Below are 114,688 nucleotides of genomic sequence, written 5' to 3' on the forward strand. Positions count from 1 at the left end.
CCAGCTGCTCGGCGCGGGTCAGCTCGCACCAGTTGCGGCCGTCCGGCGTGCGACGCTTGTCCTGCGCGTACTCGGTCTCCAGGTCGACGATCGGGCGGGCCTTACCCGCCTTCTCGTCGTACCAGGAGTTGAAGATCTGCAGGAAGATCCACTGCGTCCACTTGTAGTAGTCCGGGTCGATCGTCGAGATCCGGCGACGCTCGTCATGCCCCAGCCCCAGCCGCCGGATCTGGCGCAGGTAGGTCTGCATGTTCTCTTCGGTCGTCTTGCGCGGGTGCTGGCCCGTCTGGACCGCGTACTGCTCCGCGGGCAGACCGAAGGCGTCGAAGCCCATCGTGTGCAGCACGTTCCGGCCGATCATGCGGTGGTACCGCGCGAAGACGTCGGTCGCGATGAAGCCCAGCGGATGCCCGACGTGCAGGCCCGCGCCCGAGGGGTACGGGAACATGTCCTGGACGAACAGCTTGTCCGACGGGACCTCTCCGCTCTCGTCCGCGAGCGGGCCGACCGGGTTCGGGGCGTGGTAGGTGCCGTGGTCGGACCAGTAGTCCTGCCAACGCTGCTCGATCTGGCCCGCCAGCTCCGCGGTATAGCGGTGCTGAGGGGCCGAGTCGGCGCCTTCGCTCGCCTGGTTCATCGCCGAAATCCTCCGTGCTCATCCACGTCAAGCCACTCCAGAAACAACTCGACCCCTCAGCCCGGAGGGCATGAGGGGTCGCCGCGCTGGTCCCGGCCGTTCGGCCAAGATCAGCGCGGCAGGCTAAGGAGCAGCCGAGCCGTGTTCATGTAGTCCAGTTTAACGCGCTGGTCAAAGCCGTTCCGAGGGGACCGCCAGAGCGATGAACTGGGTCACTTGCGTCGCCGAGAAGTTGTTGTCGCTGACCAGCACCAGGCTGCGCTCGCCACTGGGCAGGCGCGGACCCCAGGTCATCCCCTCGACGTTGTCCACAGTGGACAACTTGAAGTCGGCGAGGTCGGCGAGCAGGCGCTTCTTGACCGGTTTGACGTTCTTGGCGTCGGCCAGCGAAGGCGTCTTCGCGATGTTCGTGGCGCCCTTCGTGTCGATCTCGTAGATGCGGATCTTGTTGCCGACACCGGTGACGAACGCGCGCTCCATGACGAGGTAGCGCGTCGGGTCGGCCTGGTCGACGGCCAACAGCGACGAGACACCGGTGGTCGCGAACGCGCCGGGCGGGTTCGGCGCCGCGAAGACCTTGTCCTGCGGATACGCGTACTGCGCGAGCACGGGGCCGAAACGCGACTGCAGGGTGATGCGCGAAAGGGCACCTGACGTGGTGGTGGGCTCGGGACCGTCCTGCAGCAGCGGTCCCTCGACCGAACTGGCCACGAGCGAGCCGAAGCCGGCGAAGGTGAGGCCTTCGAGGACGAGGTTCTGCCGCGGCCCGGCGGTCGCGGTCATCTTCTCGTTGGCGGGAATCGGCAGGTCACGGACATAGGAGCCGTCGCGCTTCGCCTCGCGGATCGACGGATCGATCAGCGCGGCGGCGGAGCGCTCGCCCTCCTGCGACCACAGATAATGGCCGGTCCACGGGTCGACACGGAGTTCTTCGGGGTCGATCGTCCGCATGTTCTGCGGCTGCGTCTGGTCGTTCTTCGCCAGCGGCGGGTACGGCGTGCCGTCGGGGCGCAGGAGCGGCTTGGTGCCGGTGAAGGTGACCGGACCGAGTCCCTTGGCGTCGAGTGAGAACTTCGCCGTGTAGAACCGGGCCGGGTTGATCGCGGACCGGTCGTCGCAGATCAGCGCGTACTCGCCGGTGCGGGGGTCGTAGTCGATGCTGGACAGGCCGCCGACGACGGTGCCCTCGTAGGGCAGCGCGTTCGGGACGGTCTGTTCACCGATCAACCGCAACGGACGGTGCTCGGCTTGCGCGGCGGGGGCCGCCATCAGGGTGAGGGGAACGGCCCCGATCAGGGCGGCGGCTAAAACTCGGCGTGACATGGCCTGTAGCACAGTCGATCAGGGTATCCGGCAGGTTGCCGGGACGTCACGCTTATCCTCGTGGAGTGTTCGTCATAGCGCTGGTCCCGATCGTGCTGGGTGTCCTCGTCGGCTGGGGCGGTTTCCTCGGTCTGCGTGAGAAGCTGCCGCGTGACCGCGGCGCCGGCGTGCGTACCGCCGCCACGATGCGCAGCGAGGACGCCTTCCGCCTCGGCAACAAGGTCGCCGGGCTCCCGACGCTGGCCGGTGGCGTGATCGCCGTGCTCGCGGGTACCGCCGCGCTGGTCATGCCGACGACGTCCGGGCTTCTGCTGGGCTCGGTCGTCGGCGTGGTCGGGATGATCGCGCTGGTCGCCGCAGGGGGAGTGCTCGGCAACCGCGCGGCCGCGACCGTCCCGGCGCCCGAACCCGCCGCGCCGGAAGCGCCCGCGGGCTGCAGTGGCTGCGCCTGCGGGACCTGCGGCGTCTTCAAGAAGGCCGATACGGCCACCGCCTAATTGCGCTGCAGGTCTCCCGGGTGGGTGGCCAGCAGCGCCAGTGGAATGCCCTGTCGACGCAGCACCTGACCCCACAGATCGTGGTGCGGCGAGGCGAGGACGTCGCTGGGCAGTGCCGGGACGATCACCCAGTCGTCGCGTTCGATCTCGCTCGCGAGCTGCCCGGAGTCCCAGCCCGCGTACCCGGCGAAGACCCGCACGCCGCGGACCTTCGGGACCAGGACCTCGGGATCGGTGTCGAGATCGACCAAGGCGACCGGTCCGCGGACGGCGATCACGCCGGGCACGCTGGACGCCGTCTCGCCGGTCCGCAGCGCGGCCAGGCACAGGGCGGTCTTCTTCTCGACCGGGCCGCCGACGAACACCGACTGCGGCTCGGCGACGTGTCCACCCCAGTTGGGCAGCACGTCGTACACCGGAACGTCACTCGGCCGGTTGAGCACGACGCCGAGCGTTCCCTCGTCCCGGTGATCTATGACGAACACGACGGTCCGCCGGAAATTGGGATCGAACATCGTGGGGGCGGCGACCAGGAGCGTTCCCGGTTCGACCTCGGCGTCCGCTGGCACATCCGCCATGATCCCACTTCGAGTGGAGACAAATCGTCCGGCCAGGGAACAACAGCATCACGAGCATCGTTGGACACACCAGGTCGGTGCGCTTTCCGTGTCCCCCGGGCTCACTGAAGAACCGCCTTTGTGGAATACCGTCCGGCTGGAGCCACACTGCGCATAGCCGCCGAGAGGCGACCTTTGAGCGCACCGACCTCCTTCTTTAGGCTTCCGCCGTGACAACAAGGGCGTTCGTCCGCGACCGGGACTTCCGCCGTCTGCTGTTCACGCGGTTCTCCGCGCACTGGGGCAACGGGATGTACCAGGCCGGACTGACCGGTGCCGTGCTCTTCAACCCCGAACGCGCCGCCGACGCGCTCGCCATGGCAGGCGGGTTCGCGGCGCTGTTGCTGCCGTATTCGATCGTCGGGCCGTTCGCGGGTGCCCTGCTCGACCGCTGGGACCGCCGGAAGGTCCTGATCTTCGCGAGTCTCCTGCGGTCGTTCACGATCCTCGTCACCGCCGTCGCCGTGGGCACCGGAGCGGCCGGTTTCGGGCTGTTCTCCCTGGCACTGATGTCCGAAGGGATCTCCCGGTTCATCGGCTCGGGCCTGTCCGCGTCCCTGCCGCACGTGGTCGACGAGGAGTCCGTGGTCGCCGCGAACGCCTTCGCGGCGACGTGGGGTTCGGTGCTCGCGGTGGTCGGCGCCGGCTGCGCGATCGGGCTCCGGGCGCTGACCGGCGCCGACGACGTGGGTTCCGCGTGGGTCACCGCCGTCGCGGCAGTGGGCGGGATCGGCGCCGCGATCATCGCCTCGGGATTCGCGCGCGGACTGCTCGGGCCGTCGACGGTCGACGAGCCGTCGAACCCCGTCCTCGCGGTCGCCCGGGGCCTGTCCGATGGCGCGAAGGCGGCTTGGCGCACTCCCAGCGTCATGGCGGGGTTCATCGCGCTGTTCGCGCATCGCGCGTCGTTCGGGATCTCGCTGCTGGTGACCGTGCTGCTGATACGTGGCCACTTCGCCGGTGGCGGGATGACGGGACTCGGGCAGATGGCGGCGTTCGGCGGGGCCGGGATCCTGGTCGCCGGTCTGCTGACGGCCCGGCTGATCCGCCGGTTCGGCCGGATCCGGGTCGTGGTGGGGGCGCTGGTACTGGCGGCGGCCGCCCAATCCGGGCTGGGGCTGCCGATGCTGGTCCCGACGACGTTGCTCGCGGCGTTCCTGGTGACCGGCGCCGGACAGGTGCTGAAACTCTGTGTCGACTCGTCGGTCCAGCTCGACGTCGCCGACGAGGCGCGGGGGCGGGTCTTCTCGCTCTACGACACGCTTTTCAACATCACCCAGGTGGCCGCGGTCTGGCTGGCCGCCACGGTGATCCCGGACGACGGGCGGTCACCTGGATTGCTGATCACGGCGACCGCGCTCTACCTGGTCGGCGCCGCCGGTCACCTTCTCGCGGTACGAAAACGCCAGATGCGGCGATATGGCTCCTCCGTTGGCATTAGGGTGACGCCTACCGACCCCGGGTGACGTATGCCCGGGATCAAGTACTTCCGGGGGCCCAGGTGACGACGGCAGGCGACGACAGCGCGCGCCTCGAAGCGCGCAATGCCGCCATGAAGGATCAGGTCGACACGCTGCTCGAACAGTTCGAGCGCCAGACGGCCCAGCTCCGGGACGCGCAGGAAGCCGCTTCGCAGATGTCCGCGACGGTGGTCTCGCAGGACGGTCTCGTCCGCGCCACCATCGACGCGACCGGCACGCTCGCCAAACTCGAGATCCAGCCGAACGCCTTTGAACGCACCAACCCGGCGCAGCTGGCCAACACCGTGCTGACCCTGGTGCGCCAGGGATCGTTGCAGGTCAAACAGCAGGTCGCCGATCTGATGGCCCCGATCACCGAAGGGCTGCCGGACCTCTCGGACCTCATCGAAGGCGCGCCGTCGCTGCAGGGGCTGATGCCGGCGATCCCGGACTTCCTCGCCGAGGAAGAGCCGTCCGCACCGGCCAAGTCCGACGACGACTTCGAGGATCCGCTGCTGCGCAAGGACGACACCCCGCCACCGCCACCACCTACTCCTGTCCCGCCGGCGCCGAAGCCGATTCCCAAACGGGTGCGCCAACAGGACGACGATGAGGAAGAGCCGCCTTCAAGCTGGCTGACCAGGGGAGTCTGATGCCGAACGGTGGGGGCGGTGGCGGATTCACCGCGGATCCGGACGCGGTCAAAACGGCCGCGGCCAAACTGGGGCTCGCCGCGGATCAGCTGGACGACGTCGGCAAGGAACTGATGGCCGCGATCAACTCGCTCGGCCAGTGCTGGGGGAACGACGACGCCGGCAAGGAGTTCGCGAAGGACTACGAGCCGGGCGCGAAGGGTTCGTCCGAAGGGTTCGCCAACATCGTCGAAGCGCTGCGCGGCATGCAGCACAACGTCGAACGGTCGATGACGGCGTTCACGAACGCCGAAGAAGAGATCAAGTCGACGCTGGACAAGAAGGCATAGCGCCATGGGTATGGAGATGCCCGACGCGGTCAAGTGGCTCTTGCCGATCGTCGTCGGGGAAAGCTGGCCCGAAGGCGACGAGGACAAGCTCCGCGAACTGCGCGACGCCTGGCACAACGCGTCGAGGGCCGTTCAGCCGATCGCCGACACCGCGACCAAGGGCGCCACCGAGGTCCTCGGCGGCTGGACCGGCGAGGGCGCGGAGAAGTTCGCCGAGGCGTGGAAGAAGTTCATCGAAGGCGACGAGGCGTACTTCAAGTCGCTGGCCGATTCCTCGAAGGCGCTCGGCGACTCGTGCAACGCGACCGCGCTGGACGTCGAGTACACGAAGTACATGATCATCATCTCGCTGGTGATCCTGGCCGCGCAGATCGTCGCGATGCTCGCGGCCGCCGCGGTGACCTTCGGTGGCTCGACGGCCGGGATCGCGCCGGCGCAGATCGCCACCCGCATGACCGTCCAGATGATCTTCCGGCAGCTGATGCAGAAGCTCGCGCAGGAAGGCTTCAAGAAGGTCGCGAAGGAACTCCTGGAGAAGCTTCTCAAGGAGGGCCTGAAGAAGATCGGCAAAGAGGTCCTGCAGAACACGGCGATGAACCTCGCCATGGACGCGGGCATCCAGGGCCTGCAGATGGCCAAGGGCGACCGCGACAGCTGGGATTTCAGCAAGACCAAGGATTCCGCGATCAGCGGCGCCGTCGACGGGGTCGTCGGCGCGGGCAGCAGCAGTATCGGCAAGGGCGCCACCAAGGGACTTTCGGACAGCGTCGGCGGCCAGATCGTCGACAGTGCGGCGCGAGGTGCCGTGCGGGGCGCGGCCGAAGGTGTCGCCAGCACCGTCGGACAGGCCGCCGTCACCGGTGACCTGGACAAGCTTTCGGCCAAGGACCTCCTGATGGGCGCGTCCGGCGGCGCCGTCGGCGGCGGTGTCGACGGGGCGAAGAGCCAGATCGGCGACATCCGCGCCGCGAACACCCCCGGTGGCACGGGCCACGGTCCTTCGACGCCGGATATCGATACGGGGGATGGGGATTCCGGGACGCCGTCGCGTACTCCGGATAGTTCGTCGAGTCGCGATTCGTCTTCTGAAGGCGGTTCTTCGTCGGAGCCGCAGGCACGCTCGGACGGCGGGAGCCAGTCTTCGCAGCGCGCGCCGGGTTCCGAGAGCGGTCCGCAGCGCACGGCGGACAGCTCCCCGGATGCTGACCGGGTCAGCCAGTCTTCGACACAGGCCCCGGAACGTCCGGCGGACGCCCCGGCGAACACCGGGGAGCGCGCGGCTCCGCCCGCGCAAACGCAGCACGCTCCGGCGGCGGCCGACAACAACGCCGGTTCCGGGCAGCAGCAGGCCGCCGCGGCCAATCAGCAGCAGGCACCCGCGGCGGCCCAGGCCCCGGCCGCGAGTCCCGCTCAGGGACCGGCTTCGAGTCCGGCCGCGAGTGCCGCGCAGTCGAGTGGATCGCCTTCGAGCGCTTCGTCCGGCACACCCACTTCGACCGGTTCGCCGGCATCGACCGGTTCACCGGCGTCGAGCGGAGCCCCCGCTTCGGCCGGTGCGCCTTCTTCCAGCGCCGGACCGGCTTCGTCGGGTTCGCCGACCGGCTCCGGTGGTTCGTCTTCGGGTGGTTCGTCCTCCGGCGGTTACGGCATGGCGCCCGGCTCGGGTTCGAGTACGCCCGGCTCGTCGGGCGGTTACGGCATGGCGCCCGGCGGCAACCCTCCAGGCAACGGACCCGCACCCGGCGGTTTCCCGCCCGGTGGCCACGATCCGGCCCGCGCGAACCGGCCGCATGACGGGGTCCAGGCCGCCGGATTCGCCGGTGGCGGCAGTCCGCAGCAGCCGCGGTTCGACCAGCCGCCCGGACAGGCGCCCTTCCAGGGGCAGCCCATGCAGCCGCCGCCCGGCGGTTTCGCCCCTCCGCCTCCGCCGCCGCCTCCCGGTGGTGGCAATGGCCCCATGCCCCCTCGCGGGCAGCAGGGGCCGATGGGTCCGCGTCCCACCGGGCCGCCGCCGCCCCCGCCGCCAGGCGGACATCCGCAGGATCGCCGTCCGGATCGCGGGCCGCAGGAACGGCCGCAGCAGCGTCCTCAGCAACCGCCGCCCCAGGGTCCACAGGGGCTCCACGGCCAGCAGCCGCCTCGGCCGCAGCAGCCGCCTCACGGGTATCAGGGCAGGCCGGGACCGGCTCCCGGTCCGCACGGCGGTGTCCCGCCGCGTCCGCAGATGCCTCCGCCGGGGCAGCATCCCGGCAACCGCGGTCCCGCCGGCTACCCGCCGCCTCCGCCGCGACACCCGCAGCCGGGCAACGGCCCGTTCCCGGGCAACCGTGGTCCCGTGCCGCCGCCCCCGCCCGGTCACCAGCCCGGTCACCAGCCGGGGCAGCGACCCGGGCAGCACCCGGGACAGCACCCCGGGCAACGTCCGATGCCGCCGGGCGGCGAGCCGCCGCGGTTCGGTGGCCAGCAGCCGCAACGTCCGCCGCAGGTCCCGGCACCACGTCCGGGTCACGACGGGAACGCGGGCCCGCAGGACCGCACGCAGCAACAGCAGCGGCCCGAACCCGTCCGGCCGGTGGAGCGCGCCCCCGAACAGGCCCCACCGCAGGAGGGCGCGCCCCACCACGAGGAAGCACCCGCCTACCGCGGCAACCTCGACGACGGTGCCGACCTGCCCAAGGACAAGGACGCCGACACCGACGCCCCGCACGACACCGAGTCGCCCACGGACGGCACGACCGAGGACAAGACCGCCGACCACAGCGGTTCCCCGGTCGACGAGCCGTACCTGACCGACCCGGACTTCCACACGGACGATCCCGCGGCCTACCGCGCGCTCGCCGAAACGCAGATCGACAAGCGTGGTTTCGACGCCGAGACCGGGGAAGCGCGGAGCGAGCAGGTCCGCCGTGAAGGTCTCGCCAAACGCGACGCCCACGAAGGCCCGCGCGTCAAGGCGATGTCGGATCAGGGCGCGTACGCGGTGCACAGCTACACGCGTACCGACATGGCCGAGAGGATCACTCACGCCCAGCGTCACGGTGGGCCTGAGCTGGACGCGCTCCGCCCGCACATCGAGGCGATCACCTCCGGCCTCAACGAGATGCCCGTCTACGAGGGTGTCGTCTCGCGGCGGGTGAACTTCCACGGCAACGAAAGCGCCATCCAGGGCTTCCTGGAGGCGCACGCCAAGGGCCAGGTCATCGTCGACCCGCAGATGCTGAGCACGTCGCGGGTCACCCCGGACCATCCGCACAGCACCTTCCCCGGCGAAGTCGAGATGCGCATCCAGTCGAAGACCGGACGCCACATCGAGGATCTCGCTTCCAAGAAGGAAGAGCGCGAAGTCCTGATGAAGTCGGCGACGCAGCTGCGTGTCACCGACGTCAAGATGGGCCCTGGGCATCCCGATCACCCCGACTACAAGGCACGGCTGGACGACGGCACGGTCAACGACCTGCCGAAGTGGATCGTCGAATGCGAAGAGGTCGTCCCCGGTGACGACGGCCACCTGACACCGGAGCAGGTCCAGGAGAAGGTCGCGGAGCGGCGCGAGTACAACAACGCCGAGCAGGAGCGGCTGGCCAAGGAAGAGGCCGACCGCGATGCGCAGCTGCGCCGCGATCATCCCGAACTGTTCAACAACCAGGGTTTCGCGGGGCTCGAGACCAAGATCGCCGACGGCAAGGGCGGCTGGATCGACGCTTCCGAGGCTCCGGAGCACAACGTCCCCAAGCCGAGGGAGCACGTTCCCGACGGCGGCTGGTCCGAGCTGGCGAAGCCCCTCGACGACGGCGGGACGCCTGCCATCCACGCCGGTTCCACCGACACCCCGCACCAGCAGGTCCGCCTGCTCATGGACGAGCTTCCGGCGGTCGGCGAGGTCAACACCCGCAACTACTACGCGCCCGAATCGTGGAAGGACGGCTTCCAGACCAACTCGGCCGAGGCGCTGGTCGCGTTCGAGAACCGGATGAACGGGGGCGACGCCGTCGCCGGACCGTCGACCGGCGGCTCGCCGCTGCAGCATGTCAGCGATCAGCTCGGCGGGCAGTGGTCCGATCGGAACGGTTTCGCCGACGTCGCCCGTGACCTCGGTGAACGTCCGGTCGGCGCGCGGACGGCGGTGGCGTTCGAGCATCACGCCCCCGGTGATCCGAACGCGCCGGAAGGCTCGCCGCGGTCCAAGGACCGGATCGAGACCCGGATCGTCGCCGCGGTGAACACCCCGCACGGCGTGGTCTTCGCCGATCCGATGACCGGGCGGCTCGCGACGCTGCCGGACAATCCGACGTCGATCAAGGCGCTTCCGCTGGGCGGCGGCGACGCTCCGCACGCTCACCAGCCGGAAGCGCCGGAGCGGACGCATACCGACAAGACCGACGAACCCGGTCAGGAGCAGGCGAAGTCGCCCGCCGAACGGCTACGCGGCGACGACGAGCCGCCGCCGGTGGACCGGCCCGACGAGCAGCAGGCACCCAAGACCGAACTCGACATCTCCGAGCGGCTCAAGGGCACCGAAGAGGCACCTGCGCGACTGGACGAGAGCTACGCGAGCGACCCCGATTTCCGGGGCTCGCCGGAGGACCACAAGAGCCTCCGGGACCGTTATGACAACGCCGAACTCGCCGAGCAGGCCCGGGAAAAGGCCCTCAAGCGGCTCGAAGCCAGCCCGCTCAAGGACCGTGTCTCGCCCGAAGCCGCGGAAGCGATCTACTCGTACTCGCGCGAACACGCCTACGCGATCAACGAAGCGAACCGCCTGGGTGAGTCGCACCCCGGCTTCGAGAACGCCCAGCGGAGCACCCGGGCGATCGTCGGCGCGCTGAACGAGCTGCCGGACTTCCACGGCGAGTCCATCCGCGGCATCGACACCAAGGGCGACATGCGTGCCGCCGGGATCATCGCCGCGCATTACGAGGTCGGCCAGACCGTCCCCGAGCCGACGATGACCAGCGCCACCATCAAGACGTCGCCGGACACGAAGTCGAAGTTCGGCGAAGACGTCGAGATCCACATCGTCTCGAAGACGGGCAAGGACGTTTCGTCGCTCGCCGAGAACCCCGGCGAGAACGAATCGATCAACAAGCCGGCGACGCAGCTTTACGTGCACAGCAAGGAGTTCAAGACTCCGCCGCTGGTCGACCGGCCGAAGTGGGTCATCCACGCCGAAGAGGTCACTCCCGGCGACCCGCGCTACCTCACCGGCGAGACCGGCAAGCAGGCGATGGAGGAGCGGCGGGCCCGGCACGCCGCGGAGGCACCCGAACTGGCGCGCCTCGCGCAGGAACGGTCGATGGCGCGCCTCGGCGGTTTCGACGAGCCGCAGACGCCGCACATCACCACCGAGAACCCGGCCGAGCACGGGGTCGCGGACGCCGACAAGGGTCCGGAGTACGGCGAACAGTCCACTCAGGACCACGACGCCACCGACCAGACCATGGAACTGCCGGTCCCCGAGCGGGACTACTCGTCGATGGCGGTGGCGACGAATCCGCCGAGCGAACCGGCGATCCACGCCGGTTCGGCGAGTCCTGCGCAGCAGGCCGCCTACCTCGCCGACCGGCATCCGCGGCTCGGCGAGGTCAACCCGCATTTCCACGACCCGGACGCGCTGGCCAACGGCTTCCGGTCCAACTGCACCCGCACGCCGGGCGCGTACTGGGACCAGCTGCACGGCATCGATTCGACCGCCGATCCGCTGCTCGTGCACGAGATGGACAGCCGGGGCACGCTGGAGCACGTCGAGGAACGCTTCGGCGGCCAGTTCTCCGACAGGGTCGACTACGACACCGTCATCCGCGAGATGCGGGGCATGCCGACAGATCACCACGCGGTCGTCGCGGTGAAGTACCTCGACGAGAACGGCGTCGAGCGCGGCCACGTCGCCATGGTGGCGAACACCCGGGACGGCGTCGCGTTCATCGACCCGCAGTCGGGTGCGCTGATGAATCTGCCGCATCCGGCGCTGAGCGTGAAGCTGATGCACGTCGGCGTCCCGGAAACCCCGGCGGCGCACCACACCGACGGGCACACCACGCAGACGGAAGCCGCTTCGACCAGGCCTGTCGACCCGCGTATCGCGTTCGCGCGGCCGGATCAGCCGGTGGACCCGCGGATCGCGTTCGCCAGGGAAGACACGCCGGACGTGCAGCCGTCGCGGATCGGTCCGGACGGCCGTCCGATCGTGACGCCGCCGCGCGACGCGGGCTACGGAATGGCGCACGACGAGCCCGCTCATGGCGACCGGGCCGAAGTCGAGCGGTTCCTGAACGATCCCGAGGTCGCGGCCGCGGTGGACGGACTCGACCCGGACAAGAAGCGGGCCGTCCACGAGGACGAGAACGGGGTCAAGCACGACGTCGGGCCGATGCGGGACTTCATCCGCGAGCACCTGCCCGCGCATCCGGAACTCGTCCGGCTGATGGAGCATCCGGACAACGCGTACCTGCGGGCTTCGCTGCTGAACAACCCGATGACCATCGGCAGCCTGTTGCTGCACCCGGAAGCCATCCCGCTCCTCGAAGACGCCCTGCGCGACGTCGAAGAACGCGGCCTCCAGATGATCGACGACGTCCAGCAGGAAGGTCCCGGCGACACGCCGCTGACCCAGGAGCAGCGCGACCTCGCGAACGCGGCGGCGGACATCGCCGCCGACGTGGATCCCGGCGATCAGTACCACGCCGGCTTCGATCGCGCGGACAAGGGCGATGCCGGGAAGATCCAGGAGTTCCTGGACGCCGAACGGGAGGCGTGGCCGCGGAACCAGGGCGACCTCAACGCGATCGCCGACCGGATCGCGGCGGAGAACAACGGCGACGCGTCGGGCCGTCCCGGTCCGAAGGACGACGACCGTGCGAAGGCGAAGATCGCGGGCTACGACGGAGACGCGTCGAAACTGACCGACCTGGTGGGCGTGAAGATCCAGTTCGACACGCTGGCCGACGTCTACAACGCGCTGAACGCGGTGATGAACGACCCGGATCTCCGCATCGTCAGCTTCGACGACCGGTTCGCGAATCCGCAGGACAGCGGGTACCGCGATCTGCAGATGAACGTCCGGCTGCCGAACGGGCACGTCGCCGAACTGCGGCTGCACCTGAAGCACATCGACACCGTGTCGGCCTACGAGCACGCCTTGTACGAGGTCCGCCGCGACTTCCCGACGTACAACCGGACACTGGACGAGAACAACAAGAAGAGGCTGTCCCCGGAACAGGCCCTGCTCGAAGCGGCGCTGATGGACCGGGTCCGGGAGAAGTTCATGGCCGGTCTCCGCAAGGGACTGCCGCCTGAGGAGAGCACGTGATCCAGACGCCGTCCTTCTACACGTACTTCGGAAAGACCTACCGCGTCGAGTCGACCCCCGACGGGGGCCTGACCGGTTTCCTCCTCAACCTGAGCACCGGCGAGTTCGACGAAAAGCCGGAGCACGTGCGTGAGGTCATGTGGGCGATGGCGAGTTCGGACATCAGCAAGGTGTCCGAGGAGAAGTTCGTCCAGGAGACCGAACGCGCCCGTGCGTACGAGCTCAAGGGCGGCGGACCGATCTTCGCGCTCTACGAGACCATCGACGGCCTGTACGCGCAGGCCAAGCGCGAAAATCGCCGCGTGGAACCGCAGGAATCTGCGTTGATCCAGTCGCTGCGCAAGCGCACCTTCAAGATGTGGGAGGACGAGCTGGCCCGCCGCGCCGCCGGGGAGCCGCCGTCGTTCCGGGCGGAACCACGTTTCCCGAACCGGGCGCGATGATTCACGTGGAACAACTCAGCGCCGAACAACAACGCGAGCTGCTGGTCGAGATCGGCAAGCTCATCCGGGCGGGTGTCATCGACCCCGCGCACCTCGCCGTCGCCGATTTCCGACAAGCCGGGGAGCACACCGAACTCGAGGGCCACAACGTCGTGCCCGCATCCGAGCTGAACGAACTCTTCGGCAAGCTGCGCACGGGGATGTACGGCACGGGCCGGGGGACCTGGCTCCAGTCGCGGTTCACGCTCAAACCCGACGGCACCTTCGACTTCGACTTCACCCTCGACGACGAACCGTCGTGGACCAAAGCGCCGTCGACTTCGGCGTACCCGGACGAGCTGGCCGCCTTCCCCCGCGACGACGAGCACATCCCGGACTGGTGGCGGCTGCGCGCGCAGTTGCCGTTGCGGGTCGAATTCCGGCACGCCCGGATCGTCGACGCCTACACCGAGGGCAAGCCGCCGGTGGTGGACAGACCGGAGCTCGACGAGTCCGAAGCACCGCTGATCGCGCAGTACCTCGAACGGGAACCGGCGATCCTTTCCGGAAGTGGCCTCGGCAAGGACATCTTCGAGCCCGAAGCCGACGGCGACGTCCCGGAGAGTTACCACACCGACGGCACCTGGATCTGGCACGCGTCCGTGCCGCACTACCTGCGGAAGTACGGGATCCCGCCGGAACCGGACCTGGTCGAGCACATCCGGGGCCAGCGCTTCCAGCCGCCGTACGTCGAGCACCTCGTGCGGCGGACCGCGGAGGCGGATCTGCTGGGCAAACCGCGGCCGAAACCGGGCCGCTCCGACGTCAAGAAGACCGAAGGCGACATCGCCGCGGAGCTGGAGACGTCGCCGAATCCGGCCCTGACCGACGAAGAGCTCCTGGTCGTCCTGGTCAGCAGGCTCGGCGAGCACGCCGTCTGGCCGGAGGCGTACCGCATCGGGGACCGCGCGGACGGCGCCTGGTGCCTCAACTTCACCGAAAAGGGCTGGGAGGTCGCCGCGTATTCGGGTGGCACCCCTGCCTCACCGAAATACTTCGACAACCTCGAAGACGCGGCTCACCAGCTCCTCGGCGCCGTCCTGCTCCACCCGGCGCGGATGACCGCCGGCCATGAAACCCCGCTCGAGACCGCCAAGGAACTGGCCGACTGGCCGGTGCAGGCGGCACCGGGTGAGCCGCCCCTCACACTGCTCCGCAACAAGCGCGTCAGCCGGATGGTCGCCGGTACGGTCGTACTGCGGTTCGGCGAGGAAACCGGCAATCTGGTGCACCACGGAGGGGTACGGTTCGCCACGACGTCCCTGCCGCTGGAGCGGGAACGTGTCGGTGGGACCTACCGGCTGCGCCGCCCGCTCCACGTGATCACCGGTGTCACCGTCCCTTGGGCGAACATGCCCGGTGGGGCGGTGGCCTACGTGCTCCCGAAGACCATCGCCGAGCACGTGTCCGACGGTAGCCTGGAGAGGATCGAGTAGGTGGAATCGGCGGAAGCGGTAGCCAAGGTCGAAGAGTGGCTGCGCGCGGTCCACGGTCCGGACGTGTCCGCACCTGGCGGCGCCGGCCTGCGCGTGAACCACGAAAAGGTCCTGCGCATCCCCGAGGGCTGGTCGGTCCCCTACAACACGATCGCCTTCCTCGACGAGGGTCATGCCGAGAAGGAGATCTTCCCGCCGCCGTCGGTGATCGTCCGCGAACCGGACGGCGAACTGCGCCAGGCGCATCCGCAGCCGGGCGGGCTCAGCGTCCCGGTCGCGTTCCCCGGCCAGGAGGCGTGGCGCGAGGTCGTGGACCCCGAATACGCCAAGGCCGGGCTCGGTGACCTCGGCGTCCCGCCCGCGGTCGTCGCCGGCTGGGTCAAGGTCAGCCCGGACGGCGTCCAGACCGGTGAGGAACGGGAGAACCCCGAGTACAAGGCCGGTCCCATCCGTCGCGGCTACCCGAAACCGGAGAACAGGCTCGAAACGCTGCTGTCCTTCGCCAGTGTCGGCTGGCTGACCAGGGAACAGCTGCTCATCGGGCTGCTGCGCTGCGAGGTCTACGTCCCGCTCGACCTGGCGTCGGGCAAGACGGAGCGGTTCTACTTCAACGAGGAACGCGCCGAACTGCGGGTGTTCAGCTCGACCAGGAACCTCCCGTCCCGTGAACACGGGTACTGGAAGGTCGACATCGCCACGCTGGCCGGTTACGAGAGCCCGCCGAACCTCGTGATCAACGGCGGACCCGCGACCTTCGAGGACGTCAGCGGCGCCGAACTCGCGGAGACCGCGGCGAAGTTCCCGCGCCGGGACGCGCACGTCGACGTCAACGAACGCTGCCCGGAAGCGGATCCGCAGCTGGAGGCCCTGTCGGCCGAAACCGCCGCGAAGATGGGCCTGCCGGAACCGGTGAAACCGCCGCTGGCCGCGGCCGAACGGGCTCGCCGTCGCGGGTTCGAACTGACCGCCGAGGAATGCCAGAAGACCGTCATCGGCCAGTCGTGGCTGGCACGGCTCAAGCTGCCCGAACCGCCGCGTAGCCGCCCGAACGACCTGCGGGCGAACGGTCTGGCGCCGGGATACGACAACGAAGGACAGATCCAGCCGCGCCTGGACACCTTCGGCAAATACTTCGAGCGAGACCGCTCCAGCTCCCGCTACGGCTGGCAGCGCGTCACGGGCGCGTACGTGGGCTTCGCGCTCGGCGAGGCACTCGGAGCCGCTGTCGACCGGATGCGGCTCGACGAGATCCACAGCACCTACGGCCCCGACGGGGTCACCGACCTTCCGGTCGCGTTCGACCTGCCCGGCCGGATCGGACCGCTCACCCAGCGGCTGCTGTTCTACACCGAGGCCGTGATCCGCAGCCCGCATCGCGAGCAGCCGGAGAACCGCGACGCCGAACGGGCGCTCGGGACGGTCGCGCGCAACTCGCTGATGCGCTGGCTGCACACCCAGGGCGCGCCGCTCGACAACGCCGACGGCTGGCTGGTGAAGGTGCCGGAACTCCGCGTCCGCCGCACCCCCGACGACGCCGAACTGAACGCCTATCACGCGCTCGCCACCATCTCGCCGACGGCGATGCCGCTGAGCGGGCCGGAAGCGCTGGTCGCGGCGCTGCCGGCGGCGATGACCGCGGCCGGCCCCGGCACGGCGATGAGCGGCGGCGTCCGCCAGGCGGTGCGCGACCTCGTTTCGGTCACCCACCCGGGGGAGATCGACGTCGAGGCGGCGACCTACCTGACCTGGCTGTTCGAACCCGCGCTGACCTCGGAGGCGTTCAGCTACCCGGTCTGGAACACCTCCCGCGAGATCTTCAACGACCAGAACCCGCACCAGCGAGGACCGGTCTGGGCGGATCTCAAGGCGATGGTCGCGGAATCGGTGCCGTTCTTCGGCAAGCACGGGCTGCCCGATCTGCGCGTCCCGGAGCTGATCGGCGACGGCAAGGGCACGCTTTCGGTGCTGGGCCGCGCGTTCGCGGCGCTGTCCGGTTTCGAGAACTACCCGGAGCAGGCGCTGCTGCGGGCGGTCAACCACTCCGGCCGCAGCGCGATCACCGGCGCGATCGCCGGTGCGCTGCTCGGCGCCCGCACCGGCATTCCCGGCCTGCCGCAGAAGTGGGTCGAACAGCTGGAACTGCGCTACCTGGTGGAGAACATCGCCACGGACGCGTTCTGGCACTTCGACCGCCACTCGGCGCTGCACGAGGTCGACGGCTGGGCCCAGCGGTATCCGCGCTGGTGAATGAAATGGGGACGATGAACGAAGAGGAAGCCGTCAGCCGCGTCGAGGAGTGGCTGGCAGGTCGCGGGGAGGGGACCGGCGCGCTGCGGGTCCGCCGCGAGTACGTCGTGCGCGCGACCGACGGCTGGAACGTCACGTACAACACCGTCGGCTGGCTCGACGGGACAGACCCGGCCGCCGGCCTGTTCCCGAGTCCGGTCGCCTTCGTCCCGGACGACGGCGGCGAGATCCGGCTCGACCTGGAGCTGATGGCGGTTTCGGCGGCGGGCGGCGACGGGGACGACGACGCGTTCACCCGCTGGGTCGAGGTCGTCGATCCCGAGTTCGACCCCTCGGTGGCCCCCGGTCTGCCCGTCCCGAAGACCGCGATCGTGCGGTGGGAGCAGCACACGCTGTTCGGCGAGCCGACCGGCGCGGTCCGGACGAACCCGGAGCACCGGCCGGGACCTCGGTTCTCCGGGCGGCCGAAGCCGGAAAGTGCCGTCGAGACGCTCTTCGGCTACCTCCGCGTCGAGTGGATCACTCCGGAGGAGTTCGTCCACTGGATGCTCGATCTCGACGTGCTCGCCCCGGCGAAGGACGGCCACCTGCAGGTCCGCGACTTCGGTGACGCGGGCGCGAGGTTCGTCGTCTACACCTCCGAGGCGCAGATCCCGTCCGAGTACACGGTGTGGCAGCGAGTCCAGCCCCGCGTGCTGCTGCGGCGGGCCAAGGACATCCCCGGGGTCGGCCTGCTGGTCAACCCGGGACGGCCGGAGACCTTCAACGTCTACCCGGAAACCCTGCGGCAGGTCGCCGACCTCGAACTCCCGGCCGGAACCGAACGTCCCGAGTCCGTCGGCCGTCCCGCTTACTTCGACGAGGACTACGCGGAGGCGTTCAAAGCCCTTCGCGAGGAGCACGGCCAGGCTCTCGGCGAGGCCACCTCGAACCTGCGGAATCTCACCGACCAGGCCCGGGACAACGGCCTTCCGCTCAGCACCGACGAGCTCATCCGCTACGTCCGGGGCGCGACGCTGGCTTACCAGCGGTCCCGGGCGAAGTACGACGGCCGTCCGCTGCCGGAACTGCCCGAGGATCTGTTCGCCAACGGGCTGGTGACGCACTACTACGACGACGGCCAACCGCGGCCGAGTGCCTGGACGTTCGGGAAGTTCTACAACCCGACGATCCCCGTGGGCAGCTTCGCGTACCCGCGGCTTGTCGGCGCGTACGTGGGCTTCGCGCTCGGAGACGCGCTCGGCTCGGGTGCGGATCCGGCCGAGGGCCTGCCGCTCGGCGGGCTCACCCGGCAGCTGCTGTTCCACACCGAGTCGGTGATCCGCGGACTGGACGCGACGCCCGACAAGGCCGAAATCCCGGCGTCGCTGCCCACGGGCGGACGTCCGGAAGGCTGGGTCGCCAAGGCCACCGAGGGCGCGGGCCCGGCGCCCGCCGAGTTCTCGGCCATGCTGGCGACCGCATTGGCCGCGACGGTGACCGGTGGTGTCCCAGGCCCGGCCGACGATTCCTTCTACGCGATGAAGGTGGTCCGTGAACTGGTCGGTTCCGCGGCCGGGCACGAAGTCGTCCACGGCGCCGAACTGCTGGTGAACCTGTTCCGCGCCCAGCTCGCGGCCCGCGACGGCGAGCCCGCGGTGGCGAACTTCCTCGCAGGTTTCGACGAGTACAGCGGCGAGGTCGGCGAGCTGGTCAAGACCGTGCTCGAGCTCAGGAACGACATCGGCGGCGATGACTTCGAGCAGTTCGACAGCATCGGCGACGGCCGGACGCCGCTTTCGGTGCTGGGCAGGGCGTTGTTCGCCGCCGCCAAACGGGGGCACGCCCCCGAGGCGGCGCTGACGCTGGCCGCGCGCGGCGGCGCGGTGACCGGCGCGCTGACCGGGGCGATGGTGGGAGCCAGGCTCACCGTGCCCGGACTGCCGGAGTCCTGGCTCGCCGCGTATCCCGACCTCGGCGTCGTCGACAACATGGCGGGCGACGCCTATTACTACTTCAACCGTTTCGGCCTGCCCCGCGAACCCGAGGAGCGGCGCCGCTGGGACGCGAAACGGTACCCGCGAGGAGATCAGTAGAGATATGCGCGAGTGGCTTCAGGATCCGGCGACCAGGTCGCGGCTGCGTGGCAGCCTGTTCGCCGGAGCGCTCGGCGACGCGCTCGGCGCGAAGACCGAGTTCGATTCGATCGACCGCATCCGGGAGATCGCCGGGCCCGCCGGGATCACCGGCCTCATCCCCGCGTACGGCGGGCTCGGGCGGATCACCGACGACACCCAGATGACGCTGTTCACCCTGGAAGGCCTGATCAGGGCCCATGCCGGCGCCCGGCGGGAGCAAGGGACCTTTGCTATCGCCGTGCCGGTCGAGCAGTCCCTCCAGCAGGCGTATCAGCGCTGGCTGCACACCCAGGGTGTCTCGTGGGAGCGGGCACGCGGCCCGCACGACACGAGCGCCGAACCGGACGGCTGGCTGATCACGAACCGCGAGCTGTTCAGCCGTCGCGCGCCCGGCCTGACCTGCTTCAGCGAGCTGGAGGCGTACGGCAAGACGGGTGTGCGCGCGGGCATGGCCAAGCCGGTGAACAACTCGAAGGGCTGCGGCGGGGTCATGCGCGCGGCCCCGGTCGCGCTGTGGTCGGACGACCTCGCCGAGGTGTTCCGGCTCGGCGCCGAGAGCGCGGCGCTGACCCATGGTCACCCGAGCGGGTATCTCTCGTCGGGGGCGTTCGCGGTGATCGTGCACGAACTGCTGCGCGGGAAGCCGCTGCTGGACGCCGTCGCGACGGCCCGTGTCGAGCTGGAGAAGTACCCGGGGCACGAGGAGCAGAGCGTCGCGCTGGACCAGGCGCTCGCCTTGGCCGAGGCAGGGGCGCCGACGCCGGAAAAGCTCGAGACGCTCGGACAGGGGAACATCGGCGAGACAGCGCTCTCGATGTCGGTCTACGTCGCACTGAGCACCACGGATCCGAACGCCGCGCTGCTCGCGTCGGTGAACCACAGCGGTGACAGCGACTCGACGGGCTCGGTCTGCGGGAACCTCGTCGGCGCGATGTACGGGGAGGAAGAACTCGAGACGGACTGGCTCGCGGAGCTGGAACTGAGCGAGGTGATCGGACAGCTGGCGGACGACGCGCTCGCGGAGTTCGGCGGAAACGCCCCGGGTGACGACCGGTGGTACGCCCGCTACCCGGCCTACTAGATTTACCTCCGGTTTGGGGAACTTGGGGAGGGGACGACACGTGCGTTACCGGGTTCAAGCGGCGGAGCGGCCGGATGGCCTGTACGCCGTATGGGGGGACACCGTTTTCGCGGCCCAGCGGTCGACCGAAGACGGCACGCTGCTGCTCATCGCGCCGCCGGGGGAAGCGGCGCCCGAGGGGTTCGACCGCGAGTGGGACGGACGTGCCGCCCGGGTGGTGCTGAACGGCGAGGTCGGCGCGACCTTCAGCCTGCAGACCTACGGCCGGTTCGACGACGAGCACTTCCAGATCGCGCCGCAGACCGGCGGCGGCGAGCTGACCTTGCGCTGGGCGGGTGAGGACGCGGCCCGCGCGGCCGAACTGGGGCTGACGGACTTCTCGACCACGGCCGCGCCGTCGCGGCTGACGGCGTTGTGGCAGACCAGGCACGATTTCGTCGAGGCGCCGGACGCCCGGCCGGTGAACGGCACGGGTGACCAGCCCGCGCTGCTGCGCGCCATCGGCCGGACGTTGCTCGGCGTGCTGCCGCCCGGCTGGCACCGGGTCGGCGCCCAGTTCCGGCAGGTCGGCGACTACGCCGAAGTCGAGGTCCGCTCGGTCGGCGACGAGGGCAACGGACCGGTGTCGGTGTCGATCCCGGCTCCGCCGCGGCTCGGCACGCTGTTCACCCGGCTGCGCGCGGCGATGCACAACCCCGAGACCGGCACCTGGTTCCAGGGCACCTTCACGCTGGACTCGGAATCGCATTTCGACTTCGACTTCGACTCCGAACAGGAACCGACCTGGCGGATCCCGCCGAACGAAGGCGGGAAGCCGTCTCCGCGCGCGTACGCGGCCGAGCTGGCGATCTTCCCTCGCGACAAGAAGCACGTCCCGGCCTGGCTCTCGGCCAAGGCGGGTCTGCCGCTGGACATCGGGTTCCGGCACGCGAAGGTCGTCGACGCGCACAACGAGGGCGAACGCCCGGTCGTCAACCGGCCGCCGGTACCGCCGGACCAGATGCGCGGCGTGCTCGACTACCTCTTCCGGTCACCGGTGGCGCTGACCCGGCCGGGTCCGCAGCCCGACATCTTCACCCCGAACGGTCCGCCGGACGTGCCGAACGCCTTCCACACCGACGGCGTCTGGATCTGGCCCGCGGCCGTCCCGCACTACCTGCGGAAATACGGCGTGCCGCCGGAGCCGGAGCTGGTCGAGCACATCCGGGCCGCCGGGTTCCGGCCGCCGCTGGTCGGCGAGCTGGTGCGGGCGACCGCCGAAGCGGAGATCGTCGGCAAGCCGCGGCCGCCGCAGACCGACGCGGATCTGCCGGACGAGAGCGTCCGCACCCGCGTCGAGCGTGACGGCGAGCCTGCCCGCGACATCCGGGCCGGCGAGGTCCTGGACGTGCTGTACCAGCGGCTCGCCGAGCACGGGGTGGCGCCGACGGCCTACCGGATCGGCGCGAACGCGGTACCGGAGCCGGGAGTCTGGACGCTGCGCCGCGCCGAGAACGGCTGGGAGGTGTTGCGTCCGCCGACGGACGAGCCGGTGGCGTTCGCCAAACTCGAAGAAGCGGCGCGGTTCTTCCTCGGCACCCTGCTGTTGTATCCGGCACGGGCGGCGGTCGGCGGAAGCGAGGAGGCCGACAACCCCGCAGACTGGCCGATCCTGCCGCTGCGGGGTGAGCCGCCGCTGAACTTCTTCCGCCGCAAGCGGATCATCGTGCTGCCCGCGGGCGCCACCGTGCAGCGGTTCGGGAACGAGACCGGCAACCTCGTGCACGCCGAATCGGCGCGGTTCGTCGAGACGTCGCTGGCCGGGGACCGCGAACGGGATCGCCGCCTGTACCGCGTCCAGCGTCCGCTGCGCGTGGTCACCGGGATCACCGCCCCGTGGAACGGGACGCCGGGCGGGGCCGTGGCCTACGTGCTGCCCCGGCCGATCGCCCAGCACCTCGAAACCGGCGCCCTCAGCCGCGTTTAGTCCGCTGAATGCGGTTTTCGGGACGCTAGAAGGACTTGGCGACGAGTTCGTAGGACCTCGCCCGCGCACCCGCGTCGTACACCGGTGTCGTCAGCATCAGCTCGTCGGCACCGGTGGACGCGGCGAGGTTCTTCAGTGACCGCACCACCTTCTCCGGTCCGCCGTGCGCTTGCGCGGCGGTGAATTGCGCGATCGTCTCGGCGGTCTCCGGAGCGAACTCGTGCGCGGCCGCCTGCTCCAGGGTCGGGAAGGCAAGATCGCCGCCTTCGCCCTTGAGCAGGTACGACTTGATCACCGTGCACGGCCCGGCGATGTACGCCGCTTCGGCGTCGGTGTCCGCGCAGATGGTCTCGACAGCGAGGATCACGTACGGCTTCTCGCGCCACCGGGACGGCTTGAAGTTCTCCCGATAGGTCTGCAGCACTTCGGCCGTGTGCTGCGGCCGGATGTGATGCGCGGCCGCGATCGGCAGCCCGAGTTCGGCGGCGAGCAGGGCACCGGCCGCGCTGGAACACAGCAGCCACGGCTCCGGCGTCGGCACCGCACCGGGCAGCACCCGGATCCCGGTCTCCCCGGCGAGATGCCGGAGCAGCTCCACGATGTCGGCGCGGTACTCGTCGTCCGTCGACGGCTCCGCGCCCCGCCGCAGCGCGCGGATGATCTTCTCGTCGAAGGTGCCGGGCCCACGTCCGACGCCTAGGTCGATCCGGCCGGGGTGCAGTGCCGACAGCGTGGCGAATTGTTCGGCGATCGCGAGCGGGGCGTGGTTCGGCACCATCACCCCGCCGGAACCGATCCGGATCGCCGAAGTCGTCGCGGCCAGCTGCGCGGCCAGCACCGGCGGGGACGCCGTCGCGATGGCGGGTGAGCCGTGGTGCTCGGCGATCCAGAGGCGGTGGTATCCCAGTTCCTCCAGCTTCCCGGCGACGGCCGTCGTCGACGAGAGCACTTCGGTGGCCGCGCGACCGTCCTCGACGACGGCGAGTTCCAGCGCGGAAAGCAGAATCCCCATATCCCCCAAGGTAGCCAAAACTCAGGACGCGGTGATGAGCACGGCGGGAGACCACCAGTAGTCGGCCAGCGGCTCGATCCGGATACCGGTGAAGCCCGCTTCCTTGAGCTGCGAGGCCCAATCGGTGGCGGGCTGCTCCCAGTTCGTCCGGTCGGCCCCGGGTTTCACCAGGCCCAGCAGAATCGGCAACAGGAAACCCTGCGCCACCAGCGACGCGTTCTTGCCGTACTCCGAGATCCCGCGTTCGTAGCGCGTGACCAGGGAAAGCAGGTATTCGGCGGAGTCTTCGTCGTACTCGGGCACGTCGAACTCGGCGAGCACCAGAGCGCCGGTGCGAGGCCGGAGCGCCCGAAGCACCTCGGTCCGCTCGCCGGTCGGGATCGACTGGAGCGCGAACGTCGACTGCGTCAGCTGCCACTTCCGGTCGTCGTCGCGGGCGAGGAATTCCTGCGCGGTGGCGTCCCAGGTGTGCAGGCCATGGGTGCCGCCGAGTTGCTCGCGCGTTTCCGCGAGCAGCGCGCTCGACGGCTCGACCAGATCGATCCGGCCCGGCTGCCGGTCGGCCTGTTCGAGTGCGGGGACGACGGCGAGCCCGTCACCGCAGCCGAGGTCCAACAGGGAACCGACGCCGTCATATCGCCTGGCCAGCCTCGTGCTGAGCTTGCGATAGAGCTGGACGTTCCCGCCTCCGCGGATGAAGGCGGTGAACGCCGCGGGCTGGTCGTAGACCGGGCCGCCGCCACCTTCACTCAGGTACCGATGCAGTTCGTCGCCGAGCGTGGACCCGGCACGTCCGGCGAGGTCCGCTGCCGTGGCCCGGTCACCGTCGCGATACGCGGTGAGCGCTTCAGCCAGGACATCCGTTTTCTTCATGTTCTCCTGTTTACCGTCAGAACGGCACCCAAAGGGTGACTCTGGTGCCATTGCCCGGAGCCGACTCCACCCTGGCCGTCCCGCCGACCTCGTGCAGCCGGGCGGTGATGGACTCGCTGATCCCGAAACCGGCGGGCCGCGAGTCGAGGCTGAACCCGGCGCCGTGGTCACGGGTGATCACCGCGACCCCGCCTTCCTGCTCCTCGACCCGCACGACGACCTTGTCCGTCCCGGCGTGCTTGAGCGTGTTGCGCAGGGACTCGCGGACGGCGTCGCGGATGGCGATCTGCCGGACCTCCGAGAGGGTGTCGTCGTCGAGTTCGGCGATCACGAGCTGGGCGCGCAGACCGTCCCGCGCCATCTCCGCCGCCAGCGACGCGAGTTTCTCGCCCAACGGCCGCGACCCCGCCTCCGAGCGCTCCGAAGCCTCGCTCTCGATCGTCCGCCGCAGTTCCATCGACTGCGCCCGCGCCAGCCGCTGGACCTCGGCGAGCCGCTCGGCGGGGTCGCCCTTGTCGGCCAGCGCGATCACTTCGAGGGTCTGCAGCACGGAGTCGTGCAGCATCCGATGCTGACGGGCGCGTTCGGCGATCCGGCCGTTGCGGATGCCGTAGGCGAGGGCGAGCCGGGTGCCGAGCCCGATCAGGACGAGCGCGCCTGTCGCGGTGAAGAGCACGCCGAGGATCGACGGGAAGGTGGCCAGCGCGTCGGACGGTGCGCCGTGGCCGGTCCCGAACAACGACGCGAGCATCCGGACCGGGAAGCTGACGACGACCAGCGCCGCGGCGGCGGGCATGCCCAGCGCCAAGGCCAGCAGCGCGACCTCGCCGAGCAGATGTTTACCGGGCACCGCCATCGCCTCGGTGAACACCGAACCCGGCACGAGTGCGCCGACGGCCAGCGGCGCGAGCAGCGTGAACGCGAGGTCGACGGCCAGCAGTCTCGCCGCGTACTGCGGCTGGAACGGCGCCGACCGCAGCATCCACCGGATCCCGTACGCACTCAGCGCGACGGACCCCAGCGTCACCAGCCCGACCGGGCCGATGCCGGTCATCCCGTGCGCGGAGGCGTAGGCCGCGAACGCGCCGGGCACCGCGAAGAGCCGGTAGACCAGCGGCACGAGTGCGACATAGCGGGCGGCCCTGAGCAGGAGATTGTCGCGATAGGCGGTGTCGACGGGGCCGGACATCCGCTGGATGCGCTGGAGCGCCCGCATCGGCGTCGGATCACCGACCTCGTCGGACAGCTCGCTCGTCGCCGTGGCCAGGGCGGGCGCGCCACGACGCAGCAACGTCACCAGAAAACCGGCCGGCCGCTTCGCCATGGAATTTCCCCCTGCCCGGAGCACCGGCAGGAGTATCTCCGTTTACGCCGGATGGATCCAGAGACCAACGGGGTTCATCTCAGCCGATGCCGTTCTCGGCCGCCCACTTCCTCAACTCGGCCACCGCGTCGTCGTGCTCCAGCGGACCGCGGTCGAGCCGCAGTTCCTTCAGGTACTTCCACGCCTTGCCGACGTCCGGCCCCGGCTTGAGGCCGAGGATCCGCATGATCTCTTCGCCGTTGAGGTCCGGCCGGACCCGGTCGAGGTCCTCCTGCGCCTGGATCGCTTCGATCCGGCGCTCGAGGTCGTCGTAGGTCGCCTGCAGCGCCGCCGCCTTCTTCCGGTTGCGCGTGGTGCAGTCGGCGCGGACCAGTTTGTGCAGCCGGGGCAGCAGATCACCGGCGTCGGTGACGTAGCGCCGCACCGCCGAATCCGTCCACTCGCCCTTGCCGTACCCGTGGAACCGCAGGTGCAGGAACACGAGCTGGCTGACGTCCTGGACGATCTCCTTCGAGAATTTCAGGGCACGCAAACGCTTGCGGGCCATCTTCGCGCCGACGACCTCGTGGTGGTGGAAGCTCACGCCGCCGCCGGGCTGGAACTCACGCGTCGCCGGCTTGCCGATGTCGTGCAGGAGCGCGGCGAGCCGCAGGATCAGATCCGGCTCCGACGTCGGTTCGTGCGAGGACTCCAGGTCGATCGCCTGCTCGAGCACGGTCAGCGAGTGCTGGTAGACGTCCTTGTGCTGGTGGTGCTCGTCGATCGCCAGCCGCATACCGGACACCTCGGGCACCACGCGGTCGGCGAGGCCGGTGTCGACCAGCAACTCGATCCCGGGCCGGGGGTCGTCGGCGAGCAGCAGCTTCGACAGCTCGGCCTGGACACGCTCGGCGGTGATCCGGTCGATCTCGTCGGCCATCGACGTCATCGCGTCGATGACCCGCGGCGCCGCTGTGAAGCCGAGCTGCGCGGAGAAACGCGCGGCCCGCAGCATGCGCAGCGGGTCGTCGGCGAAGGACTCCTGCGGGGTCGCGGGCGTGTCGAGCACCCTGTCCTGCAGCGCCTGCAGCCCGTTGTGCGGGTCGACGAAGGTCTGGTTCGCCAGGTCGATCGCCATCGCGTTGACCGTGAAGTCGCGGCGGAGCAGGTCGCCCTCGATGCTGTCGCCGAAGGTGACCTCGGGATTGCGGCCGACGCGGTCGTAACTGTCGGCGCGGAACGTCGTGATCTCCAGGGTCATGCCCTGTTTGGTCACGCCGACCGTGCCGAACGCGATGCCGACGTCCCACACCGCGTCACCCCAGGCGCTGACGATCTTGAGCACCTGGTCCGGCCGCGCGTCGGTGGTGAAGTCGAGGTCGCTCGACAGCCTGTCGAGCATCATGTCGCGGACGCTCCCGCCGACCAGGTACAGGCTGTAACCGGCCTTGGCGAAGAGCTTCGCGAGTTCGTCGGCCAACGGGGAGATCCGCATCAGCTCCGCCACGGCGTTCTGCATCGCAGTGCTCTTCCCCGCAACCGCCTGCCCGGCGACCACCTTGTTCACGACAATCCCACCACGATTTGGATGTACTTACTACGACCCCGCCCAACACGGGCACGGAGAGCCAGCGTACCCGTACCGCCGTTTGCTCTAGCATCGCAGCATGTCTGGATCAGCCGGCCGCTCCGGCGCTTCGAAGCCGGGCCGCCGGCGGAGGCGCAGGCGGGGCAGGCGGCTGACCACGGTCGACGAAACCTCGGCCGGTGGACTCGTCGTCGACGCCGAACGGGCCAACGCCGCGCTGATCGGACGGCTCGACAGGCACGGCAGACTGCTGTGGTCGCTGCCGAAGGGCCATATCGAGGACGGGGAAACTCATGCGCAGACCGCGGTGCGCGAGGTGAAGGAGGAGACCGGCCTCTCCGCACAGGTCCTCGAACCGCTCGGCACCATCGACTACTGGTTCGTGGCCGAGCGACGGCGGGTGCACAAGACGGTGCACCATTTCATCCTGGAATCCACCGGCGGCGAACTTTCGGACGAGGATGTCGAGGTGACCGAGGTCGCCTGGGTACCGCTCGCCGAGCTGGAGACCAAGCTCGCCTACTCCGACGAGCGCAAGCTGGTCCGGAAGGCCAAAGAACTCTTCGCGCAGCAACGCACGAACCGCCGAGGGAGCACCTGAGTGAAGCGGCTCGCCGCCACTGTCCTGTCGATCCTGTTCCTCGCCCTGCCCGCGTTGTTCGGCGCGGTCGCGCAGGCCCAGGACCAGCCCCGGCTGCGTGTGGACCTCGACCAGCTGAACCCCCGCGTGGTCACCACGACCTCGACCTCGCTCACCATCACCGGCCGCGTCACCAATATCGGTGACCGGCGGATCAGCAAACTCGGCGTGCGGCTGCAGCTGGGTACCCGGCTCCAGACCGAGCAGCAGATCAGCGACGTGCTCGGCGGCGGCAAGTTCAAGGACCTCTCGGCCACGGACTTCGTCGACCTCGCACCGGACACCTTGGAGCCGGGGCAGAGCGCCGGGCTGAACCTGGCCGTCCCGCTCGGACAGTCCTCGAAGCTCCAGTTCCCCCGGCCCGGGGTGTATCCGCTGCTGGTCAACGTCAACGGCACGCCGGATTTCGGCGGCCCGGAGCGGCTCGCGGCGGTCAGCCTGCTGATGCCGGTGCTCGGTGTTCCCGGCAAGGCGCCCGCGTCGCGTCCGCCGTCCGCGCCGTCGACCAGCCTGCTGTGGCCGATCGCGAACAGCACCGTGCACGTCGTCTCGTCCCCGCTCGGCGGTCCGCTGACCCTCTCCGACGAGCGGCTGGCCGGTGAGCTGGGCAGCGGCGGACGGCTGGACTCGCTGGTCGCGGCGGCGCGCGCGGCCGAGGCCGACACGAAGGTCTCGTCGTCGTTGTGCCTGGCCATCGATCCCGACCTGGTCGCGACCGTGGACGCGATGACCCGCGGCTACCAGGTGGCCACCGGGGGCGGTCCCGTTCCCGGCAAGGGCGTCGAGACCGCGAAGAACTGGCTCGGCCAGCTGAAGGCACTGGTCGCGGGCCGCTGCGTGGTCACCCTCCCGTTCGCCGACGCCGACCTCACCGCGCTGACGAAGGTCCGCGCCGGGGACGCCACCGACACCGCGCTGCTGGCCAGTGCGATCGGCGGCGCGGCGACGATCAAGAACCTGCTCGGCATCCAGCCGCAGGACGGCGTGCTCTGGCCCGGCGGTGCCCTCGACTCGCAGACCGTCGAGGCGCTCGGCAAGGCGGGCGTCAAAACCGTGCTGACCGACTCGGGCAAGCTCCAGTCCGATTCGCCGGTTTCGAGCGCGGTCTCGATCGAAGGAACGGACCTGCGCGCGCAGCCGATCGACGCGCTGATCGCCTCCGCGCTGGACGGATCGGTGTCCACCCAGAACGGGCTCGGCGCGATCGCGTTCCGGGCCGGGCTCGGCGGGCAGACCGCAGGGCAGGAGCGTTCGCGGCTGCTGATCGCACCGCCGCGGCACTGGGACGAGACCGGCCCCGAGCTCACCACTTTCCTGGAGCGGATGGGCGACTTCTACGCCGCCGGCCTCGCCAAGTCGACGCCGCTGCCCGATCTGCTCGGCGAGAGCCCGTCCGGGACCGCGACGGTCAATTACGACCCCCAGGACCTCACGGCCGCGACCAGCGGGGACGTCACCGCGAAGATGTCCCAGCTCGACAACGAGACGCTGGGCCTGTCGTCGGCGATGACGATGGATGCCACCAAACGGGTGAATCCGGCCGACGTGATCGCCCCGGTCCGGCTCGCCCTCATCCGAGCCGCGTCGCTGTCGTGGAACGGCGCGGACGCCGGGGTCGTCACCGGAAACGCCCGTGGCGATCTCGAGGCGATCCGCAGCCAGGTGACCGTGGAGCGGCCGAAGCAGACGATCGCGCTGGCCTCCGGCGCGTCGCCGCTGCCCGCGTACATCACCAACGGCCTGCCGGTCGGCGTCAACGTCCGCACCGTGCTGAAGAACAACGTGGGCCTGCGCCCGACCGAAGCGGTCCCGGAGCGGACCGTCCCGGCGTACGGCGCCGTCAACCAGCTGATCCCGGTCGAGGCGCTGCGAGCGGGCCGGTTCAGCGTCGACGTGACCCTGACCACGCCCGACGGGACCAAGCTCGGCTCCGACGCGCGGTTCGAGCTGACCTCGACGGAGTACGGCGCGATCACCATCATCATCACGCTGACCGCGGCCGGTGCGCTGCTGCTGCTCTCGTCCCGTCGGATCTACCGCAGGATCAAGGACTCGCGGGCCGATCGGGCGAACGACACCGCCCCACGTGTGACCGAGGACGCACAGGTTTAAGTGTTTCAGGCCGTTGCCGATTACCCTGGGTCGAACGATGCCACCGGGCATCAGGTAGTCGAGCACCGAGGATTGGGCGCACGTTGGAACGAGAGCCGGGTGTACCGCCCGAGCGTGCAGGCCGTCCCCGGCGCGAAGGTACGCCGCACCCACCCCACCCCGCCGAGCCCCTGCCTCGCCGCACCGATGGCCCGGTACGCCGTCCAGAGCGTTCAGGACGCCCTGAACGCGGGGAACGCCGTCAGCCGCCTCCGCAGCTCCCGCCCGAACGCGGTGAGCGCCCGCGGCGGGCGGTGCCCCCGCCTGCCGGCCCTCCGCCGTCCGTGCCACCGCCTCCTCAGCAGCCGGTGGACGGCCGTCGTCCGCGAGTGGTCGGCCGTCCCGACGACGAGACACGGCGGCTGAGGCCACCTCAGAATCCGCCGTCACCGAACCAGGCTCCGCCCAAGAAGCCGCCGCGGAAGGTGCCTCCGCCCGCGACACCGCCGTCGCAGTCGACGCCGCCTCCGCCGACCCGTCGTCAGCCGGTCCCGCCACCGGCGGCGCCGTCGCTGCCGCAGCCGTCCCAGAATCCACCCCAGAATCCACCACAGCGCCGTCCGCCGACGGCGCCGCAGGCGCTCAACCAGACACCGCCACCGCCTCATCGAGGACGCCGTCAGCCGCCACCGGTCCGCCCGTGGCAGGTGGACCGGCGCGACGAACCCGACGCGACGCGGTTCATCCCGCGCACGCCCGGTGTCCCGATGGGGTCGCGCTGGCCGGTCGCCGACCCCGACGTCCTCCGCCCGTACGACCAGCTCGCCACGCAGGTCATGCCGGCGATCAAGGACGCGCCGCTGGTCAAACCCCGGCCGGGGGAGACCGGTGAGCAGGACGTCGCCGCCCCGGCGAAGGCGCCGTCGATCGCGAAGTCCAGCGGCCGGATGGCGATCGCCTCGCTGATCAGCCGGATCACCGGTTTCGCGTGGAAGCTGCTGCTGGTCGCCGCCATCGGCGCCAAGGTCGAGAACGACTCGTTCAACGTCGCCAACACGATGCCGAACATCATCTTCGAACTGCTGATGGGCGGTGTGCTCTCCAGCCTCGTCGTCCCGCTGCTCGTGCGGTCGCAGGACGACAAGGACGGCGGCGAGGCCTATACGCAGCGGCTGGTCACGGTGGCAGGCACGCTGCTCGTCGGCGGCACGGCCGTCGCCGTCATCGCGGCACCGCTGATCACCAAGCTGTACGTCGACCAAAGCGGCCAGGCGAATCCGGAACTGGTCACCGCGTTCGCCTACCTGCTGCTGCCGCAGATCTTCTTCTACGGTGTGTTCGCGCTGCTCTCGGCGATCCTGAACGCGAAGCACATCTTCGGCCCGACAGCCTGGGCGCCGGTGATCAACAACCTGGTCGTCATCTTCACGATCCTCGTGGTCTGGATCATGCCGGGGAACATCTCCACCGACCCGGTGTCGATCACCGACCCGAAGCTGCTGACCCTCGGCCTCGGCGTCACCTCGGGCATCGTGGCGCAGTCGGTGCTGCTGATCCCGCCGCTGCTGCGGTCCGGGTTCAAGTTCAAATGGCGCTGGGGCATCGACAAGCGCATGAAGGAGTTCGGCGGGCTCGCCCTGTGGACCGTCGGCTACGTCGCGGTCAGCCAGGTGGGTTACACGATCACCACCCGCGTGCTGACCAGCGGTTCGGAAGGCGGGGTGACCGCGTACAGCAACGCGTGGCTGCTCTTCCAGCTGCCGTACGGCGTCATCGGTGTTTCGCTATTGACCGCGATCATGCCGAGGATGAGCCGCGCGGCCGCCGACGGCGACCACAAGAAGCTGATCGGCGACCTCTCCTACGCGTCGCGCCTCTCGACGGTGACACTCCTACCGATCTCCGCGGTCATGACCGTCGTCGGCGGTTCGGTCGGCATCGCGCTGTTCACCTTGGGCAAGGGCACCGTCGAGAACGCGTCGCGGATGGGCGAAGCGCTGGCCATCTCCGCGTTCGCGCTGCTGCCGTACGCGCTGGTCATGCTGCAGATGCGGGTCTTCTACTCGATGAAGGACGCGCGGACGCCGGTGCTGATCATGATCGTGATGACCGTGGTGAAGGTGCCGCTGCTGTACCTGTGCCCGGTGCTGCTGTCGCCGGACAACATCGTGCTCGGCGTGATGATGGTCAACGGCCTCACGTTCGTCGTCGGCGCGATCCTCGGCCAGGTTTGGCTGTGGGTGACCCTCGGAAACCTCCGGAGCAAGCGGGTTCTCGGGGTGATCCTCTTCACGGTCGTCGCGAGCGTGCTCGGGGTCGGCGCGGCCTGGCTCGCCGGGCAGATCGTCCCTGACTCGTTCGGGCCTACTTTCCATGCCTGGGTGAAACTTCTCCTGCAGACGGCGGTCGGGATCGTCGTGTCGTTCGGCGTGCTCATGGCCCTGAAGGTCGAGGAATTGAAGCCCGCCACGGCCAGAATCACCCGGTTGATCAAGCGCGGGTAACGATTCACGCACGGATGGCGCGCGTTCACGCGTCGTATTCTGGGTACTCTCGGGGTGGGAGCTACGCGGGAGAGTGCGGTGGATACGAGACGGAGCGAACAGGCAGGGGAGGCGAGCCAGGTGGGCATCCGGGCCCAAAGCGGGTCGCTGGCCCCTGGCCGGGTCGTCGGTGACGGCCGGTATCGCCTGCTCGCACAGTTCGGGGTGGACGAACGAGCCGCCGCGCACCTTTGGCGTGCCCGTGACGGGCAGCTGAAGCGGGATGTCGCGCTGACGCTGCTGGTCGGCGACCCGGCGGACGCGGAAGCCGCGAGGCTCGCGCGCCGGACGCTGGAGCGTGCCGCGCACGCCTCGAAGTTCGGCCACGGCGGAGTCGCCCGCGTCCTCGACGTGCTCAGTCTCGGCAGCGGCGTCACCTCGAGCGAAGGTCTGCTCGGTGTCGTCGTCGCGGAATGGACCAAGGGCAGCGACCTGGTCGACCTGGTGGCGCAGCGTCCGGTGGCACCCGCCGCGGCGGCCAGGATGGTGCAGGCGCTGGCGGAAGCCGTCGACCACGCCCATCAGAACGGTCTCGTCCTCGGCCTCGACCACCCGCAACGGCTGCGGCTCACCCCGGACGGCGCGCTGAAGCTCGCCTTCCCCGGACCACTTCCCGAAGCGACCCTTCGCGACGACGTCAAGGCGCTCGGCGCGGTCCTCTACCTGCTCCTGACCGGCCGCTGGGCCTTGCCCGGCGGCCCCGCCGCGATCCCGGCCGCACCGCACTCGCCGAACGGACGGGTCATCCCGCCGCGCTCGCTGGTCCCGACGGTCCCGGTCGAGCTGTCCTCACTCGCCGTCCGCACCATCGAGGACGGCGGCCACGGCGGCATCCGCACCAGCGCGGCCATCCTGCGCGTGCTGGACCAGGTCGCCGAAGCCGAGGAACGCACCCAGCTGATCAAAGCCGTCGGCGAAGACGAAGCGGTCGCCGAACCGGACGGCACGGTCTGGACGACGAAGAAACCGGTCAAGGACGTCGCGCGGCGCAAGAAGCTCGCGTTCGGCGTGACCGTGCTGGTCGTCGCCACCGTGGTCATCCTCGCCTGGGGCGGGATGATGCTGATCAACCTGTTCCAAGGTGAATCGAAGTCCAGCGGTCCGCAGATCAACGTCGCCGCGTCGCCGTCTTCGCAGGTCACGCCGCCCTCGGGCGAGCAACCCCCGCCCGGTCAGCAACCGCCCGCGCCGCCCGGCGTCGGCGCGGCGGTGAAGCCCTCCGCGGTCGCCGTGTTCAACCCGGGCAGCAGGGGCGACAGCCCCGGCCGGGCCAAGAACACGACCGACGGTGACGCGGGCACCGCGTGGAAGACCGACGAGTACGACAAGCAGTTCCCTGTGCTCAAAGACGGCGTCGGGCTGATCATGACCTTCAAGGATCCGGTCAACCTCAGCCAGATCAAGATCGACGCGGGAAGCCCCGGTTCGAAGGTCGAGATCCGCTCCGCCGACAAGAAGAACCCGAAGCTCGACGAGACGAAGGTCGTCGGCAGCGGGGAACTCGCGGCGGGTGAATCGACCATCGCGTTGCAGCAGCCACAGCAGGGTCAGTACTTCATCATCTGGATCACTCAGCTGGGTGAAGATGACGGAGGCAAGTTCGTCACGGAAATCAAAGAGCTGACGTTCCTGCCTGCGGGGTGACGCGTAGCACGGGGTCAGTAGGCTCTCCCGAGTGACAGCTGCAGCTCCCACGGACGCGGATCTCATAGCGGCCCATGCCGCCGGGGACCCGCACGCGTTCAGTGAACTGGTCCAGCGACATCGAGACCGCATGTGGGCGGTGGCCCTGCGCACCGTGCGGGATCCGGAAGAAGCCGCGGACGCCCTGCAGGACGCCTTCATCTCCGCGTTCCGCGCAGCGGGCAATTTCCGAGCCGAATCGCAGGTCACGACGTGGCTGCACCGCATCGTCGTGAACGCGTGCCTCGACCGCATCCGGCGGGGCAAGGCCAGACCGACCGTCCCGCTGCCCGAGACCGGGCAGTTCAACGAGCCGGCCTCGCCGCGCGACTCGATGTCCGAGCGCGAGACCAGCCTGATGGTGAAGGAAGCCCTCGACCAGCTTCCCGAAGAGCAACGTGCCCCGATCGTGTTGGTCGACGTCGAGGGATACTCCGTCGCTGAGACGGCGAAGATGCTCGGCATCGCGGAGGGCACGGTCAAGAGCAGGTGTGCCCGAGGTCGCGGAAAGCTCGCGAAGGTTCTCGGACATCTGCGGAACCCCGATGCGATTGCGAACGTCCCAACTCACGAAAGCAAACGAGAGCGCGCTACCCCGCAACGGGGTGCCAGGCGTCCTCAGGGCACGCCGGGTGACGGGGAGGGACGATGACAGACGAGAGCAGGGGGATCGGTGGGACCGTCGGTCCGCCGTGGTCTGTCGATGTGCTCGCCGACCTGCACGCAGGTGTGCTGGACGAGCGGGAGGCGGCCGAGCTGTGGCCGTTGGTGAACGCCGACCCCGAAGCACTGGCGATCATCGAAGCACTCGAAGCGACCACGGCCGACCTCGCGGAACTCGCGAACGAACCGGTCGCGCCCATGCCCGCGGAGTTCGCGGCCCGGCTCGACGCGGCGCTGGCCGCCGAGATGCGGGCGACGCCTGCGTTTCAAGGCGCACCTCAAGGGCAGCAGGCGCAGGTCGCCCCGGTGGTGGACCTCGCGGCCGCACGGCGGAAACGGAACAAGCGGATCGGCTGGGGCGCCGGGATAGCGACCGTGGCCGCGGCGGCCATCGCCGCCGTCGCGATCGTCGTGCCCACCACGCAGCAGACGACGCCGGGTGGCGTCGCGCAGCCCCCGCCCGCCCCCACGGGCCCTTCGGTCGGCGGAGACGGCGGCGGAGCGGAGGCCCTCGTCGGCAAGGCGATCGGCGTCCGTGACTTCGGCTCGCTGAAGACCGAAGAACGGCTCGACGCCTGTGTCGCCGCCGCCGGACTGGACCCCGACCTACGCCCGGAAGGCATCCGGCCGGTGAACGTCGCGGGCAAGGACGGCGTCATGGTGATCTACACCACAGGCAAACTCGCCCAGTTCCGCATCGTCGCGTTCGGCGCCGACTGCGGCCCCGGCAACCCGGCTGTCCTCTTCGACAAGATCATCGGACAGAAGTAGCGGTTCAAGCGATAGCAAAGGTCCCTTGCTCTCCCGGCGGAAGTCCGGGGGGGGGGGAGCAAGGGACCTTTGCTATCGCCGTCACAAGGCAGGAGAAGTAGCGCCGGTCACCCCGGGAACACCGGCACCTACGATCGTGTTGAGCCTGGTGAACAGGTCACTACGAGCGGAGGTCACGGGTGGCTGCCGAGGAGATCAGGAACCTGATCGTCATTGGATCTGGTCCTGCGGGGTACACCGCCGCTGTCTACGCGGCACGAGCGCAGCTTGAACCGTTGGTGTTCGAGGGCACTCAGTTCGGCGGTGCGTTGATGACGACGACGGAGGTCGAGAACTTCCCCGGCTTCCGCGAAGGCATCCAGGGCCCCGACCTCATGGAAGAGATGCGCGAGCAGGCCAAGCGTTTCGGCGCGGACCTGCGCCAGGAGGACGTCGAGTCCGTCGAGCTGACCGGTGACGTCAAGTACGTCTTCGCGAACGGCAAGCGCTACGCGGCCCGCGCGGTCGTGCTCTCGATGGGCGCAGCGGCCCGCTATCTGAACGTCCCGGGTGAGCAGGAACTGCTCGGCCGCGGTGTTTCGGCCTGTGCCACCTGCGACGGTTTCTTCTTCCGCGACCACGACATCGTGGTCGCCGGCGGCGGCGACTCCGCGATGGAGGAGGCGACCTTCCTGACGAAGTTCGCCAAGTCCGTCACGATCGTCCACCGCCGCGAGGAGTTCCGCGCCTCCAAGATCATGCTGGAGCGCGCCCGCGAGAACGAGAAGATCAAGTGGGCGCTCAACAAGCAGATCACCGAGGTCGAGGGGGACGGCAAGGTCGAGGGCCTCAAGCTCAAGGACACGGTGACCGGCGAGGAGTCGAAGCTGGACGTGACGGGTTTCTTCGTCGCGATCGGTCACGACCCGCGCAGCGAACTGGTGCGCGGTCAGGTGGACCTCGACGAGGACGGTTACGTGCTCACCAAGGGCCGCACCTCCTACACGAACCTGCCCGGCGTGTTCGCGGCCGGCGACCTGGTCGACCGGACCTACCGGCAGGCGATCACCGCCGCGGGTTCGGGCTGCGCCGCCGCGATCGACGCGGAACGATGGCTGGCGGAACACGCCGGTGTCGAGGCCGCGCAGGAAACCCCCGAGCTGGTCGGCGGCGGCTACGGCGCCTCCGCCAACTGACTCCACAGCACCCCGTTCACCACCCCAGAGGAGACACCATGAGCAACACCGTGAAGGTGACCGACAAATCGTTCGTCGACGACGTGCTGACGAGTGAGAAGCCCGTCCTGGTCGACTTCTGGGCGACGTGGTGCGGTCCGTGCAAGATGGTCGCCCCGGTGCTCGACGAGATCGCGGCGGAGCACGGCGAAAAGCTGACCATCGCGAAGCTCGACATCGACGCCAACCCGAACACTGCGCGTGACTACCAGGTGATGTCGATCCCGACGCTGATCCTGTTCCAGGGCGGCAAGCCGGTGAAGCAGATCGTCGGCGCCAAGCCGAAGGCCGCGCTGCTCTCGGACCTCGCCGACGTCCTCTGATCTCGCGTTTCACCTGCCGAAACCCGGGGCCTGCCCAGGCTCCGGGTTTCGTCGTTCCACGGAGCGGGTATCCCGGGTCGTCACGGCAACATGATCACGGCGCTCGATCGGGTTTCCCGAACGGGGAGCTGACGCACCGACCGGGCCTCCGCGCTCACCGAGAGTTCACAGGGCACAATAGAGCACCGGGGTTCGCCCCGCAGAGTTTTCACGTCGTGCATCGAGCTCGATTCGGTGCCCCAAGGGAAGAGCGAGGAGTGCATGCGGGTACTCCGCCGCGGTGACGCCGGGCCGGACGTCGCCGAGATCAGGTCCACGCTTGCGGCGATGGATCTGCTCCCGCCGGTGACCGAATCCGGGGAGTACGAGGTCTTCGACACGCCTATGGAACACGCTGTGCGGGCGTTCCAGCAGCGTCGTGGGCTGATCACCGACGGCCTGGTGGGCCCGGCGACCTACCAAGCGCTCCGTGGCGCCAGCTTCCACCTGGGAAGCAGGCCGCTGGCCTACATGTTCGCGGCGCCGGTGCACGGCGACGACGTTTTCGCCCTCCAGGAGCGGCTGACCGAGCTCGGTTTCGACGCCGGCCGCCCGGACGGGCACTTCGGCGCGCAGACCGAACGCGCGCTCAAGACCTTCCAACGCGACATGCGCCTGGTCGCCGACGGCATCTGCGGTCCGGCCACCATCCGCGAACTGCACCGTCTTTCCTCGCCGCGGGCCCGCGGCGGCCGCCCCGTCTTCCTGCGTGAACAGGAGCAGGTGCGCCAGGCAGGCCCCCGGCTGCGCGGCAAGCGCATCGTGATCGACCCGGGCCACGGCGGCGAAGACCTCGGTGTCGTCGCCGGCGGTCTGCGCGAAGCGGACCTCGCCTGGGACCTGGCGCGACGGCTCGAAGGCCGGATGAAGGCCACGGGTATGGAGGCGCTGATCTCGCGCGGCCCGAACCAGAGCCCCAGCGAGGGTGAACGGGCGAAGTTCGCCAACGAGGCGGGCGCCGACCTGTTCCTTTCGCTGCACAACGACCAGAACCCCTCGCCCAAGGCGCAGGGGGTGGCGAGCTTCCACTTCGGCACCGGCAACGGCACCACCTCGACCGTCGGTGAGCTGCTGGCGGGCTTCATCCAGCGTGAGCTGGCCGTCCGGACGGGCATGCTCGACTGCCGCACGCATTACAAGACCTGGGAGATCTTCACCCGCACCCGCTGCCCGGCGGTGCGGATCGAGATCGGCTACCTGACCAACCCGGAGGACAGCCGCAAACTCGCCGACCCGGCTTTCCGCGACGTCGTCGCCGAAGGCATCCTGGTCGCCGTGAAGCGCCTCTACCTCCTCGGCGAAGGGGACCAGCCGACCGGCACGTTCACCTTCGCCGACGTCCTGGCCCACGAACTCGCCAAAGCGGAGTAGCCAGTCCTCCACACCCGCACGCGGGCGCACATCCCCCTGCCGACACCCTCGGCACAACCGGTTGTGTGCCCTCTCCCCGGACCACGCCACCCCTAGCCCCACGCGGTGCGCAGCCCCCGCCCTTCCCGGGGGGCGTCCCCAGGTCCAGCCTACCCATCCACAGATTTTCCACCGCTCCTATCAGGGATCTGTGGATAACTCGGCGGGTTACCCACAACTGTCCCCAGGGTGGGGGATGGCCGCTGCGCGTACCCGAAAACTCTGCTAGAGGGGCGCGATAGCAGTGCGATGAAGGGCGCTTTCAACCGCGACCGGATTCGAAATCTCCGGGGGGCGAAGCTCAGGCGCGACCCATGCTCGGCTCGGCGGTGGTGATGGAGACCTGGCCGAGCAGCCGTTCGAGAGCCGCCTCCACGTCTTCCTTCCACGAGATCGCCGACCGGAGTTCCAGCCGCAGCCGCGGCCACCGCGGATGAGGCCGCACGGTCTTGAACCCGACGCTCTGCAGGAACGCGGCAGGCAGCACGCAACTGTGCCCGCCGTCCGGATCGGTCTCCTCGGGCTTGGCGTCGCCGAAGGCCTCGATCGCGCGGACACCGCGTTTCGTCAGATCCTTCGCGACGGCCTGCACCAGCATCCGGCCGAGCCCGCCGCCCTGGAATTCGGGGAGGACCTGGAAGGCGGTCAGCAGGACCGCGTCCGGTCCGGGCGGGGAAGTCGGGAAGGCCAGCGAACGCGGCACGGCGTTCGGCGGCGCGTAGAGCACGAAGCCGACGGGCAAGGTGTCGCTGTAGACGATCCGGCCGCAGGAACCCCACTCCAGCAGCACGCTGGAGACCCAGGCTTCCTTTTCGACCTCTGTCGCGCCGTATTCCTCGGCCTGCGCCTTCAGATGCGGCGCCAGCTCCCAGTACACGCAGCGGCGGCAGCTCTTGGGCAGATGTTCGAGGTTGTCCAGGGTTACGCCCACGACGCGACGCGACACCGACAAACCTCCCTGAACGACGACACCCGACTCAGCCCTGTCCCGAGCACGGCTCGCTGAAGGGGTCCAGACCGAGGATAGGCCGATGTGATGAACACCGGAAGGCCAGGGCCCCACAAGGGAGGGTGGTTACACTCGATGGAACTACCAGTCGGTAGCGACTATGTCCACTTCGAAGCACGGGTGAAGCGCCTGATGACCGAGAACCGCCCTGTCCGGCCACAGGCCGGCCGACACAACCTCGACCCGCATCTCGACCGCTACGCCGCGCGTACGGCCGGAATGACTGCTTCCGAGATCAGGGCTTTGTTCGCGGTCGCCAGTCGCCCCGAGGTGGTTTCACTCGCCGGCGGGATGCCGAACCTCGCCGCTCTTCCGTTGGACACGTTGTCCGCGCAGGTCGGCGAGCTCATCGCCGAAGAAGGCCTGGTCGCGCTCCAGTACGGCTCCGCGCACGGCGTTCCGGCGCTGCGCGAACAGATCTGCGAGGTCATGGCCGTCGAGGGCATCAAGGCCCACCCGGACGACGTCGTCGTGACCGTCGGCTCCCAGATGGGCCTCGACATGGTCACCCGGCTGTTCTGCGACCCGGGCGACGTCGTCATCGCCGAGGGGCCGTCGTACGTCGGCGCGCTCGGCTCGTTCGCCGCCTACCAGGCGGACGTCGTCCACGTCGCGATGGACGATCACGGCCTGGTCCCCGAAGGGCTGCGCGCCGCCCTCGCGGAGACGAAGAAGGCGGGCCGGCGGGTCAAATTCCTTTACACGATTCCGAACTTCCACAACCCCGGTGGCGTCACGCTGGCCGTCGAACGCCGCGCCGAGATCGTGGAGATCTGCCGCGAGCACGACATCCTCATCGTCGAAGACAACCCGTACGGCCTGCTCGGCTTCAGTGGCCAGACCTACCCGTCGCTCCGCTCGATCGACCCCGACAACGTCGTGTACCTGGGCTCGTTCTCGAAGACCTTCGCCTCCGGCCTGCGCGTCGGCTGGGTGCTCGCACCGCACGCCGTCCGGGAGAAACTGGTGCTCGCGGCCGAGTCCGCGACACTTTGTCCGCCCACGCTTAACCAGTTGATCGTGTCGCGATACCTCTCGACTCACGACTGGATGGGTCAGATCAAGACCTTCCGCGAAAACTACCGGGAGCGCCGGGACGCGATCCTGTCCGCGCTCGATCAGCATATGCCGGACGGCTGCAGCTGGACCAAACCCGACGGCGGCTTCTACGTCTGGATGACCGTCCCCGAAGGCGTCGACACGAAGGCGATGCTGCCGAGGGCCGTCACCGCCCGGGTCGCCTACGCCTCGGGAACCGGTTTCTACGCCGACGGTTTCGGCAGCAGACAGCTCCGGCTTTCCTATTGCTACCCGACGCCCGAGCGGATCCGCGAAGGCGTCCGGCGGCTCGCCGCGGTGCTCGAGTCCGAAATGGACCTCGCGCGTACCTTCGGTAACGTGAGCCCACGCTCGATCTCGGGGCCACAGAACCCCTCTCCGGACACGGTCTGATCGACCGGGCGTCCCCATAGACACAAAGGAGTCCTCGGTGGTCGACCGCACCGTTGCCGTGCTCGCAGGCGGACTTTCCCACGAACGCGACGTCTCTCTCCGTTCCGGACGCCGGCTCTCCGCCGCGCTGCGGGAGGAGGGTCTCCTCGTCGAAGAGTGGGACACCGACGCAAGCCTGCTCGAACGTCTTCGCACCCAGCGTCCCGACGCGGCCGTCGTCGCCCTTCACGGTGGTGAGGGGGAGAACGGCTCGGTGCAGACGGTGCTGGAAATGCTGGACGTGCCCTATGTCGGCACCAGTTCGCAGGGCTGCCGTCGCGCGTGGGACAAGCCGACGGCCAAGGCCCTGGTCGCCAATTCGGGCTTCACCACGCCGGACTGGGTCGTGCTGCCGCACAGCATCTTCCGCGAACTCGGCGCGCAGGCCGTACTGGACGCGATGGTCGAAAAACTGGGCCTGCCCCTGATCCTCAAGCCCCACCAGGGCGGTTCGGCACTGGGCACCCAGGTCGTCAAGGAGGCCGCGGATCTGCCCGCAGCGATGGTCGGCTGCTTCGCGTACGGCGACACCGTTCTCGCCGAAAAGTACATAGACGGCGTTGAGGTGGCCGTGACGGTCATCGAAGGCGAAGCGGGACCTGAGACCCTGCCCGCGGTCGAGATCGTGCCGGAGAGCGGCGTGTACGACTACACCGCTCGCTACACCGCCGGGCTGACCGATTTCTTCACCCCCGCGCGGATCTCCGACGAGGCCGCCAAGGCGGTCAGCGAACTGGCCGTCGCCGCGCACCGGCAACTCGGGCTCCGCGACATCTCGCGGACCGACGCGATGGTCGCCGAGGACGGCACGGTCTACTTCCTCGCGGTGAACCTGTCGCCAGGCCTCACCGAGACGTCGACGGTACCGATGGCGATCGAAGCCGGCGGCGCCACACTCGGGTCGGTCTTCGCCGATCTCATCGGACGAGCGGTTTCCCGCAAGAGCTGAACCGGATTTCAAAAGGGGACTTGCCCAACGACGGGCGAGTCCCCTTTTTCATGTTCGAGCAACGACCACGATCTGATGCTCGTCCTCATAAACGACCCGCCCGGGGCTCGCCGACCGGACGGTCTCGCACGGAATCTCGTGCGCCTTCAAAATCGACAGGTAGCCGTCGACCCGGTCGATGAAGACACGCGCCGTCGCTTTGAACCAAGCCGCGGCGCCCGGGTTCACCGCCGCGTCGTAAACGCTCGGATCGCGGTGGGCCGGGTTGATGAAGTTCGCGTCGTACCAGTCGTTGTTCGCCCGGCGAAAAGCTTCTTGCTCGACGGTGAGGCGACCGGCTCGGGCGAGCCCGTTGACGAGACCGAAAACTCCGGTGAAGGTTCCTCGCTCGTTGCGGGTCGGACTCTGGAAGCGAACGAAAGGCAGTCCGCTCATCGTCGGTGTTTCCAAAAGCACTCCAGTTTCACGGGAAACATTTCAACTACTCAACGTCACCAACCGCCAGCGGTCAGCAATCGTCACCGTGACAAAACGACCCGGGGTAATCCCTAATCGGTTTCCGGTGTCTGATTTGCCTGATTTTGATCCATCAGCGCGACAATGCGTTCAAGATCGTCAACCGACCCGAATTCGAGGGTGATCCGCCCCTTCCGGCGGCCGAGGTCGACCTTCACCCGGGTGTCGAACCGGTCCGAAAGCCGGTTCGCCAGTTCCTGGAGACCCGGCGCCTGGATCGGCTTGCGAGGAGCGGGCTTCGGCTTCGCCGGTTTCTCGCTCTTTTTGAGCGTGACGGCTTCCTCGGTCGCGCGGACCGACATGCCCTCCGCGACGATCCGCGCGGCCAGCTCTTCCTGACTTTCGGCGTCCTCGAGTGAGAGCAGCGCCCGCGCGTGCCCGGCCGAAAGCACGCCGGCGGCGACCCGTCGCTGGACCGCGAGGGGGAGTTTGAGCAAGCGGATCGTGTTCGTGATGACCGGGCGGCTACGTCCGATCCGGCCGGCCAGCTCCTCGTGCGTGACCGCGAACTCATCGAGCAGCTGCTGATACGCGGCCGCCTCTTCGAGCGGGTTGAGCTGAACGCGGTGGATGTTCTCGAGCAGCGCGTCGCGCAGCATCGCCTCGTCGGCGGTCTGGCGGACGATCGCCGGGATCGCCTCCAGCTCCGCCAGCTGAGACGCGCGCAGCCGCCGCTCGCCCATGACGAGTTCGTACTCGTCGGGCCCGAGCTCGCGGACCACGATGGGCTGCATGAGCCCGAACGCGCGGATCGAATGCTCGAGTTCGTTGAGCGCCTCTTCGTCGAAGACCTGCCGCGGCTGCTTCGGGTTCGGCTTGATCTGGCTGACCGGCACCTCGCGGTAGACCGCACCGGCCACCGCGCCGCCATGCGAACCGGCCGCGCCGTTGGCCGCGAACCAGCCCTTGTCGTCCGGCCCGGTCGGACCCGACGGAGGAGCGGGGACCGCGGTGGAACCGTTCTCGGCCGGGGCCGCAGAGCCCGGTGGCGGACCGGTGGGGATCAGGGCGGCGAGCCCGCGCCCGAGCCCCCCTCTGCGCTCGCTCATGCCGTACCGCTCCTTTCTTTCATCTCCGCCCCACGCTGGGCGATCTCCTTCGCCGCGTCCACGTAGCTCATCGCACCCCGTGAACCCGGGTCGTACGCGAGGACCGTCTGCCCGTACCCGGGCGCCTCGGACACCTTCACACTCCGCGGGATCACCGTCTTGAGGACAGTGTCCCCGAAGTGATTCCGGACCTCGTTCGTCACCTGATCGGCCAGCTTCGTCCGGCCGTCGTACATGGTGAGCAGAATCGTGGAGACGCTGAGTTCGCGGTTCAGGTGCTTCTGGACGAGCTCGATGTTGCTCAGCAGCTGCCCCAGACCTTCGAGCGCGTAGTACTCGCACTGGATCGGGATCAGCACCTCCTGCGCGGCGACCATCGCGTTGACGGTCAGCAGACCGAGCGACGGCGGGCAGTCGATGAAGACGTAGTCGACGCCGATCTCGTCGAGGATCTCGGACGAGAGCGCCTCCTTGAGCCGCATCTCGCGGGACGCCATGGAGACGAGTTCGATCTCGGCACCGGCGAGGTCGATGGTCGCGGGAACGCAGTAGAGGTTCGAAGACTGCTCGCTCTGCGCCGCCGCTTCGGCGAGCGACACCTCACCGATCAGCACCTCGTAGATCGACGGCGTGCCGGAACGGTGGTCGATGTCGAGTGCCGTGCTGGCGTTGCCCTGCGGGTCGAGGTCGATCACGAGCGTCTTGAGTCCGTGGACGGCCAGGGCGGCGGCGAGGTTCACCGTGCTCGTCGTCTTGCCGACTCCGCCCTTCTGGTTGGCGACCGTCAGCACGCGCCGGCGGGCGGGCCGGGGGAGCGCGCCTTCCTTGGGGTGCAGCACGCTGGCGGCTCGGACGGCTTCCTCGGCGATGGGCGTCCAGCCGAGTTCGCGGCCAGTGCTCGCGGGGTCGGACGGTGGGGGAGTCACCGGTCTTGAACCTCCTCTGTAATGGACGTTGGAGTCGTTCTGCGTTGTTTCACGTGGAACCGGGCTAGCTACGCCTGCCGCGTGGCGGCCTTGGGCTCAGTCGGCTTATTACGACGACCGTGCTGGGGACCTCAAGCACCTTGGTGCCGCACTCGAAGATCTCCGGCTCGCCACCGCCGGCCTTCCGGACGGCGGCTCGGTCGCGTTCGATTTCCTCTCCAGCGCTCGCTCCTTTGAGGGCGACCAGAGCGCCTTGGGAACGCACAAGCGGAAGGCACCAGCTCGCGAGCCGGGCCAATGGGGCGACCGCCCGGGCGGTGACGACATCCGCGCCACCGAGCTCCTCGCGCACCTGCCGCTCCTCCGCGCGCCCGCGGACAACGGTGATGGGGAGTTCCAGCTTCTCGGCAACCTCGGCCAGCCAGTCGACCCGGCGAGCCATCGGTTCGAGCAGAACGATATCGAGGTCCGGTCGACTGATGGCGAGCGGTACACCCGGAAGCCCCGCGCCCGACCCGACGTCGACCACGCGGGCGCCGTCGGGGATCCGTTCGCCGATCACGGCGGAGTTCAGCACGTGCCGCTCCCAGAGCCGGTCGACCTCGCGGGGACCGATGAGCCCGCGCTCGACGCCGTGGCGCTCCAGAAGTTCGACATAGCCGACGGCTTGCTCGACGCGGTCTCCGAACACCTCCGTCGCCGCGCTCCGTACCGATGCGGCGACCCCGTCCAAGCCCACTCTCGCTCCCTCAACCTCGACGCCGTTTCACGTGAAACGCGCTCCACTGATTGTCCATGACCCCGGGGGCAAAACGGGGAGACAGACCGCAACTGTGGACAACTCCACTCGTCCCGGAGACCCAGGTGCGCGTTTCACGTGAAACGCCACGCGTGTAATTCGCTCCGCGGCGGCGACCCGGCGACCGTGCCCTATATATAAGGAAGCGGCCCGCCGGATGACCGGCGGGCCGCTTCCTTCAAAGAACTCGTCAGGCGGGGAAGATGACGACCCGGCGCTTCGGGTCCTCTCCTTCGCTCTCGCTCTTGACCCCGTCGACAGCGGCGACCGCGTCGTGCACGACCTTCCGCTCGAACGGGCTCATCGGCTGCAGCCGGACGCGCTCGCCGGAGGAGAGCACCGTCTCCGCGGTGGAGCGGCCGAGCTCGCGAAGCTCCTCGCGACGGTCCGCACGCCAGCCCGCGACGTCCAGCATCAGCCGGCTCCGCGAACCGGTCTCCTGCTGAACCGCCAGCCGCGTCAGCTCCTGCAGCGCTTCCAGTACGGTGCCGCGCGGGCCGACGAGCTTCTCCAGATCCTCGCCACCGTCGATGCTGACGATCGCGCGGCCCGCCTCGACATCGAGATCGATGTCGCCGTCGTAGTCCAGAAGGTCGAGCAACCGCTCGAGATAGTCGCCGGCGATGTCGCCCTCTTTCACGAGGACGTCGTCGTCGACACCTCCCTTGCGAGTGGTCTCGTCAGCAACGTCCTCGGTCTCGGCCGCGCTGTTCTCCTCGGCGTCGATCGTGTCGATCGTCTCCGCCATTCTTAGTCTCCTCTCCAGCCCGGATCGGCGTCAGCGACGCTTCCGGCCTGATTTCTTAGTCGAGTCCGAGATGAGACCGGGCACGTCCGTGCCGTTCTCCTTCGAGCCGTTCGTCGACGACTCGGCCGCTGTGTCCTTGGTGTCCGTCTTCTCCGCGGCGGGAGCGGTCTGGGCGAAGCCGTGCGGCGAGCCCGCCTTCTTGACCTGACCACCGGAGGACGGCTTGTTCTTCTTCTGCTGGACCGGCTTCTGACCGGGACGCGGCGCTGTCGGCTTCTGGCCGGGCTTCGGGCCGAGGTTCGCGCGCTTCTCCTTCTCGGCCTGCTTGCGGGCCTCTTCTTCCTTGTCGATCTTCGTGTAGACGAGACGCTGCTGCATCAGGGTCCAGCCGTTGTTGGCCAACCAGTAGAAGAGCAGGCCGAGCGGGAACAGCGCACCGAAGATGAGGACACCGAGCGGGAAGATGTACATCGTCAGCTTGTTCATCATCGCGGTCTGCGGCGTCGCCGACTCGGGGTTCTGACGCTGGACCGAGTGCCGCGCGGTGAGGTGCGTGGCGATGCTGGCGACGATCATCAGCGGGATCGCGACGGGGGCGACGTGCCAGTGGAAACCGGCGGGCGTGTTGCCGCCGCTGACCACGCCGACACCGGTGTAGATGGCTTCACCGAGGTTGGTGCCGAACAGCTTCGCGTTGACGTAGGACTCGACACCGGACTGGTCGAAGAAGTAGTTCTCGGTCTTCGGGCCGCCGTACGGGTTGATGGTGAACATCCGCAGGACGTGGTTCAGACCGATGAAGACCGGGATCTGAAGCAGCATCGGCAGGCAGCTGCCCAGGGGGTTGACGCCGTGCTCCTTCTGGAGCTTCTGCATCTCCATCGCCTGGCGCTGCCGGTCGTTGGCGTACTTCTTCTGGACCTTCTTCATCTCCGGCGCGAAGTCCTGCATCTTCTTCATCGACCGGACCTGGTTCACGAACGGCTTGAACATGATGCCGCGGACGGTGAACGTCAGGAAGATGATCGCGAGGATCCAGGACACCGCGTTCGCCTCACCGAACACGAGCCCGAAGACCTTGTGCCAACACCACAAGATGAAGGACACGGGGTAGTAGATGAAGTCGAGCACTGAGCTACTCCTCGATCGGTGTTTCAGGTCGGCGGCGGCGCCACGAGAAAGTCTCGGGAACCGGATCGCGGCCGGGCGGAGTCCACGGGCCGCAGCGCAGCAGTCGCCGGGCCGCGAGATAACCACCGCGGCCGGCGCCGTGCCGGGTCAGTGCCTCGACGGCGTACGCGCTACAGCTCGGGTAGAACCGGCACGCCGGAGGAAGGAAAGGAGAGATCGCCTTGCGGTAGAGCTTGATGGGCAGCAGCAGTACCCATGCCACCGGACCCGGCCGGGCCGCTTCGGTGGTCTCGTTCTCGGTGGCTCGCATGCCGTTACACCGCAGATCCGTTGTCGGGGGGTCGCGCTTGGCGGGACTTCCCGGTGACGACGGATTGCCCGGACAGCCCGAGGCGCCGCAACGACGCGTCGAGGTCCGAACCGAGTTCCGCGCTGGACGCGTCCGCGGCCGGTGGTAGTGCCCGTATCACCAACGAGCTCCCCGGCGGCAGTGTTCCGATCCTGGCGGAAATGAGATGCCGCAACCGACGGGTGACCCGGTGGCGGACCACCGAGTTGCCCACGGCCTTGCTCACCACAAAACCCGCCCGCGCCGCTTCAGCGGCATCGGGCGGGTCCGTGGTCAACGCATGGACGACGAGGCGGCGCCTGCCTGCCTTGGCCCCACGCCGCATCACGGCACGGAAATCCTCACTGCGCCGCAACCGCGCGGCGGCCGGCAGCACGACGTCCCTCGACGGCGGCCGGATCAGGCGGACAGCGCGCCGCGGCCCTTGCGACGGCGAGCCGCCAGGATCGCCCGGCCCGCGCGGGTCCGCATCCGCAGCCGGAACCCGTGGGTCCGAGCGCGTCGGCGGTTGTTCGGCTGGAAGGTGCGCTTACCCTTGCTCACGACTTACTTCTCCTGTTTCTCGGCCGCCAAGAACGGTTCGACCCGTTCCTGGCGTGTCGTGCTGACGCACGGCAGTCTCTGGTGTCTCCTACCAACGTGTGGCCTCGTCACGTCGAGCGACGACAACGTGGGCACGCGAAACGCCCCCGCTGTATACGGGAGACCTTACGAGGGTACGCACCCACCGGCGGGGCCCGGCAGGCACCCCCTCGACCACGGACCGCGACCGGACGTGGAGAGTGATCATCCGCGACGCGAAGGCACCGAATGGCAACACGCCGTACACCGTGAAATGCTTGCGCGCGAGGACGCCTTGTGGCAACCGGCGGGGCTTGTTAGCGTGCCCCTCCCGGGTTTTCGCCGAGGTGGAGCGGTGCAGGCGCCCGGGCGTCCTTGGGATGTGGAGGCGTCCCACCGGCATACGTTGAGCCCGCAGATGACGTCGCCGCGGGCCGCCGTACATTAGTGCACAGCTGTGGACAACTATGTGGATATTTGCTGTGCGCATGAACTGATCGGGCCATGATGACGCTCGACGGAGTTCTTCCGGGCGTTCGCGCCAGTGTCTCGCCGCACGCACCGATGAGGGGAGGGGAGTCAGGCAGGTGTCCGATCACCAGCACAATCTTGGCGTCATCTGGGAACAGGTCGTGCGTGAACTGTCCGATGGCACCCTCTCCCCGCAGCAGCGCGCCTGGATGCGGGTGACCCGGCCGATCGGCCTCCTCGACGGCACCGCCTTGCTCGCCGCGCCCAGCGACTTCGCCAAAGAAGCGATCGAACGCGCCCTTCGCGGCGCGATCACCGAAGCCCTTTCGCGACGGCTCGGCCGCGCGGTCTCTCTCGCGGTGAAGGTCGACAGCACCGAGACACATACCTCGATGCCTCCCCCCGCGCCCGGTCCTCGCTACGACCCGTCACCCGGCCGGGTGGAAAACGGCTCCGGTGCCCCGCATGGCACCCCTCCGTTGCCCGAGGGCGACGGCATGCTGTCCCCGAACCGGCCTCGGCCCGAGCCGCCGAAACCGCGGCCGCCGATGCAGCCGAGGCACCCGGTCGACAACAGCCTCAACGATGGCGACGACAGCGATGAAGAAGTCGACGAAGAGGGCGAGGCCCTCGCCGCCGTGACCGAGATCTGGCCGACCTTCTCCGGTCAGCCGATCGCGGGCCAGCCCTACACCGCGCCGGCGCAGCCGCAGACGTCGAAGACGAAGCTCAACGAGAAGTACACCTTCGACACCTTCGTCATCGGTGCGTCGAACCGGTTCGCCCACGCCGCCGCGGTCGCCGTCGCCGAAGCACCGGCCCGCGCGTACAACCCGTTGTTCATCTGGGGAGAGTCCGGACTCGGGAAGACCCACCTGCTGCACGCCGTCGGGCACTACGCCCAGCGGCTCTTCCCCGGCATGCGCGTGCGGTACGTGTCGACCGAAGAGTTCACGAACGACTTCATCAACTCGCTGCGAGACGACCGCAAGGTCGCGTTCCAGCGCCGCTACCGCGACGTCGACATCCTGCTCGTCGACGACATCCAGTTCCTGGAAGGCAAAGAAGGTACGCAGGAAGAGTTCTTCCACACCTTCAACACCCTCCACAACACGAACAAGCAGATCGTCGTCTCCTCCGACCGCCCGCCGAAGCGCCTCGAAACGCTGGAAGACCGGCTGCGCACGCGGTTCGAGTGGGGCCTCATCACCGACATCCAGCCGCCCGAACTCGAAACGCGTATCGCCATCCTTCGCAAGAAGGCCGCGCAGGACAGGCTCGCGGTACCCAACGAGGTACTGGAGTTCATCGCTTCGCGTGTCGAGGCGAACATCCGGGAACTCGAAGGCGCGCTCATCCGCGTCACCGCCTTCGCGTCACTGAACCAGCAGCCGGTCGACGTCGGACTCGCCGAGATCGTGCTCCGGGACCTCATCCCCGATTCGCACGCGCCGGAGATCACCGCGCCGACCATCATGGGCGTCACTTCGGAGTTCTTCGACGTGACACTCGACGACCTCTGCGGCCCCGGCAAGACGAAGGCGCTCGCGACCGCGCGTCAGATCGCGATGTACCTCTGCCGCGAACTGACCGACATGTCGCTGCCGAAGATCGGGCAGACCTTCGGCGGCCGCGACCACACGACGGTCATGCACGCGGACAAGAAGATCCGCAAGGAGATGGCCGAACGCCGCCGCATCTACGACCAGGTGCAGGAGCTGACTTCCCGCATCAAGCAGCGCGCACGGCAGTAATCCCTTAGCACACAAGGACTTCAGGGGCTCTCACCGTCCAGGTGGGAGCCCCTTCTGCATGGGACGAACCACGACGGTGTTCACGTGGACGCGACCACATCGGTCTCCCCAAGGGCGCTCAGCGCCCGACGGAGACTTCACCGTCGCGCCCTCTTTTGGCCGTAGGCCACGGAAAACTTGTGCAGGGCGCCGTCCTCGGTCCGCGAGTCCTCTGTGTACCGCGCCCTGCGGAAGCTTTCCGTCAGCGCGACAGAAAACACTGTGCACAAAGGAAATCCACATGCTGTGGGTACCTTGTGCACAACTCCCGCGGGCTCGGGGCCAGCGGCGACCGGGTTTCCATCCACATCCCGCTCACAGGCAGTCCACAGCATTTCCACACCATGATCCACACGCTGTCCCCAGGTTGTCCCCATTCTGTGCACAAGGATTACCCGTGCTGCTCGGATCACTCTCCCGAGCGATTCCGGTCACGAACCGGGCCCACAGCCCCTGGGTACAAATCGCCGCACAGCTGGGGATAACCGTGGGGACAACTGTGGATGACTGTGGACAGATCGAGCGCCGCCCGAAACCATCCACCGACGCCCGCAGCTGTCCACCGTCCGTACACACCCGGAGTCCACAGGGTCCGAGGCGTCCGGACCTGCGCGAACGAGGCTTGTCCACACAATCCACAACGCCTATTACTACTGCTGTTCTTAGTTCTTCTTAAGAAGGGAATAAAACAAAAACAGGCGAAGGACGAATCTGGGGACAGCTTCGAGCCGTGTCGTCTTGTCGACAAAACCAAGGGGAGGCCGAGGTGACGCGGACCCCGGCGACGGCCTAACGTGGGTCCCTGCACCTGGTCTGCGTGTCGACGTGCGTTCGCGTCCTCGCCGGACCGGACAAACCTGCGAGGCACCTGGCCATCGCGCTCTCCGGCCGCGGTGACCCGTTGAGCTTTCGAGCCGTCAGGGGCTCGGTTGTCGAAAGGAAGCGCGCATGAAGATCCGCGTCGAGCGTGACGGGCTGGCCGACGCCGTCGCGTGGGTGGCGAGAAGCCTCCCGTCGCGGCCTCCGGTCCCGGTTCTGGGCGGTGTCCTGCTCGATGCGGGATCCGACGGGACGAGTGACGCACTCACCGTCTCCGGATTCGACTACGAGGTCTCCGCCACGGTCGGCGTCCCGGCCACCATCGCCGACGGCGGCCGCCTCCTGGTCTCCGGCCGTCTGCTGGCCGACATCACCAAGTCACTGCCCGCGCAGCCGGTCGAGATCTCCGTCGACGGCGCCCGCGCGACCATCACCTGCGGCTCCGCGCGCTTCTCCCTGCCGACCATGCCGGTCGAGGACTACCCGCAGCTCCCGTCCCAGCCCGCCTTCGCCGGCGAACTCACCGGCGACGCCTTCGGCCAGGCGGTCACCCAGGTCGTCGTCGCCGCGGGCAAGGACGACACCCTTCCGATGCTGACCGGGATGCGGCTGGAGATCTCCGGCTCCTCGCTGACCCTGGTCGCCACCGACCGCTTCCGGCTCGCCATGCGCGAGTTCACCTGGGAGCCCGCCGAAGGTCTGTCCGACGCCGCTGTCCTCGTCCCGGCGCGCACGCTCGCCGAGGCGGCGAAGACGCTCGGTGCCAGCGGCGCCAAGATCCGCCTCGCGCTCGCCAGCGGTGAGGGCCTCCTCGGTCTCTCCGGCTCCGGCCGCTACACCACGACCCGTCTCCTGGACGCGGAGTTCCCGCCGTACCGGCAGCTGCTGCCCGCGCAGCACACGTCACGCGCGGTCATCGAGGTCTCCGCGCTCGCCGAGTCGATCAAACGTGTTTCGCTGGTCGCCGAACGTGGCACCCAGGTGCGGCTGGAGTTCAACGACGGTTCGCTCCGGCTCTCGGCCGGTGGCGACGACGAGGGTTCGGCTGAAGAAGAACTTCAGGTCGATTACGAAGGTGAGCCGGTGACCATCGCGTTCAACCCGGGTTACCTCGTCGACGGGCTCGGCGCGCTGAACGCGAACCGGGCGGAACTGACGTTCACCACACCGAACAGGCCGGCGCTGATCAAGCCCGCCGACGAAGAGGGCAACGTCGTCCCCGGCTACCTGTACCTGCTGATGCCGGTCCGGCTCCCGGGCTGACCGGCCTTCGTTTTCTTTCGCACCAAAGGGGATCTTCATGGCTCAGCTGGGACTCATCGGCCTCGGCAAAATGGGGTTCAACATGCGTGACCGGCTGCGCGGCGCCGGTCACGAGGTGATCGGTTACGACCGCAACCCGGACGTCACCGACTCCACGTCGCTCGAAGACATGGTGTCCAAACTGGACGGTCCGCGGATCGTCTGGATCATGGTGCCCGCCGGTGAACCCACCCGGCAGACCGTCGCCGAGCTCAGCAACCTGTTGTCCGAGGGCGACCTCGTGATCGACGGCGGCAACTCGAAGTACACCGACGACCGCATCAACGCCGACCTGCTCGCCACGAAGAACATCGGTTACCTCGACTGCGGGGTCTCCGGTGGCGTGTGGGGCAAGGACAACGGTTACGGCCTGATGGTCGGCGGCGCCGCTTCGGACGTCGAAAAGGCCATGCCCATCTTCGACGCGCTTCGCCCCGAGGGCCCGCGCGAAGAGGGCTTCTCGCACGCCGGTGCCGTCGGCTCCGGGCACTACGCGAAGATGATCCACAACGGCATCGAGTACGGCATGATGCAGGCCTTCGCCGAGGGCTTCGAGCTGCTCGAAGCCGCGAAGGTCGTCGAGAACGTGCCCGCGGTCATCAAGGGCTGGCAGCGGGGGACCGTCGTCCGCTCGTGGCTGCTCGACCTGCTCGTCCGCGCGCTCGACGAGGACCCGGAGCTGGACGACCTCGAGGGCTACGTCGAGGATTCCGGTGAAGGCCGGTGGACGCTGGAAGAGGCGATCAACAACGCGGTGCCCGCGCCGGTCATCTCGGCCGCGCTGTTCGCGCGGTTCGCCTCCCGCCAGGAGGACTCCGCCGCCATGCGTGCCGTCGCCGCGCTGCGCAACCAGTTCGGCGGGCACGCTGTGAAAAAGGTCCAGTGACGACGGCCGGCCACTAGGCAGACGGGTTGTACCTCAGACATCTCCAGGTCACCGATTTCCGGTCCTGGCCACTGGCCGATCTCGCGCTCGAACCCGGACCGACCGTCCTCGTCGGACAGAACGGCCGCGGTAAGACGAACCTCCTGGAGGCGATCGGCTACATCGCGACCCTGGGCTCGCATCGTGTCGCGACCGACGCACCCTTGGTGCGGCATGGTTGTGAGCGCGCGCTGATCAGGGTCGCGGTGGTCAACGACGACCGCGAGCTGACGGTCGAGCTGGAGATCACCCCGGGCAAGGCGAACCGCGCGCGGATCAACCGCGGCTCGGTCGGCAAGCCCCGTGACGTGCTGGGCATCCTGCGCACGGTGCTGTTCTCCCCGGAGGACCTGGCACTCGTGCGCGGGGATCCCGGCGAGCGCCGTCGCTTCATGGACGAGCTCCTCGTGCTGCGCGCGCCCCGGTACGCCGGGGTCCGCGCCGACTACGAGAAGGTGCTGAAGCAGCGGAACGCCCTGCTCAAGACGGCGGGCAAGCGGCGTACGGGACGTGAAGACCCGTACGCGTTGTCGACGCTCGACGTCTGGGACGACCACCTCGCGGTGGCCGGGGCCGCGTTGCTGGCGGCTCGGCTCAACCTCATCGCGGACCTCGCGCCGTACGCGGCCGCCGCCTATATGGGCGTCGCGCCCGACTCGAGACCGGCGAAGATCGCGTACAGGTCCAGCCTTGGCGAAGCGATGCCGGAGGGCTACGGCGTTCCGGACGGTCCACGCGCCGAAGAAGCGGTACTCAAGGAAGTGCTGGTAGAAGCGCTGGGGCGGTCCCGGAACCTGGAGCTGGAGCGCGGGGTGAGCATGGTCGGCCCGCACCGGGACGAACTCGACCTCATCCTCGGCGAAGCGCCGGCCAAGGGCTACGCGAGTCATGGGGAGTCCTGGTCGTTCGCGCTCGCACTGCGTCTGGGAAGCTACGAGCTCCTGCGTGGCGAGGCCGGGGAACCGGTGCTTCTCCTGGATGATGTGTTCGCCGAGCTGGACCGGCGTCGCCGGGCCAGGCTGGCGGAGGTGGCGGCAGGTGCCGAGCAGGTGCTGGTGACCGCCGCCGTGGACGAGGACGTACCCGCCGAACTGGCCGGGCACCGGTTCCTCGTGGCAGATGGTGAGATCAACCCAGGGTGATCCCGCGAGCGGACACCCGGGGTGATCGGCGCCACAGCAGTTGCCCACCGATCTGGGGACAAACCTGTGGACAGTGTGGATAACACCGTGAACGCGTTATCGCCCCGCGTGACCAAGGGGCCCGAAAAGCGGCTTGACGCCTCCCAAAAGGGGGGTAACCCCAGTGAGGGAAGTCTGTTCGACACGCAGAGTGAACAGCCTCCGGTACCGAACGGCGCAACCGATACCAACAGCAAGGAACCAGCTACCGGTCGTGACCTCGCTCATCTCGCGCTGGAGGCCGCGAAGGCCAAAGCGAAGGCACGCGGAGTTGAACCAGGCGTGCGCCGGGGCCGTATCACCGGAGGGGGAGCCGGTGCGAACGGACAGAGTCCGCGACGTCGTCGCTGGTCAGGGCCGGGCGCCGATACACGCGACCCGCAACCGCTCGGCAGGCTCGCCTCGCGGCTGGCGGTCGACCGCGGCTGGAACACGCGGCTGGCCAACGGGCAGGTCTTCGGTCATTGGGCACGGCTTGTGGGTGAAGAGGTCGCCGAGCACGCCCAGCCAGTGGCGCTCAAGGACGGCGAGCTGACCGTGCGTGCCAGCTCGACGGCGTGGGCGACACAGCTGCGCCTGCTCCAAGGTCAACTGCTGACGAAGATCGCGGCCGGTGTCGGCCACGGCGTGGTGAAGAGGATGCGGATCCAGGGCCCGACGGCGCCGAGCTGGCGGAAAGGACCGCGGCACGTCCCGGGACGTGGTCCGCGTGACACGTACGGCTGATCCGAGTTGCGCTTCGCCACAACTGTGCCACCAGCGCCCCGAGAACGCGCCCAGAGCGCTTCGCGAACGTCAAGACTCTTCTTTGAACGAATTAGCGCGTCTGTGAGCGAATCAGGGGTGTCCTTGCCGCATGTCAGCGAACGCGGCCAAGTACACTGGAGATGAGCGAGCGTCTGCTCGAGCGAGACGAGGAGAATCAACGCCTGTGACCGAGAACAAGAGCGAGTACAACGCGTCGTCGATCACGGTGCTCGAAGGGCTCGAAGCTGTCCGCAAGCGTCCCGGTATGTACATCGGTTCCACCGGTGAACGCGGCCTCCACCACCTCGTGCAGGAGGTCGTCGACAACTCCGTCGACGAGGCGATGGCGGGTCATGCCACCAAGGTCGAGGTTACCCTGCTGGCCGACGGCGGCGTCCGCGTCGTCGACGACGGCCGCGGCATCCCGGTCGACATGCACCCCAAGGAGAAGAAGCCGACCCTCGAGGTCGTGCTCACCGTGCTCCACGCGGGCGGCAAGTTCGACAGCGACTCCTACGCGGTCTCCGGTGGTCTGCACGGTGTCGGCGTCTCCGTGGTGAACGCGCTGTCGAAGAAGCTGCTGGCCGAGGTCAAGTACGGCGGCCGCAGCTGGCGACAGGAGTACACCGACCAGCTCCCCGGCGAGCTCGAGGACCTCGGCCCCGCCGACGGCACCGGCACCACGATCACCTTCTGGGCCGACGGCGACATCTTCGAGACCACGACCTACAACTTCGAGACGATCTCCCGCCGTCTCCAGGAGATGGCCTTCCTCAACAAGGGCCTGACCCTTTCGCTGCGCGACGAGCGCGTCGCCGACGAAGAGACCGAAGAGGACGCCTCCGGCCAGGCGGCGCGGGTCAAGGAGAAGACCTACTGCTACCCCGGCGGTCTCGAGGACTTCGTCAAGCACATCAACGGCAGCAAGGACCCGATCCACCCCAACGTGATCTCCTTCGAGGCCAAGGGCACCGGCCTCGAGGTCGAGGTCGCCATGCAGTGGAACAACGGCTTCACGCCGTCGGTGTACACCTTCGCCAACACGATCAACACGCACGAGGGCGGCACGCACGAAGAGGGCTTCCGCGCCGCGCTCACCCGCGTCGTCAACGCGTACGCGCGCGAGAAGAAGCTGCTCAAGGAGAAGGACGCCAACCTGACCGGTGACGACGTGCGCGAGGGTCTCGCCGCGATCGTCTCGATCAAGCTGTCCGAGCCGCAGTTCGAGGGCCAGACCAAGACCAAGCTGGGCAACAGCGAGGCCAAGACGTTCGTGCAGCAGACGTCGAACGAATGGCTGGCCGACTGGTTCGAGCGCAACCCCACCGAGACGAAGACGATCATCAACAAGTCGATCTCCTCGGCACAGGCGCGGATGGCCGCCCGCAAGGCGCGCGACCTGGTCCGCCGCAAGGGCGCGCTGGAGATCGGCGGGCTGCCCGGCAAGCTCAAGGACTGCCGCTCGACCAACCCGTCGGAATGCGAGCTCTACATCGTCGAGGGTGACTCGGCGGGCGGTTCGGCCAAGGAAGGCCGCGACTCGATGTACCAGGCGATCCTGCCGATCCGAGGCAAGATCATCAACGTCGAGAAGGCCCGTATCGACCGCGTCCTCAAGAATACCGAGGTCCAGTCGCTGATCACCGCGCTCGGCACCGGTATCCACGACGAGTTCGACCTCGAAAAGCTGCGGTACCACAAGATCGTGCTCATGGCCGACGCCGACGTCGACGGCCAGCACATCACCACGCTGCTGCTCACCCTGCTGTTCCGGTTCATGACCCCGCTGATCGAGCACGGGCACGTGTTCCTCTCGCGGCCGCCGCTGTACAAGATCAAGTGGCCGAGGGCCGAGCCGGAGTACGCGTACTCCGACCGGGAACGCGACGCCGTCATCCAGGCCGGTGTCGAGGCGGGCAAGCGCCTCCCCAAGGACGACGCGATCCAGCGCTACAAGGGTCTCGGCGAGATGAACGCCGAAGAGCTGTGGGAGACCACGATGGACCCGGCGAACCGGCTGCTCGGCCAGGTCACCCTGGACGACGCCGCACAGGCCGACGACCTGTTCTCCGTACTGATGGGCGAGGACGTCGAAGCGCGCCGCTCCTTCATCACGCGCAACGCCAAGGACGTTCGTTTCCTTGATGTGTAACGGCCTCGACGTGTAGTCACGTCCCGTTTCTCTGTCCCATCAGGACTGCCCTCACGAGAAGGACCTCATGACGGAAACCTTGCCGCCGGCTCCGGACCACGACCGGATCGAACCGGTCGACATCCAGCAGGAGATGCAGCGCTCCTACATCGACTACGCGATGAGCGTCATCGTGTCGCGGGCGCTGCCGGACGTGCGAGACGGCCTCAAGCCGGTGCACCGCCGCGTGCTGTACTCGATGTTCGACTCCGGCTTCCGCCCCGACCGCGGGTACAACAAGTGCTCCCGCGTCGTCGGCGACGTGATGGGCAACTACCACCCGCACGGTGACTCCGCGATCTACGACGCGCTGGTGCGGCTCGCCCAACCGTGGTCGCTGCGGTACCCGCTGATCGACGGCCAGGGGAACTTCGGTTCGCCGGGTAACGACCCCGCGGCCGCCATGAGGTACACCGAGTCCCGCCTCGCGCATCTCGCGATGCACATGCTGCAGGACATCGAAGAAGACACCGTCGACTTCTCCGACAACTACGACGGCCGCACCCAGGAGCCCGACGTCCTGCCGTCGCGGTTCCCGAACCTGCTGGTCAACGGTGGTTCCGGGATCGCGGTCGGGATGGCGACCAACATCCCGCCGCACAACCTGCGAGAGGTGGCCGACGGCGTCAAATGGGCGCTGGAGAACTACGACGCGACCGACGACGAGCTGCTCGCCGCACTGCTCGTCCGGATCAAGGGCCCGGACTTCCCGACCAAGGCGATGATCCTCGGCAACTCCGGCATCGAGGACGCGTACCGCACCGGCCGCGGCTCCGTGCGCATGCGCGCGGTCGTCGAGGTCGAAGAGGACGCCAAGGGCCGCACGATCCTGGTCGTGTCCGAACTCCCGTTCCAGGTCAACCCGGACAACCTGGTCGAGAACATCGCGAACCTGGTCCGCGACGGCAAGCTCACCGGTATCTCCGACATCGCCGACGAGTCCAACAGCCGCAGCGGGATGCGGATCGTCGTCACGATCAAACGTGACGCGGTCGCGAAGGTCGTGCTGAACAACCTGTTCAAGCACACGCAGCTGCAGCAGAACTTCGGTGTCAACATGCTGGCCCTCGTCGACGGCGTGCCCCGCACGCTGCGGCTGGACCAGATGATCCGGCACTACGTGAAGCACCAGATCGAGGTCATCGTCCGCCGGACCCGCTTCCGGTTGCGCAAGGCCGAAGAGCGCGCCCACATCCTGCGCGGTCTGGTCAAGGCGCTCGACATGCTCGACGAGGTCATCGCCCTCATCCGGCGCTCGCCCTCGGCCGAAGAAGCCCGGCCCGCGCTGATGAGCCTGCTCGACGTCGACGAGATCCAGGCGACCGCGATCCTCGACATGCAGCTCCGCCGCCTCGCGGCACTGGAGCGGCAGCGGATCGTCGACACCCTGGCCGAGATCGAACTCGAGATCGCCGACCTCAAGGACATCCTCGAGAAACCCGAGCGGCAGCGCTCGATCATCGCCGAGGAACTGCAGGAGATCGTCGACAAGTACGGCGACGACCGGCGCACCAAGATCATCCCGTTCGACGGCGAGGTCTCGGTCGAAGACCTCATCGCGGTCGAGGACGTCGTCGTCACGATCACCCGCACGGGTTACGCCAAGCGAACGAAAACCGATCTGTACCGATCGCAGAAACGCGGCGGCAAGGGCGTCCAGGGCGCGACGCTGAAACAGGACGACATCGTCCAGCACTTCTTCGTCTGCTCGACCCACGACTGGATCCTGTTCTTCACGAACAAGGGCCGCGTCTACCGGGCCAAGGCCTACGACCTGCCCGAGGCCAACCGCAACGCGCGCGGCCAGCACGTCGCGAACCTGCTCGCGTTCCAGCCGGACGAGAAGATCGCCCAGGTCATCGAGATCCCGAACTACGAGGTCGCCCCGTACCTCGTGCTCGCGACCCGGCGCGGCCTGGTGAAGAAGACCAAGCTCACCGACTTCGACTCCAACCGCGCCGGCGGCCTCATCGCGGTCAACCTCCGCGAAGGGGACGAGCTGGTCGGCGCCGTGCTCGCGGCCGCGGAAGACGACCTGCTCCTGGTGTCCGCCGAAGGCCAGTCGATCCGCTTCCACGCCACCGACGAGGCGCTTCGCCCGATGGGCCGCGCGACCTCCGGTGTACTGGGCATGCGGTTCAACGACGGCGACGAACTGCTCGGCATCAACGTCGTCCAGCCGGACAAGTTCCTCCTCGTCGCCACCGACGGCGGCTACGCCAAGCGCACCCCGACCGACGACTACCCGGTCCAAGGCCGCGGTGGCAAGGGTGTGCTCACCATCCAGTACGACCGGAAACGTGGCAGGCTGGTAGGTGCGGTCATCGTCGACGCCGAAGACGAGCTTTACGCGATCACCTCCAGCGGCGGGGTGATCCGGACTTCGGCCGGACAGGTGCGCAAGGCAGGCAGGCAGACGAAGGGAGTGCGGCTGATGAATCTCGACGAAGGAACCACTCTTCTCGCGGTCGCACGCAACGCGGACGAGCCCTCAGACGTCGCCACTGCAGGTAGTGCTGAAGGAGAAGAAACCCCGGCGTCGGAGCAGGAGTAGACGACGCCCCACGTACTGGGTAAGGACTGACACCTCGTGACACCATCCGAGAAGCCCGAAACAGGCGGCGCGCAGGCGGGTTCGTCGAGCCCGCCCTGGCAGCGTGACAGCGGTGCGGGGGAGGCCGAAGGCGCCAGCGAGCAGACGGTCTCGGTGTCTTCGGTAGCCACCGAAGACGTGGCCTACTCGGAACCGAAGCAGGACGCGACAACCGTGACCGACTACCACGGGGTCAGCGGCACCGCCGCGAAGAGGCTGTTCGGCGAGAGCGGAGAGGGCGACCAACCCGCCCCCTCCGCCATCCCGTCCGCCTCCCGCACCCGTGCCGCCCCGACCGCGCTCCGCCGCCCCGGCCGCGGACCGCGTCGCGCCAGCCTGCAGATCAAACGCTTCGACCCCTGGTCGGTGCTGAAACTGTCCCTCGTCCTCGGCGTCGCGCTGTTCTTCGTGTGGCTCGTCGCCGTCGGCGTCCTCTACACCGTCCTCGACGGCATGGGCGTCTGGGACAAACTCAACGGGACCTACTCGTCGCTCGTCGGCGGCGAAGGCGCCGACGCACCGGCAGACCCGCTGATCAGCGCGGGCCGCGTCTTCGGGATCGCGGCCATCCTCGGCGCCATCAACATCGTGCTGATCTCGGCACTCGCCACCGTCAGCGCCTTCATCTACAACGTCTCCGCCGACCTCGCCGGAGGCCTGGAAGTGACCCTTTCCGAACGAGAGTGACCCGGTTGCAGGGCGCCGAAAGGCGTCCTGTAATCTTCTCGTCGTTCGGGCCCATAGCTCAGGCGGTTAGAGCGCTTCGCTGATAACGAAGAGGTCCCAGGTTCAAGTCCTGGTGGGCCCACCCGGTTGGCCCGGTCGTGTTTGTGGAAAGCACAAACCACGACCGGGCGTTTTTCGTTTCTGGGGGTCGAACCCCCAGACCCCCGCCAGGGAGGGCTTCGCCCCCCTGGACCCCCCTTTCGGCTCGGGCCCTGGCGGGCCCATTGCCGTGGGGACCGGCGCCATCGGGGAGAGGTGAGGGGTCGGTGCCGTGGGGGTTTGGTTCCACGTGGAACGTGGTGCAGTAGCATCGGTGGGTAGGCGGAGCAACTCGGCGGAAAGAGGGGGCTTCTGATGAAGAAGCTGTTGGCACTCGCGGTCATCGCGGGCGGCGTGCTGTTCGTGATCAAGCGCAACAAGGCAGCCAAAGCCGAGGCCGACCTCTGGCGTGAGGCCACCGCGCCCACCGAGCGTCCGCTGGGCACCGCCGCCACGAACGGAAGCGCCCCGGCCAAGGCCGCGGACGCGTCCCGCAACAACTGATTTCGGCGCGGGCGGTTACCATGATCGCCTGCGGCCCGGGGCTGTAGCTCAATTGGTAGAGCACCGCCTTTGCAAGGCGGGGGTCAGGGGTTCGATTCCCCTCAGCTCCACATCACTCGGGGCGAGTTGTGTCGGCGGAAAGCGCCGACCAACTCGCCCCGTTTCTCTATTCCGGGGCCGCGGTGACGTTCGTCACCGAACGCGGATCGTGAAGTCATGCTCCCAGCCAAGTCAACGCTGCTTACATGGGACAGGAATCCGGACAGCGAGGTGAACATGGTCAGTTTCGAAACCGACCTCGACGATCTCAGGTTGTCGAGCAAGGAACTGCAGAAGGCCGCCGACATAGTCAGTACCGCCCATACCGGTGTGCAAGGGCAGGATGTGCCCGCTCCCGACCCCGTCACAGGTGCCTTTCTCCCCGGCCTTTTCGCACCGGACACCGCGTTCGGGAAGTCGCTGGGCATGCGCGGGGTTTCGGCGGCTTACGAGGAACACCGCCAGGCCGTCGAGAAAATGCTGGCGAAGCTGCTTCGCAGTACGCAGGACGCCTCCCAGGCACTGGCGAGGGTCGCCGAACTGTACGAATCCGTCGAAGAGGACAACCGGCAGCGAGTGAACCGCGCCGCCTATGGGGAACAGGGGTAGCTCCAAGATGGACGGTTACTTCAACGCACTGGACGCGGAGACCACCTCCGGAGGCCTCGTCAGGGACAACAGCAAGCTCCTCGAAGGGATCACCGCCGACCTCACCAAGGGCGCCAACGACGCCTACGCGGCGGTGGACATCCTTTTCCAGGACTGGCTGATGGGCAACGACATCGACCTCAGCGGCGGGCGGAAGGAGGAAGTCCGCAACTTCTTCCTGGAGTTCTCCGAGGCGGAGCTCGTCGGTGAAAACAGCCTGCAGACCATGATCGAGGCCTACGAACGGCTCTGGAACGCTTTCCAGGACACGAAAGCGCCACTCGACCGGTCCCTGGTCCTGCTGCTCAAGTGGCGCGGTGAAGGCGCCGAGACCGCCAAGAGCTACATCCAGGGTCTCGTGAACACCTATTCCCGCGTGGGCACCAAACTCACCGTGCTGGAAGCCGACATCGTGGCCGCGCGCGACGCCATCGCGACCGCGCGGGCCGACCTGAGCAACCTCGCCGCGTCCTTCCTGACCGCCGCGGAGAAATACCGCGAAGACCAGGAACGGCAAGACGAATCCGCCTTGACGAAGGCGTTGGCGGCGGGTTTCGCCGGCGCTGTCGCCGCTTTGCTCGTCGCGGCCGTTCCGCCTGCCGGTGCCGCTCTCACCGCGGCGACCTTCTTCACCACCGCGAACGGGGTCCAGGTCGCCGGTGCCGCGGCCGGTGCCGGACTCTCCACCCTGATTTCCGAGAACGCTTCGATCGTCGGGGACAGCCCCGAAACCATCTACAACAGCTTCCACGATGGTGTGGTCAACATCAGGGAAGGCATGTTCCGCGCGACGGAGTCGCTGATCTCGAAGATCAATGTCGAGATCAACAACCTGCCGATCGTCCCCGAGCCGCCGGACGTCAGCCCGGGTGAGACCTTCGACCCCGGCAACTTCGAAACGGAGAACACCGACAAGGGAACGGAAAAGCGGGTCCGGGACAAGAACGTCGACATCTCGAACGACGGCAAGTTCCAGGAACCGCCGATGGAACTGTCGCCGCTACCGGTCGACTGACGGAGGATCGTGGCCGAAAAACCGCCGCCCAAGAAACCGGCCAACGACCGGCAAGCGATGCTCGAGGCCTTGGCCGGCCTGTCGGTGGACGCGTCTTCACCGGACGGTGCCATCTCCGTTTCGGTCAACACCGACGGCGTGATGACCCGGCTCAGAGTGAGCGAAGCCGTGTCGCGGATGTCGCCCGCCGAGATCGCGGACGCCGTCATGCGGACTTATCAAGAAGCGCAGCAAGGATCCGCGAAGCGCAGTGCCGAGCTGATGGCGCCGATCGGCAACGCCGGGTACATCACGGACAGGCTCCGCTGGCGGCTCGGGTTCACCCCGACGTTCCAGCAGACCGGGGAAACCGTCACGCCGGCTTCCCCGGTCTCGCGCCGGACGCCGGCGGGCACCGAGAACGTGGTGCTCAAGGACCGTTCGGAAGAACCGGCCGGGCCGGCCCAGGACGAGCAGCCCGAACCGGCGGAGTCCGACGACCAGTACTACGAGCAAGGCCTGCGGTACCGGCCTTCCTGGTAGTCAGAGGTCGAGCAGCCGCTCGTCGAGCTTGGCCAAATAGTCGCGGCCGAACTCGCCGTTCTCCAGGTCGCGCCACAGGACCGGCGGCAGATCCTGGGCCACCTCGGGTGAGCGCGACGCGGCGGCCAGCGCGATGGTCGCCGCGGTGTCGACGTCGCCGGTGAACGCGACACAGGTGTGCAGCATCCTGGCGAGACCGCCGCCGTCGGCGAGTACGGTCAGCGCGGCGCGGACACTCATCCAGCCCTGCGGCCCGATCCTGCCCGACCACGGCCGTGCCCAGCCGCCGTGCCCGACGTCCTCGGGAAGCACGCCGTCGATCCACCGCGCGACCTCGGTCAGCGGGCCGAGCCGATGGTGGCAGTAGTGCACGGCGAGCGCCGCCGCCTGGGCCGCGGCGATCCCCGCCGGTGTGTCGTGCGTGATCCTGGCCTGCAGTTTCGCGTGGTACAGGACGTCGTCGACGGTCGGCAGGACCCCGATCGGCCCGGCTCGCATGGCCGCCCCACTCTTGTCGCTTTGCGGCTGGAGGCGTCGCAGCAGCTCTTCGCCGTCCCGGACTTCGCTGAGCAGCTGGTGGAAGCGCGGCGCGTAGCCGTCGTGTGGATCGCGGTGGTAGGCGAGGACGAACTGCTCGGCGAGCAGCGACGGCGTCCACCGGCGACCCGAGACGAGCAGCTCGGCGATCGCGATCGTCATCTGCGTGTCGTCGGTGTAGCGGCCGGTCGGGACGCCGGGAGAGCCGGGATGCGGCACGTACCCCGTCAGTGTGTTGTGCTCGGCGACGAAGCTCGGGTACGCGTGTTCGAAGGAACCTCCGTACGCGTCACCAATGGCCAGTTCGACCAGCATCCGAACTCCTTCAGGCGGTGAGGCGGGCCGTCTCCGAAGGCAGTTTGCCGTAGGTCTGGCGGTAGAAACCGGAAAACCGGCCGAGATGCGTGAAGCCCCATCGCAGCGCGACGTCGGTGACGGTGCCTTCGGCGCGTCCTTGCGCGATCGCGAGCAGGTCCTGGTGCACGTAGTCGAGGCGGACACGTCGCAGGTATTCCATCGGCGTCAGCCCGAGTTCGGTGCGGAACGCCAGCTGCAGCGCGCGCACGCTGGTCCGCGCGACCATCGCCAGCTCACCGATCGACACCGGCTCGGCGGCGTGTTCCTCGCAGTGGATCATCGCGCGGCGAACCGCCGACGACTTCGGCCGCGGCCGTTCTCCGGCGAGGTCACCGGACAGCGAATGCGGTTGCGTGTCGAGCAGACCGTGCAGCAGCAGCTTCTCGAAATGCGCGGCGGCCAGCGGCGACCGGTCGAACAGGCCGGAGGCCGCGGTCTCGCCGAAGGTGTGGAGCAGCTCGATCCACTGGCCCATCCCCGACGTTTCGACGATCGCCGGATCGAACCGCAAGGTCGACGTCGGCGCCTCGCCGAGCCGTTCGCGCATCGCGTCCGCCACCAGTTGCTTGCCGACCCGGAGCATCAGGATGTCGGGGTGCTCGAACCTGGTCCGGAAACGGGTGTCCGGTCCGGTCACCACGTGGCGCGACGGCACGATCTCCTGGCCGAGGGTGATCTGGTTGTGGCCGGTCAGGGTCACGATCACGGTGTACGCGTCGGGCGTCTCCTCACCCTCCAGTACGACGTCGGAGTCCAGCGTCAGTTCGTAGACCGAGAGGCCGTTCGGGTCGATTCCGGGGATGCGTAGGCCGCTGAGCTGGGAAATGTCGAAGAATCCGGTGGGTGCGGGGGTGTGCAGCTTGACCGTGTCCGGCGCGAGGAACGCTTGGAAGGTGTTCTCGAGTTCGTCGAAGTCGTCGCCGGTGACCACCGTCGACGCGATCGGAGAGCCTTCCGAGAACCGCTTGCGCACCTGTCGATTATCCAGAATTCGGCCATTCGGGGCACCGAAGAACAAAGTCGATCATGCTATCGGCGCAAAGTGCCGGAACAGGGCGACGCCCGGACCTTCAGCTTGGATTCGCCGAAGAGCCGGGCGTCGCGAGTGGCCGATCTCAGAAACCGTGCGGGATCAAGCCCCCGCCTCGTTGATCAGGATGTCGACGGCCTTGTCGTTGCGAGCTGTCTGCTCCGGGATCACCGAAGCGGGCGGGTAGAAGCCGTCGATCCCGCCGTCCTTGGGGTACATCTCGAAGGTGTAGCTGAGGATCTTGTGCTTGCCCCACGCCCAGTCGTTGATGTCGCCGTCGGTGACGTACAGATCGCTGGACTGTTCGGGCGTGTAGCCGTTGGTGGCGGCCATCTTCTTGCCGACGTCGGCGAATCGCCGCGCTTCGGCCTCGGTCATGCCCTCGTCGGTTTCGTTCTTCGTGTAGCCGAACGGCCAGAGCACCAGTTCCGAGAAGGTGTGGAAGTCGATGTGCGTCTTGATCTGCTGTGCGCCGCCGACCACCCGCGAGTTCACGAAGTCCGCGACCGCCTTGGTCTCGGCCTCGGAGAACGCCGACGGACCGTGGTAGTCCTCGGCGGACGGGCTGTTGCTCGACCCGCCGCAGCAGTTCCACTTGTAGTCCCAGTTGCGGTTCGGATCGGTGCCGACGGCGCTGCTGCCGGGCACCGGCTTCCGCGTCTTGCGCCAGCCCTGGTACTCCCCGCCGGAGATGTCGTACTCCGAGCCGTCCGGGTTGACGTTCGGGATCACGTAGATCTCGTGCTCGTCGACCATTTTCTTGATGGCGGGGTCGCTGGCGTATCCGCTGGTGAGCCGCTGCACGATCCGCAGGCACATCTCGGTGGTGAGGTGTTCGCGCGCGTGCTGGTTGCAGGTGAACAGGACCTCGGGCTCGTTCTCGTCCGTGCCCGCGTTGTCGCTGATCTTCAGCAGGTTCAGCTCGCGGCCTTCGTATGACTTGCCGACGCTGGACAGCGTCGCGATGTCACTGTGGTCCTTCGCGGCCTTCTGCAGCTCAGCGGTCGTTTCGGCGTAAGTGTGGTACGCCTCGTCGCCCGGCGGGAAGTCGCCGTCGACGGCCGCGGTGCCGGCTCGCGCGCTCCGTTGTTTCAGCATGCTGTCGAAGTCACCGAGCGGCTTCAGGGTGAACCCGCCGGCGCGCAGGCTCGCGGCCTGCTCGGGCGTGGCGACGACGGTCAGCGCGCCACCGCGCGAGCCTGCCACGTCGACCCCGGTTCGGGCGACGGCGGTGCGCTTGCCGGTGTCGTTCGCGCCCTCCACCGAATACAGCCCTCTCGCCGGGTCGCCGATCTGTGCGCTCGCGACGGGCGTCGTGACGGCCAGCAGGGCGAGCCCTGTGGCGGCCAAGGCGCCACCGATGCGACGGCGTGTGGACATTTCGCCTCCGAACGATCAGGGGACTGGGTGCGTTCACCGTCGTCGAAGGGAATCGTCCACGACAACCCGACGATCGTCGTTCCCAGTTACCGTTTACGGCCAGAGACGTTCTTTGCGCCAGGACTCGTTCTCCCGCCGATAACGGAGACGGCGGTGCCGCCGATCATGGCTTGCCTGCCAAAACTCCACTTCGGACGGCGTCACCAGATAGCGAGTCCAGGTTTCCGGTGCCACTTCGGGATTCTCCTCGACCCAGCGCTCCGCTTCCGCGGCCGCGCGGTCGAGGTCGGCCGGATCTTCGAGCACCTGCGACTGCCTGCCGATGAACGCCTCCACCCTGGACGCCGGCGGCCGGGCGGTGAAATCGGCCGCGGAGACTTCGGGATCGGCGACCGAGACCGGACCACGCAAGCGGATCTGACGGCCGCGCCCCGGCCAGAAGAACGTCAGTGCGGCGTACGGATTCTTCGCCAGCTGCACACCTTTCGGGCTTTCGGAACTCGTCGCGACCGCCCAGGTGTCGCCCTCGACGTCCTTGAGGATCACGACCCGCGCGTCCGGCAGCCCGTCGGCGTCCACTGTGGACAGAGTGACGGCATGCGGCGCCAGCACGTGCTCCCCGGCTTCGTTGAGCCATTTCAGGAACAGCTCACTCGGCGTGTCCGGCGTGTTCTCGGTGTCGAACTCCGGCAGCTCTTCGGGGAAGGACGGCCAGCCGCGCAACTTGCGGTTCATCAGTATCCCGGCGGGCGCTGGCCGTGCGCCGGATAACCGGGCGCGGGCGGCGGGTAGTGCGGCGGGTGCTGGCCGGGCGGCGGCCCCTGCGCGGGCGGCGGCCCGACCGGGTACTGCGGCGGTGGCGGTTGCTGCGGCTGCCAGCCGGGAGGCGGCTGCTGACCGGGCGGCGGACCGGGCGGCATCGGCGGTTGCTGCCCCTGCGCCTGCTGCCACTGCACCTGCTGATAAACCTCGGCGGGCTGCGGAAAACAGAACGTCAGCTTCGCGTTGACCGAACCCTGCACCGCCGCGCCCCACAGCTTTCCGCCGACGAACGCGTACATCTGCGCCGCCGAAACGTCGACGGCCACCATACGTGTCTCGCCGCCGAACTGGTTGCCGGACTTCGCCGACGCGGCCTGTGCGGCGTCCGGATACACCCGATCCCCGATCAGCCCGGCGATGACCACGGAAGCCGCCGTCCAGCCGACGGTGCCCATCACGTTCGCGCGTGCGTGCTGTGTCGCCAGCCCGGTGAAGTCGTACAACGCGGGCGCCGTCACCTCCGGGATCGCCGCGGCGACCACGCAGTAGTTCATCGTCGACATCATCACGGATTCGGTGAACAGGCCGACGACGGCCGCGCTCGGGCCGATCTGGACCGTGTTCAACCGGCCACCGCTGCGCTGGATGCGTTCCGCCACCGCACCCAGGTACTGCTCCTTGGTGAGCACTGATGCCTCCTGAAGACCCGTCACGCCCCGCCATCGTCGCACGAACAGGGCGGATGGTTACGGCGACGCGGTCATCCGATCTGCTTCACTGGGCGCCACTATGCGACGTCTCCTGATCCTGCCGCTCGTCGTAGGACTCCTGGCGGCCTGTGGGCCGAAGGAACAGCCGCCCGCGACGAACCCGCCCGCGCCGTCGAGCAGCCCGGCGCCCCAGCTCCCGCCGACGCCGGAACCCACCGGCAAGGGTCCGTGCCCTTACCTGAGCGCCGAATCCGTTTCGGACGCCAACGGGCAGAAGGTCTCCAAGGTCAAGACATCGGCGGATCAGCCGCATCCGACCTGTTTCTTTTACGCGCTCAGCGGGAAACTACAGCTCACGGTGCGCGTGTACGTCGGGGAACCCGCGGTGGCCAAGGCGCTGGTCGACCAGGCCGCACCCATCGACACGTCCAATCCCGCCGACGAACCGGCGGGCTGGAAAGGCGGCTATCAGCCGTCCGGCGACGGCGCCGTTTACGCCGTCGCGAAGGGCGGGAACGCGGTAGTCGTGACGACCAATCAGAAGCAGAGCATCAAGGCGCGCACGGTGGCGAAGGAGGCTATCGGTGCGCTGCGTCTCTAGGTAGTGGTATCCACACGTCAGAGTGAAGTTGATCTTGTACTACCCTGTGCCGCACGCGCGACGGTTCGCGGGACCAGCGCAACGCCAGATCCGGCGGAGGCCGCCTTGCGGTGTGGCTCGGCGGCACAAAAGATCATTTCTCCCCATAAGACAAAAGGACAGGTTTCGTGGCTGACACCCTCAAGGAAATCTTGCTCGACTCCAGCCGTCGTCCGGCGGTCGTGAGCGACTTCGAAGGTCTCGTCGACGCCGAGGTGTCGGACAAGGGCGGCGTTTCGGGTGCCGTCGTGAAGACCGGCTTCGCGGCCGTCAAGAAGATCAAGCCGGGCATCATCCCCGCCGCCGTCGACACCCTGCTCGACGACTTCACCGGTGCCCTCGAGCCGTTCTACGGCGACTACAAGGCCAAGGGCGGCAACGACTTCGGCGCCTACCTGGTCAGCCGTAGCGACGAGGCTTCGGACGCGCTCCTGTCGGTCACCGACGCGCGCGCCGAGAAGAGCAGCCGCGACAGCATCAAGAAGGTCTACGGCAAGCTGCGCCCGAACGGCAAGAAGAACGTCGAGGAGGCCCTTCCCCGCCTCGGCCAGCTGATCGACAAGCACGCTGCGTCTGCCTGATCGCGCACTGACGTAAAAGCGCCGAAGGGGCGCCCGTTCGCTTTCAACGTTCTGTTGGGAGGGAAGGGCGCCCCTTCATCGCGTTTACGTGGGCCTTCGGCCCAAAAGAGGGCGCGCGACCGGTGAAGTCTCGCCGTCGCGCTGGCGCGCTTTCGGCGAGACGAGTCCGCCGGTCACCTTGTTGGGCGCGTTGATCTTCGGCACCAAGATGTCGAGCGAGTTGATCTTCGGGGTGTGGACGTGAAAGGGCCGTCCAGTGGCCTTGTGGGTCACTGGACGGCCCTGGCGACAAGCAGAAGAGGGTTCGGCGTCAGTTCTTCTTGTCGGCGGAGCTGGTGCTCGAAGCCTGGTGCCCGTTCTTCGGGGTGCCGGGCTTCGGTGCCTCGGGCTTCGACGGACCCGAACCCCCAGCCGGACCGGAAGCCGACGGACCGGAAGCGGCGGGCTTCGCGGGTGCGGGCTTCGGAGCAGCGGCGGGCTTGGCGGGGGGAGCGGGCGGTGCCTTGGGCGGAGCAGGCGCGACCGGCGGCTCCTGCTTGGAACGCAGTGCGTAAGCCGCACCGGCGCCGACCACGGCGATACCGAGGACCCACGGCCAGCGACGACGCTTACGCGTCCCCTTGGCAGCGGCCTTCGCCTCGACGAGGGCGGCGCGGAAGTCCTTCTTCGCGGCCTTGAAATCCTTCTTGCCGCGACGCTTCGACTCGCCGGCGGCCTTCGCCGCCTGGATGGCGGCCTTGCGCGCCTTACGGCCCGGCTTCCGCATCTCGGAAAGCCTGGCCAGTGCCTCCTTACGAGCCGCCTTCGAGCTCTTCTTGAGCTCCTTGCGGGTCAGTTCCGTCTTCTTCGCGAGCTTCTTGCGCGCGCGACGGCTGGTCTTAGCGATCTCACCGGCGCTCTCGGAGAGCTTGTGCTCGGCTACCTCAACGGCGTGGGCGGTGGCTTCCTTGCCCGCCTCAACCGCTCGTTTGCGCAGGCCGAGCGCGCCGGCCTTCGCCGACTCGCTCACCGAATCTGCGGCCCGGGTCATGGCCTTCACCTCATCAATCGTTTTGATTCTGCTTCGTTGCTTGTAACCTATCGTGCCCCTTTTCCGCAGATCTTGCCGCAGATGGCACGATGAAGCCCGTGACTGAAAGCAAGGGATCCCTCATTGGTGGCGCGCTGAAGGCCACTCTGCACACCAACCAGGGTGACATCAACCTGAACCTGTTCCCCGACCACGCGCCGAAAACGGTCGCGAACTTCGTCGGGCTCGCCGAGGGCAGCAAGGAGTACACCCAGCCCAACGCGAAGGGCACGAACTCGGGCCCGTTCTACGACGGTTCGATCTTCCACCGTGTCATCGACGGCTTCATGCTCCAGGGCGGCGACCCGACGGGCACCGGCCGCGGCGGCCCCGGCTACAAGTTCGGCGACGAGTTCCACCCGGAGCTCCAGTTCTCCAAGCCGTACCTGCTGGCCATGGCCAACGCCGGACCCGGCACCAACGGCTCGCAGTTCTTCATCACCGTCGCCCCGACGACGCATCTGAACTTCAAGCACACGATCTTCGGCGAGGTCGCGGACCAGGCTTCCCGCGAGGTCGTCGACGCCATCGGGCGTACCGCGACCGGTCCGGCGGACCGTCCGCTGGACGACGTCGTCATCGAGAAGGTCAGCATCAGCCGCGAGGGCTGACCACGCTCATCACACGGCCTGTTACGGGGGATTTCGGTAGGTTGGTGGCATCGTGAGCCAACCACCGAATCCCCAGTACCAGCAGGCCGCCATGCCCGGCTGCTGGTGGCACCCGAACCGGCCGACCGGGCTGAGCTGTTCACGCTGCGAGCGTCCGGCCTGCCCGGACTGCCTGCGCGAAGCCGCCGTGGGCTTCCAGTGCACCGACTGCGTGCAGGCAGGCCGCCAGCAGGACCGCGTCCAGCAGAAGCAGTACCGCGACGCCGGCTACGGCGCGACCACCATCACCGGCGCCAGGCCGCCTCGCACGGCCGTCGTGACGCCGGTCCTTTTGGCGCTCAACGTCGCCGTCTTCTTCATCACGGTCGCCCAGTCCGGCAGCATCGCGAGCAACAACTTCTCGGAGCTCTTCCAGCTCGGTGAGCTGTGGAATCCGGCGACCCTGGCGGCCGACGAGTGGTGGCGGATCTTCACCTCGGGGTTCCTGCAGTTCGGCCTGCTGCACATCGCGGGCAACGCGTTCTCGCTGTGGTTCATCGGCCGCCCGCTGGAGACCATCCTCGGCCGGGTCCCGTTCGTCGCGCTCTACTTCATCTCGATGCTCGGTGGTTCGGCCGCGAACCTGGTGTTCACCGACCTCGACGCCGTCCCCGTGGTCGGTGCCTCTGGCGCGATCTTCGGGCTCATGGGCGCCTACGCGGTCATCGTCGTCAAGCTCAAGCTCAATCCCACCTGGCTGCTCGTCATGCTGGGACTGAACGTCTTCATCACCTTCCAGGTGCCCGGTATCTCGATCCTCGGGCACGCCGGCGGGTTCGTCGCGGGGCTCCTGGTGACGTTCGCGCTGCTCTACGCGCCGGAGAAGAACCGGCTCAAGTGGCAGATCGGCGGGCTGGCGATCGTGGTCGTCGCGCTGATCGGGCTCATCGCGTGGAAGGACTCGCAGACGATCTCCGCGTCCTGCGAACTGACCACGAACCGCGGCCAGCCCTCTTACGTCTGCTACCCGGAGTAGGCCTGCTTCCGCCGAGTGGGTTATGCGCTTACCCGGTGGGGAAGCAACATGACGGGGTACCTTCAGGTTGATCATCAACATCGTCAACTTGGGGGTTGAGATGAAGATCCGGAAAGCGGCAGCTCTCGCCGCCGTCGCCGTGCTGGCTTCGGCGCTGGCACCGTCGGTCGCGCAGGCCGATCAGGCCGCCGAGACCTGTCAGACCTACACCAAACGCTATTTCCTCGGCTCGGGCAGTGCGATCACGCTGCGTGTCGCCTACGTCGACGCGGCGTTGAAAATCTGCTTCGGCGATCCTGGCGTCACCTCGGCGGCGGCGACGCAGACCGTCGGCACCACCGGGCCGGGCGCGGCCAGCGGCTGGGAGATCACCGCCGGTCCGGCCGTGGTCGAAGACCAGCGGCCGCGGCACGTGAAGGCGAAGTTCAGCGGGTCGCTACGGACCTGCGTCGTGAAGATCAACCCGATCTGCTCGCCGGCCTCGCCGTACGAGATCTTCGGGGAGTACGCGCCGCCCGCTGTCGGCCCGGCCGTTCCCGGCTGGTCACACGGTCCGAACGGCGACGTCCACTACTACGACAACGCCTGACCCTTGAGGGCGGTGAGGACGTCCAGGACGTCCCTGGGGTCCTCGCCGAGGTCGATCCGGCCGAACACCAGCAGGTGTTCGCCGGATTCGACCTCGAGGGTCAGGCTGTCCCGGCCCAGCCGGCGCGTCGTGCGCAGCCGGAGCCGGGCTTCGGTCCAGGGATAGCGGTGCGCGCCGCCGACCGTCCTGGCCAGGATTCCCTCGGGGCCGGCGGCCAGCCGAGGCCGGAGCAAGGTGCCGTGGAGCGCGAGCGCGCCGGTGGAGAGCATGGCCATCCCCGTCAGCACGGTGCCGCCGACGTCGCCGCCGAAGCCCAGCCATACCGCTCCTGCCAGCAGGAACACGGTGATCACCCAGGCCACTACCACAACGTTCTGGCGCGGCGCCCACGAGGTGGGGTAGTTATCCACAGGGGTTATCCACACTGGGGATGAGTCACACCGGTGTAATTCGGCGTCAAGCCGCCAACCGGGGTAATCGTCACCGCCACCGCATCGTCATGAGCAGCCCGGCGATCATCAGCACGAAGCCGATGGCGAAGTTCGTGTTGCCCAGATCGGCCATGAACGGGATCTTGTCGCCCGCGATGTAGTTGACGACCAGCCACATCAGGCCGACCAGCATGAGACCGAACATCACGATCTTGTAGAACAGGTTCGACGGGCCCGCGGCCTTGACCTTCACCGGCGTGCGGCGGTCGGTCGGCGGGGTGTACGCCGTCTTCTTACGGACCTTGGACTTCGGCATCGTGTTCCTCGCGTACTGTTCGGCTTCCCTGGTGGCGATGACCCGCTTTCGGGTGCGCAACCAGCGCCACGTGCACACGTTAACGTAAACGAGCGCCGCTGGGCACCGTCCGGGACCGGTCGATTTCCCGCACTGTGACAATGGTGTCACACACGGTTCGACACTGTGCTGGTTCGGACATCGTGCTGGTTCGACACTGCGGCTTGGTTCGAGACTGAGGAGCTTGCGTGGCTGAGCGGGAAGAGCCGGGCGGGGACCGACGGCGGTACTCCGGACGACCACCTGGCGAGGGCCGTCCGGCCCCCCGGCGCAGGCCGGACGAGGCGACTTCGCCGCGTCGTGCCCCCGGAGAGGCGCCGACCCCGCGCCGGAGGCCGCCGGAAGGGCCGCCTCCGCGCCGCCGGATGGACGGGCCCCCGCCGCGTCGCCGCCCCGCGCCGCCGCCGGGTTCGACCGAGGAGACCGTCGTCTTCGAGCCGGTCGGTGGCGGAACCGCGACCGAGGAACGCCCGCCGCGTGAACTCGGCAAGGGCGGCGTCGCCATCCGGACGGTGGGGGAACTCCTCATCACCGCCGGGCTGGTGGTGCTGCTGTTCATGGTCTACGAGGTCTACGTGACCGACCTGTTCTCGGCGGGCAAGCAGTCCGAGGCGAGTTCGGAACTGGACGGCGACTGGTCGAAGGATCGGCAGCTGCATCCGGAACTGGTCGACGGGAAGGCGTTCGCCCGGATCCACATCCCGGTGTTCGGCGCCGACTTCAACTTCACCATCCAGGAAGGCACGACCGAGGCCGCGCTCGAAGTGGGCCCCGGCCACTACAAGGGCACCGCGATGCCGGGCGAGCCGGGCAACTTCGCGGTCGCCGGCCACCGCGTCGGCAAGGGCGCGCCCTTCAACGACCTGGACAACCTCAGCTCGTGCGACCAGATCGTCATCGAGACGCAGACCGACTTCTACATCTACAAGGTGCTGCCCTACAAGGACGAGGTCGAGGGCTGGGCCGCGGGCAAGGGCGCCGAGCCGAAGTGCAAGAACGTCGGGACGCTGCGCGACCCGAACGCCGCCGATGGCGGGCCCTACGGCGAGACCAATGGCCGCCGTATCGTGTTCCCGACCAAGGGCGACACGGTGAACCCGGTGCCGTACAAGGATCCGGAGATCATCCCGAAAGCCGAGCAGGTTTCACTGCTCACGCTGACGACCTGTCACCCGCAGTTCTCGGCGCGCGAGCGGCTCATCATTCACGCGGTGCTGACCCAGCAGGTACCGAAGGACCAGGTGGGCAGCTACGCCGAACTCCTGCCCAAGATCTCGGAGGCGCGCTGATGTACGGCTGGATCTGGCGTAAGTTGCCGGGCCCCTTCGCGGTGAAACTGGCGACGGCGGTCGTGCTGGCGCTCGGGATCGTGGCCCTGCTGATGTTCGTGGTCTTCCCCTGGCTGGAGCCCCGCCTGTGGTTCAACGAAGTGAGCGTCCAGTAGGGCCGCGGTTCGGCGTCTTTCTCGTCTCGGGGCGGTTTCCCGGTCAGGAGGACGCCGATGTCCTGCGCCGCTCGGTCGACGCCGCCATCGCAGCCGAACGGGCCGGATTCGACGACGTCTGGTTCGCCGAGCACCACTTCATGCCTTACGGCGTCTGCCCGTCCGCGATCACCCTCGCCGCGCACGTGCTCGGCCGGACCGAACGGATCACGGTCGGCACCGCGGTCAGCGTGCTGTCGATCGCGCATCCGGTGGCGCTCGCCGAACAGTGGTCGCTGCTGGACGCGGTCTCCGGCGGACGGCTGCGGATCGGCGTCGGCCGCGGCGGGCCGTGGCAGGACCTCGAAGTCTTCGGCACGGGTTTGTCCCGCTACGAAACAGGGTTCGAGGAGAGTCTCGACCTGCTGCTCGCGGCGATGACGTCGAAGACCGTCTCCGCCGACGGCGATCACTTCGCGTTCCGCGAGGTTCCGATGGTGCCTCTGCCGCAACGCGCTCCGCGCATGGTCGTGGCCTGCGGTGACGCCGGATCGCGCGCGGTCCGGCTGGCCGCCGATCGAGGGTTGCCGATGCTGCTCGGCCTGCACGCCGACGACGACGTCAAGATCGAAACCCTTGCCGCGTACGGGGATTCCGCAGCGCAGCATGTCTCGACGGTGATGTGCCAGGTGGGGGACGACGCCGTGGACGTCGTGCGGTCGGCGTTGCCGGGGTCCTTGAAGGAGGGGTTCGCCGGGCACGTGTACCTGAACGGCAAGCGCGGTCTGGAGAAGGACCCGGTCTCCTACACCGACAAGCTGTGCGAAATGCACCCGATCGGCGGCGTCGAGTACTGCGTCGACCGGCTGGGAACGAGCATCCGGCGTACCGGGGTCTCCCACGTGATCATGATGGTGGAAGCGTCCGGTACGCCGGAGGGAACGCTCGAAAACATCGCGCGCATCGGGGAAGAGGTACTACCCGCGCTGCGCTGAACGGGTCAGCAGTCGCGGAGTTCCGGGCTTTGGTTCAGCAGCTGGCCGCGCGGCGAGACGAACGCGCGGTAGCGGTCACTGTCCACTTGGGACTTCTTGAAGACGGCGACCCGGTGGCAGTTCTGGAACGCCAGCTTCACACCGAAGTGCCGTTCCAGTCCGCCGCGGATGGCGTCCGAGGCGAGTGCCCGCAGCAGCTGACCGCGTTCGGCCTCGCTCGGCGGCGGCGTCTCGTTGTCGGCGAACCCGTCGGGCGCGCCGTCGGCCTCCGCGATGACACCGGTGATCACGGTCCAGGCGTAGGGCAGGGATTCCCGGACACAGGCGACGAATTCGGCGTCGGAGACCTCCCCGCGCTCGGCCTTCTCAAGCAGCGCGGGCGATACATCCAGAGACATCGAACCTCCGAGGAAGACACAGTGAACGTGGGCCGTCTTCCTGACTACTCACCCTCGGCCCAAGTCACAAGAGAAAACGATCATCATCACCACTTTGGCGGAAGCCGTCGTCACTCCCAGCGAAAGAGCTTCGCCGCCACGACACAACTGCCCACCGCGAAAGCCGCCAAGACGGCGAGTTGCAGTGGCTGGGCGCCGGCGCCGGTCCAGGCGTCTTCGAGGGCTTTGACGCCCGGCGGGACATACGCGCCGATGTTCTGGATGGCTTCGGGCAGCAACGGGCGCGGCAGGTAGACGCCACCGAGGAACATGATCGGGAGGTAGGCGATCATCGCGATCCCGCCCGCGGCGCGGCTGGTCTTGGCGACCGAGGCGGCGATCAGGCCCAGCCCGAAGATCGCCGCCGTGCCGAGGACGAACGTGAGCAGGAAGCCGAGCGGGTGACGCGGACCGGGGACGTCGAAGAAGACGCTGCCCGCCACGAGGAGCACGCCGACACCGCCGATCGTCACGGTGACGTTGATGATCAGCTGCGCCACCAGCAGCTTCGCCGGGTGCACCGGAGTGGTGGCGAAGCGGCGGAGGATGCCTTGTTCGCGGTAGGTCGCGATGATGCCGGGGATCGACTGCAGCCCCATCATCGCGATGGTGAGCACGACCATCGACGGCACCCAGGCGTCGAGGAAGCGCATGCCGGGGGTGTCCTTGCTTTCGGTCCGGATGGCCGGGATGGCGCCGAGGATGGCCATGATGGCCGTCGGCAGCACGAGTCCGGAGATGACGAAAGACGGTGACCGGAGGGCCAGTTTCGTTTCGGTGAGGGTGATCTTGGCGAGCGTGTTCATGTCCCGTCTCCAGTTCAGTCGCGGCCGGTCAGGGTCACGAAGGCGTCGTCCAAAGTGGATTTACCGGCGCTGTCACGGAGTTCGCCGGGGGTGCCGGTGGCGACCACGCGCCCGGCGTCGAAGATCGCGAGGCGGTCGCAGAGCCGCTCGGCCTCGTCCATGAAGTGGGTGACCAGCAGGACGGTGACGCCGGTGTCGCGCACGGTCTCGACGAGCTTCCAGGTGTCGCGGCGGGCGTGCGGGTCCAATCCGGTGGTCAGCTCGTCGAGGACGGCGACCTCGGGGCGGCCGACCAGCGCGAGCGCGATCGAGACACGCTGCTTCTGCCCGCCGGAGAGCTTGCCGAAATACTTGTCGCGCTGCCCGGTCAGACCCAGTTCGGCGAGCAGGTCGCCGGTGTCGGCGGGGTTCGCGTAGAAGGACGCGTAGAGGTCGAGCGCTTCGTGGACCTTGATCTTGTCGGGCAGGCGGCTCTCCTGGAGCTGCGAGCCGAGACGCTGCCGGAGGAGGGTGTGGTCCTTGCCGGGATCGAGGCCGAGGACCGACATCGTGCCGGAGTCCGGTGTCCGCAGTCCTTGGAGGCATTCGACGGTGGTGGTCTTGCCCGCGCCGTTGGTCCCGAGGATGCCGAAGATCTCGCCCTGTTCCACGTGGAACGAAACGTCGTCGACCGCGACGTGCTCCCCGTAGGTCTTGCGGAGGTTGGTGACTTCGATGAGTGGCATGCGAAAAACGTTATGGCGCAAGGGATCCGGCCAGAATGGTGCTGAATCCCCAAGTGGGGTGGGGCTGGACCCACCCCTACTGTGGAGCTGCGGTCACTGTGCCCGGAGTGGCCGTGCGCGAGACTTTTCGCATGTACCTCACTTCCGTGCGCCGGGGCTTCGCGCTCGCGGCCTTGGCGCTGGTGAGCTGGTTGGACCTGCTGCTCGAACTGGTGGGCTTCTGCCTGCTCTGTGTCGGCCTCGTCTTCGCCTACACACTGGCGCTCGAAGGCACCCGTCCGCGCGCCGCGCTCACCCGGCGGCTGGCCGGGCGTTGGTGCGGTATCGACGTCGAGCCGCCCTACCGGCCGGCGCCGCCCGAACCGGAACGTGAGCGCGATGGCTGGTATCGAGACGGGAACAACCTGTTCAAGCGGTCGTGGTTCCTCCGATGGACCAACCGGTTCGAGTGGATCTCCGACGATCCGGCGACCGGCCGCGACCTGGGCTGGCAGCTGTGGAATCCGCTCGCGGGCTTGCTGCTGGCGCCCGCGGTCCTGCTGGCCGGGCCGCGGGCGCTCCGGCTGTACGGGAAGTGGACGCGCTGGTGGCTCGGGCCTCGCCCGGCCCGCGACGGAGACGGCTGGGTCAAGAAGAGGTTGAAGGCGCTGGGATTCCAGCTTGGCCTGTTCGCGCTTTCGGTCGCGCAGCTCGGGATGGTCGTTCCGGCACTGCTCACGCTGATCGCCGCCGCGCCACTGTTCCCGACACTGGTCGTCGCCGGTCGTTCGGTGACCGACACCCTGCGCCGCGAGGCCAGGAACTGGACCGGTGTCCGGATCGACCGCCCGTACCTGCCGGAGCCGCCGTTCCCCGTCCCGCGGGCGGACGGCATGTACCGGTACAGGCGGCAGCTGTACGACACGCCGTGGTGGCCGGCGAGGCTGGCTCGCTTGCGCTGGGCGATGTCCGACCGCGCGACCTGGCGCGACCTGGCGGCCGCGGTGGTCAACTCCCTCGTGCTGCTGCTGATGGCGGTACCGACGGCGGCGCTGGTGTTCTTCGGCTTCTGGGGTGTGCTGGTGCTCTGGGTGTGGCGCCCGATCGCCCAGTGGGCGGACATCTCGGGATCGACCACGGAGTGGTTCTCGATGGTCGGTCTTCCCGAGGCGACCACACAGTGGCAAGCGCTCGCTCTGACTCCGGTGGCCGTCGCGGCCTTCGTCGCCGGGCTGGTCGCGACACCGTGGCTTGCTCGCGCCGGGGCACGCTTCGCGAAGCTGTTGCTGGGGCCGACGGAGGCTTCGCGGCTGGGGCAGCGCGTCGAACGGCTGAAGCAGACACGGACGGACGCGTCGGTCGCGCAGGCCGCCGAGCTGCGGCGGATCGAGCGGGACCTGCACGACGGCGTCCAGTCGCGGCTGGTCGCGATGGGGATGAAGCTCGGAGCCGTCGAAGCGCTGATCGACAGTGATCCGGCCGCGGCGAAACGGCTGGCCGCCGAACTCCGGCAGACGTCGTCCGAGACGCTGACCGAGTTGCGGCTGCTGGTCCGCGGGATTCACCCGCCGGTGTTGTCCGAGCGCGGTCTCGGTGACGCTGTACGCGCGATGGCGTTGGACAGCCCCTTGCGGGCGACGGTGAACGGCGTCCTGCCTCGGCTGGAGCAGCCCGCCGAAGCGTGCGCGTACTTCGCTGTCAGCGAGTTGCTGGGTAACGCGGCGAAGCACGGTGAGGCGCGTCGAGTGTCGATCGACCTGGGATACGACGACGGCCTGCTGCGGATAGCGGTGACCGACGACGGGAAGGGCGGCGCGAACGCGGCTCGGGGGAGCGGGATTCGCGGGATTGAACGCAGGCTGGGCGCGTTCGACGGTACTTTTGCGCTGACCAGCCCGCCCGGCGGGCCGACGAAGGCGACTGTGGAGATCCCGTGCCAGCTCGACCCCGATGTGTCGTCGCCGAAGACCAGTACCTCCTCCGAGACGGCCTGACGCATTTGCTGACCGCGCACGGTTTCGATGTCGTCGAGGCGGTCGGGACCGGGCCGGAACTGGAGCACGCGTTGCGCACGCACCGGCCGGACGTTTCGGTCGTCGACGTCCGCATGCCACCGACCAATACCGACGAGGGGCTGCAAGTCTCCCTGTCGATGCGGCGTGAAATCCCCGGGCTGCCGATTCTCGTGCTCTCGCAGCATGTCGAGCAGCTTTACGCGCGCGAGCTGCTCGCCGACGGTGCCGGTGCGATCGGCTATCTGCTGAAGGACCGGGTCTTCAACGCCGAGCAGTTCATCGACGCGGTACGGCGGGTGGCGGGCGGCGGGACCGCGATGGATCCCGAGGTGATCGCGAAACTGGTGGCGGGCAACGCTTCCGACCCCCTGTCCGCGCTGACCCCTCGTGAACGCGAGGTGCTCGGGCTGATGGCCGAGGGCTGTTCGAACGCCGCCATCGCCGGGCGGCTGCACTTCAGCGAGGGAGCGGTGGGCAAACACACCGCGAACATCTTCGCGAAACTCGGCATCGGCGCTTCGGACGACACGAACCGGCGGGTACTCGCGGTGCTGGCCTACCTGGGTTCCTGAGGGGTCCCCATCGGACGAATTCCGTCCAATGAGGACCTCTCATGACCTGCCCGACAGTTGTCCACAACCGAGCCCGGCTGTGGACAACCCCGTCTGACCAGCCCGTTTCCCCTTCCCAGCCGATAGACTGAGCTCGGGGCCGCCCCCTGGGACGGGTGGGGGGCTGGGTAGGTGAGTCAAGAGCGCGAGATGCGGGTCATTTCGTCGCGTTCCACGACCTTGACGCGTTCGCGGCCGTGCGGGGCGCCGAGGGATTTCTCGTGGGCGTCGAGTTTGCCCCAGCCTTCCCAAGTGGTGAAGGGGATGCCGCGCTCGGTCAGGAAACCGAGGATCGCGTCGGGATCGTCCACCGCCGGAGCGGTCAGATCGTCGGCGTCGGCCAGCAGGCTCGCGATCGTCTCGGCCGCGTCGCCCTTGGTGTGCCCGATGAGGCCGACCGGGCCGCGCTTGATCCAGCCGGTCACATAGACGCCCGGCACCTGGTCCTCGTCGATGTCCAGCACGCGGCCTGCCTGGTTCGGCACGGTCCCGGTGCTGTGGTCGAACGGGATCTCCGGCAGATGCGACGACAGGTAACCCACCGCGCGGTAGACGGCCTGGACGTCCCAGTCGTGGAACTCGCCGGTACCGCGCACGTTCCCGTCACCGGTCAGTTCGGTGCGCTCGGTCCGCAGGCCGACGACGCGGCCGTCCTCGCCGAGAACCTCCGAGGGCGAGTGCAGGAAGTGCAGGTGCAGCCGCTTCGGCCGGTCGCCCTGGTCGCGGATCGCCCATTCCTGCAGCGTCTTCACGACCATGTCGACCTGCTTCGACGCCCGAAGCGTGGCGATGCTGCCGTCGTCGAACTCGATGTCTTCCGGGTAGACGATGACCTCGACGTTCGGCGAGTGGTCCAGCTCGCGAAGCTCAAGCGGCGTGAACTTCGCCTGAGCCGGACCACGGCGCCCGAACACGTGCACGTCGGTGACCGGGCTGGCCTTCAACCCCTGGTAGACGTTGTCCGGGATGTCGGTGGTGAGCAACTCGTCCGCGGTCTTCGCGAGGATCCGGGCCACGTCGAGCGCCACGTTCCCGACACCGAGCACCGCGACCGAGGTCGCGTTCAGCGGCCAGGTCCGCGGCACGTCGGGGTGTCCGTCGTACCAGGACACGAAGTCGGCGGCACCGTAGCTGCCGTCGAGGTCGATGCCGGGGATGTCGAGTGCGCGGTCGGCCATGGCGCCGGTCGAGAAGATGACCGCGTCGTAGAACTGGCGCAGGTCGTCGAGCTTCAGGTCGGTCCCGTAGTCGACGTTGCCCAGCAGCCGGATGTTCGGCTTGTCGAGCACCTTGTGCAAGGCGGTGACGATGCCCTTGATCCGAGGGTGGTCGGGCGCGACGCCGTACCGGATCAGCCCGAACGGCGCCGGCATGCGCTCGAACAGGTCGATCGTCACGTCGGCGTCGGACTTGTCGAGGATGTCGGCGGCGTAGATGCCGGCCGGACCGGCACCCACGATGGCTACACGAAGAGAACGGCTCACTCCTACCACGGTAAGTTAGGCAGTCCTAACAATCATTGTGATCTGGCGTACGGTCCACCTGGTGGGAGCCGCTAAGCTGGCGGCATGCGCGTCCTCGTCGTCGACAACTACGACAGTTTTGTCTACAACCTGGTCCAGTACCTGGCCCAGCTCGGCGCCGACTGCACCGTCTGGCGTAACGACGTGGTGGAAGTCGACAAGCTCGGCGAGTTCGACGCGGTCCTCGTCTCTCCCGGCCCCGGAACCCCGGAACGTGCTGGTCAGAGCATGGACGTCATCCGCAAATGCGCCGACGAGCGAATCCCGATGCTCGGCGTCTGCCTCGGCCACCAGGCCCTGGGCGTCGTCTTCGGCGCCACCGTCGACCGCGCCCCCGAACTGCTGCACGGCAAGACCAGTCAAGTCCACCATTCGGGCGGCGGTGTCCTCGCCGGACTCCCCGAGGAGTTCACCGCCACGCGGTACCACTCGCTGACCGTTTTGCCGGAAACCATCGACGACGCCGTGTTCGAGATCACAGGCCGCACCGAAACCGGCATCGTGATGGGCATGCGCCACCGCGAGTTGCCGCTCGAGGGCGTCCAGTTCCATCCCGAATCCGTGCTCACCCAGGGCGGGCACCGCATGCTGGCGAACTGGATGGCTTCGGCGGGGCACCCGGTCGCCGACGCGACGGTGAACGAACTCGAAGAGGCGACCCGTGCGCTGCAGAAGGCCGCAGCTGCGTGACCTCGCTGATCCGGCTCGAAGGAGTCGGTAAGCGCTACGGCCGCGGCGAACCCGTACTCGTCGACGTAGACCTCGACGTCCCCACCGGTCGCGTGATCGGCGTCCTCGGCTCGAACGGCTCGGGGAAGTCGACGTTGCTCAGAATTCTCGCGGCGCTTTCCCGTGAGACCTCGGGAAACGTCGTCGGCAGCCCGCGCGTCGGCTACCTGCCGGACCGCTTTCCGGCCGGGCAGCGGATGAGCGCCAAGGCCTACCTGCGGCATATGGCGCGCATCGAAGGCTATGTCGACTTGTCGGCCATCGATCCGTTGCTGGAGAGGTTGGCGCTGGTAGGCGGTCCGGACGCGCCCCTGCGGACGCTCTCGAAGGGCAACGCCCAGAAGGTCGGTCTCGCACAGGCCGTCCTGGCCGAACCCGAGCTGCTGATCCTCGACGAACCTTGGTCCGGTCTCGACGTCGAAGCGCATACCGTGCTCGGCGAACTCGTCGCCGAAACCAAGGAGCGCGGCGCGAGCGTGGTCTTCACCGACCACCGGGCGGCCGTCGTGCACGCCCACGCCGACGAGGTCCACCGGATGGACGCCGGGCGCCTGACCCGCGTCGAGACAGCGGCGAAGGCCGAAACGGCGACCAAGGTCGTCTTGCGAGGACCCGACGGCGACTGGTCTTCGGAACCCGGTGTCCGCCAGGTCGTCGCCGACGGCGAACAAATCGTCCTGACGGTCGAAGCCGGACACGCGGACGCGGTCCTGCTCCGCGCGCTCAACCGGGGCTTCTCGGTCCGGGAGGTGGCGCCGTGCTCGCCATGACCCGCTACTACCTCGCGCTGCTCGGCCATTCTCAGCGCTACCTCCCCGCGATCCTCGTCTACCTCGCGGTCAACACCGTGCTCTACACCGACCCGAAGTCGCCGTTGCTGCCGCAGTACGGGATCAGCGCGGGCTCGCTTCTGGTGGTCTCGTGCTGGCTGACCATCGCGATGCTCGACATCGAGGATCCGGTCCAGCGGCTGGTGACCTTCAGCCACGCCCGCCGCTGGCGATCGGTCCTCGGCGGCGCCGCGCTGGCCGTCTTCGGCTGCGCTCTCGTGCTGATCGTCGTGACACTGGCGTGGTCGATGATCCGATCAGGCGGCTTCCAGCTCGGCACCCTCGCCCTCGGAGCAGGAGCGCACGCGTTGTGCACGCTGTTCGGGATCGCGATCGGCCTGCCCTGCTCGCGGCTGCTGGTCCCGCGCATCGGCTGGTCCGTACTGGCGGCGATCTTCGCTCTCGCGGCCGTGCTCCTGGTCAAATGGCTGCCGCTGGCGAACCCGCTGCTGCGCGCCCTGACCTCACAACAACCACTGGCCGGTCCGTTCTCGGTCGCCGTGGTCGCGGCGCTCGCCGCGTCGCTCGTGAGCATGACGGCCGTCGGATACCTGCTCCGCCGCAACGCCTGATGTCTCGGCTGATCGTCCTCAACGGCCCGCCTGCCTGCGGAAAGTCGACGCTCGCCCGGCTGTACGCCGCCGACCACCCGCTGACCCTGAACCTCGACATCGACCGGATCCGCGGCTTGCTCGGTGGCTGGAAGGACGACGCGGCGAAAGCGGGCATGCTCGCCCGCGACCTCGCCGTGAACATGGCGCGGACCCACCTCGCGGCAGGCCACGAAGTGATCGTCCCGCAGTACCTCGGCCGCACCGATCTCCTCGAACGGCTCGAAGCGCTCGCCGGGCAGACGAGCGCGGAGTTCCACGAGATCGTCCTGCTCGACACCAAGGAGAACGTGCTCCGGCGGTTCGCCGAACGCACGCGAGCGGCCATCGAGCCCGAGCATGGGGAAGCGCACGAGATGCTGGGCGGGCCCGGACAGCTCGCGGAGATGTACGACCGGATCGTGGTGCTTGTCGCCGCGAGGCCGCGGGCGAAGGTCGTTCGGACCAGAAGCGGCCAGGTGCGGGAGGCGTACCAAGCGATGCTCGACTGCCTGGCGTGACGCGCTAGTCCGTAGTCGCCTTGGCAGGGAGGGCGATCACCTTGACCAGCGGTGCGAGGTCGGTGAAATCGTCGCCGTTGCGGGTGACCAGGGGAATTCGATGGATCGCCGCGACCGCCGCGATGAGGAGGTCCATTCGTCGACCCCGCGGCTGCCTGCCGCTGTCAAGCACCATGGCGTACAGCTGGCCGTACATGCGGGCGGCCTCCGTCGTGAACGGGAGGCAGACCATTCGCGCTTCCACCCGCTGGAGCCGCACCAGCCGGGAAGCCCGATCACGGGGGCGGGCGGCACCGTGTACCCCGGCGGCCAATTCCGCCAAGGTGATCGAACTGATGGCGGCCTGAGCGTCGAGTGCGAGCTCCTCAGGGCCAGGAAGGGCGATGACAGCTGACGTGTCGAGCAGAACCGCTTCGGTCACCGCTCCGGCTCTCCCGGGCCGCGGAGCGGGTCAGGATCTGCGGCGCGATCGACATCCGCGAAGAAGTGCTCTGGATCTTCCGCCGGAAGATCACCCAGAAGATCGATCAGCTCGCCGAACGGGACGAAGGTCGGTTTCTTACTGTGCGGCACGATATCCGCGACAGGCGCGCCGTTACGCGTGAGAACGAAGCTGTCCCCTTCTTCGACGGCACGCATGATGCTCGGCGTGTCGTTGCGCAGCTCGCGTTGCGTGATCTGCCGGACCATGAACCCCAGTGTAGCGCTTCGTAGCGACCTGTCTCCGTGACACGAAAAGGGCCCCGCACGAAACCGTGCGGGGCCCTTTCACTCCGGTCGATCATCCAGGCGGGATGATCCCACCGCGCGAACTCGACGTCGTCGGTGTCTCATCGCCTTCGACGATGAACAGCGTGATCGGCGCGTTCTTGGCGATCTTCGAACCGGCCTGCGGGTTGGTCTTGCTGACCTTGCCCGCATCGTCCCGGTCGCCGCTCTTGTCGGCCTGGGTGTCGAGCTTGCCGGTCCACCCCAGCTGCTGCAGCTGCCGGATCGCCTGGTCTTCGGTCATGCCCTTCAGATTCGGCATGTCGAAGGTCTCCTGGCTACCGTCCGACACGGACAGCTTGACCACACTGCCGACGGCGAGCTTTCCGCCGTTGGGGGTCTGATCGAGCACCGTGCCCTTGGGCTGGTCGGAACTCGTGGTGGTCACCGACGGGGTGAACCCGGCCGCCTTCAGACCGGCCTCGGCTTCGGCCTGAGTCTTGCCTTTGTAGTTCGGGACCGTCTTCAGTTCCTTGGACTTGCCGATCGTGAGATCGACCTTGGAACCCTGGTCGACCTCGGACTGCGCTGCCGGGTTCTGCGACAGGACCTTGCCGGCTTGGTTCGGGTCGTCGGTCTCGTCCTCGGTGATCGCACCGACCTTCAGCCCGGCGCCGGTCAGCGCGGTTTCGGCTTCGGACTGGGACTTCCCCTTGAGGTCCGGTGTCTTGACCTTGGACGGCTTCGCGCCGACGGTCAGCGTGATCTTCTCCGAGGTCAGCGTCACCTGACCTTCATTCGGTGCGATCGCGATGACCTTGTCGATGTCGTTCTCGTCGCAGGCGGGCAGACCGTTCACGGCCTCACCGGTGCAGGGGACCTTCTTGGTGGGTTCGAACGCGTTGAATCCCGCATTGCGGAGCGAGTCCTTCGCGGTCGCTTCGGACTGACCGAGCACCTTCGGGATCGCCTTGCTCTCCGCGCCGGCGCCGTTGAAGGCGTTGGACAGCCACATGATCAGCAGCACCACGGCCGCGAGCGAGACGACGAGACCGGCGATCAGCCAGGCGCGGCGTTTCTTCTTCGCCGCCGGGTCCTCGTCCTCTTCCTCGAACTGGTCGTAGCGCTGCGGCACCCGGCGGTCGGAGTCCATGACCTGGGTGCGCTCGTCCTCCGACATCACCATCGGCGCGGACGGCCGCTGGCCGGACAGCGTGCGGACCAGGTCCGAACGCATCTCCGCCGACGACTGGTAGCGGTTCGCCGGACCCTTCGCGAGCGCCTTGAGCACGACGGCGTCGAGCTCGGGCGCCACCGCCGGGTTCACCGACGACGGCGGATTCGGGTCCTCCCGGACGTGCTGGTACGCCACCGCGACCGGAGAGTCGCCGGTGAAGGGCGGCTCGCCGGTGATCAGTTCGTACAGCACACAGCCCGCGGCGTAGACGTCGGAACGCGCGTCGACGGACTCACCGCGGGCCTGCTCCGGCGAGAGGTACTGCGCCGTGCCGATCACCGCGGCGGTCTGCGTCATCGCGGACTGCCCGTCGTGCATGGCGCGCGCGATGCCGAAGTCCATCACCTTGACGGCGCCGTTCTTCGTGATCATCACGTTCGCCGGCTTGACGTCGCGGTGCACGATGCCGTGCCGGTGCGAGAAGTCCAGCGCCGCGCAGACGTCGGCCATGACCTCCATCGCCCGCTTCTGCGACATCGGACCTTCGGTCTTCACGATGTCGCGCAGAGTCCGTCCTTCGACGTACTCCATGACGATGTAGGGCAGCGGGCCGAACTCGGTGTTCGTCTCGCCGGTGTCGTAGACGGCGACGATCGCCGGGTGGTTCAGTGCCGCCGCGTTCTGTGCCTCGCGACGGAAACGCTCTTGGAACTGGGGATCCCGCGCCAGGTCGGCACGCAGGATCTTGATCGCCACCTCCCGGCCCAGGCGCACGTCGTGGCCATGGTGGACCTCGGACATGCCTCCGTAGCCGAGCGTCTCGCCCAGCTCGTAGCGGTTGCTGAGCAGTCTTGGTGTGCTCATCTCTGCGTGCCGTTCCATTCCGTCCAAGGTGTGCTCATCATGCCTGGATTCGCCTGCCCGGCCGATTCCGGCACCGCGGGATACGCGGATGTCGGCGGTGGGCCTTCAGGCGTCTTACCCGGTGCCGGTGCCTGTTCACTCGTTTCCACGCCGCCCGACTGTTGTCCGTTGCCCGAACCGACCAGTCTCACGATGAGGAAGGCCCCTGCCACCAGTACTGCGATCAGGATCACCGCGAGCAGCACCCACCAGCCCCATTGTGGCCGTCTGCCGGGCAGTCGCCGGACCGCCATCGGGGGCGGGCCGGTGACCGGGTGCATCGCCGGATGCGACGCCGGGCCGACCGCCACCATCGGGTTCGGCGGCGAGACCGGACCAGGCGGCCCCTGCTGCGGCAGCACGGGCGGCTGGCCCGCGGTGTAGGCGACGTTGACCAGCCCCGACGGCGTCGGCAGCGGCAGGCCCGCGCGGACGGCGGCCACCGCCGCGGCGAATTCGCCGCCGCTGTTGTACCGCTGTCTCGGATCCTTGATCAGGGTCGCTTCGATGACCGCACGGGCGCCCGGCGGTACGTCCGGCGGGAGCGGCGGCGGGATGTCGCGGATGTGCATCATCGCGACGGTCACCGCGTTCTCCGAAAGGAACGGCCGGTGCCCGGTGAGACATTCGTAGCCGCATACGGCCAGCGAGTAGACGTCGCTCGCCGGTTCGGCGTTGTGCCCGAGGGCCTGCTCGGGCGCGATGTAGTGGGCGGTGCCCATGACCATGCCGGACCTGGTCACCGGTGCGGCGTCGGCGGCCTTCGCGACACCGAAGTCGGTGATCTTCACCTGACCGGCAGGCGTGACCATGATGTTGCCCGGTTTGACGTCGCGGTGCACAAGACCGGTTTCGTGCGCGGCCTGCAGTGCGTTACCGGCCTGCTCGAGGATGTCCAGGGTGCGCTCGGCGTTCAGCCGTCCCTCGCGGGTGATGATCGCGGCCAGCGGATCGCCCTCGACCAGCTCCATCACCAGATACGCGATCGACAGTTCGTCGGCGACCGTCTCGCCGTAGTCGTGCACCGCGGCGATGCCGGGATGGTTCAGCGACGCCGTCATCCGCGCCTCTGTCCGGAACCGGTGCAGGAACTCCGCGTCCCCGGACAGCTCCGCCTTGAGGATCTTGACCGCGACCGTCCGGTCCAGTCGCGTGTCACTCGCCTGCCAGACCTCGCCCATCCCGCCGACGGCGATCCGGTTCGTCAGCTTGTACCGGTCGGCCAGCAGCTGACCCGAGGACAGCATGCGCTATCCACCCCCGAGCATCGCGTTGACGGCGGCGCGGCCGATCTCCGCGGCCACGGTGCCACCGGTCGCTTCGAGCCCGCGGTTACCACCGGACTCGACGATCACCGAGACGGCGATCTTCGGGTCCATCGCCGGCGCGAACCCGGTGTACCAGGCGTGCGGCGGCGTGGCCTTCGGGTCGTTGCCGTGCTCGGCGGTGCCGGTCTTGGAGGCGATCTGGATGTCGGCGCGCTTGCCCGCACCCTTCGTGTTCTCCTCCGACGCCAGCATCATGTCGCGCAGGATCGCGGCGTTCGCGCTGGACAGCGCGGCGTCGCCGGTCAGTTCGGTCGGGGTGAAGTCCTCGATGGTCGACAGGTTCGGCGCCAGCAGCGCTTGCACGAGCTGCGGCTTCATCGCCATGCCGTTGTTCGCGATGGTCGCCGAGAGCAGGCAGTCCTGCAGCGGCGTCAGGCGCACGTCTCGCTGCCCGATGGCGCTCTGGAACAGCGCCGCCTTCGACTCGAGCGGCCCGAGGCTGGACGAGGCCACCCGCATCGGCACGGTCAGATCCTCGCCGACGCCGAAGTTCTTCGCCGTCGCGTTCAGCTTGTCCTTGCCGAGCTCACCCGCGAGTTCGGCGAAGGGCACGTTGCAGGAGTACCGCAGCGCTTCCTTCAAGGTGCTGCCCTTGCAGGGGGCGCCGCCGTAGTTCTCCAGCGTCGTCTGCGTGCCGGGCAGTTTGACGTTGGGCGCGGTGTTGACCGGCATGTCCGGCGTCTTGCCGTCTTCGAGCGCGGCCGCCGTCACCATCAGCTTGGCCGTCGAACCCGGCGGATAGGTCTCCGAGATCGCGCGGTTCAGCATCGGCTTCTTCGGATCGTCACGCCACTCGCCCCACGCCGCGATCTGCTCCTTGCCGACGTGCGAGGCGAGCTTGTTCGGGTCGTACGACGGCGTCGAGACCATGGCCAGGATGCGCCCGGTCTTGGGCTCCATCGCGACCACCGAACCGGTGTAGCCCTTCTGCGTCATCAGGTCGTAGGCGGCCTTCTGCACGGCCGGGTTGATCGTCAGCCGCACGTTGCCGCCACGCGGGTCGCGGCCGGTGACCATGTCCGACAGACGCCGGACGAACAGCCGCGGGTCGGAGCCGTTGAGGACGTCGTCCTCGGAGCGCTCCAGGCCGCCGGAACCGTAGTTGATCGAGTAGTAGCCGGTGACCGGCGCGTACATCGGCCCGTCGACGTAGGTCCGGATGAACTTGTACTTGTCGTTCGACTGGTCGACCTTCGCGAGCGCGGCGCCGTCGGGGGTGACGATGAGCCCGCGCTGGCGGGAGAACTCGTCGTAGAGCACGCGCAGGTTCCGCGAGTCCGTGCGGTAGTCGTCGGCCTTGACCACCTGGATGTAGGTGGCGTTGGCGAGCAGGAGCACCACCATGACGAGCATGGCGACGCCGACCTTGCGGAGCGGGGTGTTCACGAGGCGCTCCCCTCACCGGTCGCGGGCGGCCGCTGGACCATCACCGTGTGCGCTTCCGCGATCGGCGCCTGCGGCTGTTGCGGCTTCGGCCGCGCGGCGGGTTTGCGGGCGGCGTCGGAGATTCGGAGCAGAAGGGCCACCAGGATGTAGTTCGCGAGCAGTGAAGAACCACCGCGGGAAAGGAACGGGGCGGTGATCCCGGTGTTCGGGATCAGGTTCGTGACGCCGCCGACGACGACGAAGATCTGCATGACGATGGTGAACGCCAGACCACCGCCGAGGAGCTTGCCGAAGGTGTCGCGGACGGCCAGCGCGCTGCGCATCCCGCGCATCGCCAGGATCAGGTACAGCATCAGCATCGCGGCGAGACCGATGAACCCGAGTTCCTCGCCGATCGCGGTGGTGATGAAGTCCGTTTTGGCTTCCGGGACCATGTCCGGTCGTCCGGCGCCGAGACCCGTACCGCCGACGCCGCCGGTCCCCAGGCCGAACAGGCCCTGTGCGACCTGGTAGCCGCCGCCGGGGTCGTCGTAGGTGGCGAGCGGGTCGATCCAGTTCCGGACGCGCTGCTGGACGTGCGTGAACAGGTTGTAGGCGATGACCGCGCCGACGGCGAAGAAGCCGACGCCCAGCACCACCCAGATGACCCGCTCTGTCGCGACGTACAGCATCACCAGCGTGACGCCGAAGAACAGCAACGACGTTCCGAGGTCCTTCTCGAACACCAGCACGCCGAGGCAGGCGGCGGCCGCGATGAGGATCGGGCCGAGGTCACGGGCACGCGGCAGCTCGACGCCGACGATCTTCTTGCCCGCGACCATGAACAGGTCCCGTTTCGTCACCAGGAACGAAGCGAAGAAGATCATCAGCAGGATCTTCGCGAACTCACCCGGCTGGATCGAGAAGAACGGCAGCTTGATCCAGACCTTCGCACCGTTGACCTCGGAAAGGCTCGACGGCAGCACCGCCGGCAGCGCGAGCGCCACGATGCCGACCAGACCGCAGGTGTAGCCGTAACGGGTCAGCGTGCGGTGGTCGCTGATCACGACCAGGACCACCACGAACAGCACCAGCGAGATCGCCGTGAACAGCACCTGCTTGGTGACGTCCGGCGTGTACTCCTTGCCCTGCTGGATCGCCCGTTCCGCGAGCGCCAGGTCGATCCGGTGGATCATCACCAGGCCGAGCCCGTTCAGGAGCGCGACGCACGGCAGGATCACCGGGTCCGCGTATGGCGCCCAGCGGCGGACCGCCAGATGCGCCGCCGTCAGCACCCCGAGATAGGACAGCCCCAGCCAGATGATCGAGCTGGTGAGTTCCTGCTCCTGGTTCGCCTCCACCAGCACGAGCGCGAGGGTCACGATGAACGTCGCGAACGCCAGGAGAACGAGTTCGGTCCCGCGCCGCTTGGGCAGCTCGCGCGGAGGGTTCGTGGCGAACTGGGCCGAAGCCGGGTCGGCGAGCGGCGTGCTCATCAGTTACCGCCCCCTGGTGCTGCCGTGGCCGGCGTCGAGCAGTCCCTCCCCGCTGGCTGATTCGCCGAGCTCGGCGAGGCGGGGGTAGAAGGGGGAGCCGCCGACGACGACACCGGTGGTGCCGGCGAAGACTCGGTAGGCGGCGCGGAAGTCGAGCTCGTGTTCGGTTTGCAGTCGGCCAGCTGCTTGTGCGGCCGCAGGAAGTCGTCGATGTACTTGCGGGCGTCGTCGAGGTTGTCCTTCTTGACGCCGTTCTTCACCGCGATACGCGCGTCCTCCTGCAGCGCGGGCACCAGCAGTTTGTCGGTGCACAGACCGCCAGGAGGGCAGGAGCCCTGCTCATAGGCGTGCAGATCGATGCCGAGGATGCTGCCGGGGACGCCGCGGTAGATCACGACCTCCTCGCCGGGACCCTCGCCGACGTAGTACTGGCTCAGCACGAAATACCGCGTGGCGATCGCCGCCGCGGCCAGCACGATCAGGACGACCACCGCTCCCGCCAGCCAGCGAAATCGCCTCCGGCGCTTGACCTTCGGGTCCTCCTGTGGTGGCTGGACCTCGGGCCGCGGCTGCGGCGCGGGCTGCGTCAGTGCCCTGGCGCGGGCGGCGGGGGAGTCGCCCTGGTGGAACTCGTCGCTGCCGTCCCCGGCGGCGCCGCCCACGATGGGCGCGTCTTCACCGAAGTCGACGTCGACCACGTCGGCGATGATGACCGTGACGTTGTCCGTGCCGCCGCCCTTGAGCGCCAGCTCGATCATCCGGTCCGCGCAGGCCTGGGGATCCGGGATCTGGATCGCCTCGGCGAGGGTCTCGTCGCTGACCATGCCGGACAGACCGTCCGAGCAGATCAGGTAGCGATCACCGGCGCGGGCCTCGCGCACTGTCAGGCTCGGCTCGACCTCATGGCCGGTGAGCGCCTTCAGCAGCAGCGACCGCTGCGGGTGTACCGCGGCCTCTTCCGGCGTGATCCGGCCCTGTTCGAGAAGTTCGTTGACGAAGCTGTCGTCTCGGGTGATCTGCGAGAACTGCCCACCGCGCATCAGATACGCCCGCGAGTCGCCGACGTGCACGACACCCATCCGCGAACCGGCGAACAGCACGGCGGTCAGGGTGGTGCCCATCCCGTCGAGGTCCGGGTCCTGCTGGACTAGTTCGGCGATGGCGGCGTTGCCGTTCTGGACGGCTTCGCGCAGTTGGGCGAGGAGATCGTCACTGGGATCGTCGTCGTCGAGCGGGGCGAGGGAGGCGATGACGACCTTGCTGGCCACTTCACCGGCGGCGTGGCCGCCCATACCGTCGGCGAGGGCGAGCAGGCGGGGTCCGGCGTACACGGAGTCCTGGTTGCTGGAACGCACCAGGCCCCGGTCGCTGCGAGCCGCGTAGCGGAGGACGAGAGTCATGGGCGAAGCTCGATCACCGTTTTGCCGATCCGGATGGGGACTCCGAGCGGGACCCGGAGGGGTGCCGTGACCTTAGCCCGGTCGAGGTACGTGCCGTTCGTCGAGCCCAGATCTTCCACGTACCAATCCTCCCCGCGCAGGGCGATCCGGGCGTGCCGGGTCGACGCGTAGTCGTCGTCCAGCACCAGGGTCGAGTCGTCGGCACGGCCGATCAGGATCGGCCTGCCGTCCAAGGCGATCCTGGTGCCTGCCAGCGCACCATGGGTCACGAGCAGCTGCTGTGGCGACTTTCCGCCGCGCGGCTTCTTGTTTTCCTTCTTCTTGCGACCGAACGTCGGAACGGCGACCCGCAGCCCGGAAGCCGCGTACAGATCCGACCGGACGACGCGCAACGCGGCGAACACGAAGAGCCAGAGCAGCACGAGAAAGCCCACTCTGGTGAGTTGAACGACCAGCTCTGGCACTTGTTGTGTCCGCTCCCGCTTCTCCTGTACGCCGCGGAGAGACCGGGCCGTCCGGGATGGTCGGCTCCGCACAGCCTTGCTCTCCGCATACGACCTGAAGTGCCGATCCACCGCAGGTCCCGCACCGCAATTCTGCGGTACCCCCTCCAGACGCCGCCGGTCAGCCCTGCGTACGGAACACGAGAGACGAGTGGCCGACGCGGATCACGTCGCCGTCGGCGAGCTGCCAGGTCTGCACCGGGGTGCCGTTGACGGTCGTGCCGTTCGTCGAACCGATGTCCGCGAGCGTCGCGCTCTGCCCGTCCCAGGTGATCTCCAGATGACGACGGGAGACCCCGGTGTCCGGCAGCCGGAAGTCGGCGTCCTGGCCACGCCCCACGACGTTCCCGCCCTGCTTCAGCGAGTACGAACGGTTCGAGCCGTCGTCCAGCTGAAGACTCGCGGCGAGCTGACGGGCCGCCGCCGGCTGACCGCCATAGCCGCCACCCTGCGCATACGGATCCGCGGCGGGCTGGCCGTACGCCTGCTGGGCGCCGCCGTACTGGTCGTACCCGCCCTGCTGCGGCTGACCGTACTGGTCGTAGCCGGGCTGCTGAGCCCCACCGGCGTAACCCTGGTCGTAGCCGGGCTGTTGCTGCTGGCCGCCGTACTGGTCGTACCCGGGCTGCTGAGCGCCGCCGTAACCCTGGTCGTACCCGCCTTGCTGCGGCTGGCCGTACTGGTCGTAGCCGGGCTGCTGGGCGCCGCCATAGCCCTGGTCGTAGCCAGGCTGCTGCGGCTGGCCGCCGTACTGGTCGTAGCCGGGCTGCTGGGCGCCGCCGTAACCCTGGTCGTAGCCGCCCTGCTGAGCGCCATAACCCTGGTCGTACCCGGGCTGCTGCTGGCCAGCCTGCTGTCCGTAGCCGTACTGGCCCTGCTGGCCGTACGGGTCACCCTGGTCGTATTGGCCGTAGCCGGGGGGCTGGCTCATTGCTGGGTCTCCTGCGTTGCTGGGTCGTGCCGACCGTGACGAACCTTCGGCGCCGTGGGGCTTGACGTCGGGATCGACGGACGAACGGGTCTTGAACTGTCCAGTATGCAGCGCCTCATTGCGCTCGAGCGAAACTACGACGTCACCATAGGTGTCCCAACCGTGCTCGGCGAGATGTTCCTTGACCGCCCCCGCCAACACCGACGTGACCCGAAGCTCGTCTCCGGCCATGCGCTCGTGATCAGCCTGCCCCAACGACACGACATAGTGATTCGGGGCGAGCTGTCGACCACCGGCCAGCTCACGAACGTTCTCCTCGCTCTCGCGCTCAAGCGCCACCGCCACTTCCTGCGTGACGACGTTGCCACCGAACATGCGCGCGAAGGTATTGCCCACGAGGTTCTCGAGCCGCCTATCAAAGCGCTCAACGCGGCCCACCGGGCAACCTCCTCACACGTGTGCTTCCCCGTCGATCCTATCCGGGTACGGCCAGTCGGACACGGCCCCCGGTGAAACCCGTGAAATCAGCCTGCTACGCTTTGCGGGCTGTCAGAGAACGAAGCACTCGGGCGAGTGGCGGAATGGCAGACGCGCACGGTTCAGGTCCGTGTGTCCGAAAGGACGTGAGGGTTCAACTCCCTCCTCGCCCACTCTTGTTTGAAGGCCCCTTCGCTCCGCGTCGGGGCCTTCTTCGCGTTTGGCGTCGCTCGTCAGCTCCCGGGGGGCCGAGCCCCCCGGACCCCCACGGTGCGTGAAGCGGCGGTTGGCGGGGTGGGGGCGGTTGGGGTCGGTTAGACAAAGACGCAACAAAGTCCAAGAAGGCCGTGTCAGCGGCGTCAGTCGTGCATCGTCTCTGGGGCGGTGAGCTGGCTGAGCGCGCTGTCGTAGGCGGCGAACGTCATGGCGAGCTGGTCGAGTTGCTCTCTATGGGCGCGCGCGGTCTCTTCCGCGAGCCGAGCCGCTGTTCGGACTGCTTCCAGATTCGTCTGCGCGGCTGTGCGTAGGTCGCGGGCCAGGGACTTCAGCGATTCGAGTTGTACAGCTGCAGAAGCCGGCGGTTCCTGTGAGGTCGGAGGGGTGTTCGCTCGTGCCCCCGCACGCCGCAGTACGTCAGCAGCCTTCTGCAGGCCAGGGTTCCTTTCGCAAAACTCGATCAGAAGAGCCCAGGTGTGCCGCGTGCTGCCGTCGGGAGTTCGAACCGTCTCGAGCGGAGGATCCCTCTCCGTCCAGTTGCGGATGGTCTGGGGTGAGACCCCTGCTCGCCGAGCGATCTCAGGCGTCGTGAACAGCCTCTGGTCCTCGGATGTGCTCATGCTCACCCCCGACCAGTTGCACAAAATTTGGCCTACTTGGAGGGGATAGTACGCGCTCAACTGGGCCAAACCATGTCAAACTAAGTCAATGGAACCGTTCGATTCGTCTGCGGCCGATGCCCTGCGAGTCGAGGGCTGCGCGTATGTCGAAGGCGGCGCGGCGGTCAGCGGAGGGCGTGGTGACGCCGTACTCCAGGTCGATCTCGACGAGCATCGACGACGTCAAGCCCATGGGCTCAGGGCTGTGACCGACCTGTGGACACTGGACCGGTTGCTTTGTCTGCCATTCGCACTACCGGTCGCAGATGCCTGCTTGTCGGCCGAAGACGAGAAAGTGGTCAGGATCCCTGGCGTCGCGACTCAGACGCCCCAGGGTTTTCTGCGAGTGATTCGGCCGGTGGCTGAGGTTCGGCTTGTGGTGATCCGTGCGACCCAGTGGCGCTCTGGCATTCGCCGAGCCGCGGCATTCGAGCCTTTCGCGCGTCGAATCCTGCTGTTGCCCGCCTATCCCCGCGACGTGGACAGGCTTCTCTGGGAGGCCGACCTGCTGGGTATCGGTGTTCGCGTGGGCACGGTGGGCGACAGTGAGCAGTTGGTCGCGGCGGAGTCCTGGAAGCCTGGTTATGCCAAGGCTGCGGGTTGGCGATTCATGGAACGCGCGTACGGCGCTTGGCTCAAGGCCGACCGTTTGTCGGAGCCGGAATCCGGAAGTATGGGTCGTCCAGGGCGACTAACTGCTGCAACAGCGGATCAGCTTCTCTAGCGACCTGCGCAGGACGCAGAGAGGCATGCGCGATCAAGCCGTTGCGGCGTTCTTCGGAAAGCCATGCGATTCGAGCTGCGGCGTCCAGGTCTCGCATCTCCGAGAAAACTCGCATCCATGTGTGCAGGTTATGCAGGAGGATTCGATGCTTTTCTTCGTTGCTGTTGCTGAATACGTCCAAGGCCCGACCGCCGCAAAGATCGCAGCGGGGTGACGGTTTGTTGGCATACCAGTCCGCGTAGGTCTGCGGGCTTCGCTGTTCCCAGAGATCTCGAAGGAGAAGGCCTGGTAGTCCGCCCGCGGCGAACCCGCCACCCCCGCTGTCGGTCGGTCGTTGCGGCCTGCGCAGCCCACCGGTCACACCGATCGCCGCGGCTCCGCCTCGCGCGACGGCATCCAGCCCGGCGAGGGCGTCAACGCCGAGCAGAAGAGCGGACGGCAGGGTATCGACGATCTTCCGCACTGACTTCATTCGGCGTTTCACACTGAGAGGTGTCTTCGATGCCGCGAAAACCACTGCGAGAGGACGCCGAGCTTCGCAAAGCGACGCAAGAAATTTGTAAAAGTTACTCTCGTCCAGCATTGCCGCGTCGGTGGCTACGAGAGTGACAAAGCCGGGCACGTCGACGGCGTCGCCCATGGCGATAACAGCCTTCAGGGCCGGCCAATCCGAGGCGGAGACGAACTTCGACGGAGACAAGACGTTGGAAGCGCCTGACGAGAGCACTCCTTCGCTCCAGTCCTCCAGCGTGATGGGGAACAGCCCTTCTCCTGCTGGAAGATCCATCGGAGAAGAAACCGTGGCGACCTCTTTCTTCCATGCGCAGACATCCACGACCAGGGGGTTGGCATAGCCCAGTTCACGCAGTCGACGAACCTCGGCGGGCGCATGTGCCTTGGCGATGACCATGCCGCTGTTCACGTCGGAGCCGGTGATCGGATGAGCGACCGCCATGGAGGTCTCGTCCGCATAGGCCAGGAGACGGCCGCCGAATGAAGTCTTGTGTCGAAGATCTGCCATCGCGCCCTCCCAGGTCCCGGTCAATCAGGATGTGGGATCCCCTCGATCGCGGGCGACCACGACACGCCGTTGGGTTTAACGAGGTCAAAGGGGTTGCTGAGGCTTTTGAGGCTGATAAGAAAGATGGACCTGGCGGGTGAAGCTCGCCGGGTCCATCTTTCGGTGAAACGGGTCAGTTCACGCTGACCAGGTCGACCACGAAGATCAGGGTCTCGTTCGGCTTGATGACGCCGCCGGCGCCACGGTCGCCGTAGGCCAGATGCGGCGGGATGACGAGCTTGCGGCGGCCGCCGACCTTCATCCCGGCGACACCCTGGTCCCAGCCGGGGATGACCTGGCCGCGGCCGAGACCGAAGCGAAGCGGTTCGCCGCGGTTCCAGGACGCGTCGAACTCGGCGCCGGTCGAGTGCGAGACGCCGACGTAGTGCACGGAGACGGTGTCACCGGTCTTGGCCTCCTGGCCGTCGCCAACGGTGATGTCGGTGGTCTCCAGGTCGGCGGGCGCGGCGCCCTCCGGGCGGTCGATCTGGGGCTTTTCCAAAGGCATGCCCACAACCTACCTACGCAGGTCCGGGGTTCGCAGGCCGAGTTGTTCCGCCGAACGGTGGCAAGAATGCGAAAACTCTTCACAAAATTCGATACCCGTCGGTAGTGTGCGCCTCGTCACGCTCCGACGACGGAGGTCTTTCATGCGACGAGGCATACGGATCCTGACTACGCTGGCGGGCCTGACCCTGGTGACGGGGACCGTCCCGGCACCGCAGGCGAACGCGGCCGAATCCCAGAACTCGGTGGTGGCGGCCGCGCTCGACGACTACTGCGGTGGTCAGTGCGCCGACATCCTGCCGCCCGGCACCAAGGGGAACGCCACCCTCGCCGAGATCTTGGCGCACAAGGCCTTCGGCACCCGTCCGGCGCATTCCGCCGACCAGCTCGGGAAGTACGCCTCGCTCGCCGACGGCTACAAGACACTGACCACGGACAAGATCAACCAGTTCTTCAACGACGCCTCGTTCGGCGTCCAGTCCGGGCAGGTCGAGAGCACGATCCAACCGCGATCGGACGTGACGATCACCCGTGACAAGGCGACCGGCGTCCCCCGGATCGTCGGCACGACGCGGCCGGGCACGATGTACGGCGCCGGATACGCCGCCGGGCAGGATCGCCTGTGGCTGATGGACATCATGCGCCGTGTCGGCCGCGGCCAGCTGACCTCGTACGCCGGGGGCGCGCAGGGGAACCGCGAACTCGAGCAGAGCTTCTTCGCGTCGGCGCCCTACACCGAACAGGAACTGCAGGCGCAGATCGACCGCGCCGCGGCGAGCGGTCCGCGTGGCGCGCAGGGCAAGGCCGACGCCGAGGCCTACGTCCAGGGCATCAACAAATACATCTCCGACGCGCACAGCGGCCGCTACTTTCCCGGCGAGTACGTCCTCACCGGGCACATCGACTCGATCACCAACGCCGGGACCATCGAGCCGTTCAAGCTGACCGACCTCGTCGTGCTCGCCGCGGTGGTCGGCGCGCAGTTCGGCGCCGGCGGTGGCGGTGAGGTGCAGAACGCCATCGCGAAGATGGCGATGCAGGAGAAGTACGGCCTCGAACAGGGCGACAAGGTCTGGAAGAGCCTTCGGTCCGAAGACGACCCCGAGACCGTCAAAACCCTCCACAATGGACAGACCTTCGACTACGGCAAGGCCCCGGCGAACCCGCAGGGCGCCGCGATGCCGGACAAGGGCACGGTTTCCGGGCAGCAACTGGTCTTCGACCCGACCGGTTCCGCCGGGACGGCGACCCCGGCCAAGGTGGAGGTTCCCGCGCCGGACGACCAGAAGGCCGTCCGCGGCATCTTCGACGACGGCGTCCTGCCCGGCAACATGCTGTCCGAGAAGCACGGCATGTCCAACGCGCTGGTGGTCTCCGGCGCCAAGACCGCGAGCGGTCACCCGGTCGCGGTCTTCGGCCCGCAGGCCGGCTACTTCGCCCCGCAATTGCTGATGCTGCAGGAACTCCAGGGCCCCGGCATCAGCGCCCGCGGTGCCTCCTTCGCGGGCATCAGCATGTACGTGCTGCTCGGCCGCGGCAAGGACTACTCGTGGAGCGCGACCTCGGCGTCGCAGGACATCATCGACACCTACGCCGTGGAACTCTGCGAGCAGAACGGTTCCGCGCCGACGAAGAACTCCAACTTCTACCGCTTCCGCGGTCAGTGCCTGCCGTTCGAGATCGTCGAGCGCAAGAACGCCTGGAAGCCCACCGTCGCCGACGGCACGGCAGAGGGTTCGTACACCCTGCGCAGCTTCCGCACGAAGTACGGTCCGGTGACGAGCCGGGCGCTGGTCGGCGGCAAACCGGTCGCGTACGCGTCGCTGCGCTCGACCTTCCAACACGAGATCGACACGATCATCGGCTTCCAGAAGTTCAACGATCCGGACGCGATCAAATCCGCGCAGGACTTCCAGGCCGCCGCGGTCGACGTCAACCAGACCTACAACTGGTTCTACGCCGACTCCCGTGACGTGGCCTACTTCAACTCCGGCTCGAACCCGGTCCGCAATCCGAACGTCGACCCGGCCATGCCGGTGAAGGCCGACGCCGGATTCGACTGGCAGGGCTGGAACCCCGAAGGCAACCTCGCGAACTACACGCCGTCGTCGCAGCATCCGCAGTCGGTCAACCAGGACTACTACATCAGCTGGAACAACGCGCAGGCCAACGGCTACGCGGCCAGTGGCGCGGACAAGAGTTCCGTGCACCGCGGTGATCTGATCGACGCGCGGGTCAAGAAGCTGATCTCCAGCGGCACCAGGGTGACGCGCGTGAACCTCACGCAGGCCATGGAGGAGGCGGCCCTGGCCGACCTTCGCGCGGAGAAGGTGCTGCCGGAACTGTTCAAGGTGATCGACAAGGCACCGGTGACCGGTCCGGCCGCGGACGCGGTGGCGAAGCTGAAGACCTGGCTCGCCGCGGGTGGTCTGCGTTCGGAGACTTCGCCCGGCAGCAAGGCCTACGCCAACGCAGACGCGATCCGCATCATGGACGCCTGGTGGCCGCTGCTGGTCAACGCCCAGTTCAAACCCGGCATGGGTGACGCCGCCTACGCCGCCATGGTGGGTGTGCTGAAGATCAACGAGTCGCCGTCCGGCTGGCAGAACGAGGTTCCCGGGAAGCACGTCGGCCAGCCCCACGCCGGTTCGTCGTACCAGGCGGGCTGGTGGGGCTACGTGCACAAGGACATCCGTTCGGTGCTCGGCCAGAACGTCGCCGGTCCGCTCGGCGCGAAGTTCTGTGGTGGCGGTGACGTCAACGCCTGCCGTCAGGTGCTGCTCGACTCGCTGACGCAGGCCGCCGCGCAGCCTGCCAACACCGTCTACCCCGGTGACGGCGACTGTGCCGCGGGCGACCAGTGGTGCGCCGACACGATCGTCCACCGCGCGCTCGGCGGGATCACCCAGGACAAGATCAGCACCCAGAACCGGCCGACCTTCCAGCAGGTCGTGGAGTTCCCGGCGAAGCGCGGCGACAACATCGCCAACCTCGCCACCGGCCGGTCGGCGAGCGCCAGCAGCCACGAGACCGGTTGGTTCGACTCGCCGCCGTCCAAGGCGATCGACGTCGACCTGTCGACGCGCTGGGCGAGCGACTGGAGCGACAACCAGTCGATCACCGTCGACCTCGGCTCGGTGCAGCGCGTGTCCCGGGTGGTCCTGCGGTGGGAATCCGCGTACGGCAAGGCGTACAAGGTGCAGGTCTCATCGGACGGGACGAACTGGCGCGACGTGGCGTCCATAGTGGACGGGGACGGCGGGCAGGACAACGTCGCCTTCGAAGCGGTGGACGGCCGTTATGTCCGGATGGCCGGTGTCCAGCGCGGCACGAAGTACGGCTACTCCCTGTACGAGTTCGAGGTGTACGCCCACTAGCGCGGGAACGGTTTACGGTGGCGGGGTGGACACGAACGCTTGGTCACCCCGCACCCTCGCCGTCGCCGCCGGACGTCCGGAGGGCCCTGGCGAACCGCTGAACGTGCCGATCGTCGCGGCGAGCACCTTCGACGCCGGCGCCGACCGCGCGTATTCACGCGAGGACGGCACGCCGACCTGGGAGGCGCTCGAAGCCGCGATCGGCGCGCTCGAAGGCGGGCACGCCACCGCGTTCGCCTCGGGGATCGCGACGCTCAGCGCTGTCGTCGACACGCTGCCCGTCGGCGCGAAGGTCTGCGTGCCGACGTTCTCCTACGCCGGGTCCCGTGGACTGCTCGCGCACGCCCAGCGCACCGGCCGCCTGGTGGTCACCGAGATCGCCCCGGACGACACGGACGCGTGGGTCGCGGCCGCGGACGCCGACCTGCTCTGGCTCGAATCGCCGACCAATCCGACGCTCGACGTCATCGACATCGAGACGATCGCCGCCGCCGCGAACGGGTTGGTCACCGTCGACAACACCTTCGCCACCCCGCTCGGGCAGCGGCCACTGGACCTCGGCGCGGACATCGTCGTGCACAGCGCGACGAAACTCATCGGCGGGCACAGCGATCTCCTGCTCGGACTGACGATCGCGGCCGACGAAGCCGTCGCCAAGGACCTGCGCGACGCGCGCACCAGGATGGGGGCGACCCCGGGAGCGCTCGAAGCCTGGCTGGCCCTGCGCGGACTGCGGACGCTGCCGGTCCGGCTGGCCGAGCAGACCCGCACGGCCGCGCTCCTGGCCGCGCGGCTGGTCGACCACCCCGCCATCACCCGGGTGCGTTATCCCGGCTCCGGCACGATGATCGCCTTCGAGCTCCCGGACGCCCAGACCGCGGACAAGGTCATCGGCTCGCTGCGGCTGATCCGCGCCGCCACCAGTCTCGGCGGCGTCGAGAGCCTGGTCGAACGGCGGGCGTGGCTCGCGGGTGACGCCCACGTCCCCGCCGGACTCGTCCGGTTCAGCGTCGGGCTCGAAGATCCGGAAGATCTCTGGACGGATCTGGCCTCGGCACTGGTGTCCTGATCGTGACCTTCAAGTTGCCGGGAACCGGTTTTCGCCGTCGGTCGGCCACTTTTTCACCAGCAGGCCCTCCGAAAGAGTGAACCAGCGGGTAACGAAGCTTGGGTAATCACGGTGAGACACGGCTTCGGCCATGAAAACGGGAGTTTTCGTGCTGTTCGAAGGAAGCGGAAAGATTGCTTCCGGAGCACCGCCGTTCCGGCCATCCGGGTGTTAATATTCCTTCGGCGCCGCGAGGAATTCCCTCTGTTGAGCCGACTTCGGCCCCTTGTATCGAGCAGGGGCAGCCCAGCGTTACCGGTTTTCCCAGTGGGTCTTGTCACTGTCTATTCGCTACAGTCCGCCCGCTTTTTTACGGCAGGATCGCGCTGTCACCCGAACGTGGGAATCCCCCCGGGTGGTCGCATGGTGGGGGTCACCGTGCGTTGCGATGCTTTTCCACTGGGAGATCACTTTGAAGAAGACGTTGGGCCGCGTCGCGGGCGCGGTGCTGGCCGGCGCCCTCATCTCGCTGGCCGTGACGCCGGTCGCGATGGCGCAGACCGAGACCACGACCTCGTCCCCCGAGGCTCCGCCCGAGACGACGTCCTCCGCTCCGGCGGGGCCGACCTACACGGGTGGCCCGGTGACCACGGCTCCGCCCGAGACGAGCACTCCGGGTTCGTCGTCGCAGCAGCCGACGCCGACCTCGACCAGCGGCAAGCCGACTTCCGGCTCGCCCTCGCCGACCTCCACCTCGGAGAAGCCGACCTCCACCACCCCGCCGAAGCCCGTGCTGAACGTCGGCGCCGGGTACGTCGAGGGCACCGAGGGTGCGCTGGCGATCTTCTGCGGTTCGGAGCCGACCGACGTCACCGCGCCGGACTACAACATCGTCGAGACGTTCCAGGACGGCGGCGAGGCCTACCTGTGGATCTACATGATCGAGGCGAAGCCCGGCTTCAAGGGCAGCTCGAGCACCTTCACCTGGACCTGCGACGGCAAGCCGGGCAAGGGTGACATCGAGATCGAGGCGACGGTCGGCGGCGGCTCGACCGCGCCGGGTGTCAAGCCGAAGAAGCAGGTCAAGCTGAAGCCCAAGGGCGGCATCGAGACCGGTTTCGGCGCCACCGCGGCCTGATCGGATGAAGCTCCTGACGCAGGGCGGCCGCCTGGTCGCGGCCGCCCTTGTCCTTTCACTCGCGCTGACGGGCTGCGGCACCGACGAACCCGCCCCGCCCGCCGCGCAGGCGGCGCCGTCGGAATCGGCTCCGCCGGTCGTCAAGCCGTTCAACGGCGTTCGCCCGACGAACGTGAAGATTCCCAAGATCGGCGCGGAATCGAGTCTGGTCACGGTCGCGATCGGCAAGGACGGCAAGATGTCCGTCCCGTCGGCGAAGAACCCGATGCAGGCCGCCTGGTACCGGCTTTCCCCGGTGCCCGGCGACGTCGGCCCGGCGATCCTGCTCGGGCACGTCGACGGCAACAAGCAGCCGGGCGTCTTCTACAAGCTCAAGGACGTCAACCCCGGCGACGAGATCCTCGTCGACCGCAGTGACGGCAAGGTCCTGAAGTTCGTGGTCGAGAAGAAGGACCAGGTTCCCAAGGACCAGTTCCCCGAGGACGCGGTCTACGGCAACACGGACAAACCGCAGCTTCGGGTGATCACCTGTGGCGGTGTCTTCGACAAGGAAGAGCACAGCTACAAGGACAACATCATCGTCTACGCGAACCTGGTCGCCTGACCACAAGCGCGCCATGAAAGGTCCTTTCCTTGCAAAATTTGCAAGGAAAGGACCTTTCATTGCATTGGGGGACGCTCAGCCGACGCCCGACTTCGGGAACGGGAAACCCGCCGGAGCCGCCGCCTCGCGCTCGACCCACCGCCGCATCCCCGCGTCACAAGCCGCGTAACCCCAGTTGATCAACCGCTCCTGGAGCACTTCCGGCAGCTTCGTCAGCCGGGTGGGCGTTTCCGCCAGCTTGTGCGTGAGGTCGACCGGCGCCGCCAGCGAATCCGCCAGCTCGAAGTTCTCCAGATCGACGTAGGTTCCCCAGTAGCCGCCCGCGAATTCCTTCTCCACATAGGACTTCAGCAGGGCACCGCGCCGCAGCTCGCGGACCTGGTTGTCGATGACGTCGAGGACCCGCAGCAGCTGCCGCCCCCAGTCGCGGTTGACCCTCTGCTTGATTTTCATCCGCTTACCGGCGTCGCTGACCAGCACCGTCGCGCATTGTCCTTCGACGGGGTCGAGGCCGAGGTTGTCGTAGACGCCGGCGTCGCTCAACACGATCTTCTTACGCGCCTTGGCCGAAAGCGGATCGTGGATGACCACCGGCGAGAGCATCGGCGGGAACGCCGACGACGCGGCCACCGCGGTCGCGAGCGGGATGTTCCCGTGCGGGCCGTCCTGCCGGAAGAACCACCACAGCGCGCCGTCCTGCAGGTTGGTCGCGGTGAAGACGAACTGTGGTCCCGCCGGGTCCAGATCCCTGAGGCAGCAGTCGCCGAACAGGTGTTTCGCGTACACCCGCGCGAGTTCCTCGCCGGCGCTTCGCCACGGGATGGCCATGGCGCGCAAGGTGACCGGGATGTCGAGCCGCGTGCGCGCCAGGTTGCGGACCGGCTCGACGACCTCATCGTGGAAGTTGTTCGCGACGCCGTTCCGGAAGTCCAGCTCCGACCACGCGTGCGCGAGGATCCCGGCCGCGATCGAACCGCCGGAGACACTGGAGAACGTCGAGATCTTCGACAGCCAGCCGAGTTCGTTGAGCCGCCACAGGGCGCCGGTGTGGAAGAGCATCGCGCGATAGCCGCCGCCGGACAGCGCGAGGCCGACACCCTGCCGGGCTGTCGAAGGCTCCATGGCATCCCCCACTTGAGCGAGTGTAGAAGTGAGTCGGCCCGGCGCGACGGAGTGTTACGAAAGCAGTGGCTGTAAGAGACGACGTCGTTCTTCGGGGACGTACTCGGCGTAGTTGTCGTACAGCGCCTGCTTCGCCAGCCGTGAGGCGCGCTCGCCGTCCGAGTCCCGGATCGCCCCCAGTACCTCTTCGTGATGCGTGAGCCAGTTGCGCATCAACGCCGTCCGGTCGTCGGCGTGCTCCAGTTTGTCCTCGATGAGTTCGAGTACGACGCCGCGGACGACCTCGCCGCTGATCACCAGCAGCGGATTGCCCGTCGCACGGGCGATGGCCTCGTGGAACGCGACGTCCGCGCGGCTGAATTCGGCGAAACCCTCCGAAACCCCGGCGCGCATCGCTTCCAGCGCGGTGTCCAGTTCGGTGAGATGGTCTTCGGTCCTGAGCTGCGCGGCGAGCAGATGTGCGGAACCGTCGAGCACCATGCGGAACTGCAGCAGTTCGGAGAGACCGATGTGGTCGGCGCGCGCCAGCCGGTGCATGGACCGGTGCAGCGCGGCGGGTGAGGCGGCCAGGACCTCGGGGCCGCGCGGGTCGCCGGGCCGCGAGCGGATCATTTCCGCCGCCTGCAGCACTCGGAGCGCTTCCCGCACCGTCGAGCGGCCGACGTCGAACTGGACCATCAGCTCGCGTTCGCTCGGGAGCCGGTCGCCGGGTTTGATCCGGCCGCTGAAGACGGCTTCCTCGATCTGCTCGACGACCCGTTGGTACGCGCGGACAGGGGAGACCGGCTCGAATTCCATCTTGACCCTGCCGTCTCGTCTGGTTTACTGGTCAGACCAGTCTACCGGCCAGGGGGCAGGATGAAAGCCCGGATCCACGCGGCGGCGCTCGCCCTGCTGCTGGTGACGTCCGGCTGCTCGGCCGGTTCGAGTGCCACCGTCGCCAAGGATCCGGGCACGCTCGCGGTCGGGTACACGGCGGAACCCGCGAACTTCGACTTCACCCGCACCGACGGCGCCGCCATCCCGCAGGCCTTGCTCTACAACGTCTACGAGGGCCTGGTGAAACTCGACGCGGACGCGAAGATCGTGCCGTTGCTGGCCGAATCGTGGACGGTTTCCCCCGACGGCAAGACCTACGACTTCAAGCTGCGCAAAGACGCGAAGTTCAGCAACGGCGCGCCGTTCACCGCCGAGGACGTCAAATTCTCGCTGATGCGGGTCAAAGCCGACTGGACCGTGTCGATCAAGTCCACAATGGACGTCGTCGACCGGGTCGACGTCGTGGCGCCCGATCATGCGCGGGTCGTGCTCACGAAGCCCAGCAACGGCTGGCTCTTCAGCCTGACCAGCCGTCTCGGCGCGATGTTCAGTCCCACCGGTGTCGCGGATCTGGCCAACAAACCGGTCGGCACCGGGCCGTACACGGTGTCCTCGCGAAGGCGCGGCGATTCCATCGTGCTCAAGGAGAATCCCGCGTACTGGGGCCGGAAACCGGCGTACTCGACGGTGGTGCTCAAGTACATCAAGGATCCGACGGCACTCAACAACGCCTTGCTCAGCAACGGGATCGACGTCATCTCCGCGATCACCGTGCCCGATTCGATCCCGCAGTTCCAGAGCGACGACCGCTTCACCGTCGTCGAAGGCACGACCAACAGCGAGGTCACGCTCGCGTTCAACAACGCCCGCCCGCCGCTGAACGACGTCCGCGTGCGGCGCGCGTTGTCCTCCGCGATCGACCGGAAGGCCTTGCTGGACACCGCTTGGGCCGGACGCGGCACGCTCATCGGCAGTATGGTCCCGCCGACGGACCCTTGGTATGAGGATCTCTCGAACGCGTACCCGTTCGATCCCGCGAAAGCGAAAGCACTGCTCGCCGAAGTCGGACGGCCGATTCCGCCGCTGCGGCTGAGGATCCCGAACCTGCCGTACGCGGTCTCGGCCGCGCAGGTGGTGGCGTCGCAGCTGGCGGATGTGGGGGTCACGGTGACGATCGAGCCGCTGGACTTCCCGGCGGTATGGCTCAAGCAGGTCTTCACCGACCACGACTACGACCTCTCGATCATCCAGCACGTCGAAGCGCGCGACATCGTCACCTTCGGCAGGCCGAAGTACTACTGGGGTTACGACAGCAAGCCCGTCCAGCAAAACCTGGCGAAGGCGGACAGCGGGACGCCCCAGGAGCAGATCGAAGCGATGCGGAAGGTGGCCCGGCAGTTGTCCGAGGACGCCGCCGCGGACTGGCTCTTCCTGTTCCCCAACGTGATCGTGGCGAAGAACAAGGTGACCGGCTTCGTGCGCAACCAGGTCAGCGAGTCCTTCGATCTCACGGGATTGGCGCCGCGATGACGGTCAGGGTCCTTCGCCGCTTGGCGATCCTCGTGGCCAGTGTGCTGGTCGCGTCCATCGTGGTGTTCCTGTTCATGGCCGTGCTGCCGGGCGATCCGGCGCAGGTCGCGCTCGGCGTCAACGCGACCCCGGAGCTGGTCGCGAAGACCCGTGCCGAATTCGGCATCGACAGGCCGTTGGTGACGCAGTACTTCGACTGGATCGGCGGTGTCCTGCAAGGCGACTTCGGCCGCTCGTACGTCACCCGCGAGGAGATCGGGCCGGCGCTGGCCGACCGGCTCGGCGTGACGTTGTGGCTGGTCGGCGCCGGAATGCTGGTGGCGCTGCTGATCGCCGTCCCGGCGGGCACGTTCGCCGCGGTGCGGCACCGGAAGGCCGACGGGACCGCGGTTTCCGGGCTCTCGCAGATCGGCGTCGCGATCCCCGCCTTCCTCGCGGGCATCATCCTGGTGCAGATCTTCGCCGTGCAGTTGCGGTGGCTGCCTTCCGGTGGCTGGACGCCGCCGGTGCAGGATCCCGGCGAATTCCTCCGCGGTCTCGTCCTTCCCGCCTTGTCGCTGGGACTCGTACAGGGGGCCGTGCTGACTCGATACGTCCGTTCCGCGGTGCTCGACACGCTGGGACAGGACTACCTGCGCACAGCGCGTTCCAAGGGACTCCGGCCGTTCCAGGCGTTGTTCCGGCACGGACTGCGCAACGCCGCCGTGCCGGTGGTGACGGTGCTCGGTCTGCAACTGGCGACGTTGCTGGTCGGCGCGGTCGTGGTCGAGCGCGTGTTCGTCCTGCCGGGGCTGGGCAGCATGCTGCTCGACTCGGTGGCGTCGCGCGATCTGCTGTCCGTGCAGGGGATCGTGCTGGTGCTGGTGGTCGGGGTGCTGCTGGTGAACTTCGTGGTCGACGTCCTCTACACGGTGCTCGACCCGAGATTGCGAGGTTCCTGATGCGCAATCGCAGCCTCGTGATCGGCGCCGTGCTGATCGCGTTGATCGTGCTCGCCGCGCTGCTTTCCTTTGTCTGGACACCATTCGACCCGGTGCGGGTCGACGCGGCCGACCGGCTGCACGGGTTCAGCGGCTCGCACCTGTTCGGCACGGACAGCTTCGGCCGTGACGTGCTCAGCCAGCTCATGGTCGGCGCCCGCACGACGTTGTACGTCGGCGTGGTCGCGGTCGGCATCGCCGCGTTGATCGGGACACCGCTGGGCATCCTCGCCGGGATGTCGTCGCGCTGGCTGGGCGAATTCGTGATGCGGGTCAACGATCTCGTACTCGCGTTCCCCGCGCTGCTGCTGGCGATCATGTTCGGCGCGGTGTTCGGCGCGGACACACTGACCGCGATGGTGGCGATCGGCATCGCGACCATCCCGTCGTTCGCCCGGATCGCGCGCTCGGGGACGTTGCAGGTGATGAGCAGCGAATTCGTGCTGGCCGCGCGCTCGGCGGGCCGGTCGCGGCCGAACATCGCGGCCCGGCATGTGCTGCCGAACATCTCCGGACTGCTGATCGTGCAGGCGTCCGTGTCGTTCGCGATCGCCGTGCTCGCGGAAGCGGCGTTGTCGTTCCTCGGCTTCGGCACGCGCCCGCCGACCCCGTCGTGGGGCCGGATGCTGCAGGAATCGCAGGTGTTCCTGACCCTGCACCCGCGCCTCGCGCTCGTGCCCGGTGTCGCGATCGCCATCGCGGTCCTCGGCTTCAACCTGCTCGGGGACGGCCTCCGCGATCGACTCGACCCCCGATTGGCGGCGCGGCTATGACGCTGGAAGTACACGGCCTGGGGATCGGCGATCTGGTTCGCGGCGTCTCCTTCGACGTCGCGCGAGGTGAGCGGGTCGGGCTGATCGGCGAGTCCGGTTCCGGGAAGTCGTTGACGGCCTTGTCGATCATGGGACTGCTGCCCGAAGAACTCGTCGCGTCCGGCTCGGTGAAACTCGACGGCCGCGAGTTGCTCGGCGCGCCGGAGAAGGAACTTTCGCGGCTGCGCGGCAACGAATTGTCGATGGTGTTCCAGGAGCCGATGACCGCGCTGAACCCGGCGATGCGCGTCGGCGCGCAGGTGGCGGAGCCGATTCGGATCCACCGCGACGGCGGGAATCCTCGCGCGGCGGCCGAGGCCTTGCTGGAGTCCGTCGGATTGCCGGGCACTTTCCGCGCCTATCCGCACCAGCTGTCCGGCGGGCAGCGGCAACGTGTCGTCCTCGCGATCGCGCTGGCCAACAGCCCGAAGCTGCTGATCTGCGACGAGCCGACGACGGCGCTGGACGTCACCGTGCAGGCGCAGATCCTGGAGCTGATCCTCGACGGCGTCCGCGAGCGGGAGAGCGCGCTGTTGTTCATCACGCACGACCTCGCCGTCGTGGCGTCGGTCTGCGAACGGGTGCTGGTGATGCTGGACGGCGAGATCGTCGAGTCCGGCACTACGCGCGAAGTACTGACAGCGCCGAAGCACGAGTACACCAAGAAACTCCTGGCTGCTTCGGATCTGGGGGCGAGCCGATGATGATCGAGGTCCGAGACCTGGAACGCCGCTACCAGCGTCGCGATGTGCACGCTTTGCGTGGTGTTTCGTTCGACGTCGAGGCCGGTCAGCGCTTCGGCATCGTCGGCGAGTCCGGTTCGGGAAAGTCCACTTTGGTCAGACTGCTGGCCGCCCTCGACAAGCCGACGGCCGGCAGCGTCTCGTTCCAGGGCAAGCGCGTCGACACCCTGCCCGAACGCGAACTCGGCTTCCTGCGGTCGGAACTGCAGATCGTCTTCCAGGATCCGATGGGCTCGCTCGATCCGCGGATGCGGGTGCGCGACATCATCTCCGAGCCGTTGGGGCGCCGGGATCCCGCGCGGGTTTCCGAGTTGCTGAAGGCCGTCGGCCTGCCGGAAGACGCCGCCGGGCGCTATCCGCACCAGTTCTCCGGCGGGCAGCGGCAACGCATCTCGATCGCACGGGCGCTCGCGCCGAACCCGAGCGTCCTGATCGCGGACGAACCGGTCAGCGCGCTCGACGTCTCGGTGCGGAAGCAGATCCTCGACCTGCTCGCGTCGCTGGTCGAGCTGTACTCACTGACGTTGATCTTCGTCTCGCACGACCTCGGCGTGGTGCGGCATGTCTGCGACCGGGTCGCGGTGATGCGGCGCGGGGAGATCGTCGAACTGGGCGACGTCGAGCAGGTCTACGACGCGCCAGAGCACGAGTACACCAGGGAACTGCTGGCCGCCGCGCCGAATCTGCGGGCCGAGCTGGCGCGGTTGCGGGGAGGGGACGATGCCTGAGTATCCGGAAGGACTGCCGATCGGCGACGGCTGGGTGTCCACTATGGACGCTCCGGTCGTGTTCCCGTATGACGGGAGTGAGATCGGCCGCGCGCCGGTCGGGACACCGGAGCTGGCCACGCGGGCGATCGACGAGGCCGTCGCGGTGTTCAAGCGGGTCGCGGCCTTGCCGTCGCGAACCCGGCGTTCGCTCCTGAACGACGTCGCGGCTGCTTTGGCGGCCCGGCGCTCCGAATTCGAGCAGCTTTTGGTGCTGGAGACCGGCAAACCGCTGATCGACTGCCGGGTCGAGGTCGCCCGCACGATCGTCACCTGGCAGGCCGCCGCCGAAGAGGTCTCGCGGCTGCACGGGGAGACCGTGCCGCTCGATCTGCTGCCGTCCGGCGACGGGCTCGTCGGGTTCTGGAAGCGCAAGCCGATCGGTGTGGTCGTCGGCATCGCCGGGTTCAACTATCCGCTGCTGCTGGCGTCGCACAAGATCGCGCCCGCCATCGCGGCCGGTTGCCCGGTCGTGGTGAAACCCGCGCCGCAGACGCCGCTGGCGACGTTGTGGTTGGTCCATCTCGTCCGCGAGCTGACCGACCTGCCCGCGATGGTCCAGCTGGTCACCGGCGACGTGGGCGTCGGATCGGCGCTGGTCACGGACCGCCGCGTCGGCGCGGTGTCGTTCACCGGCTCCGCGTTGGTCGGGCACCGGATCGCGCGCGACGCGGCGCCCACGAAGACGTTGCTGGAGCTGGGGTCCAACGCCGCCCTGGTCGTCGCGGAAGACGCCGAACTCGACGCGGCCGTGGACGCGGTGCTGCGCGGCGGGTTCTATGCCTCCGGGCAGGCGTGCATCTCGGTGCAGCGGGTGCTGGTGGTCGAGGCGGTGGCCCAGGAGTTCACCGAACGGTTGCTGGCGCGGCTCGGCGAGGTCGTCGCGGGAGACCCGCGTGACGAGAAGACGCGGGTGTCGGCATTGATCGATCCGGGGTCGACCCAACGCGTCCAGGAGTGGGTCGACAAAGCGACTTCAGCCGGTGCGCGCCTGGTCGGCGGTGGGGTGGACGGCACGGTCATCCGGCCGACGGTGCTCCTCGACGTGCCCGGCGGCCTCGAATGCTGGGACGAGGAGATCTTCGGCCCGGTCGTCTGCGTCCGCACAGTGGCGGACGTGGACGAGGCGTTCGACGCGGTCAACGCGTCACGCTACGGCCTGCACGCTTCGGTGTTCAGCACGTCCTTGAAGACCGCGTTCCGCGCGCTCGACGAACTCGAAGTCGGCGGCGTCGTCGTCAACGAGGTACCCGGTTTCCGGTCCGACACCATGCCGTACGGCGGCGTGAAGGACTCCGGGATCGGGCGGGAAGGGCCGCGGTTCGCGGTCGAAGAACTGACCGTGACGAGGATGGCGGTGCTGCGGCCGTGACCTATGAGAACCTGTTCCGCCTCGACGGACGGCGGGCCGTGGTGCTCGGCGGCGGCAGCGGTATCGGCCGTGAAGCCGCGCGTGCGCTGGCCGCCCACGGCGCCGAGGTGGTCGTCGCCGACCGCGATGTCGCCGCCGCCGAGGAAACCGGCGCGGGGGAGGCGTACGAGATCGACCTGCTCTCGGACGGAGCCGCCGCACGAGCGGCGAAGGAACTCGGCGAGATCGACGTCGTGGTGCTGACCGCCGCGACGAACGTGCGCAAACGACTGCTCGAGTACACCCGCGAGGAATTCGACCGGGTGATCGCGTTGAACCTCGGCGCGACGTTCGAGGTCGTCCGCGCGTTCGGTGCCGGGATGGTCGAACGCGGGCGGGGCAGCATCATCGGGTTCTCCTCGATCCGCGGCACCACCGTCGAACCGGGGCAGGGTCCGTACGCGGCGACGAAAGCCGGTCTGGTGCAGCTTTTCCGCACGGCCGCGGCGGAGTTCGGCCCGGCCGGGGTGCGCGTGAACGCGATCGCGCCCGGCGTCGTCGAGACCCCGCTGACAGCACAGATCAAAGCGAATCCGGCCTGGTACGACGCTTACGCGACCAAGGGCGCGCTCGGCCGATGGGCTCGTCCCGGCGAACTCGCCGGCGCCGTCGTCTACCTGGCTTCGGACGCGTCGTCGTTCGTGACCGGCGCTGTGCTGGCGGTGGACGGCGGCTGGACCGCGGTCGACGGCCGCTTCGAACCGCCCGCTACGTGAGGAGGCCCGCTGTGCCGGAGTTGCCCGACCTGACCGCCGTCGAATTGGTCGCCCAGTACCGCGCCGGGACACTGTCGCCGGTCGAGGTGACCGAAGCCGTCCTCGCGCGCATCGAGGCGCGCGAACCCGAGCTGCACGCGCTCTACGCGTACGACCCGAGCGGCGCGCGTGAAGACGCGAAGGCGTCCGAAAGCCGCTGGCACGCCGGGGAACAGCTCGGGCCGATCGACGGCGTTCCCTTGACACTCAAGGAGAACATCGCGACCCGCGGTACGCCGGTCCCGCTCGGGACGGCCGCTTCCGCATTGACGCCGGCGTTTCAAGACGCCCCGGCGGCCGCCCGCGTACGCGAGTCCGGCGGTGTCCTGCTGGGCAAGACGACCATGCCGGACTACGGGATGCTGACGTCCGGGCTGTCCAGTTTCCACACCGCGTCGCGGAATCCGTGGGACCTCGCACGTACGCCCGGCGGTTCCAGCGCCGGAGCCGGTTCGGCGGCCGCCGCCGGTTACGGGCCGCTGCATGTCGGCACCGACATCGGCGGCTCGATCCGGTTGCCTGCCGGATGGTGTGGTCTGGTGGGGCTGAAGCCGAGTTTCGGCCGGGTGCCGGTGGATCCGCCGTTCCTCGGCCGCGTCGCCGGGCCGATGACCCGGACCGTGGCCGACACCGCGCTGCTGATGAGCGTTCTGTCCGGTGTGGACGGTCGCGACCACCTTTCGCTGCCACCCGCTTCGCTCGACTGGACGGCGTTGTCTTGCGAGGTCAAGGGGCTGCGGATCGGGCTGCACCTCGATCCGGGCGTCGGACTCCCGGTCTCGCCCGAGATCCTCGCCGCCGTCACCGAGGCCGCCCGGCTGTTCGAGAGCGCGGGTGCCGTGGTGGAGGAGGTTTCGCCGTTCCTGCGCCGCGAAATGCTCGACGGGCTCGACACCTTCTGGCGCGTCCGTGCCTGGTCGGACATGTCGGAACTGCCTGAGGAGCGCCGCGCGAAGGTCCTGCCGTACATCGCCGACTGGGCCGCGGGCGGCGCCGACGTCACCGGCGTCGACGCCTATCGCGGCTTCGCGCAGATCGACGCCATCGCCGTCGCGACCCTGCGCGCCACCGAACGCTTCGACGTCGTCCTGTCACCGACCTGCCCGGTCCCGGCCCCGCCCGCGGAGTGGCCGTCGCCGACCAACGATCCTCGGCGGCCTTTCGAACACATCGCGTTCACCGTGCCGTACAACATGTCCGGCCAGCCCGCGGTCTCGATCAACTGCGGCTACACCAGCGACGACCAGCCCATCGGCCTCCAGATCAGCGGCCGCCGCTTCGCCGACCTCGACGTCCTTCGCGCCGCTGCCGCCTACGAAACCCTTCGCCCCACACCCCGCCCCTGGCCGTGTTAGTCCTCTAAGAGGACGAAACGCGTCACGTCATGGGGTCGAGCGTCTTGGTGAAGGCGAGGATTCCGAGGGGCGTTGCTTTGCCAGCCGGCAACAGAAAGATCAAAGCCCCGGTGACAGGACCAAAGGTCAGGGGCCATCCGGGGCTATTCGTCGACCAGCTTAGCGTGAGCTGAAG

At 68.1% G+C, this 114,688-nt stretch carries 105 protein-coding genes and 3 tRNA genes (1 of these 108 running past the window's edge); 65 read left to right on the forward strand and 43 right to left on the reverse strand.

Annotated elements, in window-relative coordinates; translation table 11 throughout:
* Together leuS and ACZ5ZX_RS01975 are read right to left on the reverse strand one after the other, a co-directional pair.
* On the reverse strand, nt 1-637 hold the beginning of the coding sequence (gene leuS, locus ACZ5ZX_RS01970; RefSeq protein WP_465500214.1) for a leucine--tRNA ligase. The gene continues 2,210 nt to the left of window position 1, outside the view; the window shows 637 of its 2,847 coding nt (coding positions 1-637); the start codon lies at nt 635-637; its stop codon lies beyond the left edge, outside the window.
* Between the two features lie 171 nt (nt 638-808).
* Entirely contained in the window at nt 809-1,960 is a 1,152-nt protein-coding gene (locus ACZ5ZX_RS01975; protein WP_465500215.1) for an esterase-like activity of phytase family protein, read from the reverse strand.
* A gap of 65 nt (nt 1,961-2,025) precedes the next feature.
* On the opposite strand from ACZ5ZX_RS01975, the gene ACZ5ZX_RS01980 reads away from it, so the two are divergent.
* Complete coding sequence (locus tag ACZ5ZX_RS01980; protein ID WP_465500216.1) at nt 2,026-2,457, forward strand: SdpI family protein; 432 nt, start codon at nt 2,026-2,028, stop codon at nt 2,455-2,457.
* On the opposite strand, the gene ACZ5ZX_RS01985 is transcribed toward ACZ5ZX_RS01980, so the two are convergent.
* Complete coding sequence (locus tag ACZ5ZX_RS01985) at nt 2,454-3,035, reverse strand: YqgE/AlgH family protein (RefSeq protein ID WP_465459674.1); 582 nt, start codon at nt 3,033-3,035, stop codon at nt 2,454-2,456. The genes ACZ5ZX_RS01980 and ACZ5ZX_RS01985 overlap by 4 nt on opposite strands.
* A gap of 209 nt (nt 3,036-3,244) precedes the next feature.
* Here ACZ5ZX_RS01985 and ACZ5ZX_RS01990 point away from each other — a divergent pair, with 209 nt between their 5' ends.
* Genes ACZ5ZX_RS01990 through ACZ5ZX_RS02035 form a run of 10 tightly spaced genes read left to right on the forward strand, consistent with a single transcriptional unit; the run spans nt 3,245 to nt 22,151 of the window.
* A complete protein-coding gene (locus ACZ5ZX_RS01990; protein ID WP_465500217.1) occupies nt 3,245-4,540 on the forward strand; it encodes an MFS transporter in 1,296 nt (431 codons plus the stop codon).
* Between the two features lie 35 nt (nt 4,541-4,575).
* Nucleotides 4,576-5,187, forward strand: a complete 612-nt coding sequence (locus tag ACZ5ZX_RS01995; protein WP_465500218.1) for a YbaB/EbfC family nucleoid-associated protein — start codon at nt 4,576-4,578, stop codon at nt 5,185-5,187.
* Nucleotides 5,187-5,516: a WXG100 family type VII secretion target gene (locus ACZ5ZX_RS02000; RefSeq protein ID WP_465500219.1), complete on the forward strand. Its 330-nt coding sequence runs from the start codon at nt 5,187-5,189 to the stop codon at nt 5,514-5,516. The genes ACZ5ZX_RS01995 and ACZ5ZX_RS02000 overlap by 1 nt, the downstream gene beginning before the upstream one ends.
* A gap of 10 nt (nt 5,517-5,526) precedes the next feature.
* Nucleotides 5,527-12,822, forward strand: a complete 7,296-nt coding sequence (locus ACZ5ZX_RS02005) for a WXG100-like domain-containing protein (RefSeq protein ID WP_465501008.1) — start codon at nt 5,527-5,529, stop codon at nt 12,820-12,822.
* Entirely contained in the window at nt 12,819-13,265 is a 447-nt protein-coding gene (locus tag ACZ5ZX_RS02010) for a hypothetical protein (protein WP_465500220.1), read from the forward strand. Before ACZ5ZX_RS02005 ends, ACZ5ZX_RS02010 begins: the two co-directional genes overlap by 4 nt.
* Nucleotides 13,266-13,270: 5 nt before the next feature.
* Nucleotides 13,271-14,740: a TNT domain-containing protein gene (locus ACZ5ZX_RS02015; RefSeq protein ID WP_465500221.1), complete on the forward strand. Its 1,470-nt coding sequence runs from the start codon at nt 13,271-13,273 to the stop codon at nt 14,738-14,740.
* Nucleotides 14,741-16,987, forward strand: a complete 2,247-nt coding sequence (locus tag ACZ5ZX_RS02020; protein ID WP_465500222.1) for an ADP-ribosylglycohydrolase family protein — start codon at nt 14,741-14,743, stop codon at nt 16,985-16,987.
* Nucleotides 16,988-17,001: 14 nt separating this feature from the next.
* Nucleotides 17,002-19,062 carry a YrhB domain-containing protein gene (locus tag ACZ5ZX_RS02025; protein WP_465500223.1) on the forward strand — a complete coding sequence of 687 codons (2,061 nt, stop codon included), beginning with the start codon at nt 17,002-17,004 and terminating at the stop codon, nt 19,060-19,062.
* Nucleotides 19,063-19,066: 4 nt separating this feature from the next.
* Entirely contained in the window at nt 19,067-20,185 is a 1,119-nt protein-coding gene (locus ACZ5ZX_RS02030) for an ADP-ribosylglycohydrolase family protein (RefSeq protein WP_465500224.1), read from the forward strand.
* Between the two features lie 40 nt (nt 20,186-20,225).
* On the forward strand, nt 20,226-22,151 hold the full coding sequence (locus ACZ5ZX_RS02035; protein WP_465500225.1) for a TNT domain-containing protein: 1,926 nt from the start codon (nt 20,226-20,228) through the stop codon (nt 22,149-22,151).
* 25 nt (nt 22,152-22,176) lie between these two features.
* Here the strand turns inward: ACZ5ZX_RS02035 and ACZ5ZX_RS02040 are convergent, their stop codons facing one another.
* The 4 genes from ACZ5ZX_RS02040 to ACZ5ZX_RS02055 form a co-directional block, all read right to left on the reverse strand.
* Nucleotides 22,177-23,163 (reverse strand): LLM class flavin-dependent oxidoreductase, encoded by a 987-nt coding sequence (locus ACZ5ZX_RS02040; RefSeq protein WP_465500226.1) that lies wholly within the window; start codon nt 23,161-23,163, stop codon nt 22,177-22,179.
* Nucleotides 23,164-23,184: 21 nt separating this feature from the next.
* Nucleotides 23,185-24,036, reverse strand: a complete 852-nt coding sequence (locus ACZ5ZX_RS02045; protein WP_465500227.1) for a class I SAM-dependent methyltransferase — start codon at nt 24,034-24,036, stop codon at nt 23,185-23,187.
* A 16-nt stretch (nt 24,037-24,052) separates the two neighbouring features.
* Nucleotides 24,053-25,360 carry a sensor histidine kinase gene (locus ACZ5ZX_RS02050; RefSeq protein WP_465500228.1) on the reverse strand — a complete coding sequence of 436 codons (1,308 nt, stop codon included), beginning with the start codon at nt 25,358-25,360 and terminating at the stop codon, nt 24,053-24,055.
* A 79-nt stretch (nt 25,361-25,439) separates the two neighbouring features.
* Complete coding sequence (locus ACZ5ZX_RS02055) at nt 25,440-26,858, reverse strand: CCA tRNA nucleotidyltransferase (RefSeq protein WP_465500229.1); 1,419 nt, start codon at nt 26,856-26,858, stop codon at nt 25,440-25,442.
* Between the two features lie 148 nt (nt 26,859-27,006).
* Here ACZ5ZX_RS02055 and ACZ5ZX_RS02060 point away from each other — a divergent pair, with 148 nt between their 5' ends.
* The 10 genes from ACZ5ZX_RS02060 to ACZ5ZX_RS02105 all read left to right on the forward strand — a co-directional run bounded on the left by ACZ5ZX_RS02060 (nt 27,007) and on the right by ACZ5ZX_RS02105 (nt 38,265).
* Nucleotides 27,007-27,528 carry an NUDIX hydrolase gene (locus tag ACZ5ZX_RS02060; protein WP_465500230.1) on the forward strand — a complete coding sequence of 174 codons (522 nt, stop codon included), beginning with the start codon at nt 27,007-27,009 and terminating at the stop codon, nt 27,526-27,528.
* Entirely contained in the window at nt 27,529-29,679 is a 2,151-nt protein-coding gene (locus ACZ5ZX_RS02065) for a DUF6049 family protein (protein WP_465500231.1), read from the forward strand. It abuts the gene before it with no gap.
* 99 nt (nt 29,680-29,778) lie between these two features.
* Complete coding sequence (locus tag ACZ5ZX_RS02070; RefSeq protein WP_465500232.1) at nt 29,779-30,084, forward strand: hypothetical protein; 306 nt, start codon at nt 29,779-29,781, stop codon at nt 30,082-30,084.
* Nucleotides 30,027-32,162 (forward strand): murein biosynthesis integral membrane protein MurJ, encoded by a 2,136-nt coding sequence (murJ, locus tag ACZ5ZX_RS02075; RefSeq protein WP_465500233.1) that lies wholly within the window; start codon nt 30,027-30,029, stop codon nt 32,160-32,162. Before ACZ5ZX_RS02070 ends, murJ begins: the two co-directional genes overlap by 58 nt.
* A 120-nt stretch (nt 32,163-32,282) precedes the next feature.
* Nucleotides 32,283-33,845 (forward strand): protein kinase family protein, encoded by a 1,563-nt coding sequence (locus ACZ5ZX_RS02080; RefSeq protein ID WP_465501009.1) that lies wholly within the window; start codon nt 32,283-32,285, stop codon nt 33,843-33,845.
* Nucleotides 33,846-33,876: 31 nt separating this feature from the next.
* Nucleotides 33,877-34,536, forward strand: a complete 660-nt coding sequence (gene sigM, locus ACZ5ZX_RS02085; RefSeq protein WP_061981643.1) for an RNA polymerase sigma factor SigM — start codon at nt 33,877-33,879, stop codon at nt 34,534-34,536.
* The gene (locus ACZ5ZX_RS02090; RefSeq protein ID WP_465500234.1) at nt 34,533-35,318 is read left to right on the forward strand and encodes a hypothetical protein; all 786 of its coding nucleotides are present in this window, start codon (nt 34,533-34,535) and stop codon (nt 35,316-35,318) included. The genes sigM and ACZ5ZX_RS02090 overlap by 4 nt, the downstream gene beginning before the upstream one ends.
* 179 nt (nt 35,319-35,497) lie before the next feature.
* Nucleotides 35,498-36,493: a thioredoxin-disulfide reductase gene (gene trxB / locus ACZ5ZX_RS02095; RefSeq protein ID WP_465500235.1), complete on the forward strand. Its 996-nt coding sequence runs from the start codon at nt 35,498-35,500 to the stop codon at nt 36,491-36,493.
* Between the two features lie 38 nt (nt 36,494-36,531).
* Nucleotides 36,532-36,855: a thioredoxin gene (trxA, locus tag ACZ5ZX_RS02100; RefSeq protein WP_061981640.1), complete on the forward strand. Its 324-nt coding sequence runs from the start codon at nt 36,532-36,534 to the stop codon at nt 36,853-36,855.
* Between the two features lie 261 nt (nt 36,856-37,116).
* Nucleotides 37,117-38,265 carry an N-acetylmuramoyl-L-alanine amidase gene (locus ACZ5ZX_RS02105; RefSeq protein WP_061981639.1) on the forward strand — a complete coding sequence of 383 codons (1,149 nt, stop codon included), beginning with the start codon at nt 37,117-37,119 and terminating at the stop codon, nt 38,263-38,265.
* Nucleotides 38,266-38,605: 340 nt separating this feature from the next.
* Here ACZ5ZX_RS02105 and ACZ5ZX_RS02110 read toward each other — a convergent pair whose 3' ends face one another.
* Nucleotides 38,606-39,250 (reverse strand): GNAT family N-acetyltransferase, encoded by a 645-nt coding sequence (locus ACZ5ZX_RS02110; RefSeq protein WP_465500236.1) that lies wholly within the window; start codon nt 39,248-39,250, stop codon nt 38,606-38,608.
* Nucleotides 39,251-39,445: 195 nt separating this feature from the next.
* On the opposite strand from ACZ5ZX_RS02110, the gene ACZ5ZX_RS02115 reads away from it, so the two are divergent.
* Entirely contained in the window at nt 39,446-40,765 is a 1,320-nt protein-coding gene (locus ACZ5ZX_RS02115; RefSeq protein ID WP_465501010.1) for an aminotransferase-like domain-containing protein, read from the forward strand.
* Between the two features lie 37 nt (nt 40,766-40,802).
* Nucleotides 40,803-41,753 (forward strand): D-alanine--D-alanine ligase family protein, encoded by a 951-nt coding sequence (locus ACZ5ZX_RS02120; protein WP_465500237.1) that lies wholly within the window; start codon nt 40,803-40,805, stop codon nt 41,751-41,753.
* A gap of 48 nt (nt 41,754-41,801) precedes the next feature.
* On the opposite strand, the gene ACZ5ZX_RS02125 is transcribed toward ACZ5ZX_RS02120, so the two are convergent.
* From ACZ5ZX_RS02125 to rpmH, 9 genes are all read right to left on the reverse strand, one after another.
* Nucleotides 41,802-42,188 (reverse strand): hypothetical protein, encoded by a 387-nt coding sequence (locus ACZ5ZX_RS02125; RefSeq protein WP_465500238.1) that lies wholly within the window; start codon nt 42,186-42,188, stop codon nt 41,802-41,804.
* Nucleotides 42,189-42,301: 113 nt separating this feature from the next.
* Complete coding sequence (locus ACZ5ZX_RS02130; RefSeq protein ID WP_465500239.1) at nt 42,302-43,318, reverse strand: ParB/RepB/Spo0J family partition protein; 1,017 nt, start codon at nt 43,316-43,318, stop codon at nt 42,302-42,304.
* Entirely contained in the window at nt 43,315-44,244 is a 930-nt protein-coding gene (locus ACZ5ZX_RS02135) for a ParA family protein (RefSeq protein ID WP_061981634.1), read from the reverse strand. Before ACZ5ZX_RS02135 ends, ACZ5ZX_RS02130 begins: the two co-directional genes overlap by 4 nt.
* A 64-nt stretch (nt 44,245-44,308) precedes the next feature.
* Nucleotides 44,309-44,983, reverse strand: coding sequence for a 16S rRNA (guanine(527)-N(7))-methyltransferase RsmG (gene rsmG, locus ACZ5ZX_RS02140; protein ID WP_465500240.1), 675 nt, complete (start codon nt 44,981-44,983; stop codon nt 44,309-44,311).
* A gap of 250 nt (nt 44,984-45,233) precedes the next feature.
* Nucleotides 45,234-45,791 carry a Jag family protein gene (locus tag ACZ5ZX_RS02145; RefSeq protein ID WP_465500241.1) on the reverse strand — a complete coding sequence of 186 codons (558 nt, stop codon included), beginning with the start codon at nt 45,789-45,791 and terminating at the stop codon, nt 45,234-45,236.
* A 30-nt stretch (nt 45,792-45,821) separates the two neighbouring features.
* Nucleotides 45,822-46,922, reverse strand: coding sequence for a membrane protein insertase YidC (yidC, locus tag ACZ5ZX_RS02150; RefSeq protein WP_465500242.1), 1,101 nt, complete (start codon nt 46,920-46,922; stop codon nt 45,822-45,824).
* Between the two features lie 4 nt (nt 46,923-46,926).
* Nucleotides 46,927-47,232, reverse strand: coding sequence for a membrane protein insertion efficiency factor YidD (gene yidD / locus ACZ5ZX_RS02155; protein WP_465500243.1), 306 nt, complete (start codon nt 47,230-47,232; stop codon nt 46,927-46,929).
* Between the two features lie 4 nt (nt 47,233-47,236).
* Nucleotides 47,237-47,647, reverse strand: coding sequence for a ribonuclease P protein component (rnpA, locus tag ACZ5ZX_RS02160; RefSeq protein ID WP_465500244.1), 411 nt, complete (start codon nt 47,645-47,647; stop codon nt 47,237-47,239).
* A gap of 23 nt (nt 47,648-47,670) precedes the next feature.
* A complete protein-coding gene (rpmH, locus tag ACZ5ZX_RS02165; RefSeq protein WP_007032239.1) occupies nt 47,671-47,814 on the reverse strand; it encodes a 50S ribosomal protein L34 in 144 nt (47 codons plus the stop codon).
* Nucleotides 47,815-48,419: 605 nt separating this feature from the next.
* Between rpmH and dnaA the strand changes: the two genes are divergently transcribed.
* From dnaA to ACZ5ZX_RS02235, 14 genes are all read left to right on the forward strand, one after another.
* Nucleotides 48,420-50,057 carry a chromosomal replication initiator protein DnaA gene (gene dnaA / locus ACZ5ZX_RS02170; RefSeq protein WP_465500245.1) on the forward strand — a complete coding sequence of 546 codons (1,638 nt, stop codon included), beginning with the start codon at nt 48,420-48,422 and terminating at the stop codon, nt 50,055-50,057.
* A gap of 987 nt (nt 50,058-51,044) precedes the next feature.
* Entirely contained in the window at nt 51,045-52,178 is a 1,134-nt protein-coding gene (gene dnaN / locus ACZ5ZX_RS02175) for a DNA polymerase III subunit beta (protein WP_020632653.1), read from the forward strand.
* Nucleotides 52,179-52,215: 37 nt separating this feature from the next.
* Nucleotides 52,216-53,103, forward strand: a complete 888-nt coding sequence (gene gnd / locus ACZ5ZX_RS02180; protein ID WP_465500246.1) for a phosphogluconate dehydrogenase (NAD(+)-dependent, decarboxylating) — start codon at nt 52,216-52,218, stop codon at nt 53,101-53,103.
* Between the two features lie 26 nt (nt 53,104-53,129).
* On the forward strand, nt 53,130-54,284 hold the full coding sequence (gene recF, locus ACZ5ZX_RS02185) for a DNA replication/repair protein RecF (RefSeq protein WP_465500247.1): 1,155 nt from the start codon (nt 53,130-53,132) through the stop codon (nt 54,282-54,284).
* A gap of 273 nt (nt 54,285-54,557) precedes the next feature.
* Nucleotides 54,558-55,049 carry a DciA family protein gene (locus ACZ5ZX_RS02190; RefSeq protein WP_465501011.1) on the forward strand — a complete coding sequence of 164 codons (492 nt, stop codon included), beginning with the start codon at nt 54,558-54,560 and terminating at the stop codon, nt 55,047-55,049.
* Between the two features lie 205 nt (nt 55,050-55,254).
* Entirely contained in the window at nt 55,255-57,222 is a 1,968-nt protein-coding gene (gene gyrB / locus ACZ5ZX_RS02195) for a DNA topoisomerase (ATP-hydrolyzing) subunit B (protein WP_061981625.1), read from the forward strand.
* 67 nt (nt 57,223-57,289) lie between these two features.
* Complete coding sequence (gene gyrA, locus ACZ5ZX_RS02200) at nt 57,290-59,815, forward strand: DNA gyrase subunit A (protein ID WP_465500248.1); 2,526 nt, start codon at nt 57,290-57,292, stop codon at nt 59,813-59,815.
* A gap of 36 nt (nt 59,816-59,851) precedes the next feature.
* Nucleotides 59,852-60,541: a DUF3566 domain-containing protein gene (locus tag ACZ5ZX_RS02205; RefSeq protein ID WP_465328532.1), complete on the forward strand. Its 690-nt coding sequence runs from the start codon at nt 59,852-59,854 to the stop codon at nt 60,539-60,541.
* Nucleotides 60,542-60,588: 47 nt separating this feature from the next.
* Nucleotides 60,589-60,662, forward strand: a tRNA-Ile gene (locus ACZ5ZX_RS02210).
* Nucleotides 60,663-60,934: 272 nt separating this feature from the next.
* Nucleotides 60,935-61,123 (forward strand): DLW-39 family protein, encoded by a 189-nt coding sequence (locus tag ACZ5ZX_RS02215; RefSeq protein ID WP_465500249.1) that lies wholly within the window; start codon nt 60,935-60,937, stop codon nt 61,121-61,123.
* A gap of 37 nt (nt 61,124-61,160) precedes the next feature.
* Nucleotides 61,161-61,233, forward strand: a tRNA-Ala gene (locus ACZ5ZX_RS02220).
* Nucleotides 61,234-61,399: 166 nt separating this feature from the next.
* A complete protein-coding gene (locus ACZ5ZX_RS02225) occupies nt 61,400-61,771 on the forward strand; it encodes a hypothetical protein (RefSeq protein WP_465500250.1) in 372 nt (123 codons plus the stop codon).
* Between the two features lie 7 nt (nt 61,772-61,778).
* The gene (locus tag ACZ5ZX_RS02230; RefSeq protein WP_465500251.1) at nt 61,779-62,825 is read left to right on the forward strand and encodes a hypothetical protein; all 1,047 of its coding nucleotides are present in this window, start codon (nt 61,779-61,781) and stop codon (nt 62,823-62,825) included.
* A 9-nt stretch (nt 62,826-62,834) separates the two neighbouring features.
* On the forward strand, nt 62,835-63,347 hold the full coding sequence (locus ACZ5ZX_RS02235) for a YbaB/EbfC family nucleoid-associated protein (protein WP_465500252.1): 513 nt from the start codon (nt 62,835-62,837) through the stop codon (nt 63,345-63,347).
* On the opposite strand, the gene ACZ5ZX_RS02240 is transcribed toward ACZ5ZX_RS02235, so the two are convergent.
* From ACZ5ZX_RS02240 to ACZ5ZX_RS02260, 5 genes are all read right to left on the reverse strand, one after another.
* On the reverse strand, nt 63,348-64,199 hold the full coding sequence (locus ACZ5ZX_RS02240; RefSeq protein ID WP_465500253.1) for an ADP-ribosylglycohydrolase family protein: 852 nt from the start codon (nt 64,197-64,199) through the stop codon (nt 63,348-63,350).
* Between the two features lie 10 nt (nt 64,200-64,209).
* Nucleotides 64,210-65,214: an AraC family transcriptional regulator gene (locus ACZ5ZX_RS02245; RefSeq protein WP_465500254.1), complete on the reverse strand. Its 1,005-nt coding sequence runs from the start codon at nt 65,212-65,214 to the stop codon at nt 64,210-64,212.
* Between the two features lie 159 nt (nt 65,215-65,373).
* Entirely contained in the window at nt 65,374-66,651 is a 1,278-nt protein-coding gene (locus tag ACZ5ZX_RS02250; RefSeq protein ID WP_465500255.1) for a M14 family metallopeptidase, read from the reverse strand.
* Nucleotides 66,652-66,744: 93 nt separating this feature from the next.
* Nucleotides 66,745-67,386, reverse strand: coding sequence for a pyridoxine/pyridoxamine 5'-phosphate oxidase (locus ACZ5ZX_RS02255; RefSeq protein ID WP_465500256.1), 642 nt, complete (start codon nt 67,384-67,386; stop codon nt 66,745-66,747).
* Entirely contained in the window at nt 67,386-68,102 is a 717-nt protein-coding gene (locus ACZ5ZX_RS02260; RefSeq protein WP_465500257.1) for a hypothetical protein, read from the reverse strand. The genes ACZ5ZX_RS02255 and ACZ5ZX_RS02260 overlap by 1 nt, the downstream gene beginning before the upstream one ends.
* Before the next feature lie 100 nt (nt 68,103-68,202).
* On the opposite strand from ACZ5ZX_RS02260, the gene ACZ5ZX_RS02265 reads away from it, so the two are divergent.
* Nucleotides 68,203-68,724: a DUF2020 domain-containing protein gene (locus ACZ5ZX_RS02265; RefSeq protein WP_465500258.1), complete on the forward strand. Its 522-nt coding sequence runs from the start codon at nt 68,203-68,205 to the stop codon at nt 68,722-68,724.
* Between the two features lie 167 nt (nt 68,725-68,891).
* Nucleotides 68,892-69,344 carry a DUF6918 family protein gene (locus tag ACZ5ZX_RS02270; RefSeq protein WP_465500259.1) on the forward strand — a complete coding sequence of 151 codons (453 nt, stop codon included), beginning with the start codon at nt 68,892-68,894 and terminating at the stop codon, nt 69,342-69,344.
* Nucleotides 69,345-69,654: 310 nt separating this feature from the next.
* Here ACZ5ZX_RS02270 and ACZ5ZX_RS02275 read toward each other — a convergent pair whose 3' ends face one another.
* Nucleotides 69,655-70,374: a hypothetical protein gene (locus ACZ5ZX_RS02275; RefSeq protein ID WP_465500260.1), complete on the reverse strand. Its 720-nt coding sequence runs from the start codon at nt 70,372-70,374 to the stop codon at nt 69,655-69,657.
* Nucleotides 70,375-70,463: 89 nt separating this feature from the next.
* Between ACZ5ZX_RS02275 and ACZ5ZX_RS02280 the strand changes: the two genes are divergently transcribed.
* From ACZ5ZX_RS02280 to ACZ5ZX_RS02290, 3 genes are all read left to right on the forward strand, one after another.
* Complete coding sequence (locus ACZ5ZX_RS02280; RefSeq protein WP_465500261.1) at nt 70,464-71,024, forward strand: peptidylprolyl isomerase; 561 nt, start codon at nt 70,464-70,466, stop codon at nt 71,022-71,024.
* A 52-nt stretch (nt 71,025-71,076) separates the two neighbouring features.
* On the forward strand, nt 71,077-72,039 hold the full coding sequence (locus tag ACZ5ZX_RS02285) for a rhomboid family intramembrane serine protease (RefSeq protein ID WP_465500262.1): 963 nt from the start codon (nt 71,077-71,079) through the stop codon (nt 72,037-72,039).
* A gap of 100 nt (nt 72,040-72,139) precedes the next feature.
* A complete protein-coding gene (locus ACZ5ZX_RS02290) occupies nt 72,140-72,628 on the forward strand; it encodes a hypothetical protein (RefSeq protein WP_465500263.1) in 489 nt (162 codons plus the stop codon).
* Here ACZ5ZX_RS02290 and ACZ5ZX_RS02295 read toward each other — a convergent pair.
* Both ACZ5ZX_RS02295 and crgA read right to left on the reverse strand, forming a co-directional pair.
* A complete protein-coding gene (locus ACZ5ZX_RS02295; protein WP_465500264.1) occupies nt 72,613-72,990 on the reverse strand; it encodes a PH domain-containing protein in 378 nt (125 codons plus the stop codon). The genes ACZ5ZX_RS02290 and ACZ5ZX_RS02295 overlap by 16 nt on opposite strands.
* Nucleotides 72,991-73,108: 118 nt before the next feature.
* Nucleotides 73,109-73,375: a cell division protein CrgA gene (gene crgA, locus ACZ5ZX_RS02300; protein ID WP_101613637.1), complete on the reverse strand. Its 267-nt coding sequence runs from the start codon at nt 73,373-73,375 to the stop codon at nt 73,109-73,111.
* Between the two features lie 227 nt (nt 73,376-73,602).
* Between crgA and ACZ5ZX_RS02305 the strand changes: the two genes are divergently transcribed.
* The 3 genes from ACZ5ZX_RS02305 to ACZ5ZX_RS02315 are packed head-to-tail and all read left to right on the forward strand — an operon-like array spanning nt 73,603 to nt 75,832.
* Nucleotides 73,603-74,703: a class E sortase gene (locus tag ACZ5ZX_RS02305; protein WP_465500265.1), complete on the forward strand. Its 1,101-nt coding sequence runs from the start codon at nt 73,603-73,605 to the stop codon at nt 74,701-74,703.
* Nucleotides 74,703-74,858, forward strand: coding sequence for a hypothetical protein (locus tag ACZ5ZX_RS02310; RefSeq protein WP_005161850.1), 156 nt, complete (start codon nt 74,703-74,705; stop codon nt 74,856-74,858). The genes ACZ5ZX_RS02305 and ACZ5ZX_RS02310 overlap by 1 nt, the downstream gene beginning before the upstream one ends.
* Nucleotides 74,831-75,832, forward strand: a complete 1,002-nt coding sequence (locus ACZ5ZX_RS02315; RefSeq protein ID WP_465500266.1) for an LLM class flavin-dependent oxidoreductase — start codon at nt 74,831-74,833, stop codon at nt 75,830-75,832. Before ACZ5ZX_RS02310 ends, ACZ5ZX_RS02315 begins: the two co-directional genes overlap by 28 nt.
* Nucleotides 75,833-75,837: 5 nt before the next feature.
* Here ACZ5ZX_RS02315 and ACZ5ZX_RS02320 read toward each other — a convergent pair whose 3' ends face one another.
* From ACZ5ZX_RS02320 to ACZ5ZX_RS02330, 3 genes are all read right to left on the reverse strand, one after another.
* The gene (locus ACZ5ZX_RS02320; RefSeq protein ID WP_465500267.1) at nt 75,838-76,230 is read right to left on the reverse strand and encodes an SCO5389 family protein; all 393 of its coding nucleotides are present in this window, start codon (nt 76,228-76,230) and stop codon (nt 75,838-75,840) included.
* A 110-nt stretch (nt 76,231-76,340) separates the two neighbouring features.
* Nucleotides 76,341-77,075 carry an ABC transporter permease gene (locus ACZ5ZX_RS02325; RefSeq protein ID WP_465500268.1) on the reverse strand — a complete coding sequence of 245 codons (735 nt, stop codon included), beginning with the start codon at nt 77,073-77,075 and terminating at the stop codon, nt 76,341-76,343.
* A gap of 14 nt (nt 77,076-77,089) precedes the next feature.
* Nucleotides 77,090-77,800, reverse strand: a complete 711-nt coding sequence (locus tag ACZ5ZX_RS02330) for an ABC transporter ATP-binding protein (RefSeq protein WP_465500269.1) — start codon at nt 77,798-77,800, stop codon at nt 77,090-77,092.
* Between the two features lie 131 nt (nt 77,801-77,931).
* Between ACZ5ZX_RS02330 and ACZ5ZX_RS02335 the strand changes: the two genes are divergently transcribed.
* Both ACZ5ZX_RS02335 and ACZ5ZX_RS02340 read left to right on the forward strand, forming a co-directional pair.
* Nucleotides 77,932-79,773 (forward strand): sensor histidine kinase, encoded by a 1,842-nt coding sequence (locus ACZ5ZX_RS02335; RefSeq protein ID WP_465500270.1) that lies wholly within the window; start codon nt 77,932-77,934, stop codon nt 79,771-79,773.
* Nucleotides 79,713-80,366 (forward strand): response regulator, encoded by a 654-nt coding sequence (locus ACZ5ZX_RS02340; protein WP_465500271.1) that lies wholly within the window; start codon nt 79,713-79,715, stop codon nt 80,364-80,366. Before ACZ5ZX_RS02335 ends, ACZ5ZX_RS02340 begins: the two co-directional genes overlap by 61 nt.
* Nucleotides 80,367-80,542: 176 nt before the next feature.
* Here ACZ5ZX_RS02340 and ACZ5ZX_RS02345 read toward each other — a convergent pair whose 3' ends face one another.
* Nucleotides 80,543-81,862 (reverse strand): FAD-dependent oxidoreductase, encoded by a 1,320-nt coding sequence (locus tag ACZ5ZX_RS02345; RefSeq protein ID WP_465501012.1) that lies wholly within the window; start codon nt 81,860-81,862, stop codon nt 80,543-80,545.
* 111 nt (nt 81,863-81,973) lie between these two features.
* Here ACZ5ZX_RS02345 and ACZ5ZX_RS02350 point away from each other — a divergent pair, with 111 nt between their 5' ends.
* The 4 genes from ACZ5ZX_RS02350 to ACZ5ZX_RS02365 are packed head-to-tail and all read left to right on the forward strand — an operon-like array spanning nt 81,974 to nt 84,598.
* Nucleotides 81,974-82,618, forward strand: coding sequence for an aminodeoxychorismate/anthranilate synthase component II (locus ACZ5ZX_RS02350; protein ID WP_465500272.1), 645 nt, complete (start codon nt 81,974-81,976; stop codon nt 82,616-82,618).
* Complete coding sequence (locus tag ACZ5ZX_RS02355) at nt 82,615-83,427, forward strand: ATP-binding cassette domain-containing protein (RefSeq protein ID WP_465500273.1); 813 nt, start codon at nt 82,615-82,617, stop codon at nt 83,425-83,427. The genes ACZ5ZX_RS02350 and ACZ5ZX_RS02355 overlap by 4 nt, the downstream gene beginning before the upstream one ends.
* On the forward strand, nt 83,415-84,059 hold the full coding sequence (locus ACZ5ZX_RS02360) for a hypothetical protein (protein WP_465500274.1): 645 nt from the start codon (nt 83,415-83,417) through the stop codon (nt 84,057-84,059). The genes ACZ5ZX_RS02355 and ACZ5ZX_RS02360 overlap by 13 nt, the downstream gene beginning before the upstream one ends.
* On the forward strand, nt 84,059-84,598 hold the full coding sequence (locus ACZ5ZX_RS02365) for an AAA family ATPase (protein WP_465500275.1): 540 nt from the start codon (nt 84,059-84,061) through the stop codon (nt 84,596-84,598). Before ACZ5ZX_RS02360 ends, ACZ5ZX_RS02365 begins: the two co-directional genes overlap by 1 nt.
* 4 nt (nt 84,599-84,602) lie before the next feature.
* Here the strand turns inward: ACZ5ZX_RS02365 and ACZ5ZX_RS02370 are convergent, their stop codons facing one another.
* The 9 genes from ACZ5ZX_RS02370 to ACZ5ZX_RS02410 all read right to left on the reverse strand — a co-directional run bounded on the left by ACZ5ZX_RS02370 (nt 84,603) and on the right by ACZ5ZX_RS02410 (nt 94,847).
* Nucleotides 84,603-85,019 carry a PIN domain-containing protein gene (locus ACZ5ZX_RS02370; protein WP_465500276.1) on the reverse strand — a complete coding sequence of 139 codons (417 nt, stop codon included), beginning with the start codon at nt 85,017-85,019 and terminating at the stop codon, nt 84,603-84,605.
* Entirely contained in the window at nt 85,016-85,288 is a 273-nt protein-coding gene (locus tag ACZ5ZX_RS02375; RefSeq protein ID WP_465500277.1) for a type II toxin-antitoxin system Phd/YefM family antitoxin, read from the reverse strand. Before ACZ5ZX_RS02375 ends, ACZ5ZX_RS02370 begins: the two co-directional genes overlap by 4 nt.
* A 91-nt stretch (nt 85,289-85,379) precedes the next feature.
* Nucleotides 85,380-87,347 carry a Stk1 family PASTA domain-containing Ser/Thr kinase gene (gene pknB, locus ACZ5ZX_RS02380; protein WP_465501013.1) on the reverse strand — a complete coding sequence of 656 codons (1,968 nt, stop codon included), beginning with the start codon at nt 87,345-87,347 and terminating at the stop codon, nt 85,380-85,382.
* Entirely contained in the window at nt 87,344-88,633 is a 1,290-nt protein-coding gene (locus tag ACZ5ZX_RS02385; RefSeq protein ID WP_465500278.1) for a protein kinase domain-containing protein, read from the reverse strand. The genes pknB and ACZ5ZX_RS02385 overlap by 4 nt, the downstream gene beginning before the upstream one ends.
* 3 nt (nt 88,634-88,636) lie before the next feature.
* Nucleotides 88,637-90,100, reverse strand: coding sequence for a peptidoglycan D,D-transpeptidase FtsI family protein (locus ACZ5ZX_RS02390; protein ID WP_465500279.1), 1,464 nt, complete (start codon nt 90,098-90,100; stop codon nt 88,637-88,639).
* Nucleotides 90,097-91,575 (reverse strand): FtsW/RodA/SpoVE family cell cycle protein, encoded by a 1,479-nt coding sequence (locus ACZ5ZX_RS02395; protein WP_465500280.1) that lies wholly within the window; start codon nt 91,573-91,575, stop codon nt 90,097-90,099. Before ACZ5ZX_RS02395 ends, ACZ5ZX_RS02390 begins: the two co-directional genes overlap by 4 nt.
* The gene (locus tag ACZ5ZX_RS02400) at nt 91,575-92,975 is read right to left on the reverse strand and encodes a PP2C family protein-serine/threonine phosphatase (RefSeq protein ID WP_465500281.1); all 1,401 of its coding nucleotides are present in this window, start codon (nt 92,973-92,975) and stop codon (nt 91,575-91,577) included. Before ACZ5ZX_RS02400 ends, ACZ5ZX_RS02395 begins: the two co-directional genes overlap by 1 nt.
* Nucleotides 92,972-93,439 carry an FHA domain-containing protein FhaB/FipA gene (locus ACZ5ZX_RS02405; protein ID WP_007030429.1) on the reverse strand — a complete coding sequence of 156 codons (468 nt, stop codon included), beginning with the start codon at nt 93,437-93,439 and terminating at the stop codon, nt 92,972-92,974. Before ACZ5ZX_RS02405 ends, ACZ5ZX_RS02400 begins: the two co-directional genes overlap by 4 nt.
* Nucleotides 93,440-93,599: 160 nt before the next feature.
* The gene (locus ACZ5ZX_RS02410; RefSeq protein WP_465500282.1) at nt 93,600-94,847 is read right to left on the reverse strand and encodes a DUF3662 and FHA domain-containing protein; all 1,248 of its coding nucleotides are present in this window, start codon (nt 94,845-94,847) and stop codon (nt 93,600-93,602) included.
* Between the two features lie 129 nt (nt 94,848-94,976).
* Between ACZ5ZX_RS02410 and ACZ5ZX_RS02415 the strand changes: the two genes are divergently transcribed.
* A tRNA-Leu gene (locus ACZ5ZX_RS02415) sits at nt 94,977-95,059 on the forward strand.
* Nucleotides 95,060-95,245: 186 nt separating this feature from the next.
* On the opposite strand, the gene ACZ5ZX_RS02420 is transcribed toward ACZ5ZX_RS02415, so the two are convergent.
* Nucleotides 95,246-95,722: a MerR family transcriptional regulator gene (locus ACZ5ZX_RS02420; protein WP_465500283.1), complete on the reverse strand. Its 477-nt coding sequence runs from the start codon at nt 95,720-95,722 to the stop codon at nt 95,246-95,248.
* Between the two features lie 88 nt (nt 95,723-95,810).
* Between ACZ5ZX_RS02420 and ACZ5ZX_RS02425 the strand changes: the two genes are divergently transcribed.
* Complete coding sequence (locus ACZ5ZX_RS02425; protein WP_465500284.1) at nt 95,811-96,485, forward strand: hypothetical protein; 675 nt, start codon at nt 95,811-95,813, stop codon at nt 96,483-96,485.
* Here the strand turns inward: ACZ5ZX_RS02425 and ACZ5ZX_RS02430 are convergent.
* Nucleotides 96,397-97,506, reverse strand: a complete 1,110-nt coding sequence (locus ACZ5ZX_RS02430) for a hypothetical protein (RefSeq protein WP_465500285.1) — start codon at nt 97,504-97,506, stop codon at nt 96,397-96,399. The two genes, ACZ5ZX_RS02425 and ACZ5ZX_RS02430, sit on opposite strands and share 89 nt — an antisense overlap.
* Before the next feature lie 172 nt (nt 97,507-97,678).
* Nucleotides 97,679-98,053, reverse strand: coding sequence for an FKBP-type peptidyl-prolyl cis-trans isomerase (locus tag ACZ5ZX_RS02435; RefSeq protein ID WP_465500286.1), 375 nt, complete (start codon nt 98,051-98,053; stop codon nt 97,679-97,681).
* Nucleotides 98,054-98,195: 142 nt separating this feature from the next.
* Here ACZ5ZX_RS02435 and ACZ5ZX_RS02440 point away from each other — a divergent pair, with 142 nt between their 5' ends.
* From ACZ5ZX_RS02440 to ACZ5ZX_RS02455, 4 genes are all read left to right on the forward strand, one after another.
* Complete coding sequence (locus ACZ5ZX_RS02440; protein ID WP_465500287.1) at nt 98,196-101,429, forward strand: penicillin acylase family protein; 3,234 nt, start codon at nt 98,196-98,198, stop codon at nt 101,427-101,429.
* Between the two features lie 25 nt (nt 101,430-101,454).
* Nucleotides 101,455-102,498, forward strand: coding sequence for a trans-sulfuration enzyme family protein (locus ACZ5ZX_RS02445; protein WP_465500288.1), 1,044 nt, complete (start codon nt 101,455-101,457; stop codon nt 102,496-102,498).
* 427 nt (nt 102,499-102,925) lie between these two features.
* Entirely contained in the window at nt 102,926-103,615 is a 690-nt protein-coding gene (locus tag ACZ5ZX_RS02450; RefSeq protein WP_465500289.1) for a hypothetical protein, read from the forward strand.
* A gap of 4 nt (nt 103,616-103,619) precedes the next feature.
* Complete coding sequence (locus ACZ5ZX_RS02455) at nt 103,620-104,219, forward strand: class F sortase (RefSeq protein WP_465500290.1); 600 nt, start codon at nt 103,620-103,622, stop codon at nt 104,217-104,219.
* A 75-nt stretch (nt 104,220-104,294) separates the two neighbouring features.
* Here ACZ5ZX_RS02455 and ACZ5ZX_RS02460 read toward each other — a convergent pair whose 3' ends face one another.
* Together ACZ5ZX_RS02460 and ACZ5ZX_RS02465 are read right to left on the reverse strand one after the other, a co-directional pair.
* Entirely contained in the window at nt 104,295-105,341 is a 1,047-nt protein-coding gene (locus ACZ5ZX_RS02460) for a patatin-like phospholipase family protein (protein WP_465501014.1), read from the reverse strand.
* 54 nt (nt 105,342-105,395) lie between these two features.
* Nucleotides 105,396-106,139 (reverse strand): FadR/GntR family transcriptional regulator, encoded by a 744-nt coding sequence (locus ACZ5ZX_RS02465; protein ID WP_465500291.1) that lies wholly within the window; start codon nt 106,137-106,139, stop codon nt 105,396-105,398.
* 60 nt (nt 106,140-106,199) lie between these two features.
* Between ACZ5ZX_RS02465 and ACZ5ZX_RS02470 the strand changes: the two genes are divergently transcribed.
* The 8 genes from ACZ5ZX_RS02470 to ACZ5ZX_RS02505 are packed head-to-tail and all read left to right on the forward strand — an operon-like array spanning nt 106,200 to nt 114,513.
* Nucleotides 106,200-107,690 carry an ABC transporter substrate-binding protein gene (locus tag ACZ5ZX_RS02470; protein WP_465500292.1) on the forward strand — a complete coding sequence of 497 codons (1,491 nt, stop codon included), beginning with the start codon at nt 106,200-106,202 and terminating at the stop codon, nt 107,688-107,690.
* Nucleotides 107,687-108,631 (forward strand): ABC transporter permease, encoded by a 945-nt coding sequence (locus tag ACZ5ZX_RS02475; RefSeq protein ID WP_465500293.1) that lies wholly within the window; start codon nt 107,687-107,689, stop codon nt 108,629-108,631. Before ACZ5ZX_RS02470 ends, ACZ5ZX_RS02475 begins: the two co-directional genes overlap by 4 nt.
* Entirely contained in the window at nt 108,631-109,443 is an 813-nt protein-coding gene (locus ACZ5ZX_RS02480) for an ABC transporter permease (protein WP_465500294.1), read from the forward strand. Before ACZ5ZX_RS02475 ends, ACZ5ZX_RS02480 begins: the two co-directional genes overlap by 1 nt.
* Nucleotides 109,440-110,186 carry an ABC transporter ATP-binding protein gene (locus ACZ5ZX_RS02485; RefSeq protein WP_465500295.1) on the forward strand — a complete coding sequence of 249 codons (747 nt, stop codon included), beginning with the start codon at nt 109,440-109,442 and terminating at the stop codon, nt 110,184-110,186. The genes ACZ5ZX_RS02480 and ACZ5ZX_RS02485 overlap by 4 nt, the downstream gene beginning before the upstream one ends.
* Nucleotides 110,183-110,953 carry an ABC transporter ATP-binding protein gene (locus ACZ5ZX_RS02490; protein WP_465500296.1) on the forward strand — a complete coding sequence of 257 codons (771 nt, stop codon included), beginning with the start codon at nt 110,183-110,185 and terminating at the stop codon, nt 110,951-110,953. The genes ACZ5ZX_RS02485 and ACZ5ZX_RS02490 overlap by 4 nt, the downstream gene beginning before the upstream one ends.
* The gene (locus tag ACZ5ZX_RS02495; RefSeq protein WP_465500297.1) at nt 110,946-112,364 is read left to right on the forward strand and encodes an aldehyde dehydrogenase family protein; all 1,419 of its coding nucleotides are present in this window, start codon (nt 110,946-110,948) and stop codon (nt 112,362-112,364) included. The genes ACZ5ZX_RS02490 and ACZ5ZX_RS02495 overlap by 8 nt, the downstream gene beginning before the upstream one ends.
* Entirely contained in the window at nt 112,361-113,119 is a 759-nt protein-coding gene (locus ACZ5ZX_RS02500; RefSeq protein WP_465500298.1) for an SDR family NAD(P)-dependent oxidoreductase, read from the forward strand. Before ACZ5ZX_RS02495 ends, ACZ5ZX_RS02500 begins: the two co-directional genes overlap by 4 nt.
* 11 nt (nt 113,120-113,130) lie before the next feature.
* Nucleotides 113,131-114,513 (forward strand): amidase, encoded by a 1,383-nt coding sequence (locus ACZ5ZX_RS02505; protein ID WP_465500299.1) that lies wholly within the window; start codon nt 113,131-113,133, stop codon nt 114,511-114,513.
* The last annotated feature ends 175 nt before the right edge of the window (nt 114,514-114,688 follow it).

It is taken from the genome of Amycolatopsis sp. NPDC033938 (assembly GCF_055575975.1).

Bases quoted from the DNA above. Each gene is read 5' to 3' on its own strand.
- gnd (WP_465500246.1), top strand. From the start codon at position 52,216: ATGGCTCAGCTGGGACTCATCGGCCTCGGCAAAATGGGGTTCAACATG.
- ACZ5ZX_RS02265 (WP_465500258.1), top strand. From the start codon at position 68,203: ATGCGACGTCTCCTGATCCTGCCGCTCGTCGTAGGACTCCTGGCGGCC.
- ACZ5ZX_RS02275 (WP_465500260.1), bottom strand. From the start codon at position 70,374: ATGACCCGGGCCGCAGATTCGGTGAGCGAGTCGGCGAAGGCCGGCGCG.
- ACZ5ZX_RS02240 (WP_465500253.1), bottom strand. From the start codon at position 64,199: ATGCTGGTCGAACTGGCCATTGGTGACGCGTACGGAGGTTCCTTCGAA.
- ACZ5ZX_RS02450 (WP_465500289.1), top strand. From the start codon at position 102,926: ATGCTTTTCCACTGGGAGATCACTTTGAAGAAGACGTTGGGCCGCGTC.
- ACZ5ZX_RS02460 (WP_465501014.1), bottom strand. From the start codon at position 105,341: ATGGAGCCTTCGACAGCCCGGCAGGGTGTCGGCCTCGCGCTGTCCGGC.
- ACZ5ZX_RS01985 (WP_465459674.1), bottom strand. From the start codon at position 3,035: ATGGCGGATGTGCCAGCGGACGCCGAGGTCGAACCGGGAACGCTCCTG.
- ACZ5ZX_RS02480 (WP_465500294.1), top strand. From the start codon at position 108,631: ATGCGCAATCGCAGCCTCGTGATCGGCGCCGTGCTGATCGCGTTGATC.
- dnaN (WP_020632653.1), top strand. From the start codon at position 51,045: ATGAAGATCCGCGTCGAGCGTGACGGGCTGGCCGACGCCGTCGCGTGG.
- ACZ5ZX_RS02145 (WP_465500241.1), bottom strand. From the start codon at position 45,791: ATGGCGGAGACGATCGACACGATCGACGCCGAGGAGAACAGCGCGGCC.
- ACZ5ZX_RS02420 (WP_465500283.1), bottom strand. From the start codon at position 95,722: ATGAGCACATCCGAGGACCAGAGGCTGTTCACGACGCCTGAGATCGCT.
- ACZ5ZX_RS02400 (WP_465500281.1), bottom strand. From the start codon at position 92,975: ATGACTCTCGTCCTCCGCTACGCGGCTCGCAGCGACCGGGGCCTGGTG.
- ACZ5ZX_RS02030 (WP_465500224.1), top strand. From the start codon at position 19,067: ATGCGCGAGTGGCTTCAGGATCCGGCGACCAGGTCGCGGCTGCGTGGC.
- ACZ5ZX_RS02090 (WP_465500234.1), top strand. From the start codon at position 34,533: ATGACAGACGAGAGCAGGGGGATCGGTGGGACCGTCGGTCCGCCGTGG.
- ACZ5ZX_RS02060 (WP_465500230.1), top strand. From the start codon at position 27,007: ATGTCTGGATCAGCCGGCCGCTCCGGCGCTTCGAAGCCGGGCCGCCGG.
- ACZ5ZX_RS02230 (WP_465500251.1), top strand. From the start codon at position 61,779: ATGGACGGTTACTTCAACGCACTGGACGCGGAGACCACCTCCGGAGGC.
- ACZ5ZX_RS02435 (WP_465500286.1), bottom strand. From the start codon at position 98,053: ATGCCTTTGGAAAAGCCCCAGATCGACCGCCCGGAGGGCGCCGCGCCC.
- ACZ5ZX_RS02325 (WP_465500268.1), bottom strand. From the start codon at position 77,075: ATGAACACGCTCGCCAAGATCACCCTCACCGAAACGAAACTGGCCCTC.
- ACZ5ZX_RS02215 (WP_465500249.1), top strand. From the start codon at position 60,935: ATGAAGAAGCTGTTGGCACTCGCGGTCATCGCGGGCGGCGTGCTGTTC.
- ACZ5ZX_RS02115 (WP_465501010.1), top strand. From the start codon at position 39,446: ATGACCGAGAACCGCCCTGTCCGGCCACAGGCCGGCCGACACAACCTC.
- ACZ5ZX_RS02465 (WP_465500291.1), bottom strand. From the start codon at position 106,139: ATGGAATTCGAGCCGGTCTCCCCTGTCCGCGCGTACCAACGGGTCGTC.
- ACZ5ZX_RS02365 (WP_465500275.1), top strand. From the start codon at position 84,059: ATGTCTCGGCTGATCGTCCTCAACGGCCCGCCTGCCTGCGGAAAGTCG.
- ACZ5ZX_RS02105 (WP_061981639.1), top strand. From the start codon at position 37,117: ATGCGGGTACTCCGCCGCGGTGACGCCGGGCCGGACGTCGCCGAGATC.
- ACZ5ZX_RS02490 (WP_465500296.1), top strand. From the start codon at position 110,183: ATGATGATCGAGGTCCGAGACCTGGAACGCCGCTACCAGCGTCGCGAT.
- ACZ5ZX_RS02485 (WP_465500295.1), top strand. From the start codon at position 109,440: ATGACGCTGGAAGTACACGGCCTGGGGATCGGCGATCTGGTTCGCGGC.
- ACZ5ZX_RS02430 (WP_465500285.1), bottom strand. From the start codon at position 97,506: ATGGCAGATCTTCGACACAAGACTTCATTCGGCGGCCGTCTCCTGGCC.
- ACZ5ZX_RS02040 (WP_465500226.1), bottom strand. From the start codon at position 23,163: ATGGGGATTCTGCTTTCCGCGCTGGAACTCGCCGTCGTCGAGGACGGT.
- ACZ5ZX_RS02025 (WP_465500223.1), top strand. From the start codon at position 17,002: ATGAACGAAGAGGAAGCCGTCAGCCGCGTCGAGGAGTGGCTGGCAGGT.
- ACZ5ZX_RS02335 (WP_465500270.1), top strand. From the start codon at position 77,932: ATGTACCTCACTTCCGTGCGCCGGGGCTTCGCGCTCGCGGCCTTGGCG.
- ACZ5ZX_RS02495 (WP_465500297.1), top strand. From the start codon at position 110,946: ATGCCTGAGTATCCGGAAGGACTGCCGATCGGCGACGGCTGGGTGTCC.
- ACZ5ZX_RS02130 (WP_465500239.1), bottom strand. From the start codon at position 43,318: ATGAGCGAGCGCAGAGGGGGGCTCGGGCGCGGGCTCGCCGCCCTGATC.
- ACZ5ZX_RS02280 (WP_465500261.1), top strand. From the start codon at position 70,464: ATGAAGCCCGTGACTGAAAGCAAGGGATCCCTCATTGGTGGCGCGCTG.
- ACZ5ZX_RS02255 (WP_465500256.1), bottom strand. From the start codon at position 67,386: ATGAACCGCAAGTTGCGCGGCTGGCCGTCCTTCCCCGAAGAGCTGCCG.
- ACZ5ZX_RS02455 (WP_465500290.1), top strand. From the start codon at position 103,620: ATGAAGCTCCTGACGCAGGGCGGCCGCCTGGTCGCGGCCGCCCTTGTC.
- ACZ5ZX_RS02250 (WP_465500255.1), bottom strand. From the start codon at position 66,651: ATGTCCACACGCCGTCGCATCGGTGGCGCCTTGGCCGCCACAGGGCTC.
- trxA (WP_061981640.1), top strand. From the start codon at position 36,532: ATGAGCAACACCGTGAAGGTGACCGACAAATCGTTCGTCGACGACGTG.
- ACZ5ZX_RS02470 (WP_465500292.1), top strand. From the start codon at position 106,200: ATGAAAGCCCGGATCCACGCGGCGGCGCTCGCCCTGCTGCTGGTGACG.
- gyrA (WP_465500248.1), top strand. From the start codon at position 57,290: ATGACGGAAACCTTGCCGCCGGCTCCGGACCACGACCGGATCGAACCG.
- ACZ5ZX_RS02055 (WP_465500229.1), bottom strand. From the start codon at position 26,858: ATGCAGAACGCCGTGGCGGAGCTGATGCGGATCTCCCCGTTGGCCGAC.
- ACZ5ZX_RS02475 (WP_465500293.1), top strand. From the start codon at position 107,687: ATGACGGTCAGGGTCCTTCGCCGCTTGGCGATCCTCGTGGCCAGTGTG.
- ACZ5ZX_RS02050 (WP_465500228.1), bottom strand. From the start codon at position 25,360: ATGGCGAAGCGGCCGGCCGGTTTTCTGGTGACGTTGCTGCGTCGTGGC.
- ACZ5ZX_RS02350 (WP_465500272.1), top strand. From the start codon at position 81,974: ATGCGCGTCCTCGTCGTCGACAACTACGACAGTTTTGTCTACAACCTG.
- ACZ5ZX_RS01975 (WP_465500215.1), bottom strand. From the start codon at position 1,960: ATGTCACGCCGAGTTTTAGCCGCCGCCCTGATCGGGGCCGTTCCCCTC.
- ACZ5ZX_RS02395 (WP_465500280.1), bottom strand. From the start codon at position 91,575: ATGAGCACGCCGCTCGCCGACCCGGCTTCGGCCCAGTTCGCCACGAAC.
- ACZ5ZX_RS02320 (WP_465500267.1), bottom strand. From the start codon at position 76,230: ATGTCTCTGGATGTATCGCCCGCGCTGCTTGAGAAGGCCGAGCGCGGG.
- ACZ5ZX_RS02310 (WP_005161850.1), top strand. From the start codon at position 74,703: ATGTACGGCTGGATCTGGCGTAAGTTGCCGGGCCCCTTCGCGGTGAAA.
- ACZ5ZX_RS02125 (WP_465500238.1), bottom strand. From the start codon at position 42,188: ATGAGCGGACTGCCTTTCGTTCGCTTCCAGAGTCCGACCCGCAACGAG.
- ACZ5ZX_RS02330 (WP_465500269.1), bottom strand. From the start codon at position 77,800: ATGCCACTCATCGAAGTCACCAACCTCCGCAAGACCTACGGGGAGCAC.
- ACZ5ZX_RS02045 (WP_465500227.1), bottom strand. From the start codon at position 24,036: ATGAAGAAAACGGATGTCCTGGCTGAAGCGCTCACCGCGTATCGCGAC.
- ACZ5ZX_RS02385 (WP_465500278.1), bottom strand. From the start codon at position 88,633: ATGCTGTCCTCGGGTCAGCTGCTGGCCGACCGGTACAAGCTGACGAAC.
- ACZ5ZX_RS02440 (WP_465500287.1), top strand. From the start codon at position 98,196: ATGCGACGAGGCATACGGATCCTGACTACGCTGGCGGGCCTGACCCTG.
- ACZ5ZX_RS02225 (WP_465500250.1), top strand. From the start codon at position 61,400: ATGGTCAGTTTCGAAACCGACCTCGACGATCTCAGGTTGTCGAGCAAG.
- ACZ5ZX_RS02375 (WP_465500277.1), bottom strand. From the start codon at position 85,288: ATGGTCCGGCAGATCACGCAACGCGAGCTGCGCAACGACACGCCGAGC.
- ACZ5ZX_RS02005 (WP_465501008.1), top strand. From the start codon at position 5,527: ATGGAGATGCCCGACGCGGTCAAGTGGCTCTTGCCGATCGTCGTCGGG.
- pknB (WP_465501013.1), bottom strand. From the start codon at position 87,347: ATGAGCACACCAAGACTGCTCAGCAACCGCTACGAGCTGGGCGAGACG.
- ACZ5ZX_RS02000 (WP_465500219.1), top strand. From the start codon at position 5,187: ATGCCGAACGGTGGGGGCGGTGGCGGATTCACCGCGGATCCGGACGCG.
- crgA (WP_101613637.1), bottom strand. From the start codon at position 73,375: ATGCCGAAGTCCAAGGTCCGTAAGAAGACGGCGTACACCCCGCCGACC.
- yidD (WP_465500243.1), bottom strand. From the start codon at position 47,232: ATGCGAGCCACCGAGAACGAGACCACCGAAGCGGCCCGGCCGGGTCCG.
- ACZ5ZX_RS02290 (WP_465500263.1), top strand. From the start codon at position 72,140: ATGAAGATCCGGAAAGCGGCAGCTCTCGCCGCCGTCGCCGTGCTGGCT.
- ACZ5ZX_RS02425 (WP_465500284.1), top strand. From the start codon at position 95,811: ATGGAACCGTTCGATTCGTCTGCGGCCGATGCCCTGCGAGTCGAGGGC.